The sequence below is a fragment of the Micromonospora cathayae genome (assembly GCF_028993575.1).
Lineage (GTDB): Bacteria > Actinomycetota > Actinomycetes > Mycobacteriales > Micromonosporaceae > Micromonospora > Micromonospora cathayae.
On record NZ_CP118615.1, the window covers coordinates 2327971 to 2443313 of the forward strand.

At 73.5% G+C, this 115343-nt stretch carries 99 protein-coding genes and 1 tRNA gene (2 of these 100 only partly in view); 59 read left to right on the forward strand and 41 right to left on the reverse strand.

Annotated features, from left to right (window positions below; genetic code table 11):
• From PVK37_RS10780 to PVK37_RS10795, 4 genes are all read left to right on the forward strand, one after another.
• Nucleotides 1-1093, forward strand: the 3' portion of a protein-coding gene (locus PVK37_RS10780) for a phosphoenolpyruvate carboxykinase (GTP) (protein ID WP_275033699.1). The gene continues 740 nt to the left of window position 1, outside the view; only the last 1093 of its 1833 coding nucleotides appear in the window; its start codon lies beyond the left edge, outside the window; its stop codon occupies nt 1091-1093.
• 111 nt (nt 1094-1204) lie between these two features.
• The gene (locus PVK37_RS10785; RefSeq protein ID WP_275033700.1) at nt 1205-2107 is read left to right on the forward strand and encodes a hypothetical protein; all 903 of its coding nucleotides are present in this window, start codon (nt 1205-1207) and stop codon (nt 2105-2107) included.
• A 29-nt stretch (nt 2108-2136) separates the two neighbouring features.
• The gene (locus PVK37_RS10790) at nt 2137-3264 is read left to right on the forward strand and encodes a geranylgeranyl reductase family protein (RefSeq protein ID WP_275033701.1); all 1128 of its coding nucleotides are present in this window, start codon (nt 2137-2139) and stop codon (nt 3262-3264) included.
• A 46-nt stretch (nt 3265-3310) separates the two neighbouring features.
• Entirely contained in the window at nt 3311-4081 is a 771-nt protein-coding gene (locus tag PVK37_RS10795; protein ID WP_275033703.1) for an isoprenyl transferase, read from the forward strand.
• Nucleotides 4082-4150: 69 nt separating this feature from the next.
• Here PVK37_RS10795 and otsB read toward each other — a convergent pair whose 3' ends face one another.
• The 3 genes from otsB to PVK37_RS10810 all read right to left on the reverse strand — a co-directional run bounded on the left by otsB (nt 4151) and on the right by PVK37_RS10810 (nt 5976).
• Nucleotides 4151-4975 (reverse strand): trehalose-phosphatase, encoded by an 825-nt coding sequence (otsB, locus tag PVK37_RS10800; RefSeq protein WP_275033705.1) that lies wholly within the window; start codon nt 4973-4975, stop codon nt 4151-4153.
• A gap of 97 nt (nt 4976-5072) precedes the next feature.
• Nucleotides 5073-5426: a hypothetical protein gene (locus PVK37_RS10805; RefSeq protein ID WP_275033706.1), complete on the reverse strand. Its 354-nt coding sequence runs from the start codon at nt 5424-5426 to the stop codon at nt 5073-5075.
• 103 nt (nt 5427-5529) lie between these two features.
• Entirely contained in the window at nt 5530-5976 is a 447-nt protein-coding gene (locus PVK37_RS10810; RefSeq protein WP_275033708.1) for an XRE family transcriptional regulator, read from the reverse strand.
• A 351-nt stretch (nt 5977-6327) separates the two neighbouring features.
• Between PVK37_RS10810 and PVK37_RS10815 the strand changes: the two genes are divergently transcribed.
• The 5 genes from PVK37_RS10815 to PVK37_RS10835 all read left to right on the forward strand — a co-directional run bounded on the left by PVK37_RS10815 (nt 6328) and on the right by PVK37_RS10835 (nt 11385).
• Nucleotides 6328-6798 carry a hypothetical protein gene (locus PVK37_RS10815; RefSeq protein WP_275033709.1) on the forward strand — a complete coding sequence of 157 codons (471 nt, stop codon included), beginning with the start codon at nt 6328-6330 and terminating at the stop codon, nt 6796-6798.
• A gap of 354 nt (nt 6799-7152) precedes the next feature.
• Nucleotides 7153-8559 carry an RNA 5'-3' helicase PhoH2 gene (locus PVK37_RS10820; RefSeq protein ID WP_275033710.1) on the forward strand — a complete coding sequence of 469 codons (1407 nt, stop codon included), beginning with the start codon at nt 7153-7155 and terminating at the stop codon, nt 8557-8559.
• 274 nt (nt 8560-8833) lie between these two features.
• On the forward strand, nt 8834-9538 hold the full coding sequence (locus PVK37_RS10825) for an aggregation-promoting factor C-terminal-like domain-containing protein (RefSeq protein WP_275033711.1): 705 nt from the start codon (nt 8834-8836) through the stop codon (nt 9536-9538).
• A gap of 129 nt (nt 9539-9667) precedes the next feature.
• The gene (locus PVK37_RS10830; protein ID WP_275033712.1) at nt 9668-10315 is read left to right on the forward strand and encodes a rhomboid family intramembrane serine protease; all 648 of its coding nucleotides are present in this window, start codon (nt 9668-9670) and stop codon (nt 10313-10315) included.
• Between the two features lie 101 nt (nt 10316-10416).
• Nucleotides 10417-11385, forward strand: coding sequence for an NAD(P)/FAD-dependent oxidoreductase (locus PVK37_RS10835; protein WP_275033713.1), 969 nt, complete (start codon nt 10417-10419; stop codon nt 11383-11385).
• Between the two features lie 183 nt (nt 11386-11568).
• Here the strand turns inward: PVK37_RS10835 and PVK37_RS10840 are convergent, their stop codons facing one another.
• The gene (locus PVK37_RS10840; protein ID WP_275033714.1) at nt 11569-12255 is read right to left on the reverse strand and encodes a TetR/AcrR family transcriptional regulator; all 687 of its coding nucleotides are present in this window, start codon (nt 12253-12255) and stop codon (nt 11569-11571) included.
• A 140-nt stretch (nt 12256-12395) separates the two neighbouring features.
• Here PVK37_RS10840 and PVK37_RS10845 point away from each other — a divergent pair, with 140 nt between their 5' ends.
• Complete coding sequence (locus PVK37_RS10845) at nt 12396-13325, forward strand: NAD-dependent epimerase/dehydratase family protein (protein ID WP_275033715.1); 930 nt, start codon at nt 12396-12398, stop codon at nt 13323-13325.
• 28 nt (nt 13326-13353) lie between these two features.
• Here PVK37_RS10845 and PVK37_RS10850 read toward each other — a convergent pair whose 3' ends face one another.
• On the reverse strand, nt 13354-14304 hold the full coding sequence (locus PVK37_RS10850) for a DMT family transporter (RefSeq protein WP_275035078.1): 951 nt from the start codon (nt 14302-14304) through the stop codon (nt 13354-13356).
• Between the two features lie 14 nt (nt 14305-14318).
• The gene (gene glpX / locus PVK37_RS10855; RefSeq protein ID WP_275033716.1) at nt 14319-15350 is read right to left on the reverse strand and encodes a class II fructose-bisphosphatase; all 1032 of its coding nucleotides are present in this window, start codon (nt 15348-15350) and stop codon (nt 14319-14321) included.
• Nucleotides 15351-15535: 185 nt separating this feature from the next.
• Between glpX and PVK37_RS10860 the strand changes: the two genes are divergently transcribed.
• Nucleotides 15536-16264 carry a DUF4245 domain-containing protein gene (locus PVK37_RS10860; RefSeq protein ID WP_275033717.1) on the forward strand — a complete coding sequence of 243 codons (729 nt, stop codon included), beginning with the start codon at nt 15536-15538 and terminating at the stop codon, nt 16262-16264.
• A 107-nt stretch (nt 16265-16371) separates the two neighbouring features.
• Complete coding sequence (locus tag PVK37_RS10865) at nt 16372-17196, forward strand: hypothetical protein (protein ID WP_275033718.1); 825 nt, start codon at nt 16372-16374, stop codon at nt 17194-17196.
• 206 nt (nt 17197-17402) lie between these two features.
• Here PVK37_RS10865 and PVK37_RS10870 read toward each other — a convergent pair whose 3' ends face one another.
• Together PVK37_RS10870 and xseA are read right to left on the reverse strand one after the other, a co-directional pair.
• Nucleotides 17403-17615: an exodeoxyribonuclease VII small subunit gene (locus PVK37_RS10870; protein ID WP_275033719.1), complete on the reverse strand. Its 213-nt coding sequence runs from the start codon at nt 17613-17615 to the stop codon at nt 17403-17405.
• Between the two features lie 22 nt (nt 17616-17637).
• Nucleotides 17638-18888 (reverse strand): exodeoxyribonuclease VII large subunit, encoded by a 1251-nt coding sequence (gene xseA, locus PVK37_RS10875; RefSeq protein ID WP_275033720.1) that lies wholly within the window; start codon nt 18886-18888, stop codon nt 17638-17640.
• Nucleotides 18889-18956: 68 nt separating this feature from the next.
• On the opposite strand from xseA, the gene PVK37_RS10880 reads away from it, so the two are divergent.
• Both PVK37_RS10880 and PVK37_RS10885 read left to right on the forward strand, forming a co-directional pair.
• Nucleotides 18957-19946 (forward strand): 4-hydroxy-3-methylbut-2-enyl diphosphate reductase, encoded by a 990-nt coding sequence (locus PVK37_RS10880; protein WP_275033721.1) that lies wholly within the window; start codon nt 18957-18959, stop codon nt 19944-19946.
• Between the two features lie 179 nt (nt 19947-20125).
• Nucleotides 20126-20596 (forward strand): RAD23 family protein, encoded by a 471-nt coding sequence (locus PVK37_RS10885; RefSeq protein ID WP_275033722.1) that lies wholly within the window; start codon nt 20126-20128, stop codon nt 20594-20596.
• A 180-nt stretch (nt 20597-20776) separates the two neighbouring features.
• Here the strand turns inward: PVK37_RS10885 and PVK37_RS10890 are convergent, their stop codons facing one another.
• Both PVK37_RS10890 and rmuC read right to left on the reverse strand, forming a co-directional pair.
• Entirely contained in the window at nt 20777-24037 is a 3261-nt protein-coding gene (locus tag PVK37_RS10890) for a S8 family serine peptidase (protein ID WP_275033724.1), read from the reverse strand.
• Between the two features lie 147 nt (nt 24038-24184).
• Nucleotides 24185-25366, reverse strand: coding sequence for a DNA recombination protein RmuC (gene rmuC / locus PVK37_RS10895; protein WP_275033726.1), 1182 nt, complete (start codon nt 25364-25366; stop codon nt 24185-24187).
• A 53-nt stretch (nt 25367-25419) separates the two neighbouring features.
• Between rmuC and PVK37_RS10900 the strand changes: the two genes are divergently transcribed.
• Entirely contained in the window at nt 25420-26178 is a 759-nt protein-coding gene (locus PVK37_RS10900; RefSeq protein WP_275033728.1) for a hypothetical protein, read from the forward strand.
• 145 nt (nt 26179-26323) lie between these two features.
• On the opposite strand, the gene ppc is transcribed toward PVK37_RS10900, so the two are convergent.
• On the reverse strand, nt 26324-29110 hold the full coding sequence (ppc, locus tag PVK37_RS10905; protein WP_275033729.1) for a phosphoenolpyruvate carboxylase: 2787 nt from the start codon (nt 29108-29110) through the stop codon (nt 26324-26326).
• A gap of 174 nt (nt 29111-29284) precedes the next feature.
• Here ppc and PVK37_RS10910 point away from each other — a divergent pair, with 174 nt between their 5' ends.
• On the forward strand, nt 29285-30325 hold the full coding sequence (locus tag PVK37_RS10910; RefSeq protein WP_275033731.1) for a S66 family peptidase: 1041 nt from the start codon (nt 29285-29287) through the stop codon (nt 30323-30325).
• Between the two features lie 88 nt (nt 30326-30413).
• On the opposite strand, the gene PVK37_RS10915 is transcribed toward PVK37_RS10910, so the two are convergent.
• Nucleotides 30414-30632, reverse strand: coding sequence for a winged helix-turn-helix domain-containing protein (locus PVK37_RS10915; protein ID WP_275033732.1), 219 nt, complete (start codon nt 30630-30632; stop codon nt 30414-30416).
• A 207-nt stretch (nt 30633-30839) separates the two neighbouring features.
• Between PVK37_RS10915 and PVK37_RS10920 the strand changes: the two genes are divergently transcribed.
• Complete coding sequence (locus PVK37_RS10920; protein ID WP_275033733.1) at nt 30840-31154, forward strand: hypothetical protein; 315 nt, start codon at nt 30840-30842, stop codon at nt 31152-31154.
• A gap of 116 nt (nt 31155-31270) precedes the next feature.
• On the opposite strand, the gene PVK37_RS10925 is transcribed toward PVK37_RS10920, so the two are convergent.
• Together PVK37_RS10925 and PVK37_RS10930 are read right to left on the reverse strand one after the other, a co-directional pair.
• Nucleotides 31271-31840, reverse strand: coding sequence for a hypothetical protein (locus PVK37_RS10925; RefSeq protein WP_275033734.1), 570 nt, complete (start codon nt 31838-31840; stop codon nt 31271-31273).
• A gap of 705 nt (nt 31841-32545) precedes the next feature.
• A complete protein-coding gene (locus tag PVK37_RS10930) occupies nt 32546-33436 on the reverse strand; it encodes a helix-turn-helix domain-containing protein (RefSeq protein WP_275033735.1) in 891 nt (296 codons plus the stop codon).
• Between the two features lie 173 nt (nt 33437-33609).
• On the opposite strand from PVK37_RS10930, the gene mfd reads away from it, so the two are divergent.
• From mfd to PVK37_RS10950, 4 genes are all read left to right on the forward strand, one after another.
• On the forward strand, nt 33610-37284 hold the full coding sequence (gene mfd / locus PVK37_RS10935) for a transcription-repair coupling factor (RefSeq protein WP_275033736.1): 3675 nt from the start codon (nt 33610-33612) through the stop codon (nt 37282-37284).
• A 144-nt stretch (nt 37285-37428) separates the two neighbouring features.
• On the forward strand, nt 37429-38172 hold the full coding sequence (locus PVK37_RS10940; RefSeq protein WP_275033737.1) for a hypothetical protein: 744 nt from the start codon (nt 37429-37431) through the stop codon (nt 38170-38172).
• Nucleotides 38173-38195: 23 nt separating this feature from the next.
• Nucleotides 38196-39182: a nucleoside triphosphate pyrophosphohydrolase gene (locus tag PVK37_RS10945; protein WP_275033738.1), complete on the forward strand. Its 987-nt coding sequence runs from the start codon at nt 38196-38198 to the stop codon at nt 39180-39182.
• Nucleotides 39183-39290: 108 nt separating this feature from the next.
• Complete coding sequence (locus PVK37_RS10950; RefSeq protein WP_275033739.1) at nt 39291-40910, forward strand: DUF885 domain-containing protein; 1620 nt, start codon at nt 39291-39293, stop codon at nt 40908-40910.
• 89 nt (nt 40911-40999) lie between these two features.
• Here the strand turns inward: PVK37_RS10950 and PVK37_RS10955 are convergent, their stop codons facing one another.
• Nucleotides 41000-41695 carry a hypothetical protein gene (locus PVK37_RS10955; RefSeq protein ID WP_275033740.1) on the reverse strand — a complete coding sequence of 232 codons (696 nt, stop codon included), beginning with the start codon at nt 41693-41695 and terminating at the stop codon, nt 41000-41002.
• Nucleotides 41696-41916: 221 nt separating this feature from the next.
• Between PVK37_RS10955 and eno the strand changes: the two genes are divergently transcribed.
• The 5 genes from eno to PVK37_RS10980 all read left to right on the forward strand — a co-directional run bounded on the left by eno (nt 41917) and on the right by PVK37_RS10980 (nt 46071).
• Nucleotides 41917-43200 (forward strand): phosphopyruvate hydratase, encoded by a 1284-nt coding sequence (gene eno / locus PVK37_RS10960; protein ID WP_275033741.1) that lies wholly within the window; start codon nt 41917-41919, stop codon nt 43198-43200.
• A 33-nt stretch (nt 43201-43233) separates the two neighbouring features.
• Nucleotides 43234-43875 carry an FtsB family cell division protein gene (locus tag PVK37_RS10965; protein WP_275033742.1) on the forward strand — a complete coding sequence of 214 codons (642 nt, stop codon included), beginning with the start codon at nt 43234-43236 and terminating at the stop codon, nt 43873-43875.
• A 31-nt stretch (nt 43876-43906) separates the two neighbouring features.
• Nucleotides 43907-44464 (forward strand): DUF501 domain-containing protein, encoded by a 558-nt coding sequence (locus tag PVK37_RS10970; RefSeq protein WP_275033743.1) that lies wholly within the window; start codon nt 43907-43909, stop codon nt 44462-44464.
• Nucleotides 44461-44973: an amino-acid N-acetyltransferase gene (locus tag PVK37_RS10975; RefSeq protein ID WP_275033745.1), complete on the forward strand. Its 513-nt coding sequence runs from the start codon at nt 44461-44463 to the stop codon at nt 44971-44973. Before PVK37_RS10970 ends, PVK37_RS10975 begins: the two co-directional genes overlap by 4 nt.
• A gap of 156 nt (nt 44974-45129) precedes the next feature.
• Nucleotides 45130-46071 (forward strand): Ppx/GppA phosphatase family protein, encoded by a 942-nt coding sequence (locus PVK37_RS10980; RefSeq protein ID WP_275035079.1) that lies wholly within the window; start codon nt 45130-45132, stop codon nt 46069-46071.
• A 21-nt stretch (nt 46072-46092) separates the two neighbouring features.
• Here PVK37_RS10980 and PVK37_RS10985 read toward each other — a convergent pair whose 3' ends face one another.
• Entirely contained in the window at nt 46093-46299 is a 207-nt protein-coding gene (locus PVK37_RS10985; protein WP_275033746.1) for a DUF397 domain-containing protein, read from the reverse strand.
• Complete coding sequence (locus PVK37_RS10990) at nt 46290-47075, reverse strand: helix-turn-helix domain-containing protein (protein ID WP_275033747.1); 786 nt, start codon at nt 47073-47075, stop codon at nt 46290-46292. Before PVK37_RS10990 ends, PVK37_RS10985 begins: the two co-directional genes overlap by 10 nt.
• Before the next feature lie 234 nt (nt 47076-47309).
• Here PVK37_RS10990 and PVK37_RS10995 point away from each other — a divergent pair, with 234 nt between their 5' ends.
• From PVK37_RS10995 to PVK37_RS11025, 7 genes are all read left to right on the forward strand, one after another.
• Nucleotides 47310-47642: a PadR family transcriptional regulator gene (locus PVK37_RS10995; RefSeq protein WP_275033748.1), complete on the forward strand. Its 333-nt coding sequence runs from the start codon at nt 47310-47312 to the stop codon at nt 47640-47642.
• Nucleotides 47639-48682 (forward strand): HAAS signaling domain-containing protein, encoded by a 1044-nt coding sequence (locus tag PVK37_RS11000; RefSeq protein WP_275033749.1) that lies wholly within the window; start codon nt 47639-47641, stop codon nt 48680-48682. Before PVK37_RS10995 ends, PVK37_RS11000 begins: the two co-directional genes overlap by 4 nt.
• Before the next feature lie 97 nt (nt 48683-48779).
• Nucleotides 48780-49511 carry an LppU/SCO3897 family protein gene (locus PVK37_RS11005; protein WP_275033751.1) on the forward strand — a complete coding sequence of 244 codons (732 nt, stop codon included), beginning with the start codon at nt 48780-48782 and terminating at the stop codon, nt 49509-49511.
• Nucleotides 49512-49652: 141 nt separating this feature from the next.
• On the forward strand, nt 49653-50339 hold the full coding sequence (locus tag PVK37_RS11010) for a dienelactone hydrolase family protein (RefSeq protein ID WP_275033752.1): 687 nt from the start codon (nt 49653-49655) through the stop codon (nt 50337-50339).
• Between the two features lie 19 nt (nt 50340-50358).
• Nucleotides 50359-51072, forward strand: a complete 714-nt coding sequence (locus PVK37_RS11015) for a uracil-DNA glycosylase (RefSeq protein WP_275035081.1) — start codon at nt 50359-50361, stop codon at nt 51070-51072.
• 20 nt (nt 51073-51092) lie between these two features.
• On the forward strand, nt 51093-51830 hold the full coding sequence (locus tag PVK37_RS11020) for a DUF4129 domain-containing protein (RefSeq protein ID WP_275033754.1): 738 nt from the start codon (nt 51093-51095) through the stop codon (nt 51828-51830).
• A complete protein-coding gene (locus PVK37_RS11025; RefSeq protein WP_275033755.1) occupies nt 51827-52411 on the forward strand; it encodes a hypothetical protein in 585 nt (194 codons plus the stop codon). Before PVK37_RS11020 ends, PVK37_RS11025 begins: the two co-directional genes overlap by 4 nt.
• Before the next feature lie 14 nt (nt 52412-52425).
• Here the strand turns inward: PVK37_RS11025 and PVK37_RS11030 are convergent, their stop codons facing one another.
• Nucleotides 52426-53631, reverse strand: a complete 1206-nt coding sequence (locus tag PVK37_RS11030; RefSeq protein ID WP_275033756.1) for an RNA-guided endonuclease InsQ/TnpB family protein — start codon at nt 53629-53631, stop codon at nt 52426-52428.
• A gap of 155 nt (nt 53632-53786) precedes the next feature.
• On the opposite strand from PVK37_RS11030, the gene PVK37_RS11035 reads away from it, so the two are divergent.
• The 4 genes from PVK37_RS11035 (at nt 53787) to PVK37_RS11050 (ending at nt 58306) form a co-directional block, all read left to right on the forward strand.
• Nucleotides 53787-54794 (forward strand): AAA family ATPase, encoded by a 1008-nt coding sequence (locus tag PVK37_RS11035; RefSeq protein WP_275033758.1) that lies wholly within the window; start codon nt 53787-53789, stop codon nt 54792-54794.
• On the forward strand, nt 54791-56167 hold the full coding sequence (locus tag PVK37_RS11040; protein WP_275033759.1) for a DUF58 domain-containing protein: 1377 nt from the start codon (nt 54791-54793) through the stop codon (nt 56165-56167). Before PVK37_RS11035 ends, PVK37_RS11040 begins: the two co-directional genes overlap by 4 nt.
• A 114-nt stretch (nt 56168-56281) precedes the next feature.
• The gene (locus tag PVK37_RS11045) at nt 56282-56842 is read left to right on the forward strand and encodes a hypothetical protein (RefSeq protein ID WP_275033760.1); all 561 of its coding nucleotides are present in this window, start codon (nt 56282-56284) and stop codon (nt 56840-56842) included.
• A 102-nt stretch (nt 56843-56944) separates the two neighbouring features.
• Nucleotides 56945-58306 carry an NAD(P)/FAD-dependent oxidoreductase gene (locus tag PVK37_RS11050; RefSeq protein ID WP_275033761.1) on the forward strand — a complete coding sequence of 454 codons (1362 nt, stop codon included), beginning with the start codon at nt 56945-56947 and terminating at the stop codon, nt 58304-58306.
• Between the two features lie 106 nt (nt 58307-58412).
• On the opposite strand, the gene PVK37_RS11055 is transcribed toward PVK37_RS11050, so the two are convergent.
• Complete coding sequence (locus PVK37_RS11055; protein WP_275033762.1) at nt 58413-60404, reverse strand: hypothetical protein; 1992 nt, start codon at nt 60402-60404, stop codon at nt 58413-58415.
• Nucleotides 60405-60507: 103 nt separating this feature from the next.
• Between PVK37_RS11055 and PVK37_RS11060 the strand changes: the two genes are divergently transcribed.
• The 3 genes from PVK37_RS11060 to PVK37_RS11070 all read left to right on the forward strand — a co-directional run bounded on the left by PVK37_RS11060 (nt 60508) and on the right by PVK37_RS11070 (nt 61994).
• A tRNA-Leu gene (locus PVK37_RS11060) sits at nt 60508-60588 on the forward strand.
• A 108-nt stretch (nt 60589-60696) separates the two neighbouring features.
• Nucleotides 60697-61527 (forward strand): Bax inhibitor-1/YccA family protein, encoded by an 831-nt coding sequence (locus tag PVK37_RS11065; RefSeq protein ID WP_275033763.1) that lies wholly within the window; start codon nt 60697-60699, stop codon nt 61525-61527.
• Nucleotides 61528-61700: 173 nt separating this feature from the next.
• The gene (locus PVK37_RS11070; RefSeq protein ID WP_275035082.1) at nt 61701-61994 is read left to right on the forward strand and encodes a hypothetical protein; all 294 of its coding nucleotides are present in this window, start codon (nt 61701-61703) and stop codon (nt 61992-61994) included.
• A gap of 54 nt (nt 61995-62048) precedes the next feature.
• Here PVK37_RS11070 and PVK37_RS11075 read toward each other — a convergent pair whose 3' ends face one another.
• From PVK37_RS11075 to PVK37_RS11085, 3 genes are read right to left on the reverse strand one after another with little or no spacing between them, the layout of a single operon-like run.
• A complete protein-coding gene (locus PVK37_RS11075) occupies nt 62049-63311 on the reverse strand; it encodes an acetyl-CoA C-acetyltransferase (RefSeq protein ID WP_275033764.1) in 1263 nt (420 codons plus the stop codon).
• Between the two features lie 56 nt (nt 63312-63367).
• Complete coding sequence (locus PVK37_RS11080) at nt 63368-64165, reverse strand: SGNH/GDSL hydrolase family protein (RefSeq protein WP_275033765.1); 798 nt, start codon at nt 64163-64165, stop codon at nt 63368-63370.
• Nucleotides 64162-65277, reverse strand: coding sequence for an SGNH/GDSL hydrolase family protein (locus PVK37_RS11085; RefSeq protein WP_275033766.1), 1116 nt, complete (start codon nt 65275-65277; stop codon nt 64162-64164). Before PVK37_RS11085 ends, PVK37_RS11080 begins: the two co-directional genes overlap by 4 nt.
• A 244-nt stretch (nt 65278-65521) precedes the next feature.
• Here PVK37_RS11085 and PVK37_RS11090 point away from each other — a divergent pair, with 244 nt between their 5' ends.
• Both PVK37_RS11090 and PVK37_RS11095 read left to right on the forward strand, forming a co-directional pair.
• Nucleotides 65522-65878, forward strand: a complete 357-nt coding sequence (locus PVK37_RS11090; protein WP_275033767.1) for a YkvA family protein — start codon at nt 65522-65524, stop codon at nt 65876-65878.
• Nucleotides 65879-65955: 77 nt separating this feature from the next.
• A complete protein-coding gene (locus PVK37_RS11095; protein WP_275033768.1) occupies nt 65956-67326 on the forward strand; it encodes a cystathionine beta-synthase in 1371 nt (456 codons plus the stop codon).
• 10 nt (nt 67327-67336) lie between these two features.
• Here PVK37_RS11095 and PVK37_RS11100 read toward each other — a convergent pair whose 3' ends face one another.
• From PVK37_RS11100 to msrA, 6 genes are all read right to left on the reverse strand, one after another.
• The gene (locus PVK37_RS11100; protein WP_275033769.1) at nt 67337-67900 is read right to left on the reverse strand and encodes a GNAT family N-acetyltransferase; all 564 of its coding nucleotides are present in this window, start codon (nt 67898-67900) and stop codon (nt 67337-67339) included.
• A complete protein-coding gene (locus PVK37_RS11105) occupies nt 67897-68829 on the reverse strand; it encodes a ribonuclease Z (RefSeq protein ID WP_275033770.1) in 933 nt (310 codons plus the stop codon). The genes PVK37_RS11100 and PVK37_RS11105 overlap by 4 nt, the downstream gene beginning before the upstream one ends.
• A gap of 324 nt (nt 68830-69153) precedes the next feature.
• Entirely contained in the window at nt 69154-70341 is a 1188-nt protein-coding gene (locus PVK37_RS11110) for an osmoprotectant NAGGN system M42 family peptidase (RefSeq protein ID WP_275033771.1), read from the reverse strand.
• A gap of 4 nt (nt 70342-70345) precedes the next feature.
• Entirely contained in the window at nt 70346-72220 is a 1875-nt protein-coding gene (ngg, locus tag PVK37_RS11115) for an N-acetylglutaminylglutamine synthetase (RefSeq protein ID WP_275033772.1), read from the reverse strand.
• 2 nt (nt 72221-72222) lie between these two features.
• Nucleotides 72223-74007, reverse strand: a complete 1785-nt coding sequence (locus tag PVK37_RS11120; RefSeq protein WP_275033773.1) for an N-acetylglutaminylglutamine amidotransferase — start codon at nt 74005-74007, stop codon at nt 72223-72225.
• A 353-nt stretch (nt 74008-74360) separates the two neighbouring features.
• Nucleotides 74361-75023 carry a peptide-methionine (S)-S-oxide reductase MsrA gene (gene msrA / locus PVK37_RS11125; protein ID WP_275033774.1) on the reverse strand — a complete coding sequence of 221 codons (663 nt, stop codon included), beginning with the start codon at nt 75021-75023 and terminating at the stop codon, nt 74361-74363.
• A gap of 145 nt (nt 75024-75168) precedes the next feature.
• Between msrA and PVK37_RS11130 the strand changes: the two genes are divergently transcribed.
• Nucleotides 75169-75654: a GNAT family N-acetyltransferase gene (locus tag PVK37_RS11130; protein ID WP_275033775.1), complete on the forward strand. Its 486-nt coding sequence runs from the start codon at nt 75169-75171 to the stop codon at nt 75652-75654.
• On the opposite strand, the gene PVK37_RS11135 is transcribed toward PVK37_RS11130, so the two are convergent.
• Nucleotides 75609-76034: an HIT family protein gene (locus PVK37_RS11135; RefSeq protein WP_275033776.1), complete on the reverse strand. Its 426-nt coding sequence runs from the start codon at nt 76032-76034 to the stop codon at nt 75609-75611. The two genes, PVK37_RS11130 and PVK37_RS11135, sit on opposite strands and share 46 nt — an antisense overlap.
• Before the next feature lie 69 nt (nt 76035-76103).
• On the opposite strand from PVK37_RS11135, the gene PVK37_RS11140 reads away from it, so the two are divergent.
• From PVK37_RS11140 to ilvA, 4 genes are all read left to right on the forward strand, one after another.
• On the forward strand, nt 76104-77246 hold the full coding sequence (locus PVK37_RS11140; RefSeq protein ID WP_275033777.1) for a cystathionine gamma-synthase: 1143 nt from the start codon (nt 76104-76106) through the stop codon (nt 77244-77246).
• A gap of 16 nt (nt 77247-77262) precedes the next feature.
• Complete coding sequence (locus tag PVK37_RS11145) at nt 77263-78672, forward strand: amidase (protein WP_275033778.1); 1410 nt, start codon at nt 77263-77265, stop codon at nt 78670-78672.
• A gap of 145 nt (nt 78673-78817) precedes the next feature.
• On the forward strand, nt 78818-79528 hold the full coding sequence (locus PVK37_RS11150; RefSeq protein WP_275033779.1) for a DUF4328 domain-containing protein: 711 nt from the start codon (nt 78818-78820) through the stop codon (nt 79526-79528).
• A gap of 29 nt (nt 79529-79557) precedes the next feature.
• Entirely contained in the window at nt 79558-80775 is a 1218-nt protein-coding gene (ilvA, locus tag PVK37_RS11155; RefSeq protein WP_275033780.1) for a threonine ammonia-lyase, read from the forward strand.
• A gap of 44 nt (nt 80776-80819) precedes the next feature.
• On the opposite strand, the gene greA is transcribed toward ilvA, so the two are convergent.
• Together greA and PVK37_RS11165 are read right to left on the reverse strand one after the other, a co-directional pair.
• On the reverse strand, nt 80820-81320 hold the full coding sequence (gene greA / locus PVK37_RS11160; protein ID WP_275033781.1) for a transcription elongation factor GreA: 501 nt from the start codon (nt 81318-81320) through the stop codon (nt 80820-80822).
• Nucleotides 81321-81450: 130 nt separating this feature from the next.
• Nucleotides 81451-81885 carry a DUF4307 domain-containing protein gene (locus PVK37_RS11165; RefSeq protein WP_275033782.1) on the reverse strand — a complete coding sequence of 145 codons (435 nt, stop codon included), beginning with the start codon at nt 81883-81885 and terminating at the stop codon, nt 81451-81453.
• Between the two features lie 206 nt (nt 81886-82091).
• Here PVK37_RS11165 and mca point away from each other — a divergent pair, with 206 nt between their 5' ends.
• The 3 genes from mca to PVK37_RS11180 all read left to right on the forward strand — a co-directional run bounded on the left by mca (nt 82092) and on the right by PVK37_RS11180 (nt 86030).
• Entirely contained in the window at nt 82092-82979 is an 888-nt protein-coding gene (mca, locus tag PVK37_RS11170; RefSeq protein ID WP_275033783.1) for a mycothiol conjugate amidase Mca, read from the forward strand.
• A gap of 51 nt (nt 82980-83030) precedes the next feature.
• A complete protein-coding gene (locus tag PVK37_RS11175; RefSeq protein ID WP_423791069.1) occupies nt 83031-83270 on the forward strand; it encodes a hypothetical protein in 240 nt (79 codons plus the stop codon).
• Nucleotides 83271-83567: 297 nt separating this feature from the next.
• On the forward strand, nt 83568-86030 hold the full coding sequence (locus tag PVK37_RS11180; protein ID WP_423791070.1) for a putative bifunctional diguanylate cyclase/phosphodiesterase: 2463 nt from the start codon (nt 83568-83570) through the stop codon (nt 86028-86030).
• 4 nt (nt 86031-86034) lie between these two features.
• On the opposite strand, the gene PVK37_RS11185 is transcribed toward PVK37_RS11180, so the two are convergent.
• Nucleotides 86035-86913, reverse strand: a complete 879-nt coding sequence (locus PVK37_RS11185) for an alpha/beta fold hydrolase (RefSeq protein WP_275033785.1) — start codon at nt 86911-86913, stop codon at nt 86035-86037.
• A gap of 106 nt (nt 86914-87019) precedes the next feature.
• Here PVK37_RS11185 and PVK37_RS11190 point away from each other — a divergent pair, with 106 nt between their 5' ends.
• The gene (locus PVK37_RS11190) at nt 87020-88975 is read left to right on the forward strand and encodes an AfsR/SARP family transcriptional regulator (protein ID WP_275033786.1); all 1956 of its coding nucleotides are present in this window, start codon (nt 87020-87022) and stop codon (nt 88973-88975) included.
• A 143-nt stretch (nt 88976-89118) separates the two neighbouring features.
• On the opposite strand, the gene PVK37_RS11195 is transcribed toward PVK37_RS11190, so the two are convergent.
• From PVK37_RS11195 to PVK37_RS11215, 5 genes are all read right to left on the reverse strand, one after another.
• Complete coding sequence (locus tag PVK37_RS11195; RefSeq protein ID WP_275033787.1) at nt 89119-90171, reverse strand: phosphatidylinositol-specific phospholipase C domain-containing protein; 1053 nt, start codon at nt 90169-90171, stop codon at nt 89119-89121.
• A 102-nt stretch (nt 90172-90273) separates the two neighbouring features.
• Nucleotides 90274-90978 (reverse strand): NUDIX hydrolase, encoded by a 705-nt coding sequence (locus tag PVK37_RS11200; RefSeq protein ID WP_275033788.1) that lies wholly within the window; start codon nt 90976-90978, stop codon nt 90274-90276.
• Between the two features lie 37 nt (nt 90979-91015).
• Nucleotides 91016-91852: a hypothetical protein gene (locus PVK37_RS11205; RefSeq protein ID WP_275033789.1), complete on the reverse strand. Its 837-nt coding sequence runs from the start codon at nt 91850-91852 to the stop codon at nt 91016-91018.
• Nucleotides 91849-92772, reverse strand: a complete 924-nt coding sequence (locus tag PVK37_RS11210) for a 5'-methylthioadenosine/S-adenosylhomocysteine nucleosidase family protein (protein WP_275033790.1) — start codon at nt 92770-92772, stop codon at nt 91849-91851. Before PVK37_RS11210 ends, PVK37_RS11205 begins: the two co-directional genes overlap by 4 nt.
• Nucleotides 92772-94433, reverse strand: a complete 1662-nt coding sequence (locus tag PVK37_RS11215) for a hypothetical protein (protein WP_275033791.1) — start codon at nt 94431-94433, stop codon at nt 92772-92774. The genes PVK37_RS11210 and PVK37_RS11215 overlap by 1 nt, the downstream gene beginning before the upstream one ends.
• 228 nt (nt 94434-94661) lie before the next feature.
• On the opposite strand from PVK37_RS11215, the gene PVK37_RS11220 reads away from it, so the two are divergent.
• The 3 genes from PVK37_RS11220 (at nt 94662) to purE (ending at nt 98492) form a co-directional block, all read left to right on the forward strand.
• Nucleotides 94662-96704, forward strand: coding sequence for a thioredoxin domain-containing protein (locus PVK37_RS11220; protein WP_275033792.1), 2043 nt, complete (start codon nt 94662-94664; stop codon nt 96702-96704).
• 130 nt (nt 96705-96834) lie between these two features.
• The gene (locus PVK37_RS11225) at nt 96835-98004 is read left to right on the forward strand and encodes a 5-(carboxyamino)imidazole ribonucleotide synthase (RefSeq protein ID WP_275033793.1); all 1170 of its coding nucleotides are present in this window, start codon (nt 96835-96837) and stop codon (nt 98002-98004) included.
• Nucleotides 98001-98492 (forward strand): 5-(carboxyamino)imidazole ribonucleotide mutase, encoded by a 492-nt coding sequence (gene purE / locus PVK37_RS11230; protein ID WP_275033794.1) that lies wholly within the window; start codon nt 98001-98003, stop codon nt 98490-98492. Before PVK37_RS11225 ends, purE begins: the two co-directional genes overlap by 4 nt.
• Nucleotides 98493-98603: 111 nt before the next feature.
• Here purE and PVK37_RS11235 read toward each other — a convergent pair whose 3' ends face one another.
• A complete protein-coding gene (locus PVK37_RS11235; protein WP_275033795.1) occupies nt 98604-103523 on the reverse strand; it encodes a zinc ribbon domain-containing protein in 4920 nt (1639 codons plus the stop codon).
• A 168-nt stretch (nt 103524-103691) separates the two neighbouring features.
• Entirely contained in the window at nt 103692-105119 is a 1428-nt protein-coding gene (locus tag PVK37_RS11240) for a UDP-glucose dehydrogenase family protein (RefSeq protein WP_275033796.1), read from the reverse strand.
• A 244-nt stretch (nt 105120-105363) separates the two neighbouring features.
• Between PVK37_RS11240 and PVK37_RS11245 the strand changes: the two genes are divergently transcribed.
• The gene (locus PVK37_RS11245) at nt 105364-106527 is read left to right on the forward strand and encodes an acyl-CoA dehydrogenase family protein (RefSeq protein WP_275033797.1); all 1164 of its coding nucleotides are present in this window, start codon (nt 105364-105366) and stop codon (nt 106525-106527) included.
• A gap of 85 nt (nt 106528-106612) precedes the next feature.
• On the opposite strand, the gene PVK37_RS11250 is transcribed toward PVK37_RS11245, so the two are convergent.
• Nucleotides 106613-107893, reverse strand: coding sequence for an aKG-HExxH-type peptide beta-hydroxylase (locus tag PVK37_RS11250; RefSeq protein WP_275033798.1), 1281 nt, complete (start codon nt 107891-107893; stop codon nt 106613-106615).
• 136 nt (nt 107894-108029) lie between these two features.
• Between PVK37_RS11250 and PVK37_RS11255 the strand changes: the two genes are divergently transcribed.
• The 4 genes from PVK37_RS11255 to PVK37_RS11270 all read left to right on the forward strand — a co-directional run bounded on the left by PVK37_RS11255 (nt 108030) and on the right by PVK37_RS11270 (nt 114597).
• Nucleotides 108030-108314: a hypothetical protein gene (locus tag PVK37_RS11255; RefSeq protein ID WP_275033799.1), complete on the forward strand. Its 285-nt coding sequence runs from the start codon at nt 108030-108032 to the stop codon at nt 108312-108314.
• Nucleotides 108311-112087, forward strand: a complete 3777-nt coding sequence (fxsT, locus tag PVK37_RS11260) for an FxSxx-COOH system tetratricopeptide repeat protein (RefSeq protein ID WP_275033800.1) — start codon at nt 108311-108313, stop codon at nt 112085-112087. The genes PVK37_RS11255 and fxsT overlap by 4 nt, the downstream gene beginning before the upstream one ends.
• An 86-nt stretch (nt 112088-112173) precedes the next feature.
• Nucleotides 112174-113283: a hypothetical protein gene (locus PVK37_RS11265; protein WP_275033801.1), complete on the forward strand. Its 1110-nt coding sequence runs from the start codon at nt 112174-112176 to the stop codon at nt 113281-113283.
• 126 nt (nt 113284-113409) lie between these two features.
• Nucleotides 113410-114597 carry a cation:proton antiporter gene (locus tag PVK37_RS11270; RefSeq protein WP_275033802.1) on the forward strand — a complete coding sequence of 396 codons (1188 nt, stop codon included), beginning with the start codon at nt 113410-113412 and terminating at the stop codon, nt 114595-114597.
• Here the strand turns inward: PVK37_RS11270 and PVK37_RS11275 are convergent.
• A protein-coding gene (locus PVK37_RS11275; protein ID WP_275033803.1) for a BREX system ATP-binding domain-containing protein crosses the window boundary here: on the reverse strand, nt 114578-115343 show its end. The gene runs 1514 nt beyond the window's last position; 766 of the gene's 2280 nt are visible here — the last part of the coding sequence; the start codon falls outside the window, past its right edge — the gene reads right to left on this strand; its stop codon occupies nt 114578-114580. The genes PVK37_RS11270 and PVK37_RS11275 overlap by 20 nt on opposite strands.

Below are 115343 nucleotides of genomic sequence, written 5' to 3' on the forward strand. Positions count from 1 at the left end.
CGCCGAGCACATGCTGATCCTCAAGATCACTTCTCCGGAGGGGAAGGTCTACCACATCGCCGGGGCCTTCCCGTCCGCGTGCGGCAAGACCAACCTGGCCATGCTGGAGCCGACCATCCCGGGCTGGAAGGTCGAGACCATCGGCGACGACATCGCCTGGATGCGGTTCGGCCCGGACGGCCGACTCTACGCGGTCAACCCCGAGTACGGCCTGTTCGGTGTCGCGCCCGGCACCGACTGGAAGACCAACGCCAACGCGATGCGGACCCTGGACCGGGGCAACTCCATCTTCACCAACGTGGCGCTCACCGACGACGGGGACATCTGGTGGGAGGGGATGGGCGACCCGCCGGCCCACCTCACCGACTGGAAGGGCAACGACTGGACGCCGCAGAGCGAGCAGCTCTCCTCGCACGCGAACAGCCGGTTCTGCACCCCGATCACGCAGTGCCCGATCCTGGCCGAGGACTACTACGACCCGAACGGCGTCCCGATCGACGCGATCCTGTTCGGCGGCCGGCGCAAGGACACCGTCCCGCTGGTGACCGAGGCCCGCGACTGGGTGCACGGCGTCTACCTGGGCGCGACGCTCTCCTCGGAGACCACCGCCGCCGCCTCCGGCGCGGTCGGCGTGGTGCGCCGCGACCCGATGGCCATGCTGCCGTTCATCGGCTACCACGCCGGGGACTACTTCCGGCACTGGATCGAGATGGGCAAGGGCGCCGACGGCGACGCCTCGAAGCTGCCGAAGGTCTACTACGTCAACTGGTTCCGCAAGGACCCGGACGGCAACTTCCTCTGGCCCGGCTTCGGGGAGAACTCCCGGGTCCTCAAGTGGATCGTCGAGCGGATCGAGGGCCGCGCCGACGCGGTCGAGACCCCGATCGGCATGGTCCCCGCCCAGGACGCCCTCGACGTCGACGGCCTCGACATGACCCCGGAGGACGTCCGGATCGCCCTCAAGGTCGACCCGAACGAGTGGCGCGAGGAGCTGCCGCTGATCAACGAGTGGTTCGAGAAGTTCGGCGACAAGCTGCCCGGCGTGCTCTGGGCCGAGCTGGACGCGCTGCGTGCCCGCCTCGACGCGGCATAGCGGAGGCCCCCGTCACCGCCTCGACGCGGCGTGGTGAAACGCCCCGTCACCGCCTGACGTCGCCGGAAGGACAGGTGTGCGGGTGGAACGGTGCGGGCATCATCAGCAGACATGAGGACGGCCGCCGAAACCGGGACCGGTCACCACCACGGTGACCGGTCCACGGACCGGCGGCCGTCCGCCGTCCGGGCGCTGACCACCCTGCTGTACGTGACCGCCGCGGCCACCGTCGCGGTCGACCTGCTGAACTGGTGGTACGCCCCGGAGCAGGGCTTCGGGCTGGCCGTCCGGACCGGCTGGGCGCTGCTGCGCGCGTTCGGCTTCGTGCTGCTGGTGGGGCACGTCCGCAAGGGCCGGACGCTGGCCCGACCGCTCGGGCTGATCCTCGCCGTCACCACCGTCTTCGCGGTGGGTCGACTGGTCGTGCCCCGACAGGGGGTGCCGCCGTGGCCGGGGATCGCCGGTTTCGTCGCGCTCACCGCGCTCTGCCTGGCGGTGCTCTGGCTGCTGTACCGGTCCCCGGCGGTCGCCGGGCACCTGACCCGGCACCGGGGCCGACTGGTCATCGACCGGCAGGGCCTCTCCTGGCGGGAGACCCCGCCACGCCGTCCGGTGGCGACCGGCTGGCTGCTCACCACCCGGGTCGCCGCGTTCACGTACAGCCCGCTGATGCTGGTACCGGCCCTGGTGGCCGGGGGCACCATCGTGGACGGCCGGCTCGCCGCCGTCCCGGCGGTGCTGTTCTGGTTCGGGTTCGCCCTGGCGACCAGCTACGCGGTGCTGTTCTGCACCTTCTTCCTGCTGCGCGGGAAGCGCTGGGCGCGCGGCCTGCTGGTGGCGCTCACCCTCGGGGTGCTCGCCGTCGACCTGCCGCTGTGCTGGTGGCTGCTCGGGGTGGACGGTCTGGTCCGCGACGGCGCGCCGCTGGTGGCCGCCGCCGGGCTGGCCCTCTACGGTCTGTGGCGGGGCGGACACGAACCCGTGCCCACGGACGGCCCCCGCCCAGCGGGGTGAGGACGGCACCGGACCGGAGGTGAGGCGCGGTGACCGGGACGTACGACGTGGCCGTGGTCGGGGCGGGCCCGGCCGGGGCCGCCGCCGCGCTGGCCGCCCGCCGGGCCGGGGCCGGGGTGCTGCTGCTGGACCGGTCCGACTTCCCCCGCGACAAGGCGTGCGGGGACGGCATCGCCGCGCACGCCCTGGACGTACTGGCCGGGCTGGGCGTCACCGACGCGGTCGACGGGTACCCGCCGCTGCCGGCGTTGCGGCTGGTCAGCCCGGGTGGCGAGACGGTGGCCAAGGTGCTGCCCCGACCGGCGTACACGGTGCCCCGGACGGTCTTCGACGCCCGGCTGGTCGCGGCTGCGGTGGCGGCCGGCGCGGAGCTGCGCCGGCACACCGTCCGCCGGGTCGTCGAGCGGGACGACCGGGTGCTGCTCGACGACGCGTACGCCGCGCGGGCGGTGGTCGGCGCGGACGGGGCCGGGTCGGTGGTCCGGCGGGTCCTCGGCCACCCGATCAACCCGGAGCGGCACCTGGCGCTCGCCATCCGGGGGTACGCGCCGGCCCGACCGGGCCCACCGGAGCAGCTCATCGTCACCTCCGCGCCGCGCTGGCCGGCGTACGCCTGGTCGTTCCCGATCGGTGACGGCCGGGCCAACGTCGGGTACGGGGAGGTGCTGCGGGGTGAGCCGCTGAGCCGGGCGCACCTGCTGGACCGGCTGGCCGGGCTGCTGCCGGAGGCCGGGCCGGGCGCGGTGACCGACCTGCGCGCCCACCACCTGCCGTTGTCCACGTACCGGCCGGCACCGGGACGGGGGCGGATCACCCTGGCCGGGGATGCGCTGTCGCTGATCAACCCGTTCACCGGGGAGGGCATCTTCTACGCGCTGCTCTCCGGTGCGCTGGCCGGCGCGGCGGCGGCCGGTTCGCCGCAGCGGGCCGCCGACCGGTACGCCGACACCCTGCGCCGCCGTCTCGGTACCCACCTGCGGCACAGTTCGGCGGCGGCCTGGCTGGCCCGGCGGCGTCGGGTGGTGGACGCGGCGGTGCGCGCGGCCCGCCGGGACGACCGGGTCTACCACCGCGTCGTCGAGCTGGGGCTGGGGGACGGCCGGCTGGACGCGCGCACCCTCGCGATGATCGGCTGGGGGTTGTCCGGCCGGGTTTGAGGTGGGAAGTGCCTCTTTTCGGCGCGGGTCGCTACGCTGCTTGGTGATGACACTGCGGAACCTGGTCTATTCGGTGTACGAGCGTCGACTGACGGCGAGCCTCGCGGGCAAGCCGGTGCCCCGGCACGTCGGCGTGATGTGTGACGGCAACCGCAGGTGGGCCAGGGAGATGGGGTACGTCGATCCCAACGACGGCCACCGGGTCGGCGCCGCCAAGATCAAGGACGTGTTGGGCTGGTGCGACCAGGCCGGTATCGGGCACGTCACCCTCTACCTGCTCGCCACCGACAACCTGCGCCGTCCGGCCCGGGAACTCGACCCGCTGTTGAAGATCATCGAGGACCTGGTGACCGAGCTGGCCGAGGCGGGCAACCCGTGGCGGCTGCGCATGGTCGGCGCGCTCGACCTGCTGCCCGCGCAGACCGCCACCGCGCTGAAGGCCGCCGAGGAACGCACCCGGGACCGCACCGGCGGGGCCCAGGTCAACATCGCGGTCGGGTACGGCGGCCGGCGCGAGATCACCGACGCGGTCCGCTCGCTGCTGCTGGAGCACGCGGCGACCGGCGGCACCCTGGAGGAGCTGGCCGAGGTGCTGGACGTCGAGCACATCGCCGAGCACCTCTACACCCGGGGCCAGCCCGACCCGGACCTGGTCATCCGGACCAGCGGGGAGCAGCGGCTGTCCGGGTTCATGCTGTGGCAGTCGGCGCACTCGGAGTTCTACTTCTGCGAGCTGAACTGGCCCGAGTTCCGCCGGGTCGACTTCCTGCGCGCCCTGCGCTCGTACGCCAACCGGCAGCGCCGGTACGGCGTCTGACCGAGCCCGCCACCGGCCGGTCCGCCGGCCCGGCGGGCCGGTTCAGCGCGGGTGGCCGGCGGGCCGGGATCAGCGCAGTCGGGCGGCGGCGTCGGTGAGGAAGTCGCCGAGGGCGGCCGGGGAGTCGATGGTCAGGTCGGCGGCCGAGGCGACCTCCTGGCCGGTCTCCGGGTTCGCGACCGCCACGCAGACGCCCACGAAGCCGGGGTCGGTGGCGGCGCGGGCACGCAGGGCCGCGAACGCCTTGATGTCGGAGACGTCGTCGCCGAAGTACCACGCGCCGCCGGCCGAGCGGATCGCCTCGTCGATCACCATGCCCTTGTCCCGGTCGACCGGGGGCTTGAGTTCGAGCACCATCCGGCCGGCCTGCACCCGCAGCCCGAGCCGGTCGGCCTGGGCCCGGCCCCAGCTCTCCACCGCCTCACCCAGGTGCGGGGCGGTGCGGTAGTGCAGGGCGACGGAGAGCCGCTTGTACTCCACCAGGGTCCCCGGTGGGAGTTCGGCGCGGGCCAGCTCGGCCAGCTCGGCCATGGTGGGCACCCAGGGCAGGGCGGCCGGCTCGGTGACGGTGTCGCCACCGGAGTGGCTGTGCTCCAGCCCGTAGAGGCCGTACAGGTCGATACCGACCAGACCGCCCAGATGGTCGCGGAGGAACTCGACCGGCCGGGCGGAGACGATCGCCACCCGTTGCACGACCGGGGCGAGCGCCTCGAGCGCGGCGAGGACCTTCGGGGCGGGCTGGACCGCCGTCGGGTCGTCGTCGACGGGTGCGAGGGTGCCGTCGAAGTCGAAGAAGAGGACGTACTCGTCCGCCCGTTCGGCGGTGGTCGCCCAGGCTTCGGCGGCGTCGAGCGGGGTCTTCGGAGGCTGGTTGCCCAGATTCAGCGGCGGCACGCGCGTCAGCGTACCCCTAGGAGGGCCGCTCATTCGTGGCCGCGAAATGCTCTCTTGAGCGGTCGCCAGGGGCAGAAAGTCTGCGCGCGGGTTGACGTCAGCGTTCGGCGGCTCCCCGTCCGCGCCGGCGCAACGGCAGCACGGCGGCCTCCCGGTCGTGGCTGAGCAGGTAACCCTCCACGAACCCGGCGTTGTGGTCACCGGCGTGCGCCTCGATGTCGTTCAGCCGGGCCACCAGGAACTCGGTGAGCGCGGTGAGCCGGTCGTTGAGCCGGTCGTACAGGTGGGCGAGGACGGCGAGGACGACCGCCGTGCCGGCCGCGGTCAGCGCGAAGAGGTTGACGACCAGGGGAAGCTGCCCGCCCTCGACCACACCGACCACCACGTTGCCGGTCACCGAGAGTGTCACGGACACCGTCGCGACCAGGACTGCCGACCACTTCAGGGCCATGGACAGACCCCTCCTTCTGTCACAGGAGGACGCTAGCGTGCGGGTTCCGTGTCCGGTGCGGAACGCTCGGTACCTGATCGGCGTTCTTTCGCCATCTGAGGAACTAGCTGGCCCGTTTATCCGTATTTCGGGCATCGACCGGCAGCGGTGGCCGATAGGCGAGATATCTGACGGTTTCCCGGATGTGGAACTTCTCCGCGTCGGAGACGGTCGGGTCGACCAGTCGGCGGAGCAGCGCCTCGACGTCCGGGTCCATCGGCGGGGCGTCCGGCCGGGGCCGGGCGGTGGTGGTCCGGTCCCAGCCCAGCGCGGCGAACGCGGTCGCCGGGTCGAGGCCGAGGCCCTGGCAGAAGGCGACCACCCGTTCGGCCTCCGGGTCGCTGGCCCAGTCGCCGCGCACCCAGCGGTTGATGGTCTGGCGGGAGACGCCGGTGCGGCGGGAGACCTCGGTACCACTCCAGGCCCGGGTCGCCCGCGCGTCGTCGAGCGCCCGGCGCACGAAGGCCGCGAAGGCGATCTTGCGCGCGGGGGCGTGGGCGTGGTCGGTCACCTGAAGACGGTACGACCAGCCGATCCGGCCAACGTTGTGAGGCGCGCTCTTGTCACGCGCAAGTGACAACTTCTTCGCGTTGCCCTTGCCTGTCAACTGCCGCTCTACCTGTGTAAATGGCAGAAAAGCTGGGGCTGGGTGTGGCGGCAAACACATAGGAAGCTGTTATTGTCACGCCCATGGGACAACTTTCGGTGTGTCGTGGGTGGGAGCCGGCCGCTTCCCGCCCGGGCCGCGCGCCCGGTACGAGGGAGGTGTGGTGACCGAACTCGCAACCCGTGCCGGGGCCGCCGGCCTGATCGCGGACGGGATGGCCGCGGGTCCGCGCCCGCACCGGACCGGAGCCGTCGGATGAGCCCCTTCTTCGCGGTGTTCCTGGTCCTGCTGCTCGGCTCGACCAGCTATGCGGCCGGCCGGCTGCACGGGCAGCTCAGCTACCGGATCGGATACCGGTTCGGCTACCGGCAGGGCTACTTCGACGGCGACCGGGGGGCCTGGAACCGGCGACGCCGGGGAGCGCAGGCGGCCCTGGCGTCGGCGCTCGCGGTGCCACCCGGACGCGGGTGGCCGGAGTCGAGACCCGCCCCGCCGGCCACGTACCACGGTGCCCCGGCCAACCGGACGGGCACCACCTACACCGGCTCGGCGTTCGCGCCGGCCGGGGCCACCGGTACCCGTCCGGCCGGCCTGACCACCGCAGGACGCCAGCCGATGGCGGCCCTCGGAGGCGGCCAGCCCGTCGTGGCCGTCGGCGTGAGCCAGTCGACCGTGACCGTCGGCGGACGGTACCCGACCGGGACACTGGCCGGCCGGCGCGGCTGAGCCGACCGGAGGCCGCTCGGCGGCCCCGGTGCGTCCCGGCGGGACGCACCGTGGGCCCGCGTCGCACCAGCCGACGCGGGCGTACCGGCCGGGGTGCGCGCAGGGGGCATGCATCCCGGCCGGTATCCGCCCCGAACAGTGTGTTCATCCCCCACTCGATTGAGATCCATCGTCAGCTCTAGCCGGAAGCGGCGGGGCGGCGCTAGCGTCTAGTCATGGTCCGGGGTTCTCCCGGGCCAGCCGGCCAGCCCGGATCTGCGACCTCGCGCACGGGGCCCGCATCCGACCCCGTGTCCCCGGGCACCGGAGGAGGCGGAACGCGGGTGGCGGGTGCCCATCCGTCGGAGCAGGCCTGTGACGACTCGTCGTACCCCCGCCGGTGGCGATCAGACCCCGGCCGCGACCAGCACCACCCGCCGGACGACCCGGAGCCGCCGTACGGCCACGGGCACCGCCGAGCCCGGGGAGCCCCGACCAGAGGTCTTCGTCCTGGACACCTCGGTCCTGCTGTCCGACCCGGCGGCGTTCCACCGGTTCGCCGAACACGAGGTGGTCCTCCCGCTCGTGGTGATCTCCGAACTCGAGGGCAAGCGACACCATCCGGAGCTGGGCTGGTTCGCCCGGCAGTCGCTGCGCATGCTCGACGAGCTGCGGATCGTCCACGGCCGGCTGGACCTCCCGGTGCCCGCCAACGAGCAGGGCGGCTCGTTGCGGATCGAGTTGAACCACACCGACGACCGGGTGCTCCCGCCCGGGTTCCGTACCGAATCCAACGACGCCCGGATCCTGTCCGTGGCGCTCAACCTGGCCGCCGAGGGACGGCAGGTCATCCTGGTCAGCAAGGACATGCCGTTGCGGGTCAAGGCCGCCTCGGTCGGGCTGCGCGCCGACGAGTACCGGCACGGCCAGGCCAGCGACCCCACCTGGACCGGGATGGCCGAGCTGGAGGTGGCCGAGGAGCAGATCGGTCAGCTCTACGCCGGTGAGGCGCTCGACCTGGACGCCGCCGCCGGGCTGCCCTGCCACACCGGCCTGGTGCTGCACTCCGGCAACGGGTCGGCGCTGGGGCGGGTACTGCCGGACAAGACCGTCCGGCTGGTCCGGGGCGACCGGGACGCGTTCGGGCTGCGCGGTCGCTCGGCCGAGCAGCGGATCGCGCTGGACCTGCTGCTGGACGAGTCGGTCGGCATCGTCTCGCTGGGCGGCCGGGCCGGCACCGGCAAGTCGGCGCTGGCGCTCTGCGCGGGCCTGGAGGCGGTGATGGAGCGCCGCCGGCACAAGAAGGTGGTGGTCTTCCGGCCGCTGTACGCGGTGGGTGGTCAGGAACTCGGCTACCTGCCCGGCTCGGAGTCGGAGAAGATGTCGCCCTGGGCGCAGGCGGTCTTCGACACCCTCGGCGCGGTGGTGCACGAGAACGTGATGGAGGAGGTCACCTCCCGGGGCATGTTGGAGGTGCTGCCGCTGACCCACATCCGGGGGCGCAGCCTGCACGACGCGTTCGTCATCGTGGACGAGGCGCAGTCGCTGGAGCGCGGGGTCCTGCTCACCGTCCTGTCCCGGATCGGGCAGGGCTCCCGGGTGGTGCTCACCCACGACGTCGCCCAGCGGGACAACCTGCGGGTGGGGCGGCACGACGGGGTGACCGCCGTGATCGAGACGCTGAAGGGTCATCCGCTGTTCGCGCACGTCACCCTCACCCGCTCGGAGCGGTCGCCGATCGCCGCGATGGTCACCGATCTCCTGGAGGACATCCCGCACTGATAGTCGCTTTTGTGGGCCTGCGTCGCTATCTTTATAGTGGCGCAGGTCACATTTGAGTCGTGTGGTTTCCCAACCGACCCACAGTGCGCGATGGTGTCCCACGAGCGCCCGCGCACCAGGAGCACCGTTGGTGAGCACTGGTCACCCGGGTCGGGCTCGCCGGCCGGGTGCCGGCGACCGCCGGTGCGGGTCGGGGCGCTCACGGCGCGGACCCGTCCGGTGCTGACCGGGGTCGGTCGCGCCGTGTCCTTGACCCCGACGAAGGGACCACTTCGTGAGTCGGCTGTGGAGCCGGTTGGGTGCCCGTACCGCCGCCGTAGCGTTGCTCTCCGTGGGCGTCGCCGGCGGCTTCTATCTGGGCGAAGACCGGGAGACCCGGCGATCGGACGCGACCGCGCCGGTCGGCCAGGTCGTCGTCGAGCAGTCGCGGTACGTGCAGACCGACCAGGTCGTCGAGTCCGCCCGCTACCAGACCGAACTGCGTGCCATCCAGCGCGCCGAGGCCGCCGAGCTGGCCGCCCGCAAGGCCGCCGCCGAGCGGGCCGCCCGCAAGAAGCGCGAGGCCGAGGCCAAGGCCAAGGCGGAAGCCGAAGCCAAGGCGAAGGCCGAGGCGGAGGCCAAGAAGGCCGCGAACAGCAAGCCGTACGACGGGCCGATCCCCGCCTCCTGCAACGAGTACAGCGGCAACCGCGAGATCGGCTGCGCGCTGCTGCTCGACAGCGGGTTCGGCATCGACCAGATGCCCTGCCTGGACAAGCTGTGGACCAAGGAGAGCGGCTGGAACCACAAGGCCCGCAACTCCTCCTCCGGGGCGTACGGGATCCCGCAGTCGCTGCCGGGCAGCAAGATGGGCTCGGCCGGCGACGACTGGGAAACCAACCCGGCCACCCAGATCGAGTGGGGCCTCGGCTACATCAAGGGCCGGTACGGCACGCCGTGCAAGGCCTGGGGGCACTCCCAGGACGTCGGCTGGTACTGACCGACCGGGCTGTTCGACGGGGGTGTGCGGTGATCCGCACACCCCCGTCGCCGTCGGTGGGGCCGCCGGACCGGGTCGGCGCGCCGGTCGGGTTGGCGGTCGGCCTGCTGAGCTGATAGCTACTTGTGGGTGACTTACGACGGTGGCCCGTCGGGCAACGACCCGAACCGGTTCGGCACCGAGGCCTTCTACGCCTCGCTGGGGCGGGCCTTCGTCGCCATGTGCGCGGTGGTGCCCGTGCTCTTCCTGATCGAGGCGCTCGACGTCTGGCTGGACGCCGGCTTCGACCCGGCCGCCGGGATCATCCCCAAGCGCATCGACGGGCTGGACGGGGTCTTCTTCTCACCCTTCCTGCACCACGGCTTCGACCACCTCTACAGCAACAGCATCCCGTTGATCCTGCTCGGCACCTTCGTGCTCGCCGCCGGGGTCCGCCGGTTCCTGTGGTCGACGCTGGTGATCATCCTGGTCAGCGGGCTCGGCGTGTGGTTCACCGGATCGTCCAACTCGGTGGTGGTCGGGGCCAGCGGCGTGATCTTCGGGTACCTCGGCCTGCTGCTCACCCGGGGCATCGTCGAGCGCACCTGGTGGAACTTCGCGGTGGTGCTCCTGGTCGGTCTGCTCTACGGCTGGCAACTGGTCGGCATCCTCCCCACCGACGAGCGCATCTCCTGGCAGGGGCACCTGTTCGGGCTGGTCGGGGGCGTTCTCGCCGCGGTGCTGTTCCGTCGGCGGCGGGCCGAGGTGGATCCGGCGTCCCCGCTGCCCCTGTCCTGATCACGCCACGTGGGACATGCTTGCCCCACCCCGGCTCCGACCCCTACCGTCATCAGAAATCAGCGTGTGCTGATCCCTGAGCGGAAAGTGACGGTGCGTGGATGCGAGAGATCGACGTCGCTATCATCGGAGCCGGCCCGACCGGTCTCTACGCCGCGTACTACGCCGGCTTCCGGGGGCTCTCGGTCGCGGTGATCGACGCCCTGCCCGAGCCGGGTGGGCAGGTCACCGCGATGTACCCGGAAAAGATGATCTACGACATCGCCGGGTTTCCCGAGATCAAGGGACGGGACCTGGTGGCCAACCTGGTCGCCCAGTCCGCCACCGCCAACCCCGAGTACCTGCTCGGCGTCCGCGCGGAAGGGCTCGAACACGTCGACGGGCAGCCGGTGCTCACCCTCGCCGACGGCGAGCGGCTGCGCTGCGGCGCCATCCTCATCACCGGCGGGCTGGGCAGCTTCACCCCCCGTCCGCTGCCCGCCGCCGCCAGCTTCGACGGTGCCGGCCTGATGTACTTCGTCCCGCAACCGGCCGAGCTGATCGGCCGGGACGTGCTGATCGTCGGCGGCGGCGACTCCGCCTTCGACTGGGCGGCGGCCCTGGCCCCGCTGGCCCGCTCGGTGACCCTGGTGCACCGCCGGGAACGGTTCCGGGCGCACGCCGCCACCGTGGCCCGGGTCCGCGAACTGCCGGTGCGGATCGTGGTCAACGCCGAGGTCACCAAGCTGCACGGGGACACCGCGGTGACCGGTGCCGACATCGCCGTACGCGGCGGCGCGGCGGAGACCGTGCCGGTGGACGCGGTGGTCGCGGCGCTGGGCTTCACCGCCGACCTGGGGCCGCTGGCCGAGTGGGGTCTGCACCTGGACAAGCGGCACATCACGGTCGACAGCGCGATGGCCACCAACCTGCCCCGGGTCTTCGCCGCCGGGGACATCACCGAGTACCCGGGCAAGGTCCGGCTGATCGCCACCGGATTCGGTGAGGCGGCCACCGCGGTGAACAACGCCGCCGTGGTGATCGACCCCGCGGCGCACCTCTTCCCCGGCCACTCCTCCGACGGCACCTGACCGCCGGCCGGCACCGCGCGGCCAGCCCGACGGGCCCGCCTGCGGGCCCGCGGTTCCGTCTGCGCTTCCTGCGGCCCGGCGGGCTCGCCTGCGGCTCCTGCGGCCCGGCGGGCTCGCCTGCGGTGCCCTTCCGGGCCGGCGGGTCCGCCTGCCGTGGCCGGGGCGCGGTCGGGCCCCGGGTGGTCAGGGGAGGCCGACGACGTCTGCCATCAGGTCGATCTGGTGGTCGAAGTAGAGGTCCCGGTGGGGCAGGGCGTTGTTGATCCGGCCGAAGAGTTCGAAGCTGATCAGCCCGAACAGGTGCGTCCAGCCGGCCATCGTCCGGGCGATCAGCGCCGCCGGCAGGTCCACCGCCAGGGCGTCGGCGATCACCGCCAGGTCGCCCCGGAGGGGCTCCGGCACGTCGTCCGGTGGGACGGCGACCCGACCGGCGGCCACCCCGTCGTTGACGATGCCGATCAGCGTGACCGGGGGGCGTTGGGCCGGTTCGATGGTGTCCGTCGGCGCGGCGTAGCCGGGCACCGGGCTGCCGTACAGCAGCGCGTACTCGGCGGGGTGGGCCAGCGCCCAGCGGCGGGCCGCCCGGCAGCAGGCTGACCAGCGCGCACGCAGGTCGGCCCGGTCCGGCCCGGCCCCGGCTGTCTCGACCGCGGTGCCGAGGGCGTCGTACGCCTCGATGATCAGCGCGGTGAGCAGCTCGTCCCGGCTGGGAAAGTACCGGTAGACGGCCGACGAGGCCATGCCCATCTCGCGGGCGACCGCCCGGAGCGAGAGGTTGGCGCCGTCCGTGGCGAGGTGGCGGCGGGCGACCGTCTTGATCTCGTCGATCATCTCGGCGCGGACCCGGGCGCGGATCGATGGTGCGGACACGCCGTCCACTCTGCCACGAAGAGAGCGTCCGTCAAAAGAGAGAGCACTGCTCTTGACGAAGTGCGGTGGCCGCGGGCATGCTGGGATGGTCCAGAGAGCAGTGCTCTCTATCTGCATCACTGCTTCGAGAGGTGGCCCTGATGGCTACTCACGTGATCGTCGGCGCGGGGCCGGTCGGCACCGCCACCGCCCGACTGCTGGCCGACCGGGGCGACCGGGTGCTGCTGGTCAGCCGCCGGGGGCGCGGCCCCGCCCACCCGGCCATCGAGCGGATCGCCGCCGACGCCACCGACGCCGACCGGTTGACCGCACTCACCGGCTCGGCCACCGCCCTCTACAACTGCGCCAACCCGGCGTACCACCGCTGGCCCACCGACTGGCCGCCGATCGCGTCCGCGCTGACGACCGCCGCCGCCCGCACCGGCGCGGTGCTGGTCACCGCCGGCAACCTCTACGGGTACGGTCCGGTCGACGGCCCGATGACCGAACGCACCCCGGAGCGACCGAACAGCACCAAGGGCGCGGTACGGGTACGGATGTGGGCGGAGGCGTCCGCCGCGCACCGGGCCGGTCGGCTGCGCGCCACCGAGGTGCGCGCCTCGGACTTCCTCGGGGCCGGCGCACACTCCGTCGCCAACAACCTCGTGCTGCCCCGGGCGGCGACCGGCCGGCCCGTCGTCGTACCGGCCGACCCGGACGCCCCGCACAGCTGGACGTACGTCGGTGACCTGGCCCGCACCCTGGTCGCCGTCGCCGACGACGAACGGGCCTGGGGGCGGATCTGGCACGCGCCGTCCCCGCCGCCGGTCTCCGTACGCCGGCTCGCCGAGATCACGGCGTCCCGGGCCGGAGCGCGGCCACCCCGGATCATCCGGCTGCCCCGGGCGGCGCTCACGCTCGGTGGCCTGGTCAACCGGGAGGTACGGGAGCTCCGCGAGATCGCCTACCAGTTCTACCGGCCGTTCGTGCTCGACTCGACCGAGACCACCGCGGCCCTCGGCGTCACCTGCACCCCGCTCGACGAGGCGATCGACGCCACCCTGGACCTGCTGCCCGCCCGGGCCGGATGAGCGGGAACGGCTGCGCCGCCGGCGCGCCCTAGCGGCGCACCGGCGGGCCGATCGCGGCGACCAGCACGGCGACGAGGGTCAACGCCGCCCCGAGCAGGGTGGCCGGGCCGGGATGCGAAGCCGCGGTGGGCAGCAGCACGTCCAGCAGCACCGCGCCCACGATCTGCCCGGCGATGGTGGCCAGGCCGAGCAGCAGCACCCCGGTGAACCGGACGATCGCCGCCGCCAACGCGATGAACAGGATGCCCAGCGGACCACCCAGGTAGAGCCACGGCTCGGCCGGCAGACCACCACCCGGCAGGCCGCGTACCAGCAGGTCCACGGCGAACACCACGAGCAGCGCCAGCGTACCGACGGTGAAGTTGACCAGGGTGGCGGTGAGTGCGTTCCCGGCGGCTGCACGTACCCGGCCGTTCACCGCCTGCTGCCAGGCGATCCCGATCCCGGCGAGCAGCGGCAGCAGGGCCAGCACCAGCGCGCCCGGATCGCCCAGCCGGTCACCGACGGCGATCAGCACGGCCAGTACGGTCAGCACCGCCCCGGCCAGCCGGCTCGGCGTCACCGGCTGCCGGCCGGCCGGGCCGAAACCGGCCCGGTCCACCGCCAGGCTGCTGCCGGTCTGACCGGCCACCACCGCCACCGTGAACACCGCCACCCCGAGCGTGCCGATGGTGAGCCCCTGGGTGGCCACCAGGAACGCGCCGCACACCCCACCGAGGCACTGCCACGGTCGTAGCGCACCCTCGCGCAGCGCGGCCCGGAGCCGGCGCAGCCCCCGCCGCCCGGCCGGGGCGGCGGGGACCAGTACCAGCAGGATCAGCAGCCCCAGCCCGAACGAGACCACCGCGGCGGCGATCCCGTCGCCGAGGCGTACCCCCAGCTCGCCGTTGATCCGCGACTGGAGTGCCACCGCGACGCCGGAGAGCACCGCGAGCGCGACGCCGGCGACCCGCAGCGTCGCCGACGGGAGGGCGTCCACGTCCCGGGTCGCGGTCACTCCTGCTCGGCCAGGGGGCGGCCGTCGAAGTCGACGGCCGAGTAGAGCGCCAGCTTCTCCAACCGGTGGTAGGAGTCGATCACGCGGATGGTGCCGCTCTTGGAGCGCATGACGATCGACTGGGTGTACGCCCCACCGGCCCGGTAGCTGACCCCACGCAGCAGGTCACCGGAGGTGACGCCGGTCGCCACGAAGAAGCAGTTGTCCCCGGTGACCAGATCGTCGGTGGTCAGCACCCGGTCCAGGTCGTGGCCGGCGTCGAGGGCCTTGGTCCGTTCGGCGTCGTCCCGGGGCCAGAGCTTGGCCTGCATCACCCCGCCCATGCACTTGAGCGCGCAGGCGGCGGTGATCCCCTCCGGGGTGCCACCGATGCCCATCAGCACGTCGACGTCGCTCTCGCCCCGGGCGGCGGCGATCGCCCCGGCGATGTCGCCGTCGGAGATGAACCGGATGCCGGCCCCGGTCCGCCGGATCTGGTTGACCAGGTCGTCGTGGCGGGGGCGGTCCAGCACACAGACCGTCACCTCGGAGACGTCGCCGCCCTTGACCTTGGCGATCCGGCGCAGGTTCTCGGCCACCCCGGCGTTGATGTCGACCACGTCGGCGTAGACCGGCCCGACGGCGAGTTTCTCCATGTAGAAGACCGCGCTGGGGTCGAACATCGCGCCCCGCTCGGCCACCGCCAGCACGGCCAGCGCGTTCGGCATGCCCTTGCTCATCAGGGTGGTGCCGTCGATCGGGTCGACCGCCACGTCCACCTCGGGACCGCTGCCGTCACCGACCTCCTCGCCGTTGAAGAGCATCGGGGCGTTGTCCTTCTCGCCCTCACCGATCACCACGACGCCCCGCATCGGGATCGAGTTGATCAGCTTGCGCATGGCGTCGACGGCCGCGCCGTCGCCACCCTCCTTGTCGCCCCGGCCGACCCACCGGCCGGCGGCCATCGCCGCCGCCTCGGTGACCCGGACCAGGTCGAGGGCGAGGTTGCGGTCCAGATCCTGGGGGATCCGCGTTCTGGTGTTCGTCATGGCGGCTTTCCTCCTCGCGACGGTGCGGGGTGGACCGGCGGGATGCGGCCGTCGCCGCCGCCGGCTTTGTCGCTGATCCTCACACGTGGGCGGATGAATCGCCCTCACACGGTGGTCAACGTAACGCCGGTACGGGTCCCCGGTGGCCCGGATCGGGTCAACCGGGGAACTGCGAAGATAGGGGGGTGGAGCCCACCGACCGCGCACCCGCCGACTCGACCCCGCCCGACGGCCAACTGCCGTTGACCCCGGCGGACGGCCAACCGGCGCTGACCCCGCCGGACGGCCAACCGGCGCTGACCCCGGCGGACCCGGCCGGGCGGCCCGCGACGGTCGAGCCCGGCCCCGGCCGCGCCGCCGGGCCCGCTTCCGTCCCGGGTGGGGAGGCGTCCGGCACCGGAAAGGCCCGGTCCGAGCGTTCGCCGAAGGACATGGCGATCTCGCTGCTGGTGCTGCTGGTCCCCATCGCCCTGCTGCTCGCCTTCTACCGGGGTTTCCTCGGCGGCGACGAGCCGGCCGTGATCGATCCGGTGCCCGCCGTCGAGCAGGCCCGGGCCGCCAACGCCTTCCCGGTCGCCGAACCGTCCGGTCTCGGCGACGGCTGGCGTCCGATCCGGGCCCGGTTCCAGCAGTCCGACGAGGGGTCCACCCTGCGGTTGGGTTACCTCACCCCGGAGGGTCGGGGCGTCCAGCTCGTCCAGAGCAACGTGCCACCGGAGCGGCTGCTGCCCACCGAACTCACCGACGACAACCAGCCGCAGGGCGCGCTCGACCTGGACGGACGGAGCTGGCAGCGGTACACCGCCCGGGGTGACGAGCGGGCCCTGGTGCTGCTCGAACCGGACCGTACGGTGATCGTGGTCGGCGAGGCGGCCGAGAAGGAACTCCGCGAACTGGCCGACTCGGTCCGGTAGGGTGCACGCCGGACTGGGTACATACCGCCCAGACGGGCGTTCCCGTCCCCGGTACCCCTCAGTTTCCGGTGCCCGTGTCGCGCCGGACGACGTCTGGAGACAGCCACGTGAAGATTCGACGGTGGAGTGTCGGCGTGCTGGCCGCCTCGCTGCTCGTACCCGGTCTCACCGCCTGCAAGTCGGACACCGCGACCGAGGAGCCGACGGCGGCCGGTTCCTCCTCCTCGGCCCCGGCCGGCGGCATCCCCAGCGACGCCAAGGAGGCGCTGCTCGCCTCGACCAAGGAACTCAGCAAGGGTGACTTCAGCTTCACCATGGCCGGTGGCGAGCTCAACGGGGCCGGCAAGGTGCACATGCCGACCAAGAGCGCCGAGATGACCATGACCGGTGGCGACGCCTCGGACGACCTGGCCATGGAGATGCACCTGGTCTTCATCGACACCGACACCTGGGTGAAGATCCAGTTCAGTGGCGCGATGGCGACCGCCGCGCCCGGCAACCTGAACTCCGGCAAGTACCAGCACCTCGACCGGAGCCGGATCAAGGGCGTCAAGGACCTCGAGTTCGACTTCGCCGACGTCGACCCGGCCGGCAGCGAGGCGCTGACCAAGGCGATCACCGAGGTCCGCAAGACCGGTGAGGGCATGTACGCCGGCACCCTCGACGCCACCAAGGCGACCGGCTCCGACGTGCTCGACGCCGAAACGGTCAAGGCCCTGGCCGGCCAGGCCAGCGCGGTGCCGTTCACCGCCAAGCTCGACGCGCAGGGCCGGCTGACCGAGTTCGGCATCGAGGTGCCGGCGGCCGGGACCGCCAAGGCCCAGAACCTGCTGATCACGTACAGCGACTACGGTGCGACCACGCCGGTGCAGCAGCCCCCGGCGGACCAGGTCGTCGAGGCCTCCGACGACGTCTACAAGATGTTCGGCTGAGCGACGGAACACCGGACGGGGCGGCCACCGGTCGCCCCGTCCGTGCGTACCGGCGCTGGCGGCTACGGCGTGCGTACCCGGGCTGCGGTTACGGCCCGGCGTGCCGGGGTGGCGGTCGCGGGCGGCCGGCGGAGAGCGGGTCTCAGGAGCCGGCGGACGGAGGCGGAGCGGGTCTCAGGAGCCGGCGGACGGGGGCGGAGCGGGTCTCAGGAGTCGGCGGCCGGGCGGGCGGCGTCGATGCGGGCCCGCGCCCCGTCCAGCCAGCGCTGGCAGACCTCGGCCAGCCGCTCGCCGCGTTCCCACAGCGCCAGCGACTCCTCCAGCGAGGTCCCGCCGGTCTCCAGCCGCTCCACCACCGACGCCAGTTCGGCGCGGGCCTGCTCGTAGCTGAGCCGCTCGTCGTTCTTCTCGTCAGTCATCGCCCGCTATCCCACCACACGCTCACCCGGCCGCCCCGGTGGCGTCGACGGTGGCGGCGAGTTCGCCCTCGGCGAGGCGTACCCGCAGCGGGTCACCCGGCCCCACCTCGGAGCCGGCGCGGACCACGTGCCCGTCGGCGCGCTGCACGATCGCGTAGCCGCGCTCCAGGGTGGCGGCCGGGGACAGCGCCCGCAGCCGGGCCAGGGTGTGCCGCAGGTCGCTCTCGGCGGTGCCGAGCCGGTGGTCCAGGCAGCGGCCGGTGCGGGCGCGCAGCGCCGCCAGGTCGGCGGCCCGCTGCTCCACCATCACCTGCGGGCGGGCCAGCACCGGACGGGAGCGCAGCAGGTCGAGCCGGTGCGCCTCCCGGTCCACCAGGTTGCGTACCGACCGTTCCAGCCGGTGCCGGGCCTGCCGGATGAGGCGTACCTCCTCGGTGAGGTCCGGGACGATCCGCTTGGCCGCGTCGGTGGGGGTGGAGGCCCGGACGTCGGCGACGTAGTCGAGCAGCGGGGTGTCGGTCTCGTGGCCGATCGCGCTGACCACCGGCGTACGGCAGCCGAACACCGCCCGGCAGAGCGCCTCGTCGGAGAAGGACAGCAGGTCCTCGATGCTGCCGCCGCCCCGGGCGATGACGATCACGTCGACGGCCGGGTCGGCGTCGAGCACCTTCAGCGCGTCGATGATCTGCTGGGCCGCGCCCGCCCCCTGCACGGCGACGTTCACCGTCCGGAACTCCACCGCCGGCCAGCGTCGCCGGGCGTTGGTCAGCACGTCCCGTTCGGCCGCCGAGGCGCGCCCGGTGATCAGGCCGATCCGGCCGGGCAGGAACGGCGGCCGGCGCTTGCGGGCCCGGTCGAACAGCCCCTCGGCGGCGAGCAGCTTCTTGAGCTTCTCCAGCCGGGCCAGCAGCTCACCGAGACCGACCTGGCGGATCTCGTCGGCGCGCAGGCTGAGCGTGCCCCGGGCGGCGTAGAACTCCGGTTTGGCGTGCAGCACCACCCGGGCACCCTCGCGCAGCTCCGGCGCGCCGGAGTCGAGCACGTCCCGGTTGGTGGTGACGGTCAGGCTGAGGTCGGCCGACGGGTCACGCAGGGTCAGGAACACGGTGGAGGCACCCGGTCGGCGGCTGATCTGCGCCACCTGCCCGTCGACCCAGACCCAGCCGAGCCGGGCGATCCAGGCCCCGACCTTCTGGCTGACCACCCGTACCGGCCACGGCTCCTCGGCCGTGCTCCGGGCCGTACCGTCGGCGCCCGCACCCGTACCGTTCACCCGCCCACCCTACGGCTCCCCGTCAAGATCGACATGGCTGGTGACGGGTCGACACGTACGATGGGCGGGTGAACGAGGATCAGGCGACCACCCCCCAGACCGGCAAGCGCGTGCTCCTGGCCCGGCCCCGTGGCTACTGCGCCGGCGTCGACCGCGCGGTGCAGACGGTGGAGGAGGCGCTCAAGCTCTACGGCGCTCCGATCTACGTCCGCAAGCAGATCGTGCACAACAAGCACGTGGTACGGACGCTGGAGGCCCAGGGCGCGATCTTCGTGGAGGAGAACGAGGAGGTCCCCGAGGGGGCGACCGTGATCTTCTCCGCGCACGGGGTCGCACCCGAGGTGTACGAGCAGGCGAAGGCCCGCTCGCTGAAGGCCATCGACGCGACCTGCCCGCTGGTGACCAAGGTGCACCACGAGGCGAAGCGGTTCGCCGCCGAGGACTACGACATCCTGCTGATCGGTCACGAGGGGCACGAGGAGGTCATCGGCACCGCCGGTGAGGCACCCGCGCACATCCAGCTCGTCGACGGTCCCGAGGACGCCGACAAGGTCACCGTCCGGGACCCGGAGAAGGTCGTCTGGCTCTCTCAGACCACCCTGTCGGTGGACGAGACGATGGAGACGGTGGCCCGGCTGAAGAAGCGGCTGCCGATGCTCCAGTCCCCGCCGAGCGACGACATCTGCTACGCCACCTCCAACCGGCAGCACGTGGTGAAGGAGATCGCCCCGCAGTGCGACGTGGTGATCGTCGTCGGGTCGCGGAACTCCTCCAACTCGGTCCGGCTGGTCGAGGTGGCGGTGGACGCGGGGGCCCGCGCCGGGCACCTGGTCGACTTCGCCTCGGAGATCGACGACGCCTGGCTGGCCGGGGCCGGCACGGTCGGCCTCACCTCGGGCGCGAGCGTCCCGGAGGAACTGGTCCAGGAGGTGCTGGCCCACCTGGCGGCCCGCGGGTTCACCGACGTGGAGGAGATCGTCACCGCCAACGAGCGGTTGACCTTCTCGCTGCCCCAGGAACTCAAGCGGGACATGAAGGCCGCCGCCGCCCGCGGCTGAGCATCACCGCCGCCGGGCACGACTGAGCCGAACCCCGCCGCCTGCGGCTGAGCATCACCGCCGCCGGGCACGACTGAACCTGACCGCCGCGCCCGGCCCGGCCCGGCCGGGCGCGGCGGGACCGGGTCCGGCGGCCGACGGTACGGAACGGATCTGTCGGCTGATACGTCTGACCGGGTATGAAGACGTATCGGATCGCGCTGCCGGTCCTGGTCGCCTGCCTGGCGTTGAGTGCCTGCGCCGGTTCCGACGGCGGCGACAGCCCGGCCGGCACCACCACCAGCCCCGGTCAGACAGGAGCCCCGGTGAACCCCAGCAGCGGACCCACCGACCCGGCCGACCCGACCGCGCCCGGCAGTGCGATGCCGCCGGCAGCGACGCCCAGCGGGAGCCAGCCGACCGAGTGGCCGCCGGGCGGTCCCGGTGGTAAGGCGTCCCCCGCGCCGGGTGGCGCGGTGATCACCGGCACGGTCACCTCCGGCGTGGAGCCGGGCTGCCTGCTGCTCGGGGAGTACCTCCTGGTCGGCGGTCCCCGCGACGTGATCAAGGCGGGTGCCAAGCTGACCGTCAGCGGCAAGGTGCAGCCGGACCTGATGACCACCTGCCAGCAGGGCACGCCGTTCCTGGTGGACAGCGCCAAGCCCGCCTGAGCGCCGCGACGGGTCAGGGCCCTGAGCACCGCCTCGGGGTCAGAGCCCTGAGCACCGCCTCGGGTCAGGCTCTGAGCGCGGACCCGGTCGGCCCCCAGATACGGCACCCGGTCCCGGAACAGGACGGAGCCCGTCCCCGCTGGCTGCGGGGACGGGCTCCGGTGGTGTTTCAGGGGTGGGTCAGTTGACCGCGCCGATCGAGACAGCGCCCCGACCGACCACGGCACCCTCGCTGGTCACCACGGCGAGTTCGCCGTAGAGGGCCCGGCCGGCGGCCGGCGCGGACTGGGCGGTCACCGTGCCGGACAGCGAGCCGGTGGCGCCGTTGGCCAGGGTGAGCGGGCTGGCCGACGCGGCCAGGGTGCCCAGGGCCGGCGAGGAGAACGAGTCCCGGTAGTCGTAGGCGGTGCTACCACCGGCACCGTCCACGGCGTAACCCTCGACGACCACCCGGTAGGTGCCGGCGACCGGGTTGGCCAGGGTCACCGCCTCCTCCGAGTCACCGTCGGCCTGCTGCCCGACCAGGGTGGTCCCCCGGAAGACGAACAGGTCCAGGTCGGCGCTGGCGTTGGCCGGGTTGCCGATCCGGGCGGTGAAGGACGAGGTACCGGCCGGCACCTCGACGGTGAACTCCTGCTGCGCGCCCTCGGCGATGGTCGGCCGCTCGGTGTGCACGCTGGACAGCGGGCCACCCTGACCGGAGACCGTGACCGGGCCGAAGGTGTTGGTCAGCGACCAGGTCACCGGGGTGGCCTCACCGGCGTCGACCGACGGCAGTTCGAGCACGGCCGGCTCCACCGTGACGCCCTGGATCCGCGCGGTGAGCTGGAACGGGTTGTTCAGCGCCGGGGAGGTACGCCGCGACTCGACCTCGATCTCCCAGACACCCGGGATCGGGTTCTGGTAGTCCCGCTCGAAGGCGGAGCAGGCCGAGGGGAAGTTGGTGTAGCAGTTCAGGCTGGAGGTGCTGTCCACCGGGACGCCGTACGGGTTGAAGGCGACGAACCGGGTCTGCGAACCGGTGGCGATGCCGCCGAGGTTCACCTGGAGCGCCCCGGCGCCCGCCGGCACGGTGACGAAGTACGACGTGAAGCTGTTCCGGTCGACCGAGCCCTCGGCGGAGAACCGGTAGTCCGGCTGCCTGGTGTCGACGCCGGCGACCACGACGGTGGAGACCTCGAAGTCGACCACCGAGGTGGCCGGGTCGTCGATGGTCATCAGCGCGCCGTGCGCCCCGGCGGTGGCCGGCTTGGCGGTGACGTTGACGGTGACGGTCTTGTTCAGCGGCAGCACCACGCTGGCCGGAGCCTTGAAGGTGCCGTCGTTGCCCCGCAGCGTGACCTCGTGCCGGATGTTGCCGGCCGGGCCGCTGGTCCGGGTGATCTTGACCGGGTACGTCTTGGTCTGGTTGACCTTGTGTCCGCCGTCGGCGGAGGCGCACCGGTTGTAGACGCCGGTGCCCCGGTTCGGGGTGACGAGCTGGCCGGAGAGCACGGTGCAGACCGGCGCGTCCGAGGCGTACGAGCGGGTCTCCACGCCCTTGCGCAGCAGCTTCCAGGCACCCGGCACGTTGAACATGCCGTAGCCCTGGCCGTACGTCGGGACGTCCGCGATCGGCTTGGCCGACGAGTAGATCGCCCGGCGCAGCGCGGCCGGGGTCACGCCCTTGTCGCTGGCCTTGGCGGCGGACAGCAGCAGCGCGGCGGCGCCGGCGGCCTGCGGGGAGGCCATCGAGGTGCCGTTGAACATGCCGTAGCCGGGGGCCAGCGGGTAGCCGGCCTCGGCGACCGGGCCACCCGGCTGCCAGGTGGGGATGGTGGAGATGGCCGAGCCGGGGGCGGCGATGTTCGGCTTCGCGCCACCGTCCTCACGCGGGCCACGGGACGAGAAGTTGAACAGCGCGTTCTTCTTCTTGACCACCGAGCCGTAGTTGGCCAGCCAGGTGTCCTTGCTGATGCTGGCGGCCACGCTGACCACGTTCGCCGAGGCGGACGGGTCACCGATGGTGTTCAGGCCCGGCCCGGAGTTGCCGGCCGAGATGAACATCTGCACGCCGTACGTGGTGATCAGGTTGTTGTACAGCTCGGCGCGGGCGTTGTTGCCGTCGTTCAGCGCCGGGAGACCACCGATCGACATGTTGATCACGTCGACCTTGCGGTTGATCACCAGGTCGGCCATGCCGGTGGTGAGCGCGGCGTAGGTGCAGCCGCCACCCCAGGAGCAGGCGCGGGCGGAGACCAGCTTGGCGCCGGGGGCGGCACCGTCGAACGCCGAGTTGCCGAGCATGTCGTTGGCGGCGGTGATGCCGGCGACGTGGGTGCCGTGGGCGCTCTCCACGATGCCGATGCTGACGTAGTCGACCAGGCCGGGACCGCCGGCCGGGGTGGTGTCGACGTCCTCGCGGTACTCGACGACGAACGGCATCCGCTCGCTGATCGCGGTGGCCGGGTTGTCGACGCCGAAGTGCCCGACGTCGAACTTCTCCTTGTACGGCCGCATCACGGCCTCGTCGGTGAAGTCGAGGTCCTGGTCGGTGTCGACCCAGATGTTGTGCGTCACCGGGTCGTAGAGGATGCCCCAGGCGTCGGTGGTGTCGCCGTCGCGGTTGACGTCACCGGCCGGCTCGCTGGTCCGGGTGATCGACTCGCTGAACCGGTTGAACCGGTAGGTGCCGGCCGGCGCCTTCCAGGTGGCCCCGGCGGCGGTGAACGACGGCCCGGTCACCTCAGTGATCATGGCCCGCCAGCTCGCGTCCTCCAGCGGGTCGGTGGCGGTCACCCAGTCGACGATCTTGCGCTCACCGGTGGTGGTGGTCTGGAGCGCCGGGTGGTCCAGGTCGACGCCGGAGTCCATGATGCCGATGGTGACGCCGCGCCCGTCCCAGGTCGGGTTGTCCTCGACGAACTTCACCGCGCCGGTCTCGTTGGTCGGCATGAACGGGTTCGCCGCCGGGGTGTCCGCGCCCGGCGCGGTGACGGCCGCGGCCTGGGCGGCGGCCTTCTGGCCGCCCGGGGCGGCCTCCGGCTTCGGGTTCGGGAGCTGGATCTTCTCGTCCAGGTCCACCGCCGACACGCCGGGCAGGGTGGCGGCCTTCAGCGCCTTGTCGGTGGGGACCTTCGCCAGCACGTAGCCGATGGTGTCGTAGCGCTCGCTGACCGAGCCACCGAGCTTCTCGACACCGTCGGCGACGGCCTTGGCCTCGCCCTTCTCGGTGGCGACGATCATGGTCACGGTCGGGGCCTTCTTGGCCTCGGCCTCGGCGAGCAGCTTGGCGTCGTGCGCGCCCAGCGCCTCGGCGGCGGTCGCCGGAGCGGCGTCGGGCGCGGCAGGGGCGGCGCTCGCGGTGGCAGCGCCGCCGGCTCCGGCCATGGTGCCGGCCACCATGACGGACGCGAAGAGGCCGGCGGAGGTACGCCGACCCAGATTGCGGGGTTTACTCACGTTCTCTTCCTCCAGAGAAGAGGCTCTGAGACAACAGAGCAGTCGTGAGCGTGATCTTTCGTGGTGTTGGTAGTCGATGTCACTACTGCCAGGTAGGTTGTGACCACCTCGTGACGTGAAAAGGTCCACCCTGTCACGAGGAAAGTGCTAGTCGTCGATGCGAACTGGCCGAACGGACGAAGTGGACCGGTCGGGCTCCACCAGTTCCGGGGCCTGTGGCTGCCGGGGGGCCACCTCCACCTGCGACGGTGTGCCCAGCTCCTGGTCCGAGACGCCCAACTCGGCGAGCTTACGGGCACTGACCAGCACCCGCGCCTCCAACGAGCCGACCGCCCGGTTGTACGCGGTCACGGCCGCCCCCAACGAGCCCCCCAGCTTCCCCACGTGCTCACCCAGCGTGGACAACCGCCCGTACAGCTCCCGGGCCAGCGCGTGCACGGCCACCGCGTTACGGGCCAGCGCCTCCTGCCGCCACGAGTACGCCACCGTACGCAGCAACGCCACCAACGTCGCCGGGGTCGCCAACACCACGTTGCGGCGGAACGCGTGCTCCAGCAGCAGCGGATCCTGCTGCAACGCCACGTCCAGGAACGGGTCCGCCGGCACGAACAGCACCACGAACTCCGGGCTCAGGTCGAACGCCGCCCAGTACGACTTGGCCGCCAGGGCGTCCACGTGCGCCCGCAGGTGCTTGGCGTGCGCCCGCAGGTGCGCGTCCCGCGCCTTGTCGTCGCGCGCCTCCATCGCGGTCAGGTACGCGTCGAACGGGGCCTTCGCGTCCACCACCACCGACCGGCCCCCGTACAGCCGGACCACCAGGTCGGGCCGGACCGTCTGGTCGTCCACGGCGGCGGTGACCTGCTCGGCGAAGTCGCAGTGCTCCAGCAGCCCGGCGGCCTCGACGATCCGGCGGAGCTGATGCTCACCCCAGCGCCCGCGCACCTGCGGGGCACGCAGCGCCGCCACCAGCTGCTTCGTCTCGGTCCGCAGCTCACCCGAGACCGCACCCATCGACCGGACCTGTTCCCGCAGCTCCGCGTAGGCGTCCACGCGGTCCCGCTCCAACTCGGTCACCCGCTGCTCGTAGCGGCGCAACGTCTCGTGCAGCGGCGCGACCGCGCGCGCCACCGCCTCCTGCGACTGCGCCGTCGCCTCGTAGCTCAACGCCCGCATCGACTGCTCCAGCCGACCCTCGCCCTCCCGGGCGGCGGCGAGCGTGGCCTCCAACCGGGCGACCTGGGCCGCCGACCGGGCCCGCGCCGCCAGCCAGCCGACCGCGCCACCGGCCCCGAGGCACACCACCACCACGGCCAGCGTCGAGAAGTCCATCACCAGAGCTTGCCAAACGGGTACGCGGTGCGCCCCCTGGGTACCGTCGGGTCATGGAGATCGTGCTGGTCGTGGTACTGGTGGCCCTGCTCGCCGCCGCGGTGGCCTGGTGGCGTACGGACAGCGCGCGCCGACGGAACACCGAGCTGGCCGACGCCCGGGCCGACGCGCAACGCTGGTACGAACGCCTCGGCGGGCAGGTGATGAACCTGCACGGCGACGCCCCGGCGGTCCGGCAGGCGCTGGTCGACGCCGGTGAGCGGTACAACGCGGCGGGCAGCCAGTTGGAGCAGGCCCGGACGGTCCGGCAGTACCAGTTGGCCCGGGAGACGGCGCTGGAGGGGCTCGCCTACGTCCGGGCGGCGCGCCTGGCCCTCGGCCTCGACCCCGGGCCGGACGTCCCGGCACCGGCCAGCGCCCACGGCGTCGGGCAGCTCACCCGGGAACGCGCGGTCGACGTGCAGGGGCAGGTCTTCAGGGCCGGCCCGCAGCCCGGCCGGGACACCCCGTACTACTACCCCGGCGGTCGGTACGGTGGCCGTCCGGTGCCGGCCGGCTGGTACTCGACGCCGTGGTGGAAGACGGCGCTCGGCGCGGGGGCCGGGGTGCTCGGCGGCATGCTGATCGCCAACGCCCTCTTCTCCCCGGAGTTCGGCGACCCCGGCTACCAGGAGGGCTTCTCCGACATCGGGGGCGGCGACTTCGGCGGCGGTGACGTCACCGGCGGCGACTTCGGCGGTGGCGGCGACTTCGGTGGCGGTGATTTCGGCGGCGGTGGCGACTTCGGTGGCTTCGGCGGTGGCGACTGGTGAGGCCCCGACCCCGGTGAGCAGGCCCCGACCCCGCTCCGGACGGATTCCCCACCCTGACCAGGACGGATTCCCGCGCCCTGACCAGGACGGACCCCCTGTGCCACGCCCACCGGGCGGGCACAGGGGGTCCCTTTCGTACCCGTCGTCAGCCGGTGTTGCGCATCCCGGCGGCGATGCCGTTGACCGTGGTCAGCAGAGCCCGCTCCAGCGCCGTACCGTCGTTCGGGGCCCGCCGCCCACCCGGCGCGGTGGCGACCGCCCGACCGGCCGCCCCCGAGTCGCGGTACTGCCGCAGCAGCGCCACCTGGAGGTGGTGCAGCGGTTCGAGGTAGGTGTCCCGCACCGCCAGGGTGCGCTGGAGCACCGGCGAGGTGTCCAGCAGGTCGGGGGAGCCGGTCACCGCCAGCACCTCCCGCCGGGTCAGCTCGTACTCCTCCTCGATCTTGCCGAAGATCGGTTGCAGCGGCTCCGGGACCAGGGTCTCGACGTACCGGCGGGCGATGGTCAGGTCGGTCTTGGTCAGCATCATCTCCACGTTCGACAGGAACGTCCGGAAGAAGTGCCAGTTGCGGTGCATCTCGGCCAGCACGTCCGACAGCCCCGCCTCGCGGGCGGCGGCCAAGCCGGTGCCCACCCCGAACCAACCGGGCACGATCTGCCGGGTCTGCGTCCAGCCGAACACCCACGGGATCGCCCGCAGCCCGGACAGCCCCGCCCCGGTGTTCGGGCGCTTCGCCGGCCGGGAGCCGATGTTCAGCGCGCCGAGCAGCTCGGTCGGGGTGGACGCCCAGAAGTACGCCGGCAGGTCCGGGTCCTCCACCAGCGACCGGTACCGCCGGAACGCCGCCTCGGAGACCTGGTCCATCGTCGCGTCCCAGCGTTCCAGCATCTCGGCCGGCTGCCGGGGCGCGGTGTGCAGCAGCGTCGCCTGGAGCACCGCGGCCAGCGTCAGCTCCAGGTTCTCCCGGGCCAGCGACGGCAGGGTGTACTTGTCGGAGATGACCTCACCCTGCTCGGTGACCTTGATCGCGCCGTCCAGGGTGCCGTACGGCTGGGCCAGGATCGCCTCGTGGGTGGGGCCGCCACCCCGGCCGACCGTACCGCCCCGACCGTGGAACAACCGCAGGTGCACGCCGTGCCGGGCGGCCACGTCCCGCAGCGCCCGCTGCGCCCGGTGGATCGACCACTGGCTGGTGGTGATGCCGGCCTCCTTGTTCGAGTCGGAGTAGCCCAGCATCACCTCCTGCACGTCGTCCCGGGCCGCCACCAGCTTCCGGTACGCCGGCAGCGACAGCAGCTCGTCGAGCAGCTCACCCCCGGCGTTCAGCTCGGCCGGGGTCTCCAGCAGCGGCACGAACCCGATCCGGGCCCGCCCGCTGTGCACGTCGACCAGACCCGCCTCGCGGGCCAGCACCACCGCCGCCAGCACGTCGTCCACGCCGAGGGTCATCGAGATGATGTACGACTCGATGACCTCGCCGCCGAACCGGTCCTGCGCCTCCCGGACCGCGCCGAAGACGTCGAAGGTCTTGCGGGCCGGCTCGGTCAGCGGGGTGTCCATCGTGGAGAGCGGACGCCGGCCGGTCAGCTCGTCGGCGAGCAGCTTGGTCCGCTCCAGCCGGCTCAGCGACGGGTAGTCGTCCACCTCGCCGACGGCCTTGTAGAGCTGCGCGAGCACCGCGTGGTGCGCCTCGGCGTGCTCGCGGATGTCCATGGTCGCCAGGTGCAGGCCGAACGCCGACACGGTCCGGATCGCCGAGGCGAGCCGGCCCACGGCGGTGAGCTGCCCGGAGTTGCGGGCCAGTGAGGCGCGCAGCAGCTCCAGGTCGGCGACCAGCTCGGCGGAGCCCCGGTAGTCCCGCCCCGGCACGTGCGGGGTGCCCTGCCGCAGCCGTTGCCGGGTGTTCGCCAGCTTCGCCTTCACGCAGCGCGCCTTGAGCCGGTACGGCTCCTCGGCGTTGACCCGCCGGAACCGGGGGGCCACCTCGGGCAGCGCGTCCAGGTCGCTGGCCAGGCTGGCGGACAGGTCCAGCGACACCCCGCGCAGCCGGCGGGACACGGACACCTCGTTGATCAGGTGGTCCATCGCCTTCTCGGTGGCGGCGATACCGTGCTCGTGCTGGATGGTCAGCACCTCGCGGGTCACCGCCGGGGTGACGAACGGGTTGCCGTCCCGGTCACCGCCGATCCAGGTGCCGAAGGTCAGTGGCCGGGCCGTCGGCGAGGTCTCCACACCGAGGGTACGCAGCGTGTCGGCCAGGTCGTCGAGGACCTGCGGGGCCGCCTCGGCGTACAGGTCCCGCAGGTAGTAGATGGCGTTGCGCGCCTCGTCGGTCGGGTCCGGCCGGTCCAGCCGCAGCTCGTCGGTCTGCCACATCAGGTCGAGCAGCTCGGCCAGGCGGCGGTTCGCCGGCCCCTCGTCGCTCGCGCCGTACAGGATCGCGTTGGCGGTCTCGGTGTCCAGCTCGTCGGCGATGGCCCGCAGCTTGGACAGGATCGACCGGCGGGCCGCCTCGGTCGGGTGCGCGGTGAACACCGGCCGGACGGCGAGCCGGCGGGCCGCCGCGGCGATCTCCTCGGCCGGCACCCCCCGCTCCGAGATCATCGTGGCCGCCTGGTCCAGCCAACCGCCCTGCACCGCCCGACGTCGCCGCAGGTCACGGGCCCGGTGCACCTGCTCGGTGATGTTGGCCAGGTGGAAGTAGGTAGAGAAGGCCCGAGCCAGCTTGGTGCCGGTGGTCACGTCCAGGCCGGTGAGGCGACCCGCCGCCGCCGGGGCGTCGGTCCGGACCAGCGCCCGGATCTCCTCGACCAGGTCGAGCAGCGGGCGGCCCTCCTGCCGGGCCAGGGTCTGCCCGAGCAGGGTGCCCAACCGGCGGATGTCGGCCCGCAGCGCGGCGTCCGGGCCGTCGTGGTCGTGCTGGTCGGTCACGAGATGCGCTCCTTACGTGAGGACGAAGGACAGCGCTGTCCGACTCCCCTGGATCGTATCCGCGCCGACCCCGGAAGTGCGGATCGCCCCTGAGATGTCGCTCATTGCGTGGGACGTCCGCGATGTGGTTACCGGCGGCGGAAAACCGGTTGGGTCGGCCGATAGCGTCGAACCGTGGAGCAGCTCAGGTACCCGCCCAAGCCGAAACCCGGGGACCGGGTCGCGGTGGTCTCGCCGTCCGCCGGGCTGCCGGCGATCTTCCCGCACGTGTACGAGCTGGGCCTGCGCCGGCTCCGCGAGGAGCTCGGCCTGGAACCGGTCGAGTACCCGACCACCCGGGCGGTGCACGCCGACCCCCGGGACCGGGCCCGCGACGTCACCGCCGCCTTCGCCGACCCGACCGTCACGGCGGTGCTCGCCACCGTCGGCGGGGACGACCAGCTCACCGTCACCCCGCACCTCGACGACGCGGTGCTGCGGGCCAACCCGAAGCCGTTCTTCGGCTACTCCGACAACACCAACCTCCTCAACCACCTGCACAAACTGGGCATCGTCGGCTACCACGGCGGTTCGGTGCTGGTGCACCTCGGCCGCCCCGGCGCACTGCACCCGCTGAGTACGGAATCGCTGCGCGCCGCGCTGTTCACCACCGACTGGTACGAGCTGCGTCCCGCCGACGAATGGGGCGACCAGCCGCACGACTGGAACGACCCGGCCACGCTGGCGACCGAGCCGCCGATGGTCCCCGGCACCGGCTGGACCTGGCTGGGGAACCGCCGGGTGGTGACCGGCCGGACCTGGGGCGGCAACCTGGAGATCCTGCACTGGCTGGCCGCCGCCGACCGGATCGCCCCGGCCGCCGAACTGGCCGGCTCGGTACTGGTGATCGAGACGTCCGAGGAACTGCCGCCGGCCGTCGAGGTGTACCGGATGCTGCGCAACCTGGGGGAGCGCGGCCTGCTCGCCGGTTTCCCGGCCGTGCTGGTCGGCCGGGCCAAGGCCTGGGACTTCGCCCGCCCGCACACCGTCGCCGAACGCCGGGCGTACGCCGAGGCGCAGCGCGACGCGATCATGCGGGCGCTGGCCGCGTACGCCCCGGAGGCGGTGGTGGTCTTCGACCTCGACCTCGGCCACACCGACCCGCAACTGATCATCCCGTACGGCGGCGAGATCCGCGTCGACGCCCTGACCGGCCGCATCACCGTCCGCTACTGACCGCCGCTCCCGTCCCCTCCCGCCGCCCGCCCTGCCACGTTCGATCGTGGTGGCAAACGGTCCTCCAGGGGGCCTAAAGCCACCACGATCAATTGTGCTTCCGGACGTAGACGCCCTCGCCTTGGCGGCCCTCGAGCAGACCTTCCGCCTTGAGGATGAGCAGCGCGGTGCGGACCGATCCGTAGGACACGCCGTACGTCTCGATCAGCCCCTGCGTGGTGGGGATCTGATCTCCTGGCTTGAGTCTGCCGTCCCGGATCTGGTCCCGGATGGCTGACGCCACCCGCTCGTACTTGGGTGTGTTCACGGTCTCTCCCTGGCTCGCGAAGCCAAGTAGAGCATCAGGAAACGACAGCGTCTATTACGTCGACAGTATCGACAATGTCGACTGATGGTTTATAGGCTGAGTCTGCTCACCCCTGGCTCGCAACCGGGTGGGCGTCATGATCAAGGGCGGCCCGGGGTGGAGGTGGCACTCCGCTCCCCGGGCCTTGACCGGGAAGGAGCCCGGCCCGTGAACAACCTACCCAACCCTCTTCATCCATCGTGGTGCCTACGCGGCCCGAACTGCGCCGGAGCCGGTGACCTGCACCAGTCCCGACTCATCCCGGCCGCTGCTCGGGGCGACGAACTGTTCCAGGTACGGGTCGGTCTCTGGCGGATGGACGTCGGCCCGACCCCGCCGTCCGGTCTGCTGCTCGAACTCTCCGCCGGTGCGGAGTCCGACTGCTGGCCGATCGACCTGGCCCAGTCCCGGGCGTTGGTCCACCTCTCCGGGCGGCTGGTCCGCCGACTCGCTCCCACCCCGGCCCGGCACGTCGCCGCCTGACCGGCCCGCCCCGGCTTGATCCACTCCGTTTCGGCGATGTCGGCCTGTCGCGGCCGGGCGCGATACCCCGATATCGCCGAAACGGCGTCAGCGGGCCGACTAGGCCAGCCTCTCGGTCAGGCGAGTGGGCAGCGGCCGGCGCTGTAGTGGGCGACCGCGGCCAGGATCTCCGCCTCCGACCTGTCGGCGAAGTTCAGCGTCGCCACCAGCCCCGAACCGTAGAAGGCGCTGAGCAGGCCGCTGTCCAGCGCCGTGTACGCCCCGAGGTTGCTCACCGTACGCGGGTCACGGGGCTGCACGACCAGCATCTTCTCCAGGCTCCACCGGCGACGGCGGATCTGCGCGACCCCCTCCCAGGGCAGCCAGACCGCCTGACCCCGGGTGGGCCGGGTACGGATCCACAGTCCGGCCGGGCTGAGCGCCAGCACCGGCCCACCGGAGGCGATCAGCCACAGTTGCAGCCCCAACGGCAGCCCGGTCGCCAGCAGCAGACACCCCGCCAGGCCGAGAAGGAACGGACCGGACCCGGAGGACGGGCCGGGTTCCGTGGAGGACGCCATGCCCAGGCCGGCCAGACAGAGGACCGGGACCAGCAGCACCAGCACCACCGCGCCGAACACCAGTGCGCGCTTGCCGACGCTGGGGCGTACCACGAAGGGCTGGTCGTCCGGGATGCGCTTGGTCACCGGGGCTGCCGGCGGTGGCGGGTAGCCGGCCGGTGGGTACCCCGACGGGCCCGCCGGGTGGCCGGCCGGTGGGTATCCCGCTTGACCCGTCGGGTGGCCGGCCGCCGGATACCCCGAGGGGCCCGCCGGATAGCCGGCCGGTGGGTATCCCGGCGGCGGGTAACCGGGCTGCCCCGCCGGATAACCGGCCGGAGCCTGCCCCGGCGGCGGCCCTCCGTGCGGGGGCGGTGTCGGGTGTCCGGCCGGAGGCTGGCCCGGCGGCGGCCCCCCGCCGTACGGGGACGGTGTCGGGTGTCCCGGTGGTGTCGGGTGTCCGGGCGGTGGTGGGGTGGTCACCGAGCACTCCAGGCGTCGAGCCGGTCAGGGGACCTCAGCGTACGGCGGGTCGGCCGACCGTGGGCCGCCCGGCAGAGTGGCCGGGGCTGCGGGCCTCCCCGAACAGGTCCGCGCACCCCGGTCGACCGTTCCCCGCCGGGGCGGCCCGGAACCGGACTACCCCACCATCCTCCGCCACCCGTGATCACGAGTCTTGAACATCGTTGCTCGCTTCCCCACTCCCTCCCCACCCCGGCCTCTCCCCGACCCCCTCTGCCCCGTTGATCATGAAGTTGTTGTCCCGACACGCCGGTACGAAAGGCAACAACTTCATGGTCAACTCGGCGAGGGGGGTCAACTCGGCGGAAGGTGGGGGCGGGAGGGTGGGGGTTAGGGGGAGAGGAGGTGGCGGAGGCGGGTGGGGGGTGCGCCGGTGTGTTCGCGTACGGTCCGGGTCAGGTGGGCCTGGTCGGCGAAGCCGTACTCGGCGGCCATCGCCCGCAGCGACGGTGAGTCGCCGGTACCCAGGTCGTGCAGCACGGCGCGGACCCGCAGGTCGTTGCGGTAGCTGGTGAGGCTGCGGCCGGTGACCCGCTGGAACACCCGGCTCAGGTGGTGCGGGGAGCAGCCGACCCGGCGGGCGACGTCGGTCAGTCCGAGGGTGAAGTTGCCGCTGGCGAGCACCTGGCGGGCCTGGTCGGCCAGCCGGCGGTGGGCGGCCAGGGTGGCCGGCCGGCGACCGATCGCCCGGTCCAGGTCCTCGTCCGGGCCGCCGGTGCTCAGCGGACCGGCCCCGAGCAGCACACCGAGCAGGTGGTGCACCCGCTCGGTCAGTTCGAACCGGTCCATGCCGCGACGGGCGTGCGCCACCAGCAGCCGGTGTTGCAGGTCGGTGCGGTGGTCGAGCTGCCCGTCCCAGCCCCGTCGGGCGAACCAGTTCCGGGCGTCCGGGCGTTCCTCGACCACCTCGGTGGGGATCTCCAGGCAGGTGTAGACGTCCCCGCAGCCGAGCGGGTGCGCCACGAGCATCTGGTCGTCGGGCCGGGTGAGCAGCACCGACGTGGCGTCCGCCCAGGCCACCTCGCCGTTGATGTTGCGCAGGAACCCGCCGGAGCGCCCCAGGTAGACCCGGTACCCGATGTCCGGCACCGGCCCCACCCAGCCCGGCAGGTCCATCAGGCACTCGACCTCGTACATGGTCATCCCGTCCGGCAGCCCCAGGCCGCGCCACCGGCCCTGGCTGGTGTGCTGACGTGGATCGTCGTTGAACTGCTGCGGCATCGATCCTCCCCGTGCTCCACACCGCTGGCACCGCTCGAATTGTCCCCCGGGCGCGATAGGCTGGCAGCCGAGCACCCCCGTCCGGCCGGACGCGGGGCCTGCCTGCGTGTGCCCGGTCGTCCCACCGGGGGAACCACCGCGCGCCGACCGGCGACCCTCCTGGAAGTGATCACATGCTCACCGGAATCTTCTCCGCCGCCCTGGCCGACCCCGGGCTGACCCGGGCCCGTGACCTGGCGCGCTCCGGTGCCGCACAGGTCGACGGGCTCGACCTGACCGCCCCGGCGGCACTGCGTCCGTTCGCGGTCGCCGCCGTCGCCGCCGACACCACGGCCGGCGGTGCGGGCCGCCCGGTGCTCGCCGTCACCGCCACCACCCGCGAGGCCGACGACCTGGCCGCCGCGCTGGGCAGCCTGCTCCCGCCCGGGCAGGTGGCGGTCTTCCCGTCCTGGGAGACGCTGCCGCACGAGCGGCTCTCGCCCCGCTCCGACACCGTGGGCCGGCGGCTGGCCGTGCTGCGTCGGCTGGCCCACCCGGACGCGGTGGACACCCACGGCCGCAGCGGGCCGCTGCGGGTGGTGGTCGCGCCGGTACGGTCGCTGCTGCAACCGCAGCTCAAGGGGCTCGGCGACCTGGAGCCGGTGCAGCTCGCCCCCGGCGGCGAGGCGGACCTGGAGGGCGTCGCCCGCCGGCTGACCGACCTGGCGTACGCGCGGGTCGACCTGGTCACCAAGCGGGGCGAGTTCGCGGTACGCGGCGGCATCCTCGACGTGTTCCCGCCGACCGACGAGCACCCGTCCCGGGTCGAGTTCTGGGGCGACGAGGTGGAGGAGATCCGTACCTTCGCCGTCGCCGACCAGCGCACCATCGAGGCGGCCCCCCGGCTGTGGGCGCCGCCGTGCCGGGAACTGCTGCTCACCCCGGGGGTACGTCGGCGGGCCGCCGCGCTGGCCGCCGAGCACCCGGAGCTGGCCGAGATCCTCGACAAACTGGCCGAGGGCATCCCGGTAGAGGGGATGGAGTCGCTCGCCCCGGTGCTGGTCGGCCCGGAGTCGATGGAGCTGCTGCTGCACACCATGCCGGCCGGCACCCACGTGCTGCTGTGCGACCCGGAGCGGATCCGCACCCGGGCGCACGACCTGGTCCGTACCTCGGACGAGTTCCTCCAGGCGAGCTGGGCGGCGGCGGCCGTGGGCGGCCGGGCCCCGGTCGACGTCGGGGCCGCCGCCTTCAGGACGCTGGCCGAGGTACGCGCCGCCGCCGGCACGCTGCGCCAGCCGTGGTGGACGCTGTCGCCGTTCGGCCTGGTCGAGGCCGAGAGGGGCGTACCGCAGCGGCAGCCCTGGGAGGACGAGCCGACCAGGGCCGACGTCACCCCGGACGACGCGATCGCGGTGACCCTGACCGCCCAGCCGGCCCCGCTGTACCACGGCGAGACCCCGCGGCTGGTGGACGACCTGAAGCGCTGGGCCGGTGACGGCTGGGCGGTGGCGCTGGTCTTCGAGGGGCACGGTCCCGCCCAGCGGGCCGTCGAGGTGCTCCGCGACGCCGGCCTGGGCGCCCGGCTGGTGGACGAGGTCCCGGCCGCCCCGACGCCGGGCGAGTTGCTGGTGAGCTGCGGCGCGCTGACCCAGGGGTTCGTCGACGAGGCGTCCCGGTTCGTGCTGCTCACCGGCAACGACGTCACCGGCGGTCGGGGCACCTCCACCCGGGACATGCGCAAGCTGCCCAGCCGGCGGCGCAACACCATCGACCCGCTGGAGCTGAAGGCCGGCGACCACGTCGTGCACGAGCAGCACGGCATCGGCCGGTACGTGGAGCTGGTGCAGCGCACCGTCAACGGCGCGTCCCGGGAGTACCTGGTCATCGAGTACGCCCCCAGCAAGCGCGGCCAGCCCGGTGACCGGCTGTTCGTCCCCACCGACCAGCTCGACCAGCTCTCCCGGTACGTGGGCGGGGAGCAGCCGGCGCTGCACAAGATGGGCGGCGCGGACTGGCAGAAGTCCAAGGCACGGGCCCGCAAGGCGGTCAAGGAGATCGCCGCCCAGCTCATCCAGCTCTACGCCGCCCGGAAGGCGTCGAAGGGGCACGCGTTCGCCCCGGACACCCCCTGGCAGCGGGAGCTGGAGGACGCCTTCCCCTGGCAGGAGACCCCCGATCAGCTCGCCGCGATCGAGGAGGTCAAGCGGGACATGGAGCAGACCGTCCCGATGGACCGGCTGATCTGCGGTGACGTCGGGTACGGCAAGACCGAGATCGCGGTCCGGGCGGCGTTCAAGGCGGTGCAGGACGGCAAGCAGGTGGCCGTGCTGGTGCCGACGACGCTGCTGGCCCAGCAGCACTACAACACGTTCGCCGAGCGGATGAGCCAGTTCCCGATCGAGATCCGGCAGCTGTCCCGGTTCCAGACGGCGAAGGAGGCCGAGCGGACCCTGGAGATGGTCGCCGAGGGCACCGTCGACATCGTCATCGGCACCCACCGGCTGCTGGCGGCGTCGACCCGGTTCAAGTCGCTCGGCATGGTGATCGTGGACGAGGAGCAGCGGTTCGGCGTCGAACACAAGGAGCACCTGAAGAGCCTGCGCGCCTCGGTGGACGTGCTGAGCATGTCGGCCACCCCGATCCCGCGCACCCTGGAGATGGCGATCACCGGTATCCGGGAGATGTCCACCATCGCCACCCCGCCGGAGGAGCGGCACCCGGTGCTGACCTTCGTCGGGGCGTACGACGAGCGGCAGGTGGCCGCGTCGATCCACCGTGAGCTGCTCCGCGACGGTCAGGTCTTCTACCTGCACAACCGGGTCGAGTCGATCGACAGGACGGCGCGGAAGATCCGGGAGATGGTGCCGGAGGCGCGGGTCGCCGTGGCGCACGGGCAGATGGGCGAGGACGCCCTGGAGAAGGTCATGGTCGGCTTCTGGGAGAAGGAGTTCGACGTCCTGGTCTGCACCACGATCGTGGAGTCGGGCATCGACATCCCGAACGCGAACACGCTGATCGTGGAGCGGGCCGACCTGCTCGGGCTGGCCCAGCTGCACCAGATCCGGGGCCGGGTCGGCCGGGGCCGGGAGCGGGCGTACGCGTACTTCCTCTACCCGCCGGAGAAGCCGCTCACCGAGCACGCGCACGAGCGGCTGGCCACCATCGCCCAGCACACCGAGCTGGGCGCGGGCATGTACGTGGCGATGAAGGACCTGGAGATCCGGGGGGCCGGCAACCTGCTCGGCGGTGAGCAGTCCGGGCACATCGAAGGCGTCGGTTTCGACCTTTACGTCCGGATGGTCGGTGAGGCGGTGCAGCAGTTCAAGGGCGAGCGCCCCGAGGAGGAGACCGACGTCAAGATCGACCTCCCGGTGGACGCGCACCTGCCGCACGACTACGTCGGCGTGGAGCGGCTGCGCCTGGAGATGTACCGCAAGCTCGCCGAGGCCCGCGACGAGCAGCGGCTGCGCGAGGTGGTCGCCGAGATGACCGACCGGTACGGCGAACCCCCCGCCCCGGTGCAGAACCTGGTCGCGGTGGCCCGGTTCCGCCTGCTGGCCCGCCGCTACGGCCTGACCGACGTGTCGATGCAGGGCAAGCACCTGCGGTTCAGCCCACTGCCGCTGCCCGACTCCAAGCAGTTGCGGCTCAAGCGCTACCACCCCGACTCGGTCTACAAGCAGGCCCTGGACCAGGTCAGCGTCCCCCGGCCGAGCACCCGCCGGATCGGCGGCGAGCCGCTGCGCGACCAGGCCCTGCTGGACTGGTGCGCCCAACTCCTGTCCGACGTCCTCGGCCCCCCCACCCCACCCCCCGCCACCGGCCCGGCCCCCTCTGCCGCCGGCTCCGCCGGCCCGGCGCGTTGATCATGAAGTTGGTTGCGGCGACACGCGGGCGGGGTGGCAACAACTTCATGATCAACGGTGGTGGCGGAGGAGGATCGCGGGGGCGGGGGAGCACAGCGGGGGCTGGGGAGCAGGCAGCGTGCGGGGCGTGAGAGAGTGACCGTCATGCGTGCTCGCCGTCTTGTCGCCGTCGCCAGCGTGGCGGTCGGCCTCGTCGCCCTCTCCGGTTGCCGTTCCGAGCCCGGCGTCGCCGCCTACGTCGGCGACCAGCGGATCACCGAGGACGCGGTCACCCGCATCCTGGACGAGCTGCGGGACGACGCCACCAGCGCCCCGGCCGAGGCCCAGCCCGGCCAGCCGGATCAGCCTGGTCAGCCCGGTCAGCCGAGCGGCGCGCCCGCCGAGCGTCCGCTGCCCGCCCGCAGCCAGGTGGTCAGCACCCTGGTCCTCGGCGAGGTGTGCCAGCGGCTCTCCGCCGAGAAGGGCTACCGCCCGCAGAACCAGGTGCCGGTCGAGCAGGTCAGCCAGCAGCTCGGCTACCCGACCGACGCGGTGTACCCGCAGCGCGTCGCGGAGCTGTACACCTGCCTGTCCGGCGTGCCGGCCGGCGAGCCGGTGGCACCGACCGAGCAGGAGATGACCGACCTGGTCGAAGCCGGCAAGAAGGCCGGGGCGATCCCGGCCGAGGTGACCGTCGAGCAGGCGGCGACCCAGCTCGACGGGCAGCAGCTCCGCAGCGCCCTGGCCACCCGCAACGCGCTCGCCGAGGCGGTCAAGGGGTACGACGTCACGGTCAACCCGCGCTACCGTCCGCTGGCCTTCCCGGTGCTCAGCTTCACCGGCGACGTGGCGGCGGTGAGCGTCCCACTGGGCGAGGCCGGGTCCGACGCGGTGACCGACGCCGCCTGACCGGGTCCGCCAGGGTTCACCGGATGAGCGCGCGGATCGTACTGCTGGTCACCTCGCCCCGGCTGCCGGCCGGGTTGCTGACGGCTGCGGCCTGGGACGTGGTCCGCGCGCATCCGGTGCTGGCCGGCGCGGAGAGCGCGCTCAGCGCGGCGGTCCGGTCGGCGGGCGGCCGGGTCACCCTGGTCGACGGGCCGGCGACGCAGCCGCTGCTGGACGCGGTGGCCGCTGCCGGCACGGTGGTCTGGCTGGCCGCGCCGGCCGGTGACCAGGCGCTCGCCCGGGAGCTGGGGCTGCGGCTGGCCCGCGAGCCGGGCCTGGCCGAGCTGGAGCTGATGTACGGCTCGTGGGATCCGCCCGGGGCCCGGCTGCTGGACGCGGTCGAGGTGATGGACCGGCTCGCCTCGCCGGGCGGTGACCCGTGGAAGCGCGCGCAGACCCACCGCAGCCTCTCCGGGTTCCTGCTGGAGGAGTGCTACGAGGCGTACGACGCGATCGTCGCGGGGGACACCGACGCGCTCCGTGAGGAACTGGGCGACGTGCTGCTCCAGGTGGTGCTGCACGCCCGGCTCGCCGAGGAACTGCCCGACGGCGAGCGGTGGAGCATCGACGACGTGGCCGGTGGTCTGGTCGACAAGATGGTCCGGCGCAACCCGCACGTCTTCGCCGGGGCCGAGGCGGGCACCCTGGAGGAGATCACCGCCAACTGGGAGCGGATCAAGCGGGCCGAGAAGGCCCGGGACTCGGTGCTGGACGGCATCGCGTTCAGCCAGCCCGCGCTGGCCCTGGCCGCCAAGATCCTGGAACGTGCCGGCCGGGTCGGGCTGGCGGTGCCGCCGCCGGTGCCCGGGGACGACGCCGACCCGGAGTCCCGCCTCGGCGCGGAGCTGCTGCGTACCGTCGCCGAGGCCCGCGCCGCCGGCCTCGACCCGGAGGCGGCCCTGCGCCGCGCCACCCTGGCCCACGCCGACACCATCCGCGCCGCCGAGGGCCCAGCCGCTCCGGCGCGCTGACCGGGGACGCGCCGGTCGGAACCCGCTGACCGGGGATGCGGCTCCGGTCCGTCCGGTTGCTGGCGATCGGGCGAACCGGGGTGGTGGTGGGGCGGCTAGGGTCGGGGGATGTCGAGCTTCATCGAGCGGGCTGAGCGGATCGTCGAGGCGTTACTGGAGAGCCGGCCGGGGCTGGCGTCGTCGGCGGGGGACCACCGGTACGACGACCGGCTGCCCGACTGGTCCACCGACGCGGTGGCCGCCGACCGGGCGATGCTGCGGGAGGCCGCGCACGCGCTCGCCGAGGTCGACGCGGACTCCCTCCCGGTCGACGAGTCGGTGGACCACGCCCTGCTCAGCACCCTGGTCGACCGGGAGCTGTTCGAGTCGACCGAGATCCGCGCGTACGAGTGGGACCCGCTGCGCCACAACCCGGGCATGCTGCTGCACGCGCTGCTGTCCCGCCCGTACGCCCCGGCCGAGATGCGGCTGGAGGCGCTGGCCGGTCGGCTGTCCGTCGTACCGGACGCGCTGGCGACCGCGCGGGCGACGCTGCGGGACGTGCCGCGGATCCACGCCGAGACGGCGGTCGGGCAGTTCCTCGGCACGGCGGCGCTGGTCCGGAACCAGGTGCCGGCCCTGCTGGCGCAGGCCCCGGCGCTGCGGGGCCGGGTCGAGCCGGCAGCCGACGCGGCGGCCGCCGCGCTGACCGGGTTCGCCGACTGGCTGCGGGCCGGGTTGGCGGCCGACGCCGGCCCGGGGCGGGACCCCCGGCTCGGGCGGCGCCGCTGGGAGGCGCGGCTGTGGTACACCCTGGACACCGAGCTGCCCGCCGCCGAGGTGCTGCGGCGGGCCTGGGCCAACCTGGAGCGGGTCACCGAGGAGATCCGCGCGGCGGCCGTCGAGCTGGTCGGTGGCCCGGCCGACGACGAGACGGTACGCCGGGCACTGGACCTGCTCGCCGCCGAGCACCCGGACGACCACACCATCGTCGACCTGGCCTCGGTCACCCTGGACGAGGCGACCGACTTCGTCCGGGTGCACGACCTGGTCTCGCTGGTCGACGATCCGCTGGTGATCCAGGAGATGCCCGAGTTCGCCCGGGGCGTGGCGGTGGCGTACTGCGATTCGCCCGGCGCGCTGGAGACGGCGGACGTGCCGACCTTCTACTGCATCGCGCCGACCCCGGCGGACTGGCCGGCGCACCGGAGGGAGTCCTTCTACCGCGAGTACAACGACCACATGATCCGGAACCTGACCGTGCACGAGGCGATGCCGGGGCACTTCCTCCAGCTCGCCCACGCCCGGCGGTACGTCGGCGGCACCCGGGTCCGGGCGATCGCCCGATCCGGTCCGTTCGTGGAGGGCTGGGCGGTCCACGCGGAGGAGGTCATGGTCCGGGCCGGCTTCGGTGGCCTGCCGGTGCGGTTGCAGCAGCTCAAGATGCAGCTCCGGATGACCATCAACGCGCTGCTGGACCAGTTGACCCACTGCGAGGACCTGCCCGAGGCCGAGGCGATGGCGCTGATGACCGGCCGGGGCTTCCAGGAGGAGGGCGAGGCGGCCGGCAAGTGGCGGCGGGCGCTGCTCACCTCGACCCAGCTCTCCACGTACTTCGTCGGTTACGCCGAGATCGCCGAGATCGCGGCGGCCCGTCCGGCCGGGGTGTCGGCGCGGCAGTGGCACGACGCGATGCTCGCCCACGACTGCCCGCCGCCGCGCCACCTGCGCACCCTGCTGGGGGTGTGAGCGGGCCGGGCCGCCGGGGGTGAGGGCGAGGGCCGACCCGCCGGAGGCGGGCGGGGCGGCCCGTCGGGGTGTGCGGGGCGGGCCGGGGTTCAGCCCTTCGCCGAGGGGCGGCGGTCGACGATGCCGGCACCGGCCGGCAGCTCGAAGTCGCCCCCGTCGACGGACTGCCGGATGCTGCTCAGGGCCAGCTCGGTCGGCTTGCCGTCGAGCTGACCGGTGAAGCTGCCGAGCACACCTTCGACGGTCACGCAGGCGGTGAACGGGGACACCTCGGCCGAGCTGACCGCCACGCAGCTGGCGGGGCGACCGGCCAGGCTGGTGTCGCTCTGCTCGATCACCGCGTCCGGGTCGAGGGCGGCGGAGGTCAGCAGGCTCATCACCACCGGCGGGGTGACCATGCCCTGCTTCCCGGCCTCCGTGAAGACGGCCACCGACGGCCGGTTGGAGGGCACGGGCGGCAGGTCGACGGTGCACACCGGCTTACCGGTGGTCCGGCAGGTGGCGATGGACTCGGTGCTGACGCTGATCTTGCCGCCGGGGTACGTGTAGGCGGTGCGGACCGGGTCGCGGGACTGGGCGATCGACACCGACTGGCCGTCGGGGAGTTGGTACTCGGCGGAGTAGGTCAACTCGTGTGCGCTGTCCAGTCGGGCGGCGAGGTCGTTGACCAGATCGCCCCGTCCGATCACCCGGCCGGTGTCCTCCACGGCCTGACATCCGGTTACGGTGAGCGACGCGACGACCGCGGCGGCGAACACGCGAATAACAGTCGAGACGGCGGGCATGATGCTCAGCCTTGCCGATCGGGTCCACCCATCGCAAACCGGTTGCCGGTTGAGGGGCGAGAATCCGGGAATGTCCGTCCGGACCGCCCCCCGGGGCGGCTACCGGGTGACGCCGTGCGCTCGACCGTGGCCGGATACGCTGCGTTCGCATGATCTGCTCAGCCGCACGGTCGCGGCCCGGTCGGACCGGACACTGATACACGAACACGAGGAGCGACTCAGTGGCAACCATCGAGGTAATCGTCGCCCGGGAGATTCTCGACTCGCGGGGCAACCCGACGGTCGAGGTCGAGGTCGGGCTGGACGACGGCACGGTGGGCCGCGCCGCGGTGCCCTCCGGCGCCTCCACCGGTGCCTTCGAGGCGATCGAGCTGCGCGACGGTGACGCCGACCGCTACCTGGGCAAGGGCGTCGAGAAGGCGGTCGCCAACATCGAGGACCGGATCGTCGACCAGCTCGTCGGGTACGAGGCCAGCGAGCAGCGGCTGATCGACCAGAAGATGCTCGACATCGACGGCACCGACAGCCGGTCCGAGCTGGGTGCCAACGCCATCCTCGGGGTCTCGCTGGCGGTGGCGAAGGCGGCGGCCAACAGCGTCGGGCTGAGCCTGTTCCGGTACCTGGGCGGCCCGAACGCGCACCTGCTGCCGGTGCCGATGATGAACATCCTCAACGGTGGGGCGCACGCCGACTCCAACGTCGACATCCAGGAGTTCATGATCGCCCCGATCGGCGCGCCGAGCTACCGGGAGGCGCTCCGCTCGGGCGCGGAGGTCTACCAGGCGCTCAAGTCGGTGCTGCGGAAGCAGGGCCTGGCCACCGGTCTCGGTGACGAGGGCGGCTTCGCGCCGGACCTGCCGACCAACGCCGCCGCGCTGGACCTGATCGCCGAGGCGGTCGGCAAGGCCGGGTACCGGCTGGGCACGGACATCGTCTTCGCCCTCGACGTGGCCGCCACCGAGTTCTTCGACAACGGCACCTACACCTTCGAGGGCAGCACGAAGAGCCCCGAGGAGATGAGCGAGTACTACACCAAGCTCGCCGACGACTACCCGATCGTGTCGTTCGAGGACCCGCTGGCCGAGGACGACTGGAGCGGCTGGAGCACGCTGACCGCCTCGATCGGCGACCGGGTCCAGATCGTCGGCGACGACCTGTTCGTCACCAACCCGCAGCGCATCGCCCGGGGCATCGCCGAGCGGTCCGCGAACGCGGTGCTGGTCAAGGTCAACCAGATCGGTTCGCTCACCGAGACCCTGGACGCGGTGGACCTGGCCCACCGGGCCGGCTTCCGCTGCATGATGAGCCACCGCTCCGGCGAGACCGAGGACACCACCATCGCCGACCTGGCGGTCGCCACCGGCTGTGGTCAGCTCAAGGCCGGTGCGCCGGCCCGGTCCGACCGGGTCGCCAAGTACAACCAGCTGCTGCGGATCGAGGAGGAGCTGGCGGACGCGGCGCGGTACGCCGGGGCGGGTGCCTTCCCGCGCTACCGTTCCGCCTGACGGGCGCGTGAGCGCCGGGGGAGGGGTGTGACGATGCCGCAGCCGCGCCGCACACCGAGCGGGCAGCGTCCCGCCCGCCGACCGGGGGTGCCCGGCCGGCCGGGCGGGTCCCGGGCCCGCGGCACCGGCCGGGACGGTGGCGTCCGGGCCGAGTCACGCAGCGCCGGTCGCGCGGCCGGCGTCGGTCGGGCCGGTGACGGGGTACGTTCCGCGAGCCGGCCGGCCGCGGCCCGACGTACCGCCGCCGGTGGCACGGTCAAACGGCTCTCCGCGCCCCATCCGCGGCGGTTCACCGGGCGGGCCACCGTGCTGTTCGCGGTGCTCATCGCGCTCGCCCTCGGCTACACGTACCCGGTCCGGGTCTACCTCGACCAGCAGGCCGACATCGAGCGGATGGAGGCCGCCCAGGCGGCCCAGCGGGAGTTCATCGAGGAACTGTCGGTCGAGGCGGCCAAGTGGCAGGACCCGGCGTACATCGAGACCCAGGCCCGCGAGCGGTTCTTCATGGGACGCCCCGGCGAGACGCTGGTGGTGGTGCTGAAGCCGCAGGGCACGGAGACCGGGGGTGGCACCCCGGGTCCGGCCGGCGCCCAGCGACCACGTACCGACGACCCGTGGTACGACACCCTCTGGTCGAGCATCGAGGCGGCCAACGGCGAGCGCCCCGACAAGTGAGCAATCCCCCGGACGAAAGCTGAGCAGCACTGTGACTGTCGTACCCCCGCCGGACCCGGCGGCGGATTCCGTACCCCCGCCGAAGCGTGAGCCGGCCACCGGGGCCGACCTGGCGGCGGTGGCCGCCCAGCTCGGCCGGACGCCCCGGGGCACCCGGGCGGTGGCCCACCGCTGCCCGTGCGGCCTGCCCGACGTGGTGGAGACCACGCCCCGGCTGGCCGACGGCACCCCGTTCCCGACGCTGTTCTACCTGACCTGCCCGCGGGCCACGGCGGCGTGCAGCCGGCTGGAGTCGGCCGGGCTGATGCGGGAGATGGCCGACCGGCTGGCCGCCGACCCGGAGCTGGCCGCCCGTTACCGGGCCGCGCACGAGGACTACCTGGCCCGGCGGGACGCGATCGGCGAGGTGCCGGAGATCGCGGGCATCTCCGCCGGTGGGATGCCGGGCCGGGTGAAGTGCCTGCACGTGCACCTGGGGCACGCGTTGGGCGCGGGGCCGGGGGTCAACCCGTTCGGCGACGAGACCCTGGCCCTGGTGGAGCGGTGGTGGGCCGCCGGGCCCTGCGTGGACGTGCCGGCGGACGAGTGAGCGGCGACGGGTTCGTCGTCCGGCGGGCGCGCACCTCGGACGTCCGGGGGATCCGCCGGCTGGTCGACACGTACACCGACGACCGGCGGCTGCTCAGCAAGGCCACCGTCACCCTGTACGAGGACGTGCAGGAGTTCCGGGTCGCCGAGCGGGTGGCCGACGGCGCGGTGGTCGGCTGCGGGGCGCTGCACGTGATGTGGGAGGACCTGGCCGAGATCCGTACGGTGGCCGTCGACCCGGCGTGCCGGGGCCGGCGGCTGGGCCACCGGATCGTCGCCGAGCTGATCGAGGGCGCACGGGAGCTGGGGCTGGCCCGGATCTTCGTGTTGACCTTCGAGACCCGCTTCTTCGGCTCGTTCGGCTTCGAGGCGATCGACGGCGCGCCGGTGCCGCAGCCGGTGTACGAGCAGCTCCTGCGCTCGTACGACGAGGGGGTCGCGGAGTTCCTCGACCTGGAGCGGGTCAAGCCGAACACCCTCGGCAACACCCGGATGCTGCTGCGCCTGTGACCCGCCGGGCCCACTGGCCGCCGGCAGCCCGGTGGGGCGGCGGGCCGGCAGCGCCGGTGGGGCGGCGGGTACGCGGGTTGCCGGCGGTCCGGGCTGGCGGGACGCCGGGCCGGCGGGGACGCCGGCTGCCGTAGGGTGGCTGCCGTGACGACGCGCGTGGCCGCCATCGACTGCGGCACCAACTCCATCCGGCTGCTGGTCGCCGATCTGCCGGACCGGTCCGCCGGTCCGGCCGCACCGCTGACCGACCTGGCCCGGCGGATGGAGATCGTCCGGCTCGGGCAGGGCGTGGACCGGACCGGTCGGCTCGCGCCGGAGGCGATCGAGCGGACCCGGGTGGCGCTGGCCGACTACGCCGCCGAGGTCACCCGGCTGGGCGCGACCCGGGTGCGGATGTGCGCCACCTCGGCCTCCCGGGACGCCTCGAACGCGGGGGAGTTCCGGGCCATGGTGGAGCGCACCCTCGGGGTCGGGCCGGAGGTGCTCACCGGTGACGAGGAGGCCCGGCTGTCGTTCACCGGCGCGGTCCGTGGCCTGCCGGCCGACGCCGAGCCGCCGTACCTGGTCGTCGACATCGGTGGCGGGTCCACCGAGTTCGTCGTCGGCACCCGGGACGGTGGGGTCGAGGCGGCGATCTCGGTGGACATCGGCTGCGTCCGGATGACCGAGCGGCACCTGCGCGGTGAGCCGCCCACGGCGGAGCAGGTCGCCGCTGCCGAGGCGGACATCGCCGCCGCGGTGGACCGGGCGTTGACCGTGGTGCCGGGCCGCAAGGCCGCCACCCTGGTCGGGCTCGCCGGTTCGGTCACCACCGTGGTCGCCATCGCCGAGGGCCTGACCGGGTACGACCCGGAGCGCATCCACCACGCCCGGGTGTCGTACGAGCGGGTTGCCGAGGTCACCGCCGATCTGCTGGCGAAGACCCCGGCCCAGCGGCTGGAGCACCCGGCGATGCACCCGGGCCGGGCCGACGTGATCGGGGCCGGCGCGCTGGTGCTCCGCGTGATCATGGAACGTGCCGGGATGTCCTCGTTCGTCGCCAGCGAGCACGACATCCTCGACGGCATCGCCTGGGGCCTCCAGCCGTCCGGAACCTGACCGGTCGGCCCGGTCGGTGGCTCAGGTCTGGTGGAAGATCCCGGTCCGGGTACCGGTGACGAAATCGGCCCAGACGGACGGGTCGAAGCTGAGCACCGGTCCGGTGCGGTCCTTGCTGTCGCGGACCAGTATCACGCCCGGCAGGTTGTCGGCCACCTCCACGCAGGAGGCCCCGCCGTTGTCGCTCCGGCTCGACTTGCGCCAGCGAGCGGCCACGGTCAGCTCCATGACTTGCATACCTCCTCGATGAGCGCGAGTGACTGCCGACGGGAGAGGGCCTCGGCCCGTACGCTCTCCCACCGGCGGTGCAGGGCGGCGATCTCCTCGGAACTGTCCAGCACCTGAGGCCGGACCGGGTTGTCCAGGTACGCCACCCAGCCCCCGTCCGGGTAACCGGCGAGAATGAAGGGCCCCGCCATGCCCGGGTACACGCCGACCTCGGTCGGCACCACGTGCAGGTGCACGTTCGGCCGGGCGGCCATCGCCATCAGATGGTCGAGTTGTTCCCGCATCACGTCGTACTGGTCGAGGACCGGCCGGCGCAGCACGCCCTCGTCGACGACCGCGACCAGCTGTGGGGGTTGGGGCCGGTCGAGCACCTGTTGGCGCTGCATCCGGGCGGCCACCCGGCGGTCGACCTCGTCCCGGGTGGCCAGGCCACCGCTGCCGAGCACCGCCCGCGCGTACCCCTCGGTCTGGAGCAGGCCGGGGAGGACGGACATCTCGAACCACCAGAGGCTGCTGGCCTCTTCCTCGACCTCCAGCCACGGCCGGAACCAGGCCGGCGCGGTCTCCAGGCTGACCAGGGGCAGGATCCGGCCGAGCAGGCCGCCGGTCTCCAGTACCTCGTCGACCCGCCGGACGAAGTCCAGGGAGGGTGTTCGTCGGCCGATCTCCACCATGCCCACCAGGGAACTGGAGTAGTTGATCCGTTTCGCCAGCTCCTCCTGACTCAGGCCCCGATCCGCCCTGACCCGGCGGAGTTCACCTGCGAGGAGGTCCATTGCTGACAGTCGGCTTTTCGCCATCGCGTCTCCTCACTGCACGCCACGCCCGCACCGCGTGACCGCCGTCGTGAACTTTCCGCCGATGACTTCCGAGAGTAGTCATCCGATAGGCGGAGAGTAAAGATTGAAGATCCTCACACCGTCCTCACAATGGCATGAATCGACCTTTCGCCCGAACTTCCGCCGTGCGGCGTTTGACGGTAGTCCGCATAGCGCAGTAGTGTGCGGCGCGTGGACACCACCCAGCTCCTGAAAGGCGTACTGGATCTCGCGGTCCTCGCCGTGCTCCGCGAGGAGGACGGCTACGGCTACGACATCCTGCGCCGGCTCCGCGCGGCCGGGTTGGAGGAGGTCGGGGACGCCTCCGTCTACGGCACGCTGCGCCGGCTCTTCGCCGCCGGCCTGCTGACCGCGTACGTCGTGCCCAGCGAGTCCGGCCCGCACCGGAAGTACTACTCGCTCAACGCGGCCGGCCGGGACCAGCTGGCCCGCTCCGGCAAGACCTGGCGCTCGTTCGCCACCACCATGGACGCACTGCTCGACGATCGGGGGACGGCGGCATGACCGTCATGGAGCAGGAGATCACCTGGTACGTCGAGCGGGTCCGGGCGGCCCTGGCCGACCTGCCCCCGGCGCAGCGGGACGAACTGACCGAGGACCTGCCGGAACACCTGGCCGAGGTGGCCGCCGAAGCCGGCGGGACCCTGGTCGACCGGCTCGGCGAGCCCGAGGCGTACGCGGCGGAGCTGCGCGCCGCCGCCGGTGCCCCGGTCACCGCCGGTCCCAACCTCGACCAGCGGGTCGCCGGCCTGGTGCTCGGCCTGCGCACCCGGCTGCGGTCGCTCGACGACCGGCTCGGCCCGCCACTCGGGTACGCCCGCGCGTCGGAGTACCTGCGGCTGCTCCGCCCGGCCTGGTGGCTGCTCCGGGCCTACCTGGCCGCCATGCTGGTGACCGTGCTCACCGGCAACGTCTTCGGGGTGCTGCCCAGCGTCGGGTCCAGCCGGATGGCCGGGCTGGTGCTGCTGGCCGGTTGCGTGGTCGCCTCGCTCTGGCTCGGCCGCAACGCCGGCCGGTTCGGCAAGTGGCCCCGGCGGGCGGTGCTCGCCGGCTCGCTGGGCCTGGTGCTGTTCGGGCTGATCGGGTTCGGCACCATCGAGGACCGGATGCGCTGGGGCGACTACGGCTACGACACCGTCTCGGTGAACGACCAGTACGCCAACATCCAGGACGTCTACGTCTACGACAGCGAGGGGCGGCTGCTGGAGAACGTCCGACTCTTCGACCAGAACGGCACCCCGATCCGGCTCGGCTGGCCGAACTGCCCCGAGTTCGACGACACGAAGGTCGACGACCCGCTGCGGCGCACGTACCCGTACTGCCCGTCCGGAGCGCCCTTCCACTTCGACCCGCCGGCCGCGACGGCGACCCTCGCCCCGCCCCCGCCCCCGGCCACCGCCGCCCCGGCCCCGTCCTCTGCCGCCCCCGCTCCGTCCTCTGCCGCTCCGGCTCCGGATCCGACCGTGACGTCCGCCCCGTCCTCTGCCGCCCCGGCCGCGCCGGTGCCGACGCCGAATCCGGTGGATCCCGTTCCGACCGATTGATCCGTCCACAAGGGACGGGCGTCACGTCCGGGGGGACAGCGGGAACGGTGGCCCGGGGCTACCGTTCTCGCTGTTGGACACCCCGGAAGGAAAACCCGTGAAAGACCAGGCCACGCCCCTCGGGTCGAGCGATACCCCAGCCACCATCGGGCGACCGGCCGACACCGGCACCGAGGCCGACCCGGAACGACCGGCCGACACCGCCGCCCCACGGACCACCGCCGACCCGGCGGACGACGCCCCGCCGGCCACCCCGGACCGGACGAACGCACCCGACCCGGCGGCCGCCACCCCGAAACCCGCCACCGACCCGGAGGCACCCGCCACCGACCCGGACGACGCCACCCCGGGAGCCGTCGCCAGCCCGGCGGACGCCGACCCGAAGGAACCCGTCACCGATCCGGCGACGGCCGACGAGCAGCCGGACGGGCGCGGCGGCTGGCACCCGCTGCTCCGGGTGCTGGTCACGCTCGGTGTGGTGGCCGTGCTGGTCGGGGCGCTGGTGGTGGTCGGGCTGCGGTACGACGTGGCGGGTCGGCTGCTGAACCCGGACCGGGCCGCCGGGGCGCGGATCGGCGACTGCCTGGCCGCCCTGCCCGACGTCGCCGACGGCGGCGAGCGGCGGTCCGCCGAGGCGCGTACCGTCTCCTGCTCCTCGTCCGAGGCGGCGTACGACGTGGTCGGGCGGGTGGACGGGCAGACCGAGGCGCAGGTACGCGAGGGCCGGCAGTGCGAGCCGTTCGTCGTCGCCGGTGGCACCTACTACACGTACAGCAGCATTCCGGACGGCGGGACCGGCTACCTGCTCTGCCTGGTGCCCCGGAGTTGACGCCAACCCGGCGAACCGGTTTGAACGGGAGGTGAACACCACTCTCCTCGCATCTTCCCCGGGCCGCGTGGCCCGTGGCACGCTACCGGCACGTAACAGCGCGACCAGCCAACGATGACTGACCGCTAGGAGGACGGGCCGATGGGCGAGATGGTGAGCTACCGGCGTGACGGTGCTTCGAGCAAGGGCTACCTCGCGATACCCTCCGACGGTGCGAGCGGTCCGGCGGTCATCGTCATCCAGGAACGCTGGGGCCTCGTCCCGCACATCACCGCCGTCGCCGACCGGTTCGCCGAGGCCGGTTTCGTCGCACTCGCCCCGGATCTGTACCACGGCGCGGCGACCGAGGACGCCGACGAGGCGAAGCGGCTGATGCTGGCGCTCCGGATGGACGAGGCGGCGGCCGAGATCGCCGCCGCCGCCGACTACCTCGCCGACCGTCCCGAGGTCGCCGGCAAGGTCGGCTGCGTCGGCTTCTGCGCCGGGGGCAGCCTGGCGCTGTGGTCGGCCACCATCTCCGACCGGATCGTCGCCACCGCCGGCTTCTACCCGATGCTGCCCTGGGAGAAGATGCGTCCCGAGTGGAGCGACTACGCCGGCAAGGCCGCCGTCATCCACTGCGCCGAGGCGGACGGCACCTCCGCCGCCGAGGGGGTGCAGACCGCCCGGCAGGCCATCGAGGCGGCCGGCGGCAGTTGCGTCCTGCACGACTACCCGGGCACCGCGCACTCGTTCTTCAACGACGACCGGCCGGAGTCGTTCGACCAGCGGGCCGCCGCCAGCGCCTGGGCCCGCACCCTCGAACTGTTCCGGGCGCGGCTTGGCTGAGTCCCGTACCCCCGACGAGGTGGTCGCCCGCGCCGCGCGGGCGACCGACCTGGCCGACCTCGACGGCGCGGTCGCCGACTGCTTCGCCTGCCCGCGCCTGGTCACCTGGCGCGAGGAGGTCGCCCGGACGAAGCGGGCGGCCTTCCGGGACCAGGAGTACTGGGGCCGACCGGTGCCCGGCTTCGGGGCCGCCGACGCGCGGATCGGCATCCTCGGGCTGGCCCCCGCCGCGCACGGCGGCAACCGCACCGGGCGGATCTTCACCGGGGACCGTTCCGGTGACGTGCTCTTCGCCGCGCTGCACCGGGCCGGCCTGGCGAACCAGCCGACCAGTGTCGCCGCCGACGACGGGCTGGCGCTGCGGGAGACCCGGATCTTCGCCGCCGTCCGGTGCGCGCCACCGGACAACAAACCCACCCCCGCCGAGCGGGACACCTGCGCGCCGTGGTTGCGCCGTGAACTAGAGTTGATCAAGCCGACCGTGCGGGTCGTGGTCGCGTTGGGGGCGTTCGCCTGGGCCGCCTGGTGGCCGACCATGCGGTCCGCGTACGGGGTCCGTCCGCCCAGCCCGCGACCGACGTTCGGCCATGGGGCACACTGGTCCGGCACGGGCGTACCGGTGCTGCTGGGCTGTTACCACGTCAGCCAGCAGAACACCTTCACCGGGCGGCTCACGCCGGGAATGCTGGACGAGGTGTTCGCCCGGGCGAAACAGGTGGCCGGGGTGGACTGACACACGCGCGGGGCGGTGGGATGGATTTCGGCGTGCTGCGCAGGTGGTGGCCGGTGCTGGCGGTGGTCGCACTGCTCGCCGGTGCCGCGTTCGCCGCCGCGCACTCCGCGCTCGGCGCGACCCGGATCCCGCCGGCCGCCGAGAGCGTCCCGTTCATCCCCGAGTACCCGTCCGCGCAGCCCTCCCCGTCGTACCCGGTGGAACCCCGGGACGCCGCCCGGGAGACCGAGGCCCGCATCCCCGGCTGGGTGTCCACCGCCGCCGCAGTCCTGCTGGGCGTGATCGCGCTGCTCGCCCTCGGGTACGCGCTCTGGACGGTGTTCCGGGGCGTGCTGCGCCGGACCAGCCGGCGTGCCCTGCCGGCCCGTCGGCCCCGGCCGTCCGCCGAGGGGACCGCCCGGGACGTGGTCGCCGCGCTCGACGCCGGTCTGATCGAGCTGGACGACCAGGCGTTGGACCCCCGTACCGTGGTGATCGCCTGCTGGGTCCGGCTGGAGCAGGCCGCCGCGACCGCCGGGGTGTCCCGCCGGGCCGGTGACACCCCCACCGACCTGGTCACCCGGCTGCTGCGCGGCGACGCCGACAGCGGCGTACCGGCGATCGTCAGCGCCGACGTGCTGGCCGAGTTCGCCCACGTCTACCGGGAGGCCCGGTACGCCACCCGCACCGTCGACGAGCGGATGCGCGACCAGGCCCGCGCGGCGCTGCGCCGGCTCCGCGCGGAGCTGACCGTCTTCGCCGACGAGGTGCCGGCGTGACCGAGCCCGCCGGAATCGACGACCTGCTCCGCTTCGCCGAAGAGGAGGACGCCCCGGGCCGTCCGGAGTCCCGCCGGGGCGGCTGGCTGCGCTGGCTGCTGCGCACCGTGCTGGTCACCGGCGCGGTCACCGCCGTGCTGGTGGCGGTGCTGCGCGCGGTCGGGTTCACCGTCTCGCTGCCGGTGCTGGTGGCCGGGGTGCTCGCCCTGCTCGGCGTCCGTACGGTAACCGGCCGGCTCGCCCCGCCGCCGCCGTCGCGCCGGCACACCCGGGTCTCCCGGGAGACCGGGCCACCGCCCACCCGGGACGCGCTGCGCACCGCCGTGAACGGTTGGGAACTCCCGCTGGGTTGGGCCACCAGCGACCCGGAGCGGTTCACCCGGGTCGTCCTGCCCCGGATCGCCGAACTGGCCGACGAGCGGCTGCGCCAGCGGCACGGCGTGACCCGTGAGGCCGACCCGGCCCGCGCCCGCACCCTGCTGGGTGACCGGCTCTGGGCGTTCCTCGCCGCCCCCGGCCGTCGCCCCCCGTCGCCGCGCGACCTCGCGGCGATCGTCGCCGAACTGGAGAAGATCTGTTGACTTCCTCCCCACGCCTAAAGGCGGGGGATTCCAGCGGTCACCCGCTGGGTTTCCTGCTTCACCGACGACCGCCCCGTCCGGGCATCCACCCGTTGGGGTCTTACACCGCCTCCACAGGCAATCACGGAGAGCCCCTCCGCGAGAATGTTGCGGGCCGCGTTGACGTCCCGGTCGTGGCTCATGCCGCACGGGCACGTCCACGACCGGACATTCAGCGGCATCCGCTGCGCGAGCGCGCCACAGGCCGAGCACACCTTGGACGACGGGAACCAGCGGTCCACGACCACCACGTCGCGGCCATGCCAGTCGGCCTTGTACTCCAGCAGGGTGCGGAACTGTCGCCACGCGGCGTCGCTGATAGCGCGGGCCAGAGAGTGATTCTTGACCATGTTGCGCACGGTCAGGTCCTCGATCACGATCGTTTGGTTCTCACGAACGAGTCGAGTGGTCAGTTTGTGCAGGTGGTCCCGCCTACGGTCGGTGATCCGGGCGTGGACGCGGGCGACCTTGAGCCGGGCCTTGGCGCGGTTCGCGGATCCCGTCTCCTTCTTCGCCAGGTTCCGTTGCGCTTTGGCGAGGGCGGCCCGGTCCCGCCGCTCATGCCTCGGGTTGGTGATCTTCTCGCCGGTGGAAAGGGTGAGCAGACTGTCGAGGCCGGCGTCGACCCCGACCTGCCCGGTGGCCGGGGTCTGCTCGATCACGTCGTCGCAGAGCAGGGACACGAACCAGCGTCCCGCACTGTCCTGGGAAACGGTCACCGTGGACGGTGTCGCACCCCGCGGCAGCGGACGCGACCACACGATGTCCAACGGCGCGGTCATCTTCGCCAGGGTCAGCCGGCCGTCGCGGTACCGGAACCCGCTGGTGGTGTACTCCGCCGACCGGCGGGACTTCTTCTTGCTCTTGAACGTCGGGTATCGGGCGCGTTTGGCAAAGAAGTTCGTGAACGCGACTTGCAGGTGCCGCAACGTCTGTTGGAGCGGGACCGACGACACGTCGTTGAGGAACGCCAGCTCGTCGGTCTTCTTCCACCCGGTCAGCATCGTACTGGTGGCGTTGTAGTTGACCCGTTCCTGGCGCAGCGTCCACGCCTCGGTCCGGGCCGCCAGGGCCATGTTGTAGACCAGACGGACACACCCGAACGTCCGGGCAAGCTCGGCAGCCTGTTCCGCGGTCGGGTAGAAGCGGTACTTGAACGCCCGCTTCACCGCCCTGGACATGGCTCACAGTTTATCAGGCCAGTTAGTAAGACCTGCGGGGGTGTGCGGGTAGACGTCTATCCGCCTTGGCGGCGGATCGACTTTCCTTCTCCTGCGCCCCAGGGGTTCCGTTTCCTCCCCACGGCTAAAGCCGGGGGTTTCCACGGAGGTTTTCGATGAAGGACGTGGACCGGACCGTCAAGCCCGCCGAGGTCGGTCACCTGGCCCGGACGGTGCTGGAGGCGGTCGGCTCGGTCGTGGTCGGCAAACGCGACGCGCTGGAGCTGGTCCTCGCCGGCATCCTGGCCGGCGGGCACGTCCTGCTGGAGGACCTGCCCGGCCTGGGCAAGACCCTCACCGCCCGGTCCTTCGCGCAGGCCCTCGGGCTGGACTTCCGCCGGTTGCAGTTCACCCCGGACCTGCTCCCCGCCGACGTCACCGGCTCGTTCCTGTACGACCAGCGCGGCGGCGACTTCAGCTTCCGGGCCGGCCCGGTCTTCACCAACCTGCTGCTCGCCGACGAGATCAACCGGACCCCGCCGAAGACCCAGTCCGCGCTGCTGGAGGCGATGCAGGAGAAGCAGGTCTCCGTCGAGGGCGTCACCTACCGGCTGGACGAGCCGTTCCACGTGCTCGCCACCGCCAACCCGATCGAGTACGAGGGCACGTACCCGCTGCCCGAGGCGCAACTCGACCGCTTCCTGCTCCGGGTCTCGTTCGGCTACCCGGAACGCGAGGAGGAGTGGGAGGTGCTGCGGCGACGGATGTCCCGCCGCCGGGAGGAGGCCGAACTCAAGCCGGTCGTGGACGCGGCCACCCTGCGCGGGATGCAGGCCGCGCTGGAGGACGTGGTGGTCGAGGATTCCGTCGGCCGGTACATCGTCGAGCTGGCCGCGGCCACCCGGGAACACCCGTCGGTGCTGGTCGGGGCCTCGCCGCGCGGGTCGCTGGCGCTGCTGCTGCTGGCCCGCGCCCGGGCCGTCCTCGCCGGCCGGGACTACGTGGTGCCGGAGGACGTCAAGCACGTCGCGGTGCCCGCCCTGGCGCACCGGATCACGCTCCGGCCGGAGATGTGGCTGCGCCGGGTCGACCCGTCCTTCGTGGTCGGTGAGGTCCTCGACGCCACGCCCGCCCCGGCCAGCGGCGCGCTGCCCAGCTACGCCGGCGGTCAGGCGGGGCGGTGACCGGTACGTCTGCCGTGTCGTCGCCGGAACCGGACGCCCCGTCGGGCTGGGTGCCCACCTGGGCGCTCGGCCGGGCGGTGCTGCTCACCGGGCTGCTCCTGGTGGCCGGGGTGGTGCTCGGCCGGGTCGACCTGGTGGTGCTGGCCGCCCCGTTCGCGCTCGGTACCGCGTACGCCCTGCGCCGCCGGCCAGCCGGCACGCCGGAGCTGTGGACGGGCGCGGCCGAGGGGCACCTGGTCGAGGGCGGCGAGCTGGCCGGGTCGGTGACCGTCGGCAACCCGGACCGGATCGGCTACGACCTGGTGGTGGTCCGGACCCGGGTGTCGCCGTGGCTGCGGGTCGAGCGGTCCGGTCTCGCCGGCCAGGAGCTGCGCGAGGGCCCGCTCGACCGGCCGTTCGCGACCGCCGTCCCGGCCGGCTCCGCGGTGGACCTGACCCTGGCCGGCACCGCGCTGCGCTGGGGGCGGCACGGGATCGGCCCGGCCGGCGCGCGGGCCGCCGCCGCCGACGGCCTGCTGGTCTCCCGCGCGGTGATCACCGAACCGACCCGGGTCACCGTGTACCCAAAGACCGAGCCGTTCGAGGCGGTGGAGGCGATGCCCCGGGCCGCCGGCCTGGTCGGCGCGCACCATTCGCGCCGGCCGGGGGAGGGCGGCGAACTGGCCGGGGTGCGGGTCTTCATGCCCGGTGACCGGCTGCGCCGGATCGACTGGCGGGTCTCGTTGCGGGCGAAGCAACTGCACGTCGCCGCCACGCTCTCCGACCGGGACGCCGAGGTGGTGCTGCTGCTCGACGTACTGGCCGAGGCGGGCCGCTCCGGCGGGATCGAGGGCACCGCGTCGGTGCTGGACACCACGGTCCGGGCCGCCGCCGCGATCGGCGAGCACTACCTGCACCGGGGCGACCGGGTGTCGATGCTGGAGTTCGGGCCGACCGCCCGCCGGCTGCGTCCGGCCACCGGCCGCCGGCAGTACCTGACGGTGCTGGAGTGGCTGCTCGACGTCCGGGCCGAGTCCTGGCCGGACGAGGACGACGACCAGGTCTTCGGGCCGCAACTGCTCTCCTCGGACGCGCTGGTGGTGGTGCTGACCCCGCTGCTGGAGGAACGGTCCGCGCAGATGCTCGCCCAGCTCGCCCGGTCCGGCCGGTTCGTGGTGGCGGTGGACACCCTTCCCGCCGATCTGCCGCCGCCGACCGGGCGCGGCTGGGCCGAGGTGGCGTTCCGGCTCTGGCGACTGGACCGGGACGTGATGATCGAGCAGTTGCGCGAGCACGGCGTACCGGTGGTGCAGTGGGCCGGCGCCGGCAGCCTGGACCAGGTGCTCCGGGACGTGGCCCGGCTCGCCACGGCCCCTAGGGCGGGTGCCCGGTGAGCGCGAGGAACGCAGCGCAGCGGAGTCCCGCAGTCGCGAACGGAAGGCGGCTCCGGTGAGCGCGAGGAACGTGGCGCAGCGGAGTCCCGCAGTCGCGAACGGAAGGCTGGCCCGATGAAGGTGGTCGTGCGGCGGGTGGAGGCGGCCCGGTACGCGGTGCGTCGGGTGACCCTGTTGCCGCTGCTGGTCCGGGTCGGCGTGTTCCTGACCGTGCTGACCGGTTTCGCGGTGGCCTACCCGATGGCCGTCTGGACCGGCCAGGCGCTGCTGGCGCTGCTGGTCACCGCGCTGCTCCCGGCGCTGGGGCCCCGCCGGTACTGGCCCACGTTCGCCGCCCTGGTCACGGTCGGCGGCTGGCTGTACGCCACCTTCGGTCAGGGCCAGTCGATCGCGCTGTGGCGGCTGCTGCTGCTGACCGCGCTGCTCTACCTCGGGCACACCCTGTGCGCGCTGGCCGCGCTGTTGCCGTACGACGCGGTGGTCGACCCGGACCTGGTGCTGCGCTGGCTGGCCCGGGCAGCGGGGGTGTTGCTGGTCACGTGGGTGCTGGGCGTGCTGCTGCTCACGGTCGGCGGGGTCGGCGGCGACCGGGGCATGCTGGCGGTGACCATCGGCGGCCTGGCGGTGGCGGTGCTGGTGAGCGCGTTGCTGGGGTGGCTGCTGCGGCGTCGGTGAAACCTGGCGGTAACCAAGGTCGTGCAGGTCACAGGGGGTGCTCCGTCACAGAGAAGGGCTGCGCGGGGGATTAGGCGGAGCCGCCGGGGAAAGATAGAAGACGTGAATCCGAAGCGGATCCTTGTGGTAGGTGCCGGGCATGTCGGGCTTTACGCCGCCCTGCGCCTGTCGAAGAAGCTGAGCTCCCGTGAGGCTGAGGTCGTCGTCGTCGACCCGCAGCCGCACATGACTTACCAGCCCTTCCTCCCGGAAGCGGCGGCCGGCAACATCTCTCCCCGGCACAGTGTGGTGCCGCTGCGGCGGGAGTTGCGTAAGTGCACCATCGTCGCGGGTGCGGTGACGCGGATCGACCACTCCCGCAAGACCGCGACGGTCCAGCCGATCACCGGCCCGGTGCGCGAGATCCGGTACGACCACGTGGTGGTCGCCCCCGGTTCGGTGTCCCGGACCCTGCCGATCCCCGGCCTGCACGAGCACGGCATCGGGTTCAAGACCATCGGCGAGGCCATCTACCTGCGTAACCACGTTCTCGACCGGCTCGACGTGGCGGCGGCGACCACCGATCCGGCGGTTCGTCGTTCCGCGCTGACCTTCGTCTTCGTCGGCGGCGGGTACGCCGGCATCGAGGCGCTGGCCGAGATGGAGGACATGGCCCGGGACGCGCTCAAGTACTACCCGGAGCTGAGCCCGGACGACATGCGCTGGGTGCTGGTCGAGGCGACCCAGCGGGTGCTGCCCGAGGTGGACCGGGACATGGGCGCGTACACGGTGCAGCAGCTCCTCAAGCGGAACATGGACATCCGGCTGGACACCCGCCTGGAGTCCTGCGTCGACGGGGTGGTGAAGCTCTCCGACGGTGACAGCTTCCGCTCCGACACCATCGTCTGGACCGCCGGCGTGAAGCCGTCGCCGCTGCTGGACGCCACCGACTTCCCCCGCGACGAGCGGCGTCGGGTCACCTGCCTGCCCACCCTCCAGGTGGTCGACGGGGACCGGGTGGTCGACGGCGCGTGGAGCGCCGGTGACTGCGCCGCCGTGCCGGACCTGACCGGCCCGCCCGGGACGTACTGCTCGCCGAGTGCCCAGCACGCCGTGCGGCAGGCCGCCCGGATGGCCGACAACATCAGGGCCGTGATCCGGGGGCAGGAGCCGGTCAACTACCGGCACAAGCACGCCGGCAGCGTGGCCAGCCTCGGCCTGCACAAGGGCGTCGCCCAGGTGTACGGGATCAAGATGACCGGTTGGCCGGCGTGGTTCATGCACCGGACGTACCACATGAGCCGGATCCCGTCGCTCAACCGCAAGGTGCGGGTGGTGGTCGACTGGACGCTGGCCTTCTTCCTCCGCCGTGAGGTGGTCGCGCTCGGGCAGCTCCACGACCCGCGCGAGGAGTTCGCCGAGGCGTCCCAACCGCCGCAGCCGCCGCAGCAGCAGCCGGTGGGCGCGGGCAGCCGCGCCGCCTGAGTACTCCACGCGGTCACCACCGCGCTCAGCACCACGCGGTGGTGACCGCACGGCACCACCTTGTTGCCGCCGGGCCCGGCAGCTGCCGACGAGCCGCCGGGCCGGGTCAGACCCGCCAGATCCAGGCGTCGGCGACCCGGGTGGCCGGTCCGAAGAGCTGCTCCAGGGTGCTCCGTAGTGCCGTCGCGTGCCGCTCGTCCTCGGCCAGCACCACGCAGGACGCCCGCCAGAACGCGACGTCCCGGGCGGCCTGCTGCCGTTGGCCGTCGGTGACGTTCGCCGGTACGCCGCCGCGGGCCACCTCGGCCAGCAGCGCCGAGGTGGGCTGCTTGTAGGTGCCCATCGCCGCCGTCCCGTTCCGCCCGTACGAGCCGATGAAGAAGCCCTCGGGCAGCGCGAATCCGGCGTCGGCGGCCACCGCCCAGCGCATCGGCCAGGGTTCCTTCGGGGTGGGCGCGGGCACCGGCACCAGCGTCCCGCCGGGGCGTACGCAGTCCCGCCAGTGGCCGGCGGTGATGAACTCCGGCACCGGCGCCCGGCCCTCGGTGGGCAGCGGGGTCGGCAGCGTCGGCAGCAGTGCCAGCCCGACGGCGGCCGGGACGACCAGCCGCAGTCGGCCGCCGCCCCGCCAGGCCCGGTCCACCGCCAGCACCAGCACCGTGGCGAGCAGCGGGAGTACCGCCAGCGCGAACCGCATCGGCAGCGCGCCGTCCACCACCGGCACCCCGAGCAGCAGCCGGAACGGGCCGGGGACGGCGGTGCGTTCGCCGTCGACCACCACGTCCGGCCCGAGCGACAGCGCGCCCATCACCAGCGCGCCGGCCACGCAGGCGATCACCAGGGGGCGGTGCCCCCACGTCCCGCCCGCCGGTCGGCTGCCCCGGTCCCCGCCGCCCGGCCGGACGGCCGTCGGGTCGGCGGCGCTCAACCAGACCGCGCAGGCCGCGCCGACCAGCAGGAGCGGCCAGCCCAGGAAGGCGTTGTACTCGGCCGGGCCGGTGGTGAGCCGGGCCGCCGCGTCGTCGCCGGCCACCGACAGCGGGGAGAACGTCCACCAGCTCGTCAGATCGGCCGAGAAGTAGTACGGACTGAACATGCCGTCGGCGACGCCCTGCGGCCCGGCGAACTGGAACCACAGCGGGTAGGCGAGCGCGACCAGGGCGAGCCCGGTGGCGAGCAGCATCCCGGCGGCGAATCCGGGGAACGCCCGGCGGGCCAGCGCCCGGTCGGCGGCGGCGTACGCGACGGTCATCACCGCCAGCGTCAGCGCGGCCAGGAACAGGGTCTCCTCGCCCACGAACACCTGCGCGGCCACCACCACGGCCAACCCGACGGCCGCGGTGACCAACCGTCGGTCCGGGCCGGTGCCAGCCCCGGCCCGCCCCCGGTCCCGGCCGGTGGCCGCGTCGGCCCGGTCCCGGCCGGCGGGCTGGCCCCTGGTCGGTTGCTGCCGGCGGCCCGGGTAGGCCGGGTCGGCGGCCCGCAGCAGCCGTACCACCAACCAGACGATCACCGGGACCAGCCACTGCGCGGTCATGTGCAGGTGCGCGTTGGTCTGCGAGACGATGCCCGGCCCGAAGCCGCACAACCCGGCCCCGAGTCCGGCGGCGAGCCGGCCCGCGCCGAGCAGCCGGACGTAGAGCAGGTACCAGGCGATCGCCGTGCCGGCCAGGTTGAGCGCGGCGAGCAGGGCGAAGGTGGTCGGCGCACCGGCCAGCAGGGTGACCGGGGCGAGGAGCACACCGAGCAAGATGACCGTGGTGTTGGCCATCAGGTTGACCCCGTCGGGGGCGTTGAGCCGGTCGCTGAGCAGGCTGAAGTCACCGAGCAGGGCCCGTGAGTCGACGGCCAGGAACCACTCGTACAGCGTCTGGTCCTGTGGGTTGAGGGCCAGCACCCGACCGGCCGGGTCCGGCCAGAGCCCGTGCGTGAGCACCCCGGCGAAGGCCAGGAAACCCAGCCCGACCAGCAGGTCCGCCCGGTGCCGGCGGGCGGCGGCGACGAGCCGGGTCCGCCGGTCGCCGGCCCCCGTCGGGACCGCCGGGGTGGCGTCCCGGTCGAGGTCGGGCTCCTGACCAGTACGGGCTGCGCTGCTCACGGCCTCGACCCTAGTGCCGCAGGGGTGACGGGGTACGCCGGGTTCGGCGAGACCGGTTACGGTGACACTGCACCGCGCGTGTCGACGCGCCGGTGCGTCACCCGCCCGGGTGGTGGAACGGCAGACACGGCCGCCTTAAAAGCGGCTGCCGCAAGGCGTGCGGGTTCGACCCCCGCCCCGGGCACGAGACTCTCAGCTTCCCTTCAGCCTGGTGATCACCACGTCCCGGGCCATGAGGTTTACCCTGGAAGGGCACGTTCACCGTGCATCGACCCCCTGAGGGAGGCTGAAAGTGAAGACCTCGAACCCGGTGCTCGCCCGGCTCGGCCAGGCGGCCGAGCGGGAGCGGGCGGCCGGGTACGCCCCGACCGGGCCGTACGGACAGCCCGGATACCCGCAGCAGTACCCGGGTGCGGGCTACCCGGCGGCTCCCGGCTACCCGGCCGCGCCGCCCACCGTTACCCCGATGTCGCTGGACGACGTCGTGGTCAAGACCGTCATGCTGCTCGCCATCACCGGAGCCTCGGCCGCGGCGGCGTGGGTGCTGGTGCCCGACGCCCTGGTCGGTGTCGCCTGGATCGGCGCCGCCATCGTCGGCCTGGCGCTCGGCCTGATCATCTCGTTCTCCCGGATGGCGAACCCGGCGCTCGTCGTCACGTACGCCGTCGTCGAGGGCGTCTTCGTCGGCATGGTCAGCAAGGCCTTCGAGTCGCTGTACCAAGGCATCGTGCTCCAGGCGGTGACCGCCACCTTCGGGGTGTTCTTCCTGATGGCGGTCCTCTACAAGGCCAAGGTCATCCGGGCCACCCCGAAGTTCGTCCGCGGCATGATCGCGGTGATGGTCGGCCTCTTCGCGGTGATGCTGATCAACCTGGTGCTGGCGCTGTTCGGCATCAACACCGGGCTCCGGGACGGCAGCCCGCTGGCCATCGGGTTCAGCCTGGTCTGCATCGTGGTCGCCGCGCTCAGCTTCATCCTGAGCTTCCACGAGGTCGAGGAGGGCGTCCGGATGGGGCTGCCCCAGCGGTACTCGTGGACGGCGGCGTTCGGCATCCTGGTCAGCCTGATCTGGCTCTACATCGAGATCCTGCGCCTGCTGAGCTACTTCCAGGGCGACGACTGACCCGTCGCCTGACCGGTACGCCCGTCCCCGCCGTCGCGGGGGCGGGCGCCCGTCTTTCCGGGCCCGTTCCGGGTTTCACCGGGGACGTCGACGCGCGGCGGCGGTTCCGTAGACTCACGCCGGTGAGCGCAACCGTGGCCGACAGATCCCCTGCCGACGAGCTGGCGCGGGCGGTGGAGCTGCTGGTCAACCAGGTCGGGCACTGGCAGGCGGCCCGCTGGGCGGCGCCGGCCGCCGGTAGCGACGTCCCCCGGGCCGCCCTGGTGCACCGGCTGGTGCAGGAGGTCGCCGACCTGGCCGCCGGGGCCGAGGGGCAGCCCCGCCGGGAGGTACCCCGGCTCGACAACGACCTGGCCCTGCCCGACCAGCTACGGGTGGTCGCCGCCGATCTGGCCGCTGCCCGGCCGGCGTCGGCGGCCGTGGTCCGGGCCGCCGCCGAGGTGACGGCGACCCGGCAGGCACTCTGACCCCCGCGCCGCCTCCTGAGCCGGTACGCGCCGGCTCAGGAGAGGAACCGGCGCTCAGGAGAGGCGTTCGAGGACCATCGCCATGCCCTGACCGCCGCCGACACACATGGTCTCCAGGCCGATGCTCTTGTCGTGCCACTCCAGGGCGTTGAGCAGGGTGCCGGTGATCCGGGCCCCGGTCATGCCGAACGGGTGGCCGACGGCGATCGCCCCGCCCATCACGTTCAGCTTCTCCAGCGGGATGTCGAGCTGCCGGTAGGAGGGGATCACCTGGGCGGCGAACGCCTCGTTGATCTCCACCAGGTCGACGTCGTCGATGGTCATGCCGGCCCGCTTCAGCGCCTGCCGGGACGCCTCGACCGGACCGAGCCCCATGATCTCCGGGGAGAGGGCGGTGACCCCGGTGGAGACGATCCGGGCCAGCGGCGTGATGCCCAGCTCGCGGGCCCGCTGGGCGCTCATGATCACCACGGCGGCGGCCCCGTCGTTCAGCGGGCAGCAGTTGCCGGCGGTGATCCGGCCGTCCGGGCGGAACACCGGCTTGAGCCCGGCCACCCCCTCCAGGGTCACCCCGGCACGCGGACCGTCGTCGGTGCTGACCACGGTGCCGTCCGGGGTGGTGACCGGGGTGATCTCGCGGGCCCAGAAGCCGTCCGTGATCGCCTTCTCGGCGAGGTTCTGGCTGCGTACCCCGAACTCGTCCATGTCGGCGCGGGTCACGTCGTACGCCTGGGCCAGGTTCTCCGCGGTCTGCCCCATGGCCAGGTAGATGTCGGGCAGCTCGCCGGCCGCGCGCGGGTCGGTCCACACCGCCGCGCCGCCCTCGGCGCGCCGGGCCGACCGGGCCCGCGCCTCGGCGAACCGCGGATTCTCCCAGCCGCCGCCGACCAGTTCCTGCGCCTCCGGCGGCAGGGCGTCGGAGTTGCCCCGCGCGTACCGGGACACGCACTCCACCCCGGCGGAGACGAACACGTCCCCCTCGCCGGCCCGGATCGCGTGCATCGCCATCCGGGTGGTCTGCAACGACGAGGCACAGTACCGGGTCAGCGTCGCGCCGGGCACGGTGTCCAACCCGAGCAGGGTGGTGACCACCCGGGCCATGTTGAAGCCCTGCTCGCCGCCGGGCAGCCCACAGCCCAGGTACAGGTCGTCGATCTCGGTCGGGTCGAGCTGCGGGACCTTGTCCAGCGCGGCCCGGACGATGGTCGCGGCGAGATCGTCCGGGCGGACGTCACGCAGCGAACCCTTGTGTGCCCGGCCGATGGGGGAGCGGGCGGTGGCGACGATGACGGCGTCGCGGGACGACTCAGACGACATGAACCAACGTTAACCCCCGGCTGACCTGCCCCGGAAGCCGGGCGGACCGGGTGTGATCAGCGCGAGGAGGCGACCGACGCGGCGGCGGCGACCGCCGGGAGCAGGGCGTGCGCCCAGACCCGGTACCCGTCGGCGGAGGGGTGGAACCCGTCGTGGCAGAGCGTGCCCGCGTCGGCCCGGAAGACCGGGCCGGTCTCGGCGGCGAGATCCACCACCGTGCCGCCGGCCTCCAGCACCGCCACGGTCTGCGCCCGGGCCGTCCGCCGGCCGACCCAACCGACCACCTGCCGCAGCGGCGGGGCGATCGCCCGGACCGCGCCCAGGTCGGGGCAGGTGCCGACGACGACCTCCACGTCGGCGTCGCGGAGCCGGCGGACCGCGCCGCCCAGGTACGCGCCGGTGTCAGCCGGCCGGCGCATGCTGGTCGCGTCGTTGGCCCCGATCAGGATCACCGCCACGTCCGGACGGTCCCCGAGCAGGGCGCGGGCCACCTGGGTGGCCAGGTCGGTGGAGCGGGACCCGGAGACCCCGACGCTGGACAGGTGCACCCGGCGACCGGTGGGGCCCTCGGCGAGCAGGTTGGCGAGCTGGCCGCCCACCGTGTCACCGAAGTGCGCCACCCCGACGCCGAGGGCGGCGGCGTCACCGAGCAGCACCAGCCGCAGCGGGGCGGCACCGACCCGGCCGACGGTCGCGCGCAGCGCCAGGCCGAGTTCGGGTTGCGCGTACCGGCGGTTACGGGCGACGAAGGCCTCTCCGGCGAGGACGGCGGCCCCGCCGACCGTGCCGGCCAGCAGGGAGAGGGCCGCGGCCCGACCCAGGCGGGCCGCCAGCTCGGTGTTCCGCTCGCTCATGTTCGTCCTTCCACTGGAGTCCCGGTGCCGGTGGGTGAACCGGTCGCGCCGCCCTGGGCCGGTGTCGTCGGGGTGACGGGGGCGGACGGCGTGGCGGCGGCGTGCGGTGGCAGCGCGCCGACCGCGACGAAGGCCCGCCGGCGCAACTGCGCCCAGCGGCCCTGTGGGCCACGGTCCCGCCCGCTGACCTGGGTGCCGCTGACTTCGGTACCCGGGTTCCGGGCCGCCTCCTGCGCGGCCTGCGGCAGGGAACGGACGCCCTCGCCCCGGGTCAGCGTGCGGCGCTCCTGGCCGGTGCCGAGCGCCGACAGGACCGTCGGCAGCAGCGCGGACGCGGCCATCGCGTACCCCTCGGCGGAGGGGTGGAACCGGTCCCAGGCGAACATCCGGCCCGGCTCGGCCGCGAACCGGGGGCCGAGCAGGTCGCCGAGGGAGACCGTCCAGCCGCCGGCCTCGACCACCGCGACCGTCTGGGCGGCGGCGAGCTGCCGGCCCCAGCGTCGGGCCAGCCAGCGCAGCGGCGGCTGGATCGGTTGGATGGTGCCCAGGTCCGGGCAGGTGCCGACGACCACCTCGCAGCCGGCCGCCCGCAGCGCCCGGACCGCGTCGACCAGGTAGCGGACCGCGACGGCCTGCGGGGTGCGGTTGGTGACGTCGTTGCCGCCGATCAGGATGACCGCGACGTCGGGCTGCTGCTCCAGAGCCGCTTCGACCTGCGGTTTCAAGCCGGCCGACAGGCTGCCGACCACGGCGAACCGGCGCAGCCGCACCGGCCGGTGCAGGCGGCGGGACAGGCCGGTGGCGAGCAGCGCGCCGGGTGTCTCCCGGCGTCGGTGCACCCCGTACCCGGCGGCGGAGGAGTCACCGAGAACGACCATCGTGAGCGGTGCGCCGGGCAGCTTCGCGCCGTAGACACCGTCGCAGCGGGGCGGCGGGGCCTCGGCCATCGGGATCGTCCGGCGGGCCTGCTTGGCCTGGCCGAGCAGGACGCCGGTGGTGGTGGCGAAGGCAGCCGCGGTGGCCCCCGCGCCGATCGCCGCGAAGCGGGCGACCTGCCGGGCACGCCGCCGGGGCGTACCGGTCGGTACGACGGAGCCAGCCACCACCTCCATACAGCCGACAGTACCGCGCGGGGACGACACGTCGCTGTCCTCGTTCCGGGCGGTCGGTGCCTGATCGACGACCGTTCTGGGTACGTCCGGGGTGGATCCCGCCGGGTCCGCCGGCGTCGATCCACCGTCGCGGCACCACCGGCCCGGGCGGCGGCAGCGGCAGGTGGCCCGCGCCGGGCCGCCGGGGCCGGTGGCGGTGGTTGCGTCGACCCGGCACGCTTGTCGCGGAGAGAGGGGCACTGACATGGCGAGGACGTTGAAGCGGACGGCGGCGTTCACCGCGCTGGCCAGGGCGATGATGGCCGGCGCGCGGGGCGGTCCGTCCCTGGGCGCCCGGCTGGCGGCCCTGCCCCGGATGGTCCGGGCCACCGCGCGCGGCGAGTACGACGGCGGGCTCCGGCTGGCCATGATGACCGCGGCCACCGCGTACGTGGTCTCCCCGGTCGACTTCGTGCCGGAACTCTTCCTGGCCCTCTTCGGGCTGGTCGACGACGCCGTGATGATCACCTGGCTCGCCGGCAGCGTGCTGGCCGAGACGGAGCGCTTCCTGGAGTGGGAGGCGGGTCGCGCGTCCGTGGTCCCCGGGCATGTGATGCCCTGAGGGCACGTACCCTGAGCGCGTCGACCAACCGTCTGCCCGGCGCCGCTGCCGGCACCGGAGGAGAAGGGCACACCCAGGTGCAGTACTACGACAACGTCGTCGAGCTGATCGGCAACACCCCGCTGGTCAAGCTGCGCAACGTGACCGCCGGCATCCAGGCCACCGTGCTGGCGAAGGTGGAGTACCTCAACCCCGGCGGCTCGGTGAAGGACCGGATCGCCCTACGGATGGTGGAGGACGCCGAGAAGGCCGGCATCCTGAAGCCGGGCGGCACCATCGTCGAGCCGACCAGCGGCAACACCGGGGTCGGGCTGGCCCTGGTGGCCCAGCTCAAGGGCTACCGGTGCGTGTTCGTCTGCCCGGACAAGGTCAGCCAGGACAAGCAGGACGTGCTGCGGGCGTACGGGGCCGAGGTGGTGGTCTGCCCGACGGCGGTCGCCCCGGAGGACCCCCGCTCCTACTACAACGTCTCCGACCGGCTGGCCCGGGAGATCCCCGGCGCGTGGAAGCCCGACCAGTACAGCAACCCGGCCAACCCGCGTTCGCACTACGAGCAGACCGGCCCGGAGCTGTGGAAGCAGACCGGTGGCGGGCTGACCCACTTCGTGGCCGGGGTGGGCACCGGCGGCACCATCTCCGGCATCGGGCGGTACCTCAAGGAGGCGTCCGACGGCCGGGTGAAGGTGGTCGGCGCGGACCCGGAGGGCTCGGTCTACTCCGGCGGCACCGGTCGGCCGTACCTGGTCGAGGGGGTCGGCGAGGACTTCTGGCCCGAGACGTACGACCGGTCGATCGCCGACCAGATCGTCGAGGTGTCCGACAAGGCGTCGTTCGAGATGACCCGGCGGCTGGCCCGCGAGGAGGGGCTGCTGGTCGGCGGCTCCTGCGGGATGGCCGTGGTCGCCGCCCTCGAGGTGGCCCGCGCCGCCGGCCCGGACGACGTGGTCGTGGTGCTGCTGCCGGACAGCGGCAAGGGTTACCTGTCGAAGATCTTCAACGACTCCTGGATGGCCCGGTACGGCTTCCTGGACAACTCCGGCGCGGAGCCGACGGTGGCCGACGCCCTCGCCGGCAAGCCGGGCGGCCTGCCCGAGCTGGTGCACGTCCACCCGACCGAGACGGTCCGGGACGCCATCGACTACATGCGCGAGTACGGCGTCTCGCAGCTTCCGGTGCTCAAGGCCGAGCCGCCGGTGGTGACCGGTGAGGTGGCCGGCTCGATCGCCGAGAAGGACCTGCTGGACGCGCTCTTCACCGGGCAGGCCCACCTGCACGACACCATCGAGCGGCACATGGCCGAGCCGCTGCCGATGGTGGGCGGTGGGCAGCCGGTCAGCGAGGCGGTCGCCCTGCTGGAGAAGTCCGACGCCGCTCTGGTGCTGGTCGACGGCAAGCCCAAGGGTGTGCTCACCCGGCAGGACCTGCTCGCCCACCTCGGCGCCCGCTGACCGGGGCCGCTCAGCCCTCCGGTGACGGGTCGACGCGATCCGTCACCGGGGGTACGCCCAGCTCGCGGGCGTAGCGCAGCTGCGGGACGAGGACCGGGCCGATCTGGTCGTCGCGTACGTCGCCGGTGGCCGTCCAGCCGCCGCGCTCGTAGAAGCGGCGGGCGTGGACGTTGTCGCGGAGCACCCAGAGGGTGGCCCGGGTACGCCCCCAGGAGCGCATGGTGTCCAGCGCGTCGACCATCAGCACCCGGCCGGTGCCCCGGCCCTGCTCGGCGGGGTCGAGGTGGATGGCGCGCAGCATCGCCGCCGTCGGGTCGACCACGCCGTCCAGTTCGTCCGGGCCGAGGTAGGTGAAGCCGACCAGCCGGCCGTCCCGTTCGGCGACGGTCATCAGGTGGTCGTCACGCTCGTACGTCCAGCGTTGCGTCCAGTATTCGCCCATCATCTCCGGGGTGGGCTGGGCCAGCGCCTCCGGCGGCAGGAACGAGGCGTACGCGGCCACCCGGGAGCGCTGGTGCAGCGCACCGACCGCCCGCAGGTCGTCGGCGACGGCGTGGCGGAGGGTGAGCGTCATCCGGCCGAGGGTACCCGCCGGGGCGGCACCGCGACGGTGCCCAGGTCCTCGGCGACCACCAGCTCACCGGTGAAGTGCTCACGGGCCTCGGCGGCGAACCGGGTGGTGTCGGCGTACCGCTGGGAGAAGTGGGTGAGCACCAGCCGGCGTACCCCGGACTCGGCCGCGACCCGGGCGGCCTGGGCGGCGGTGAGGTGCCCGACGTCGGCGGCGAGCGCGGCCTCCGACGACAGGAAGGTCGACTCGATAACCAGCAGGTCGGCGTGCTCGGCGAGCGCGTACACGGCGTCGCAGAGGCCGGTGTCCATCACGAAGGCGAACCGCTGGCCCGGTCGCGGCTCGCTGACCTCGTCGACGTGCACCCGACGCCCGTCGAGGTCCAGGTGGCCGGCCCGGCGCAGCTCGCCGACGGCCGGGCCGGCGATGCCGTACCCGGCCAGCCGCTCGGGGAGCATCCGGCAGCCGTCCGGCTCGACCACCTGGTAGCCGTACGTCTCGATGGGGTGCCGGAGCCGGCGGGCGGTGAGGGTGTGGCCGCCGCGCAGCGTGATCCGCTGGCCGTCGGCGGCGACCGGTTCGGGACGCAGCTCGGCGGTCTCGTGGAAGCTGGTGGCGTACCGGAGCCGGGCGAAGTACTCGGCGCCGGAGGCCGGGAAGTGCACCGCCACCGGGTGCGGCACCCGGTCCAGCGAGAGCCGCTGGACGATGCCGGGCAGGCCGAGGCTGTGGTCGCCGTGGAAGTGGGTGACGCAGATCCGGGTGAGGTCGGTGGCGGTGACCGTGGTGTGCAGCAGCTGCCGTTGGCTGCCCTCGCCCGGGTCGAAGAGGATCACCTCGTCGTCCCAGCGCAGCACGTACCCGTTGTGGTTGCGTCGCCGGGTCGGGGTCTGGCTGGCGGTGCCCAGCACCGTCAGCTCGCGCGTCGACACGGCGTACCCCCTCCGGACATGGGTCGACCCCCGGGGCTTCCGCGCTGACGCGCGGACCGGCTGGACTGGGCCGGCACCCCGGGGGTCGGGTGGCTGTTCTGGATTCGCCGCACCGCTGCCACACGGTCTCGACGATCTTTCTGGTGTCCGCCCTGGTGGACGGACGGTCGACTGTCAAGGACAGCGGCTAGCGGACAGCCACCTCACGAGTCCGATAACTACACAAAGCTTCGGATCACCTCCCTTCCCGTGTACCGCCACGCTATCTACTACCCGACAGCGTCGGCAACGGTTTTTGACCACATCGTGGCGGCCGGACCGGGCTCAGTCGGCGATGCCGATCGGGCCCTCGCGCGGCCCCTCCGGGGAGGCCGGCTGCACCGACAGCGACGGGAAATCGGCCAGGGTGCCCTCGGGTTCGGCGTCCCACTCCGGGAAGACCAGGTCGCTCTGGAGGTACAGGCAGAGCAACTGGGTCAGGTGCCGCAGCCCGTCCAGGTGGGTGCGCTCGTGGCCGTGGGTGGCGTCCACCCCGAAACCGAGCAGCGCCACCCGGGCGTGCGCGCCCGCCTCGACCGCCGCCGCCACGTCCGAGCGGTAGTAGTCGAAGACGTCCCGGACCAGGTCGACGCCGTGCTCGACGGCGATCGAGGCCAGGTTGCGGGTCAGGTGGTAGTCGAACGGGCCGACCCCGTCACCCATCGCCAGGGTGGCCGCGTTCTCCCGGGACTGCTGGCCCGGGGCGACCACCGCCGCGTCCACCGAGACGATCTCCGCGACGTCCGGGTCGAGGCCGTGGCTGGCCCCGTGCCCGATCTCCTCGGTGACGGTGACCAGCAGGTGCGCGCTGACCCGGGGCTTGATCCCGGCGTCGACCATCGCCTTCAGCGCGGTCAGCACCGCCGCCACGCCGGCCTTGTCGTCCAGGTGGCGGGACTTGACGTACCCGCTGGGGGTGATCGTCGGGTTGGGCAGGAACGCCACGAAGTCGCCCGCGTCGATGCCGAGCGCGCGCAGCCCGGCGATGTCCTCGACCGGTTCGTCGACGCGTACCTCGACCTGCTCCCAGCCGACGCCCTGGAGGTCGACGTCGTCGTTGTAGCGGTGCCCGCTGGCCTTGAGCGGCAGCACCTGGCCGGTGACCACCCGGTCCAGGTCGTCGGTGAAGATCCGGACGTGCGCCCCCTCGGCGAACCGGGCGCTGTGCGTACCGATCGACTTCAGCTCCAGCCGGCCGTTCTCCTTCAGCCGCTTCACCATCCCGCCGATGGTGTCGGTGTGCACCACGATGGCCCGGTCCGCCCCGGTCTCCCGGGGCCCTGTCAGGCAGGCGCTGAGCGCCCCCCGCCGGGTCAGCGTGGAGGTGATGCCGAGGGCGGAGAGCCGCTCGCCGACGTACTGCTGCACGTGGTCGGTACGCCCGGACGGGCTGGGGATCTCCAACAGCTCCAGCAGCACCTGCCGGAGGTAGTCCAGGTCGAGCGGGAGTGGAACGGGACGGGCTTCGGTCATGTGGTCAGGATGCCGCACCCGCCGGGGACCAGAGACGTTGCGGTGCCCGGGTGCCGGGGAAGAGCAGGTCGACGAAGCGTTCCGCGGTCGGCTGCGGCTCGTGGTTGGCCAGCCCCGGCCGCTCGTTCGCCTCGATGAACACGTGCTCCGGCTGGTCCGGCGCGACGACCAGCAGGTCCAGCCCGGTGACCGGGATGTCCAGCGCCCGGCTGGCCGTCACGCACGCCTCGGCGATCTCCGGGTGCAGCTCCCCGGTCACGTCGTGGATGGTGCCGCCGGTGTGCAGGTTGGCGGTCCGCCGGACGGCCAGCACCGTCCCCTCCGGGAGTACGTCGTGCAGCTCGTAGCCGGCCTCGGCGACCACCTCGCGGGTCATGTCGTCCACCGGGATGCGGGACTCGCCCCCGGTGGCGGCGGCCCGGCGGCGGCTCTGCCGCTCGATCAGCTCGGCGATGTCGTGCACCCCGTCGCCGACGATCGAGGCCGGCCGACGCACCGCCGCCGCCACCACCTCGTGGTCGATCACGACCACCCGCAGGTCCTCGCCGGCACGCAACTCCTCGATCAGCACGTCCGGGCAGTACCGGCGGGCCAGCTCGACGGCGGTCCGCAGCGCCTCCGGGGTGCGTACCCCGACGGTGATCCCGTTGCCCTGCTCGCCCCGGGCCGGCTTCACCACCACGGCGCCCAGTTCGGCGAGGAACGCCTCGTCCGCGTCGTCACCGGTGGCGGCGCGGCCCCGGGGCACGCTCAGCCCGGCCTCGGTGAGGATCCGCCGGGTGACCCGCTTGTCGTCGCAGCGGCTCATCGCCACCGCCGAGGTCAGCTCGGACAACGACTCGCGGGTCAGGATGGTCCGCCCGCCGCTGGTCAACCGCAGCTCACCCCAGGCCGGGTCGGTGATCTCCACCCGGATGCCCCGGCGCATCGCCTCGTCGGCCACGATCCGGGCGTACGGGTTGAGCTGGTCGTACCCGGCGGGCAGCGAGGGCAGGAACAGCCGCTCGTTGATCGGGTTCTTCCGCTTCACGCAGAGCGTGGCGGTCCGGTAGAAGCCCAGCCGCTCGTAGAGCCGGATCGCGCCGACGTTCTCGGCCAGCACGGACAGGTCCACGAAAGCCCGGCCCCGGTCGGTGAGCCGGGCCGCCAGCTCGGTCAGCAGGGCCTGCCCGGTGCCGGGTGGCGCGGTGTTGAAGTCCACGGTCAGGCACCACAGGCTCGCGCCGTTCTCCGGGTCGGCGAAGACCTCGACGTGGTCCACGCCGGTGATCGTGCCGACGATCTCCCCGGTGCTCGACTCGGCCACCAGGTGCAGGAAACGCGGGGTGGCGGCGTTGGCGACCAGCACGTCCACCGGCGCGGTGACCATGCCGTTGGCGGCGTAGATCCGGTTCACCGCGTCCGCGTCTGCGGCGTCGCGGAGCTGACGGATCCGCAGGCCGGGCAGGTCACCGCCGGTGTCGCCGGCCGCCTCGCCGCCGATCGGGCCCCGCCCACCGGCCACGTCCGGGCTCAGCGGCAGCCGGTAGGTCAGCGACGGGTCGATGAACAGTTCGTCGTGCAGCCGGGACACCAGCACGTGCGGGTCGCGCAGGTAGATGCAGATGTCCCGGGAGCCGGCCGCCTCGGACCGCAGCACGTCGGCGACGGCTGCCGGGTCCCGGAACGTCTGGCCGAAGACCAGCCGCCCCCACCCGCAGTCGAGCACCACGTCGGTGCCGCCGGCCGGTCGGGTCTCCGCGTCCGGGTCGGTCGAGGTGCCGCCGGGCTCGCCGGGGGCGACCGGGTCGCCGCCCGGCCCCACCCGCTCCCGTCGCCGGGCGATCCGGGCCCGCTGACCGTCGGTCAGGGCCGTGCCGGTGGCCAGGGTCTCGGTCACGGTCAGTCGATTCCGTGGCTCTGGAGCCACATTTCCAGGAGTCCCAGTTGCCACAGCTTGTTTCCGTTCAGCGGGGTGAGTTCGGCGTTCGGATCGGTGAGCAGGGCGTCCACGTACCCGGTACGGAACAGGCCCCGGCGGCGGGCCGCCGGTGCGTGCAGCGCGTCGCGGACCCGGTCGAGGACCTTGCCCTCGAGGTGGGTGAGGCCCGGTACCGGGAAGTAACCCTTGGGGCGGTCGATGACGTCCCAGGGCAGCACCCGGCGGCCGATCTCCTTGAGCACGCCCTTGCCGCCCTGGGCGAGCTTCAGCTCGGGCGGGCAGGTGGCGGCGAGTTCCACGAACTCGTGGTCGAGGAACGGAACCCGGGCCTCCAGACCGTGCGCCATGGTCATGTTGTCGACCCGCTTCACCGGGTCGTCGGTCAACATGATCTGGGTGTCGATCCGCAGTCCGGCGTCGACCGCGGTGTCCGCGCCGGGCCGGGCCAGGTGCGCGGCCACGAACTCCCGCGCCGGGTCGCCGTCGGCCAGCCACGCCGGGTCGAGGACGCGGGCCAGCCCGGCCGCGTCCCGGTCGAAGAACGCCTTCGCGTACGAGTCCAGGGCCCGGTCGCGGTCGACGCCCACCAGCGGCGGGTACCAGTGGTAGCCGCCGAGGATCTCGTCCGCGCCCTGGCCGGACTGCACCACCTTGACGTGCCGGGCGACCGTCTCGCTGAGCAGGTAGAACGCCACGCAGTCGTGGCTGACCATGGGCTCGCTCATCGCCGCGACCGCCGACTCCAGCGGCGGGACGAGGTCGTCGGCGGCGATCCGGATCTGGTGGTGGTCGGTGTCGAAGGTCTTCGCCACCAGGTCGGAGTAGCGGAACTCGTCGCCCTCCCGGCCACCGACGGACTCGAAGCCGATGGAGAAGGTGGCCAGGCCGCGCTGTCCCTGCTCGGCGAGGAGCGCCACCACCAGGCTGGAGTCGAGCCCACCGGAGAGCAGCACGCCGACCGGCACGTCGGCGACCATCCGGCGGCGTACCGCCGTGGTCAGCGACTCGTGCAGGGCGTCCTGCCAGTCCCGCTCGGACCAGTCGGCCCGGTCGGCGTGCCGGGTGAACGACGGGTCCCAGTAGACCCGCTCGGTGACCCGGCCGTCCGGTTCGTAGGCCCGGACGGTGGCCGGGGGCAGCTTGGCGACGCCGCGCAGGATGGTCCGGGGCGGCGGGACGATGCTGTGGAAGCTCAGGTAGTGCGCGAGGGCGACCGGATCGATGCCGGTGTCCACCCCGCCGCCGGCCAGTAGCGCCGGCAGGGTGCTGGCGAACCGGACCCGGTCCGGCGACTCGGCCAGGTAGAGCGGCTTGATGCCGAGCCGGTCCCGGGCCAGCACCAGCCGGCCGGTGTCCCGCTCGGTGATCGCCACGGCGAACATGCCGATCAGGTGGTCGACGAAGTCGTCGCCCCACTCGGCGTACGCCTTGAGCACCACCTCGGTGTCACCGGAGGAGAAGAACCGGTGCCCCCGGGCCTGCAACTCCTCGCGCAGTTCGCGGTAGTTGTAGATGCAGCCGTTGAAGACGCCGGCCAGCCCGGCGGGCGAGTCGACCAGCGGTTGCCCGCTCGCGGCCGACAGGTCGATGATCTTCAGCCGGCGGTGCCCGAGGGCGACCCGCCCCTGTGACCAGACCCCGCTGTCGTCGGGGCCCCGGTCGTGCATGGTCGCCGCCATCCGTTCCACGGCCGACACGTCGGCGCGTGCGCCGTCCCGTCGCAACTCCCCAGCCAGTCCGCACATGACACAAGATGCTGCCAGAGGTTCGGATACTTCGCCTGTTGAGAGGATGGTCCGATCGGCGGGTGGTTGCTATAGTGCGCAGCTTCGCCCGAGCCGGCGGCGACCCGTAGGGGATCGGTGCCCTTCCGGGACGGATGCCCTATTTGCGGCGGCGCTGCGTTGTGACGAACTTCGCAGCAGCGCTCCCACCGTGGTCCCACGATCCGGCAACATCGCTGACCAGCATCGAGGGTAGTCGCGGCCGGGACGCCGAAACCCCCACGAAGCAGAGTCTTCGCAGGACTGTCATGTACCGGCACCGATCCCGGCCGGTCGGGAACGGGATCGGTGCCGGACCTCGCCCGGGGCGACCCTCAGCCGGCGGTACGGGCCACGCCGACCGGGCAGCTCAGCCCGTTCGGCCCGTGGTTGCAGTACCCGTTCGGGTTCTTCGTCGGGGCCAGGTACTGCTGGTGGTAGTCCTCGGCGAAGTAGTAGTCGCCGAGCCGGGTGATCTCGGTGGTGATCTCGCCCTTGCCGGCCCGGGCCACGATCGGCGCGAACGCGTCCCGGGACGCCTGCGCGGTGGCGAGCTGCTCGTCGGTGCTGGCGTAGATCGTCGACCGGTACTGGGTGCCCACGTCGTTGCCCTGCCGCATGCCCTGCGTCGGGTCGTGGTTCTCCCAGAAGACCTTGAGCAGGTCCGGGTAGCTGATGGTCGCCGGGTCGTAGACCACCTGGACCACCTCGGCGTGCCCGGTACGCCCCGAGCAGACCTCCTCGTACGTCGGGTTCTCGGTGTAGCCGCCCGCGTAGCCGACCGAGGTGGTGATCACCCCGGGCAACCCCCAGAACAGCCGCTCCGCACCCCAGAAACAGCCCATGCCGAAGACGGCCACCTCCGCGCCGGGCGGGAACGGGCCCTTCAGCGGGGTACCGAGCACCTCGTGCCGGTCGCTGACCGGCATGGCGAGCGGCCGGCCGGGCAGGGCCTGGTCGGGGGTGACAAGTTCGGCCTTCATCCGCCGCAGGAACACGATGCGACTCCTCTCGTAGCTTTCCCACCCTGCAACACCCACCGACCCGACTTCCTTACCCGCCCCAGCGTCGGTCAGGCGTACCGGCAGCCGGCACCGGCAAACCGGTGTCCCCGGGCCCCGTCGGGTGTCAGGATGCACGACGATGAACGACCCCACCACGATCCAACCGGCAGCCGACGAGGTGCTCGCGCGGCGTCTGCTGGCCGTCCAGCACGCCGCGTACGCGATCGAGGCGGCGCTGATCGGTGACGACCGCATCCCACCGCTGCGCGAGACGGTCGCCGAGCTGCGCGCCGCGCCGCTGCGCTGGCTCGGCACGTACCACGGCGACCTGCTGGTCGGGGCGGTCGCCTGGACCGAGGACGCCGCAACGGTCGACATCGACCGGCTCGTGGTCGACCCGGTCGCCCACCGGCGCGGAACCGGTCGGGCGTTGGTCCGGGCGGTGCTGACCCGGGCCGGTGACCGGCGGGTGCTGGTCGCCACCGGCCGGGCCAACCACCCCGCCCGGAGCCTGTACGAATCCCTCGGCTTCCGGCCCGTCGCCGACGCCGAACCCGCGCCCGGCCTCTGGATCACCCGCTACGAACGCCCGGAGGCGAGCGCGGCGGAGACCCGGTCGGCGTAGGAGCGGGCCTCGGCGTCGTCGGTGTACCGGGTCCGCGGCCAGAAGAAGCCGCGCAGCCCGTCACCCTTCGTCCGGGGTACCACGTGGGTGTGCAGGTGCGGCACCGACTGGGAGACCTTGTTGTTCATCGCCACGAACGTGCCGCCCGCGTCCAGCCCGGCCTCGACCGCCACGGCCAGCCGCCGGACCAGCCCGAAGTAGCCGGCCAGGGCCTCCGTCGGCAGGTCGGCCAGGGTCACCAGATGGGTACGCGGCACCACCAGCACGTGCCCCTTGAACACCGGACGGGTGTCCAGGAACGCCACCCCGTCCGGCTCGTCGACCACCCGGACCGCCGGCAGCTCACCCGCCACGATCCCGCAGAACACGCACCCGGCCATCGGCCCAGGCTAGTGGGCGCACCGCCGGGTTCCGTCCGGCGGCTACCCCGGGGGGACTAGCGTCAGGGCATGAACCACGGCTTCGAGACGCTCGCGATCCACGCCGGCCAGGACCCGGAGGCCCGCACCGGCGCGGTGATCCCACCGATATACCAGACCAGCACCTACGCCCAGGACGCCGTCGGCGCGCCCCGGCTGGGTTACGAGTACAGCCGTTCCGGCAACCCGACCCGCGACGCCCTCCAGGAGTGCCTCGCCGCGCTGGAGGGCGGGTCGGTCGGCCTGGCCTTCGCCAGCGGCCTGGCCGCCGAGGACGCCGTGCTGCGTACCGTCTGCCGGCCCGGCGACCACGTGATCATCCCGGACGACGCGTACGGCGGCACGTACCGGCTCTTCGCCCGGGTGAACGAGCGCTGGGGGCTGGACTACACCCCGGCGAAGGTGTCCGACCCGGCCGCGGTCCGGGCCGCGATCCGCCCCGGCAGCACGAAGATCGTCTGGGTGGAGACGCCCACCAACCCGCTGCTGGGCATCGCCGACATCGCCGCCCTGGCCGCCGTCGCGCACGACGCCGGGGCGCTGCTGGTGGTCGACAACACTTTCGCCTCGCCGTACCTCCAGCAGCCGATCGCCTTCGGCGCGGACGTGGTGGTGCACTCCACCACCAAGTACGTCGGCGGGCACTCGGACGTGGTCGGCGGCGCGCTGGTCACCGCGGACCGGGAACTGGGCGAGCGCCTGCGGTACCACCAGAACGCGATGGGCGCGGTCAACGGCCCGTTCGACGCCTGGCTCACCCTGCGCGGCATCAAGACCCTGGGCGTACGGATGGACCGGCACTGCGACAACGCCGAGCGGATCGCCGCCTACCTGGACGGGCACGCCAAGGTGGCCCAGGTGATCTACCCCGGCCTGCCGTCGCACCCCGGACATGAGACGGCCGCCAAGCAGATGCGCCGGTTCGGCGGCATGATCTCCTTCCGGGCCACCGGCGGTGAGGAGCACGCGGTCGAGATCTGCAACCGGGCCAAGCTGTTCGTGCTCGCCGAGTCCCTCGGCGGGGTGGAGTCCCTGATCGAGCACCCGGGCCGGATGACACACGCAAGTGCCGCCGGCTCGCCGCTTGAAGTTCCCGGCGATCTCGTGCGACTGTCTGTCGGCATCGAGACGGTCGACGACCTGCTCGCCGATCTGGAGCAGGCGCTGGGCTGACCGCTGGCTGGGGAGGGTGGCCGTGCAGGACATCATGCCGACCTGGGTCGGGGCGACCGCGAAGCAGATCGCCCGGGGAGTACGCCGGGGCGACGTCTCCGCGACCCAGGTGGTGGCCGACCACCTCGACCACATCGCCCGGGCCGACGCCGAACTCGCCGCGTTCCGTACGGTGCGCGGCGGGGAGGCGATCACCGAGGCGGAGAAGGTCGACGAGCAGGAGGACCTGGCGAACCTGCCGTTGGCCGGGGTGCCGGTCGCGGTCAAGGAGAACACCCCGGTCGCCGGCCTGCCCACCTGGCACGGCTCGGCCGCCGCGCGTACCCCGGTCGCCGAGCGCGACCACGAGGTGGTCCGCCGGCTGCGCGGCGCGGGCGCGGTGATCCTCGGCGTCACCCGGATGCCGGAGCTGGGCCTGTGGGCGGTGACCGACGACCCGACCGCGGTCACCCGCAACCCGTGGGACCCGCGCCGCACCCCGGGCGGTTCGTCCGGTGGGGCCGCCGCGGCGGTCGCCGCCGGCCTGGTGCCGATCGCGCACGGCAACGACGGCCTCGGTTCGATCCGCATCCCGGCGGCCTGCTGCGGCCTGGTCGGGCTCAAACCCGGCCGGGGCGTGGTGCCCTGCCAGCTCGGCGCGGAGGACTGGTTCGGCCTGACCGAGCACGGCATGCTGACCACCACCGTCGCCGACGCGGCGGTGGGCTTCCAGGTGATCGCCGGGCGTCCGCAGGAGAAACTGGTGCCGCCGCAGCGGCTACGGGTCGGGGTTTCGCTCCGCTCCCCGGTGCGCGGGGTCAACCCGGACGCGCCCAACCGGGACGCGGTCGCCGCCGCCGGCCGGCTGCTCGCCGCCGCCGGGCACGACACCGTACCGGCCGAGCCGGTGTACTCGACCTCGCTCGGGTTACGCGGCCTCGCCACCTGGTTCGCCGCCGCGGCCGCCGACGTCCGGGCCGCCGGCCTGGACCGGCGGCACCTGCAGCCGCGCAGCCGGTGGCACACCGCGCTCGGCGACTGGGCCCAGCGACGCGGCTACGTCCGGGAGGCCGACCGGGCCGACTGGCGGAACCGGTCCGTCGGCTTCTTCGCCGACCACTCGGTCGACCTGCTGCTCACCCCGGCGCTGGCCAGCGCGCCGCCGTCGGCGGAAAGCTGGTCGGGCCGCTCCTGGCGGGCGAACATGACCGCCAGCATCCGGTACGCCCCGTACGCCGCGCCGTGGAACATCGCCGGCCTGCCCGCGCTGGTGGTACCGGTCGGTCGACGCCCGGACGGGCTGCCGGTGGCGGTGCAGCTGGTCGGGCCGCCCGGGTCGGAGCTGCTGCTGCTCGGGGTGGCCGGCCAGTTCGAGATGCAGGCCCCCTGGGTGCGGCACGCCCCCGGCTACCCGCGTGTCGGAACGGGATCGCCCGCCACCGCATGATCGTCTACTGTGTGCCGACCTCGTCACCGAACACCCGAGAAGGCCGGCCATGCGCTGCACCACCTGCGCGGGGGAGACCTCGCCCCGCCTGACCGAATGCCCGACCTGTCGGACGCCGATCGGAGCGCCCGCCCTCGTGCCCGGCGTGCCGGTCCGTCCGGTGCGCGGGGTGGGACTGGCCGCCTCGATCGCGGTCGGCGCCGTCGCGGTCTGCTCGCTGCTCAGCCTGGCCTCGACCCTGGTCGGCCGGTCCCTCGCCGAACGCGCGGCGGGCACCGGGGACCAGGACAACCTGCTGGTCGCCGCCCTGGTCGAGGTGGCGACGGCCGTGCCGTTCGTCGTCGCCTACCTGGCCGCCATCGGCCTGGTCATCGTGTGGACCTACCGGGCCCGGCGGAACCTGGACGCGTTCCCCGGTGTGCTGCCCGGATACTCGGCTGGCTGGGCGATCGCCGGTTGGCTGGTGCCGTTCGTCAACTTCGTGATCCCGGCCCAGGTGATGCGGGACATCGCGCAGTCCAGTCTGCGGCGTGGCGGGTCCGGTCGGCTGGTGGCCCTCTGGTGGGGCTCCTGGCTGGTCTTCCTGGTCGGTGGACGGTGGGCCGACCGGGTCAGCTCCCGCGAGTTCGACCGGCTGCCGGAGTCCCCGACCCTTCGGTCCGAGTTCTACGACTACGCCGACCACTACACGGCGTCCTTCAACCGGAACCTTCTTCCGACGCTGGCAGGTCTGGTCGCCGGGGCGACCCTGATCGTGCTGATCCGCCGGATCTCGGCGGCGCAACACGCACGGATGCGGTCGGGTGAGCCGTACGGGCCGGTGGTTCCCGGCATGACCGTGCCGTCGCCCGAGTAACCTCGAGCGGCAGGTGGCACGATCAGGCCATGACTGAGCTGGTCGAACTCGCCGACGTACAGGCAGCGCGGGAGCTGCTCGCCGGAGTCACCCGGGCCACCCCGTTGGAGCCGTCCCGCCCGCTCAGCGCCGCGCTCGGCGGGACCACCCTGCTCAAGTGCGAGCACCTGCAACGCGCCGGGTCGTACAAGGTGCGTGGCGCGTACGTGCGGATCGCCCGGCTCGACCCGGCGGAACGGGACCGGGGCGTCGTCGCGGCCAGCGCCGGCAACCACGCGCAGGGCGTGGCGTTGGCCGCCGGCCTGCTCGGCACCACCGCCACGGTCTTCATGCCGGTGAACGCGCCGCTGCCGAAGGTCGCCGCCACCAAGGGGTACGGCGCGCAGGTGCAGCTGGTCGGGGCGACCGTGGACGAGTCCCTGGTGGCGGCGCAGACCTTCGCCGAGCGGACCGGGGCGGTCTTCATCCATCCGTTCGACCATCCGGACGTGATCGCCGGCCAGGGCACCGTGGCGCTGGAGATCCTGGAGCAGTGCCCGGAGGTGCGGACCATCGTCACCGGGGTCGGTGGGGGTGGTCTGGTCTCCGGCATCGCCGTGGTGGCCCGCGCGCTGCGCCCGGACGTACGGGTGATCGGGGTGCAGGCGGCCGGGGCGGCGGCGTACCCGCCCTCGCTGGCGGCCGGCGAGCCGGTCCGGCTGCCCGCGTTCGCCACCATCGCCGACGGCATCGCGGTCGGCCGTCCCGGCGAGTTGACCTTCACCCACGTCCGCAAGCTCGTCGACCAGGTGGTGACGGTGACCGAGGAGGACATCTCCCGGGCCCTGCTGATGCTGCTGGAACGGAACAAGCAGGTCGTCGAGCCGGCCGGCGCGGTGGGGGTGGCCGCCCTGCTGGCCGGGGTGGTCGAGGTCGACTCACCGACCGTGGCGGTGGTCTCCGGTGGCAACATCGACCCGCTGCTGATGCTGCGGGTGATCGAGCACGGGCTGGCCGCGGCCGGACGCTACCTGCGGGTCACCGTCCGCTGCGTGGACCGGCCGGGGCAGCTCGCCTCGCTGCTGTCCGAGATCGCCGAGCACCGGGCGAACGTGGTCGACGTGGTGCACCAGCGGGCCCACCCGCACCTGCGGCTGGGCGAGGTGGAGGTGGAGCTGTCGGTGGAGACCCGGGGTGCCGAGCACTCGGACACGCTGATCAGCGCGCTCCGGGCGAGCGGCTACCAGGTGTTCGCGTCCGAGGTGTGAGAGGTTCCACACCCCGGACGCGTCGTGCCGGTGTCGGGTGGGGATCAGCCGGAGAACGGCTCGAACGAGACCACGTTCACCTTGATGTCCGCGCCGCTGGGGGCGGTGTAGGTGACGGTCTGGCCGGCCCGGGTGCCCAGGATGGCCTGCCCGAGGGCGGACTCGGGGCTGTACACGGTCAGCTCGGTGGTCGACGCGATCTCCCGCGAGCCGAGCAGGAAGGTCTCGGTGTCGTCGGGGTCGTCGTCGAAGTAGATCGTCACGACCATGCCGGGCAGCACCGAATCGGCGCTGGGCGCCTCGCCGACGTGGGCGGTGCGCAGGAACTCCTGGAGGTAACGGATCCGTCCCTCCGCCTTGCCCTGCTCCTCGCGGGCGGCGTGGTAGCCACCGTTCTCCCGCAGGTCGCCCTCCTCGCGCCGGGCGTTGATCTCGGCAGCCATCGCCGGGCGGTTGGCGATCAGCTCGTCGAGTTCGGCCTTCAGGCGGTCGTACGCGTCCTGGGACAGCCAGGTGGCGGACGCCTCGTTGTCAGTGGTGGACACAGGCGGTCTCCTTGGTTGTGCGGGCTGGCCGACAGGTGAACCACCAAGTTACCAGTGCCACCCGACAAGAAGTGGTGACGAATACCGCCGGTGACCGGCCGACAACCGCCCTCTGAAGGGTTTCCGCAGCTCAGGACGGTGGGCGGCAGCGGACAACCTCGCCGATGAACGGACGCGCGGAGGTCGTCAGCCGGTGCTGGACGCGGACCGCCCGCTCGTCGGGGCGGGCGCTCACCGGCACCTCCTCGCGGGCCACCTCGGCCCCGTCCGCCGACCGGGCCCGCACGACGCACACCGCCGACCCGCCGGGCGGCACGGTCACCTGGAAGTCCACCAGGATCCCGGTGTCCGTGACGTCGGTGTAGGTGATCACCTGGGCGTCGTAGGTCGGATCGCCGTAGCGCTGGTAGAGGCGGTACGCGGCGACGGTGAGCACCGCGAGCACCACCGCGAGCAGCAGCGCGGTCAGCCAGGGGCGCCGCCGGCCCGGTTCCCGCCGCCGACCGTACCGGCCGGGTGGGAATAGTGGTGCACCCGGTGTAGTTGTGGCGTGCGTCTCGGTCACCGGTGGGTATCTCCTGGCGTTCTCGTCAGTGGCATCGGGAAGAATGGGCCTGGTCCATCTTCCCAGCCCGTCCCCGCTGCGATGTCGGCAGGTCAGCGCCCATGTCGACACCGTCCCGGCCGGTGTGCCGAGGCTGAGGAGGATTTTGGCAGCTCAGTCGTCGGTCCGGACCGGTCCGGCGGCGGGCCCAGACGAGGAGTGCGGCTTTGGCAGAGCAACTGCGTCTCATGGCCGTCCACGCCCATCCCGACGACGAGTCGAGCAAGGGCGCCGCGACCACGGCGAAGTACGTCGCCGAGGGGGTGGACGTGCTGATCGTGACATGCACCGGGGGGGAACGCGGCAGCGTGCTGAATCCCAAGCTGGACCGGCCGGACGTGTGGGCCAACATCGGCGACATCCGGCGGGCCGAGATGGACGCCGCCCGGGCCATCCTCGGGGTCGAGCAGGCCTGGCTCGGCTTCGTGGACTCGGGGCTGCCCGAGGGCGACCCGCTGCCGCCGCTGCCGGAGGGCTGTTTCGGCCTCCAGGACGTCGAGGTGGCCGCCGGCCCGCTGGTGAAGCTGATGCGTCAGTTCCGCCCGCACGTGGTCACCACGTACGACGAGGAGGGCGGCTACCCGCACCCGGACCACATCATGTGCCACAAGGTCAGCGTGGCCGCGTTCGACGCCGCCGGCGACCCGGAGCGCTACCCGGAGCTGGGCGAGCCGTGGCAGCCGCTGAAGCTCTACTACGACGTGGGCTTCTCCCGGGCCAAGATCGTCGCGCTGCACGAGGCCACCGTCGAGGCCGGGCTGAACTCGCCGTACGGGGAGTGGCTGGAGCGCTGGGAGGAGGGCGGCCGGCCGGACAAGGGCCCCCGGATCACCACCCGGGTGGAGTGCGCGGAGTACTTCCCGGTCCGCGACGACGCGCTGCGCGCCCACGCCACCCAGGTCGACCCGGACGGCTTCTGGTTCCACGTGCCGATGGAGCTCCAGCAGCGGGCCTGGCCGACCGAGGACTTCCAACTGGCCCGGTCGCTGGTCGACAGCCCGCTGCCCGAGTCCGACCTGTTCGCCGGCGTCCGCGAGCGGGTCCATGCCGGCTGATCCCGCCCGGGGCTACCCTGGTGGTAGTTCGCACATCGGAGGAAACCCATGCTGACCGCTGCCGCCCAGGTGCTCGCGGAGAACAACTTCGGGGACACCCGTACGGGTGGCCTGGCCGGCCCGATGGGTCTGTTCCTCATCGTGCTGCTCGGCACGGCCACCGTCCTGCTGATCCGCAACATGAACTCCCGGCTGCGCCGCCTGCCGGACCGGTTTCCCGACCAGCGGACGGACACCGGCGGGGCCGAGCGGGCAGTCGTTGATCCGACAGACCGGCCCTCGGCCCCGTAGAAAGCCGAACCACGCACAGGCGGTGCCAGCAGCACCGGAACGGACGTTCGGGGCATGATCCGGGTCGAACCGGGGCGTCACCCCCTGTTGCGGTCTGCCGGTTTGGCTTAGCCTTCCGCCGGGGGACCACGCACCCCCGGGCCGTGCGCGGGAGGGGGCGACAGTGACCGCTACGACACCGGCGGCTGCCCGCTGTCCGGCCGCGCCAGCGCCGGACGGAGGGCCGCGGTGATCTCCGATCCGGGCCGCCGTCCAGCCGACCGGCTCGGACTCCGCGGCACCCCGGTCCCGGCACGGCTGCTCACCGGGGTGCTGCTGGCGGTCGCGCTGGCCGCGGCCGTGGTCGGCCTCGTCGTGCCGGCCCGGCTGCCCGGGGCGGACCTGCTCCACCCGCTGGCCCGGTTCGGCATCGCCGCCGCGGTGTTCGGTACCGCCCAGCTCGCCCGGCTGCGGTTCCGTACCGCCGCCGGCACGGTGAGCATCACCTGGGGCGAAGCCGCGCTGCTCGTGTCGCTGTACCTGGCCCCGGCGGGCTGGCTGCCGGCCGCCGCGCTGCTCGGTACCGGCCTCACCTGGGGGCTCATGTCGCTCCTCGGTGACCGGCGGTCGGTGTTCGAGCTGGTCCGGATCGTGGCCTCGGTCACCGTGGCCACCGCGTTGGCCGTCGCGGTCACCACCGCCCTCGGGCAGCCCTTCCTGGCCCCGCCCACCCCGATGCTCGCCCTCGCCCTGCTGGCCGGCGCGTTGACGTACCTGCTCGCCAGCGCCTGGCTGGGCGGGCTCAGTGTGGCCCTGCGGCACGGGGGCGCGGTGACCCCACCGCTGCTCGCCGCGCTCCGCGGCAAGCTGCTGATGTTCGTCGGCAACGTCGCGGTGGGGCTGCTGGCGATCGCCCTGGTCCGGATCGACCCGCGCTGGCTGCTGCTCCTGCCGCCGCCGTGCTGGCTGCTCCAGCAGACCTACCGGCACCGGCTGCGCGCCGAGGGGGAACGCCGTACCTGGCGGGCCTTCGCCGAGGCCACCGGCACCCTCAACCAGCTCGACGAGCGGAGCGTCGCCACCGCCGCGGTGACCGGTGCGCTCACCCTCTTCCAGGCCGACCTGGTCGACGTGCACGTGGTCCGGGCCGACGGCCGGTGGTGGCGGTACCGGGGTGACGTCGGCGGCCAGGTGGTCGCCCGGGAGGGGCCGGAACCGGAGCGGGAACCGGGAACCGGGCACGAACTGGTCCGTACGCTGACCGTCGGCGCGACCCGGGTCGGTGAACTGCGGATCCGGTTCGCCGGCTCGGTCGGGCCGAACGACTCCGAACGGGACGCCTTCGCCGCCTTCGGGGACGCCCTGGCCGCCGCGCTGCACGACGCGGCCACCCACCGCGAGTTGCGTCTGGTCACCGCGCGATCGTCGTACGACGCGGTGCACGATCCGCTCACCGGCCTGGTCAACCGGGGCGCGCTGCTGTCCCGGGGGGACGAGGCGCTGCGCCGGCTCGCGCACGGCCGCCCGGTGGCCCTGCTGCTGCTGGACGTCAACCACTTCAAAGAGGTCAACGACACGCTCGGCCACACCGCCGGCGACCACCTGCTGCAACTGACCGCGAACCGGCTCGGCGTCCTGATCCGCCCCGGTGACCTGCTCGGCCGGCTCGGCGGCGACGAGTTCGCGGTACTCATGACGGCCCTGCCGGTGGTCGACAACGGCGGTGCCCCGCTGACGTACGCGCTGCGCCGGGCCCGGGACATCGTGGAGCGGCTCGCCGCGCCGACCGAGGTGGCCGGGGTGCGGATGTCCACCGAGGTGTCGGTCGGGGTGGTGGTGGCCGGGGCGGGCACCGCCGACCTGACCGAGCTGCTGCGGCGGGCCGACATCGCGATGTACGAGGCGAAGAAGGGCGGCGGCAGCGTCGCGGCGTACGACAGCGCCCGGGACGACGCCAGCACCGACCAGCTGACCCTGCTGGCCGAGCTGCGGGAGGCCCTCGCCGTCGACGACCAGTTGGTGCTGGCCCTGCAACCGGCGGTCGACCTGGCCACCGGCGCGCCGACCGGGGTGGAGGCGCTGGTCCGCTGGGCGCACCCGCGCCGGGGGTTGCTCACCCCGGCCGAGTTCATCCGGCCGGTGGAGCACAGTGAACAGTTGGGCGCGTTCACCCGGTACATCCTGGACAAGGCGCTGGCGGTGGCGGCCGGCTGGGCGCGGGACGGCCTGGACGTGCCGATCTCGGTGAACGTCTCGGCGCGGAGCCTGCTCGACCCCCGGCTGCCGGCGGAGATCGGCGAGGCGTTGCGCCGGCACCAGGTTCCGCCCCGGCGGCTGGTGCTGGAGATCACCGAGACCGTGGTGATGAGCGAACTCGAGGTGATCGACGAGGTGCTCGGCGCGCTCCGCGCGATGGGTGTGCAGATCGCGGTGGACGACTTCGGCACCGGGTTCTCGTCGTTGACCTTCCTGACCCGGGTGCCGGTGGACGAGCTGAAGGTGGACCGGTCGTTCGTGATCCGGATGGCCGACTCGCCGGAGGCGGCGGCGATCGTCCGGACCACCGTCGGGCTCGCCCACGAGCTGGGGTTGCGGGTGGTCGCCGAGGGCGTGGAGACCGCCGAGCAGCGGCTGGCCCTGGCCGAGCTGGGCTGCACCGCCGCCCAGGGCTACCACTTCTTCAAGCCGATGCCGGCCGACAAGATCTCCACGGTGCTCGGCTCGCTGCTCGACTCGGCCACCGCGAACGTCTTCCCGCTGCGCGCCGACGGCGCGTCCTGACGGGCTACCGCGCCGCCAGGGCACGCAGGACCGAGATGATCTCGTCAGGCGCCTCCTCGGCCATGAAGTGCCCGGCCGAGGTGGTGCGGTGGTCCAGATCGGCGGCCCACGGGTGCCACAACGCGGCGGCGTCGTACCCGAGGGCGGCTCCCCAGTCCTGCTGGACGACGGTGACCGGCATCGACAGCCGGTGCCCGGCGGCGCGGTCCGCCCGGTCGTGTTCGATGTCGATGCCGGCTGACGCCCGGTAGTCGGCGACGATGGAGGGGACCGCCTCGCGGGAGGCTTTCAGGTACTCCGTCCGCAGCTCGGCGGGAATGGCCCGGGGGTCCTGGGCCCACACGTCGAGGAAGTAGCCGAAGAAGGCGTCCGCGCTGGCGCTGATCATCTGCTCGGGCAGGCCGGGCGGCTGGGCCATCAGGTACAGGTGGAAGGCCACCGCGGCGGAGGATCCGTGCAGGATGTCCCACATGTCCAGGGTTGGCAGGACGTCGAGGACGGCGAGCCGGGTGACCGTGGCGGGATGGTCGAGGCCGGCCCGGATGGCGACGAGGGCACCACGGTCGTGTCCGGCCAGGGCGAAGCTTTCGTGACCGAGTCTGCCGGCGAGGGTGACCAGGTCGGCGGCCATGGTCCGTTTCGAGTACGTGTCGGCGTTACGTGCGTCGGGCTTGTCGCTGGCGCCGTAGCCGCGCAGGTCGGGGCAGATCACCGTGTGGTCGGTGGCCAGGTCGACGGCGACGTGCCGCCACATGAGGTGGGTCTGCGGGAAACCGTGCAACAGCATGATCGGGCTGCCCGTACCCCCGACCGCCACGTTCAGGGTCACGTCCCCGTCGACCGGGACGCGCTGGTAGTCGAAACCGGGAATGGTGATGGTCATGGTCGTCCTTCTTGTCGTCGGCTGGACGGTCCCAGCCTGCCGGCCGCGGATGAGCAGCCGATGAGCGCGATACGTTGAGCGGAGGCACGGAAGGGCGGTTCGATCAGTGCAGGTCACGTTCGGTGTGCTCGGGCCGGTCGTCGCCTGGGACGGTGCCGGCGCGCCGATCGACCTGAGGGGGCCGAAGCACCGCGCGGTGCTGGCGCGACTCCTGGTCGGGCGCGGTCGGGTCGTGCCGGTCGACCGGCTCGTCGCCGACCTGTGGCCGGAGCCCGCGCCCGGCGCGGTGGGCAGCGTCCGCACGTTCGTGGCGGCGTTGCGGCGCGCGCTGGAGCCGCAGCGTCCACCCCGCGAGCCACCCCGGTTGCTGGTCACCGAAGGGCCGGGCTACGCGCTCAGGGTGGCGCCGGACGCGGTGGACGCCTGGCGGTTCGAGGACGAGGTCGCCGCCGCGTCCACCGCGCCGCCACCGGAGGCGGCCGAGCGGCTCGGGCGTGCCCTGGGCTGGTGGCGGGGGCCCGCGTTCGCGGGCTTCGACGAGGAGCCGTGGGCGCGCGTCGCGCGGTCCCGCCTCGAACAGCTCCGACTGAACGCGGTCGAGCAGTGGGCCGAGGCGCGACTGACAGCCGGACGGGCCCCGGACGTGGTACCCGATCTCGACGCCCACGTGGCCGAGCATCCGTGGCGCGAGGAGGCGTGGCGGCTGCTGGCGCTCGCCCTGTACCGCGCGGGACGCCAGGGCGACGCGCTGGCGGTGCTGCGCCGGGCCCGCAGCATGTTGCTGGAGCAGCTCGGTGTCGATCCGAGCCCGCGACTGCGTCGGCTGGAGACCGACCTCCTCCGGCAGACCGACCCGTCCGCCGCACCGGGGCCGGAACGGGTCTGGGCGGAGACCGCGGCGGCGTACGACCGCACCGTGGCGGCCGGCTCGGGGGCCCGACTGGAGTCGACGGTCGGCCTGCTGCGGAGTCTCGCCGTGACGGGGGCGAGCGGCCTCGAGGCGGCCCGGGAGCAGCGGATCGCGGCCATCGCCGCCGCCGAACAGGTGGGTGATCCTGATCTCACCGCCCGGGTGGTCGGCGGTTACGACGTACCGGCGATCTGGACCCGCCCGGACGATCCGGCGCAGGCGGCCCGGATCGTGACGGCGGCCGAGCGGGCCCTGGCCGCCCTGCGTCCGGGCTCGTCCGAGGCCACCCGGGCCCGACTGCTGGCGACGATCGCAGTGGAGTCACGCGGTACCCGTGCACGGCGCGGCCCCGAGGCGGCCCGGGAGGCGGAGCGGATCGCCCGGCGGCTGGGCGACCCGGCCCTGCTGGCCTTCGCGCTGAACGGCGTGTTCCTGCAGACCTTCCACCGTGCGGGCCTGGCCCCCGAGCGGGACCGGATCGGCGCCGAACTGGTCGCGCTCTCCGTCCGGCACGGCCTGGGGACGTTCGAGATCCTCGGTCATCTCGTCCGCCTGCAGGCTTGCGGCGCGCTCGCGGACTTCGCCGCCGGCGACCGGCACGCCGCCGCGGCGGACCGGCTCGCCGAACGGCACGACCGCCCGCTGGTCGGCGTGTTCACCCGGTGGTACCGCGCGCTGCGACTGGCCGCGACGGAGCCCTCGGCACCGGCCGCGGAGGCGGCCTACCGTGACGCGGCGGCGCAGCTCGCCCACGCCGGCATGCCCGGCGTCGAACGGGGCCTGCTGCCACTGGCCCTGCTGTGCCTGCGGGTGGCCCACGGCGCGCCGGTCCACGTCGCCGACGACACCGACTGGGGCCCGTACACGCCCTGGGCGCGCCCCCTCGTCCTGCTGGGACGGGACCGGCCGGCCGAGGCCACCACGGCGCTGCGCCGGGCCCCGGATCCACCGCGCGACCTGCTGTTCGAGGCACTGTGGTGTCTCACCGCCCAGGCCGCGATCGCCCTGGACGACCGGACGGCGATGGGACGCGCCCGGACCGCACTCACGCCGGCCGTCGGCGAGTTGGCCGGTGCCGGCAGCGGCATGCTCACCGTCGGTCCCGTCGCCCGCCATCTCGACCAGCTCGACGCGGCCCTCGCCCGCAGTTGACGGCCCGCCGCGCGGCGGTGCCCCGGGTGGCGGGCGACGGGCCCCGGGCGGCGGTGAGGCGGCTGGCGGGCCACCGGGCGGTGGTGAGGCGGGCCCCGGGCGGCGGGCCGCCCGGGGCGTACGCGGCGGGGACGGCGCTCGGGTCAGCCCCGGTCGTGCACGTCGTCGACCACGTCGGGCAGGGCGGCCCAGTCGGCGGAGGCCACGCTGGCGTGTTTCGCGGCCAGCTCGGCGACCCGGGCGCGGGCGGCGGCCGGGTCGGTGTTCCCCACCGCCGGCGGGACGTGCTGCGCGTCGGTCATCACCAGCAGGTAGTGGTTGGTGTGGTACCAGGCGGTGTCGATGCCGCCGGTGACGTACGCGGTGGCGTCCCCGTCGAAGATCACGAACCAGGGTCGGAGGGCGGTCTCGGCGTACCGGGTGCGCGGGTCGCCGGCCTGGGCGCGGTGCACCGCCGGGAACGCCTGGGCGCTGCCGAGGGTGCCGGCGGCGGCGAGGGCGGCGAGGTGCCGGGCGTACTCCACGTCGGTCCACAGGGTGTCGGTGGGGTTGCCCTCCTCGACGGTGCCGGGGATCAGGTGGACGATCACCTTGCCGGCGAGCTGGGCCCGGGTGGGCCAGGCGTCGGCGCGGGCGGCGGCGTCCAGCGAGGCGTGTCCGCCGCGCAGGTCGGCCGGACGGAACACCCGGTTGCCGAGTCGGGCGGCCAGCACCGCGTCGAGCTGCGTCGGCCCCTGCCCGGTACGGGCGCTGAACCCGGTCTTCAGCTCCAGTTTGAGGTGCAGCGGGCCGGCGTCGGGGTGGGCGGTCAGCCAGAGCCGGATGTTGTCCAGGCAGTGTTCGAGGTTCCGGTTGCGGGTTCCGGTGTAGAGCTGGTCGGCGCTGGTGGCGGCCACGCAGTTGTTGTTGTTCCCGAGCGGGTTCGAGTGGCTGACCCGCCACTGGTTGGTGATGATGTCCGGCCAGACGTCCAGCTCGATCATGCCGGGCCGGGCGTCGAGCGCCCGCGCCAGGTAGGGGTACGTCTCCTTCTCGTACGCGTTGTGGGTGCCGACGGTGGTGGTGGCCGAGACCCGGCTGTCCGGGCCGGCGGCGGCCCGGGGCGGTCCGGCGGCGGCCTGGCTCGCTCCGGCGGTGAGCAGGGCCGCCGCGACCGTGAGCGAGGCGAGCACCGACAGGGGACGGGAGGGGCGCATGCGTGCCTCCTGGGGGAAGGAAGGCCGGCGACGACCGCCGGGCATGCACTGATGAAAGTCGATGAATCTGAACGGCGGAAGACCCGCCGGGGAATCCCTTCCCTACGGACGACCGGTGCCCGGCCGCAGCATCGCCGGATACAGCATGCTCGCGTCGCCCCGGCGGTAGAGCGCGGCGGGCCGGCCGGTCGGCGGGCTGCGACGCTCACCGGTCGGCACCACGAAACCGTCCACCCCGGTGACCTTGCGGTGGAAGTTGCGGGGGTCGAGGCGTACCTGCCAGACGGCCTCGTAGACGGCGCGCAGCTCACCGATGGTGAAGGTCTCGCCGCAGAAGGCGGTCGCCAGCGGCGAGTACTCCAGCTTGGCCCGCGCCCGTTCGAGCGCGTCGGCCAGGATGGTGTCATGGTCGAAGGCGAGCCACGGCCGGCCCAGCCGATCGTCGTCGACCGGTTCCCACCGGGCCCGCGCCGCGTCCGTGCCGGCCACCGGCACCGGCAGGTCCGGAGCGATGGCCAGGTACGCGACCGAGGCGACCGCGCCACGCGGGTCGCGCCCCGGCGCGGCGTACGTGCGGACCTGTTCCAGGTGGAGGGTGCGACCGTCCAGCCCGGTCTCCTCGGACAGCTCCCGGACCGCCGTGTCGTCCAGATCCTCACCCGGGCGGACGAACCCGCCGGGCAGCGCGGGTCGGCCCGCGAACGGCGGCTTACCGCGTTCGATCAGCAGGACCGCCAACCGGTCGTCACGGATGGTGAGGATCGCCAGATCGATGGCGATACTGAAGACGGCCGGCGGGTTGCGCACCAGGGAAGGGTATCGGCCCGCTTCGCGCCCGCCCCCATCAGGTGAGGTGCTCATCACGGACCCGGCCGCTGGCCCAGATGCGATCGAACTCGAGGGCGAAGTGCCGGTACCAGACCGGGTCCCGCTCGGCACGCAACGTGACCGTTGCCTCGCGTCCGTCCGGCCGGTGCGAGTAGATGTCGATCGCGATCCGGCCGCCCGGGTCCTCCGGGTCGACCAGCACCATGCCGAAGGCCGGCACGAAGCGCAGCAGCCGCACCTCCAGCCGGCCGGCGCCGGCGGTCTGGGCGGCCAGGTAGTCCAGCAGGTCGATGGTGGGCTGGATGCGGTGCTCGAAGACCTCGCCCCCGCCCAGGGCGTCCAGTCCGTTGCGGCGGGCCGCCTCCTGCGGAGCCGTACCGGTCGGGTCGATCAGCGCCACCCGTACCGTGGCCCCGGCGGCCAACTGCTGCCGCAGCTCGTCCAGGTGGTTGCGGATCGTCCGGCTCAGCGTCACCCCGACCAGCCGGATGTCCCGCGCCCCGGCCACCCCCACCGCCCCGCCCGGAACGGTGGGGGTGAGCAGCCGGTCCACCGAGTCCGCCCCGTCCCCCCGCAGGTTGCCGGCGAGGGTCCGCAGGGTGGACTCGATGCGCCGCAACCGGCGGCGGCCGGTGAGCAGGTCGAAGGTGATCACGCCGAGCACGGCCAGGGTCGCGGCGGCGACCACCTCCGGACTGGTCACGTTGAACAGACCGAGCGCGCCGACGACCAGCGCCGCCCCGGAGACGAGGTACGCCTCCAGCTCCCGACCGGTCAGCCGGCGCAGCAGCGCGGTCCGACGGGAGCCACCCGGGGCCGTCTGGGCCGGGCGCGGGACGTCGGCGCCGGTCATCGCTCGTCCTCGACCAGTCGCAGGTACGGCAGGAGCCGCTCCATGACCAGCGCGGCGTGCCGGGCGGCCACCTCGTGGTCGCGGTGTCCCTTGTGCCGGTCGGCGTGGTCCGAGACGCCCCGCACGGTCATCCAGCCGCGCAGCGCCCGGTCCTCGTCGATCTCCTCGTAGAACGCCTGGGCGACGCCACCGGCCTCGGTCTCCACCGCGAGGGTCTTCTCGTGCACCTCCCGCAGCCAGGACCGGATGTCCGAGTCGGCGTCGGTCACCACCGCGTTGCCCGAGCCGATCGGACCACGGTGGAGGTGGAACTCCGGCCCGGCCGGGGACCGGACGACGGTGCCGTGCCGGACCAGGAAGTCGCTGACCCGGTACCGCAGCACCGGCGCGGTGGCCTGGGTCCAGCCCCGCCGCTGCGGGCCGTCGGCGGTCTCCCGGCGGCTGTCGTACCAGATCACCTCGTCGGCGAGGACCACGTCCCCGATCCGGACGTCCGCCCGGACCGCGCCGGCGATGCCGACCAGCAGGACCAGCGGCGGGGAGAACCGACGACGCAACTGCTGGTAGGCGACGAGGGCGGAGTGCGTACCCGGTTGCAGGGCCTGGATGGCGACGACCCGCAGCGGGCCGCCCTGGGCCTCGACGGTGGCCAGGTGCACGGTGGAACCCCCGTACAGCTGCTCGGTCCGGTGGTCCGGCACCCGGCTGAGCACCTCGACCACCGCGGACATCTCCTCCCGCAGGACGGTGAGGATGCCGACGTCGGCCCGCCGGCCGGCCCGGCCGCTGGCGGCGGCGGCCCGGGCGATGGGCGTCGGCGTCACGTGGTTGTGCTGCTCGGCCCGGACGTCCCCACCGACCTGGACGGTGCCGCCGGTGACCGTCATGCCGGTGTTGTGCCAGGCTGGTTGCGCGTTCATCAGTCTCCTCCGCCGGACTGGACGGTGTTGTTCTGGGTGCTGGTCAGGTCGCCGTGCACGGTGAGGGAACCTCCGGTGACCACCGCGCCGGCGTTGAGCACGGTCAGGGCCCGCTGCCGGTACTCGGCGGTGTCCACCCCACGGCTGTCGAGGAAGTCGAGGACGGCGGCGAGCAGCCGACGCTCGATGATTCGCTGGTACTTGTCGATTTCCTGGGTCTGTACGTGGTTGCGGGTGTCGGGGGCCATGCCGAGTTCCCGGACGCTGACCTTCGCCCCGTAGTCGTAGCCGGGGCGCACCGGCCGGTCGGCGGTCGTCCAGGTCGAGTTCAGCACGGCGTCCACCCCGGCCCGGAGCAGGTTGAACGGGGCCCGGCCGATGGTCGACGGGGCGTCGAGCAGGCCCCGGACGGCGGCCCGCAGGTACGCCTCCCGGCCGGTTCCGCCGACCTGGTCGACCACCCGGAACCGGTCGTCGCAGGGCGGCAACGCGGTCGACGTGAACTCGACGTACAGGGACTTGCCCTGGACCGCGACGTGGACGTGGACCGTGGTGACCAGTTCGCCGCGCCAGGAGACCACCTGGCAGACCAGGTAGTGCCGGGCCGGTGCGGTGGGGTTGCGGACGATCTCCGCGACCTGGTCCGGCGGGGTGTACGGGATGAGCTGGCTGGTCTCGGTGCCGGCGAGGTAGACCCGGTCGGCGACGGTCAGCCCGGGAATCTGGCGTTCCGCCTCGGGTTCGGTGGTCAGCGCGGTGAGTTCGGCCCGCAGGTGGTCGACCAGTTCGGCGGCGGTGAAGGGGGCGGTGGCGAACTCCCGCTCGCCCTCCGGGACCAGTCCCTTCAGCGGGCTGGCCGCCCGGACCAGCCGCTGGGCGAAGCCCCAGTTCTTCCAGAGGAAGCCGGCGCCGACGAACGGCCGGTAGCCGGAGAAGACCACGGTGTTGCCGTGCTCCTGCCGCCGGATGTCGTCGAACCGGGGCGAGCGTGCCGGCGGGCTGGGCATCCGGCCGGGGGTGAACTCGTCGAGCCGGCTCTGCCGCCACAGGCTCGCCGCCACCGGTGGCGCGAGGACGATCAGCAGGATCGTCAGCAGGGTGGCCGGGTGTAGGCCGAGGCTGGTCAGGCTGGTGGCGGCGCCGAACGACGTGGCGGCGGCGACTGTGGTGGTGAGGATCGCGAGGAACATGAAGAGCACGGTCGCCACGACGAAGCGGAACAGGACGAGCAGGGTCCGGCCGAGGATGAGCCCCGCGCTGGCGGAGCGTCCCCGGCGCAGCTCCCGCATGGTGTCCTGGATCAGCCGTACGGTCGAGGTGACCAGGTAGAGGGTGATCAGCGTGCCGAAGACGAAGACCGCGGCGAGCGGGGAGACACAGGCGGTGAGGACCAGCACCCCGAGGGTGGTGGCGTCGCGGACGACGGCGAGCCGGCGGGCCCGCAGGCAGTGCCCGAGCACGGCGACCAGGTCGAAGCCGTACGACGGGGCGACCAGCCGGCGGTCCTGGTGGTAGACCTGGTTGAGGCTGGCCCGGTGGAACTCGTCGTCCAGGTACGCCCCGGCGCAGAGGTGCCGGGTGGCGCTGGAGGCGGCGGGCGGTGCCGGGGTGGGTGGCGGGGTCGGCGCGGCGGGGAGTGCGCTGCGGGGTGTGTCGGTCATGGTGGTCCCGTCCGTGGCTGGTAGTGGCCGTGGTGGGCCGAGAGGTGATCCGGAGGGGGTGGCCGCTCGCGGCGCTGCCGCCCGCGTGGCCGAGCCAGTTAATGTTTATCTGACGATAACTCGACGGTACGGCTGAGCGTACTTCATGTCAACCAGACGATTAGCCCCCCGGAGGTGACCGTCGGAGGGCCGGATACCGCCGGGACGGCTGCTGGATATGGTCGACCGGTGAACCGACTCGCCAACGCCACCAGCCCGTACCTCCTCCAGCACGCGGACAACCCGGTCGACTGGTGGCCGTGGGGCGACGAGGCGTTCGCCGAGGCGAAACGACGGGACGTGCCGGTGCTGATCTCCGTCGGGTACGCGGCCTGCCACTGGTGCCACGTGATGGCGCACGAGTCCTTCGAGGACGAGAACGTCGGCCGGCTGCTCAACGACAACTTCGTGGCGATCAAGGTGGACCGGGAGGAACGTCCGGACGTCGACGCCGTCTACATGACCGCCACCCAGGCGATGACCGGCCAGGGCGGCTGGCCGATGACCGTCTTCGCCACGCCCGACGGCACCCCGTTCTTCTGCGGCACCTACTTCCCGAAGCCCAACTTCGTCCGGCTGCTGGAATCGGTCGGCACCGCCTGGCGCGAGCAGCGCGACGCCGTCCTGCGGCAGGGGGCCCAGGTGGTCGAGGCGATCGGCGGCGCCCAGGCCGTCGGCGGCCCCACCACCCCGCTCACCGCCGGGCTGCTCGACGCCGCCGCCGACCAGCTCGCCCGGGAGTACGACGCCACCAACGGCGGGTTCGGTGGCGCGCCGAAGTTCCCGCCGCACATGAACCTGCTGTTCCTGCTGCGGTACCACCAGCGCACCGGCTCCGGGCAGGCCCTGGAGATCGTCCGGCACACCGCCGAGGCGATGGCCCGCGGCGGCATCCACGACCAGCTCGCCGGCGGCTTCGCCCGCTACTCCGTCGACGGGCACTGGACCGTGCCGCACTTCGAGAAGATGCTCTACGACAACGCCCTGCTGCTGCGCTGCTACACCCACCTGTGGCGGCTCACCGGCGACCCGCTGGCCGCCCGGGTGGCCCGGGACACCGCCCGTTTCCTCGCCGACGAGCTGCACCGCCCCGGCGAGGGCTTCGCCTCCGCCCTGGACGCCGACACCGAGGGCGTCGAGGGACTCACCTACGCCTGGACCCCCGCCCAGCTCGTCGAGGTGCTCGGCGAGGACGACGGCCGCTGGGCCGCCGACCTGTTCGACGTCACCGCGTCGGGCAGCTTCGAACACGGCACCAGCGTGCTGCGGCTGGCCCGGGACGTCGACGACGCCGACCCCGAGGTACGCGCCCGGTGGCAGGACGTCGTCCGGCGGCTGCTCGCCGCCCGGGACACCCGCCCCCAACCGGCCCGTGACGACAAGGTGGTGGCCGCCTGGAACGGCCTGGCGATCACCGCGCTCGCCGAGTTCGTCCGGCTCGTCGAGTCCGGAGCGGTGACCGTCGCCGACGACGACGCCAACCTGCTCGACGGGGTCACCATCGTCGCCGACGGGGCGCTGCGCCAGGCCGCTGAGCACCTCGCCACCGCGCACCTGGTCGACGGCCGGCTGCGCCGGGTCTCCCGGGACGGCGTGGTCGGCGAGCCGGCCGGCGTCCTGGAGGACTACGGCTGCGTGGCCGAGGCGTTCTGCGCCATGCACCAGCTCACCGGCTCCGGACCCTGGCTGGAACTGGCCGGCGGGCTGCTGGACACCGCGCTGGCCCGGTTCGCCGCCCCCGGTGGTGGCTTCTACGACACCGCCGACGACGCCGAGCAGCTCGTCACCCGCCCGGCCGACCCGACCGACAACGCCACCCCGTCCGGCCGGTCGGCGCTGGTCGCGGCACTGGTCAGCTACGCGGCGCTGACCGGGGAGAGCCGCTACCGGGAGGCCGCCGAGGCCGCCCTGGCGACCGTCGCGCCGATCGTCGCCCGGCACGCCCGGTTCACCGGGTACGCGGCCACCGTCGGGGAGGCGCTGCTCTCCGGCCCGTACGAGATCGCCGTGGTGACCGACGACCCGACCGGCGACCCGCTGGTCGCGGCGGCCCTGCGACACGCCCCGCCCGGCGCGGTGGTGGTCGCCGGCCGCCCGGACCAGCCCGGTGTGCCGCTGCTGGCGGACCGTCCGCTGGTCGACGGGCGGCCCACCGCGTACGTCTGCCGGGGGTTCGTCTGCCAGCGCCCGGTCACCACCGTCGACGACCTGGTCGCCCAGCTCGCCGGGTGACCCCGGCCCGGCCGGCGACCCGCCCCGGCCCGGCCGACGACCCGCCCCGGCCCGGTCGGCGGCCGCCCAGGCGTGACGTGGGCCCGCTGGTTACCGACGGCCGGGACCGCCCGGATAGGCTGGCGCCGCTATGGAACCCCGTACCGGTCTTCCCGTGGTCGGCATGGTGGGCGGCGGCCAGTTGGCCCGGATGACCCACCAGGCCGCCATCGCCCTCGGCCAGTCCCTGCGTGTGCTCGCCCTCTCGCCGGACGACGGCGCGGCCCTGGTCGCCGCCGACGTGCAGTACGGCGACCACACCGACCTGGCGGCGCTGCGCACCTTCGCCAAGAACTGCGACGTGGTCACCTTCGACCACGAGCACGTGCCGACCGAGCACGTCCGCACCCTCGCCGCCGAGGGGGTGAAGCTGTACCCGCCGGCCGACGCGCTGCTGCACGCCCAGGACAAGCAGGTCATGCGGGAGAAACTGGCCGGGCTGGGCGCCCCGGTGCCGGCCTGGCAGCCGGTCACCAGCCCCGCCGACCTGGTCGACTTCGGTACCCGTACCGGCTGGCCGGTGATCCTCAAGGCGGCCCGGGGCGGGTACGACGGGCGGGGCGTCTGGGTGGTCGACGACGCCGACCACGCCGCCGACCTGGCCGGCACCCTGCTGGCCGGGGGCACGAAGCTGATCGCCGAGGAACGGGTACGGCTGCGCCGGGAACTGGCCGTACAGGTGGCCCGCTCGCCGTTCGGGCAGGTCGCGGCGTACCCGGTGGTGGAGACGGTGCAGCGCGACGGCATCTGCGTGGAGGTGCTGGCCCCGGCCCCCGACCTGCCGGAGGAGCGCGCGGTCGCCGCCCAGCAGCTCGCCATCGACCTGGCGACCGCGCTCGGCGTGGTCGGCCTGCTGGCGGTGGAGCTGTTCGAGACCGACGACGGCATCGTGGTCAACGAGTTGGCGATGCGACCGCACAACTCCGGGCACTGGACCATCGAGGGGGCCCGGACCTCGCAGTTCGAGCAGCACCTGCGGGCGGTCCTGGACTACCCGATGGGGGACACCGCGCTGACCGCTCCGGTGGTGGTGATGGCGAACGTGCTGGGCGGCGAGCCCGGCGGCATGTCCATCGACGAGCGGCTGCACCACCTGTTCGCCGCCGAGCCCGGGGCCAAGGTGCACCTCTACGGCAAGCAGGTCCGGCCGGGCCGCAAGATCGGGCACGTGACGGTGCTCGGCACCGACCTGGACGAGGTACGGGCGCGCGCCGCGCGGGCCGCCCACTGGCTGCGCGAAGGGCAGGAACCTCCGGCATGAGCACCGTCGGGTTGATCATGGGTAGCGACTCGGACTGGCCGACCATGCGGGCCGCCGCCGGGGCGCTCGACGAGTTCGACGTGGCGTACGAGGTCGGCGTCGTCTCGGCGCACCGCACCCCGGACAAGATGATCGGGTACGCCCGCTCGGCCGCCGACCGGGGCCTGAAGGTGATCATCGCCGGTGCCGGTGGGGCCGCCCACCTGCCCGGCATGGTCGCCTCGGCCACGCCGCTGCCGGTGATCGGGGTGCCGGTGCCGTTGAAGCACCTGGACGGGATGGACTCCCTGCTCTCCATCGTGCAGATGCCGGCGGGCGTGCCGGTGGCGACGGTATCGATCGGCGGGGCGCGTAACGCCGGCCTGCTGGCCGTACGGATCCTCGCCGCCGCCGACCCGGCCCTGCTGGCCCGGATGGTCGCCTTCCAGGCGGAGCTGGAGAAGCTGGTCGCCGACAAGGAAGCCGCCCTCCGCGCCTCCCTGGCCTGACCGCCGCCCGGAGGACGCGGCCCTCGCCCGGCGGTCCGACTCTCGCCCGACGGCCCGGCTTGGCGGCCCGGCCGGACCGGTGCCGACCCGGCCGCCGCGCGGGCGGCCGGGTCAGCGCATGCCGCGCAGGGCGGTCTGGAGGCGGTCCTGGGCCCGGCGGCGGCGCTCATTGTTCGCCCCCAGCGCCAGCAGCACCACACCCACCAGCAGCAGCACCAGCCACGGCCCCAGGCTGAACAGCGCGTGCAGCGCGGCGATCCCGGTGACCACCGCCCCGACGATCACCGGCGCCTGCTGCTGGGTCATCGAACCCCAGACCAGCACGGCCACCGCGCCGAGCAGCAGCAGCACCTGCCGGATCATGCTGGAGTCGGTGGCCAGCACGATCGCCAGGGTCGGCACGAACGCGGTCACCAGCGCCGGGCCGTACGCCACCCAACTGCTCAGGTCCGGCCGCTCCCGCAGCTCCAGCACCCCGACCAGCAGGGCGAGCGCCGCGAAGGGCAGCGTGTACGCCTCGGGCAGCGCCACGTCGGCGACCCGCATCAGGATCCACCAGGCGACGATCTCGCAGGCCACCACGGACCAGAACAGGATGCGCCGTTCGGTCGGCCGGCGGCCCGGCCGGGTGGCCGCCACGCCGAGCACCGCACCCCAGCCGGCCAGCAGCGCGGCCACGTGCCGGGGCGAGTCGAACGCCAGGGCCAGCGCGATGAGCGCGGCAGCGTACCCGCTCCACTCCACGGTGGCCGCCTCGCGGTGCGCCTCGGGGCGACGCAGCCGGGGTAGCCGGGCCGCGAAGACCTGGAGCGCCGCGCCGACCGCCAGTACCCCGAACGCCGACCAGACCGGGGCGAGGCCGGCGACCAGCCCGATGGTGAGCACCAGGAGCTGGGCCGTCAGCGAGGCGAAGAGCCAGCCCAGGATGCGGGCCCGTTCGGTGCTGCCGAACAGCGCCGCCACCACCCCCACCGCGACCGCGCCGGCCAGGGTGAGGACGGTCAGGTCCCGGGTGGCGAGGGCCCCGGCCAGGCCGGCGCTCCCGGCGGCAAGCCCGATGCCGAAGGCCAGCACCCGGGTCCAGCGCAGCGACCGGGCCCGTTCGGTCTCCGGCGGTGGCGGGGTCAGCGCCAGCCCCAGCATGGCCAGGGTGAACACGGCCAGCGCGGCCAGGGTGCTGTGCGGCCAGCCGTACCCGAGGGCGGTCGGCGCGATGAGCACGGTGACCGCCAGACCGGGCAGGACCACCGGCACGGCCCGGAAGTACACCCCGTCGCTGAACGCGACGGCGGCCAGCGCCGCGGTGACGGTGAGCAGGACGGCGGTCAGCACGTGGACCGGGTCGACGGCACCGGCCGGCGGGGTGAACAGCTCCGGCGGCGGACCGCCCCAGACCCGCGACAGCGTCGCGTACGGCTCGACCAGCGCGACCACCAGGGCCGGCGCGAGCGACGCCACCGCCAGCACGGTGGGCAGGGCGGCGGCGGCCAGCGCGCCGGCGGCCGGGCTGACCCGCCAGCGCCGGTCGGTGAACCGGTCCGGCATCCGGCGCAGCGCGCCGTCGAGCAGCATCGTCCACCGGCCGACCGGCGCGGCGTCGGCCATCGGCGGCACGGTGGCCCCCCGGACCAGTTCGGCCAGTACGCCGAGCAGGGCGGCCGCCGCCGCGAACACCCCGACGGTCAGGTGGGTGGGGATCGAGGCCAGCGCGCTGACCGAGGCACCGGCGGCGATGCCCAGGCTCGCGTACGGCAGGTACTGCGGGACCCGGCGGCGGAGCGCGGCGACCGCCGCCAGACCGAGGCTGGACGCGGCGAGCGCGGCGGTGATCAGCACCTGGGCCGGGTGACCGGCCCCGGCGGCCAGGGCGGCCAGCGCGCCGGGCAGGGCGAGCAGGGCGGCCCCGGTGGCGATACCGCCGATGGTGACCAGGTGCGGTGGCATCCCCTCGGTCTCGACCTGCTCGCTGTCGGTTCCGGCGAACGTCCGGGCCAGCACGGCGACCACCACCCCGAGCAGCACCACGATGCCCAGCGCCAGGGCGGTGGTCCAGGGCCGGACCAGCCCGGCCCCGACGCCGTGCAGCGCGACCAGCCCGGCGACGGTGATCCGGGAGAGCCCGGCCCGGGGGTCGGTGGCGGCCACCGCGGCCATCCCGAACACCGTGGCGACCGTCGCGCCGACCAGTACCGGCGACCACCACGGCAGGTCGAACGCGGCCGGCGCGCCGATGGTGGCGAGCACCACCGCCGCACCGGAGACGTCGTGCTTCCAGGGGTCGGGGAGCAGGATCGCGGCGGCGACGCCGAGCAGCACCAGCGCGACCGGGGCCTGGGCGGTGCTGCCCCCGACGGGCGCAGCCGGCCAGCCGGTCAGGTCGCCCGCCCAGATCGGCCCGGGTACGGCGATCACCCCGAACCCGCCGCGCAGCGCCATCCAGCCGGCCAACGTGCCGATGACGATCCCGGCGAGCGCCATGCCGAGGACCGGGCCGCGTCGCCACTCGTCCGGCATGGCCCGCGCGAAGACCGCGACCACCAGCACCAGCGCCGCCGCGACCAGCAGTTGCGCCCCGGGCACCAGCACCGCGGCGATCCGCAGCAGGGTGGCGACCAGCGCGACGGTCGCCGCGGCGGCGGCGAAGTCGGACCCGTCCAGGGCCAGGTCGGTCCGGTTCCGGGCGTCGATCGACGGCGCGGCGAACAGCAGCAGCGCGGTCACCAGCAGCAGCGCGGCCACCCAGGCGTCGGCGGAGGTGGCACCGGGCGCGGCGAACGTGGCGGCGGCGACCACCAGCGCGCCCAGCCCGGCGCCCACCGCCAGCGGCATGCTGATCTCCCGCCGGGACACCTGGACGATCGCCGCGTAGCCGACGGTGACGCAGACGGCCAGGAAGCTGGCCGCGAGGACGGGGACGGTGATCTCCCGCTGGGCGGCCGGGGTGAGCACCGGCCCGGCCGGGACGAGCGCGGCGACGAAGGCGGCCACCGCGCCCGGCAGGGCGAACGCCGCACCACCGGCGGCCCAGGCGGTGAGGGTGTCCGCCGCTGCCGCCGAGCCGACCCGGACCTTGGGGGCCAGCACCACCAGGACACCGCCGACGAAGAGCGCGAGCAGCACCGCGGCGGTCGACGCCGGCCGGGCCAGGGCCGCGCCGGCCCCGACCAGACCCACCACGGCGGCGGCGAGGGCGTGCGCCAGGGCGGCCCGACCGGTCCGGGCGGAGAGCCCGACCAGGCCGATGCCGATCGCGGTGAGCACCATCGGCCAGGGCGCGCCGGCCCAGCCGAGCCCGAACGAGGCCGGTACCGCCAGCGCGGTCACCGCCGCCCCGGCCACCGCGAACTCGCGCCGGATCTCCGCCGGCAGGGCCAGCACGGCCGCGACGGTCAGCAGCAACGCGCTCAGCGCGAGCTGCCAGCCGGCCGGTCCGGCGGCCTCGGCGAGCACGGCAGGGTACGCGTCGAGGTCGGCGGCCCAGGCGGGCAGGGCGGCCCGGACCGCGGCGACGCCGGCCCGCAGCGCGCCGAAGGCGACGAGCAGCCCGGTGACGGTCAGCGCCACCGCCGAGGCGAGCTGCGGACCCCGCCGGGCCCGTTCCGGTACGGCCCGGACGGCCACACTGGTCAGGGCGATGACGACGGAGACCACCAGCAGCGCCCGGCCGGGCAGGGCCACGGCGGCGACCCGCCCGAACGCGCCGATCACCGCGAGGGTGGCGATGCCGGCACCCAGGTCGGGCAGGGGCGGCCGGCGCATCGCCACCGTGCCGACCAGGGTCACCGCGGCGGCCAGCAGCAGCACGGCGGCGGACCCGAGCGCGGCCGGCACGGTCGCGGCGCGCAGCAGGGCGGTGGTCGCGTACGCGAGGGCGAGCGCCACCGCCGCCCCGTACAGCACCAGGAGCAGCTCGGTCAGCCAGGGCACCGGCCGGGCCGGTGCCACCGGTACGGCGGCCGGGCGGTCCGGGCGGCCGGTGTCCGACGTCGTCGCCGGTTCGGTGAGTACCTCGCCGGTCTCCTCCGGCGCGCCCTCCGGCCGTCCGGTGGCGGCGCGGTCCCGCTCCGGAGCGGTCGGGCCGGCAGGGCGTTCGGTGGTCAGCGGGGACCGGACCAGCCACAGGTCGAGCGCGGCCACCCCGGTGCCCACCAGCGCCCAGCCGGCGGCCCCACCGACCAGGTCGTACGCCAGCAGCGGCAGCACCGGCTGCACCGCCAGGACGGCGGCGAACCGGGGCACCCGCAGCCCCGTCCACCGGGCGTAGCCGTAGGCCACCCCGGCGGTGACCGCGAAGACCAGGCCGGCGAAGACCGTCCCGGAGACCGCTCCCGAGCCGGGCAGGCCGACGGCGTGCAGGGCGTACCCGTCCAGGGGCACCAGGATCAGCCCGACGGCCGCGATCGTCTCGGCGGTCGACAGCAGCCCTCGGCGGGCCACCACCGGCGGGGTGAGCAGCGCAAGCGCGGTCGCGGCGAGCAGGATCAGCAGCCGGGCCAGCGCGTCCATCGAACTGGTCGCCACCGCCGCGAAGACCACCGCGGCGACGCCGATGAGCAGCGCGCCCAGGCCGAGCGGGATGTTCTGCACCTCCCGCGAGGACGCCTCCGGCGGGTGCTCCGGATTGTCGACGTCGAGCCAGGTGGCGGTGGTGGTGGGCGGTGCCGGCGGCCCGTCCGGCGGCGGGTTGCCCTGGCGGGGCACCCGGGGCGGCGCGCCGGATGCGGGGGCGGTGGTGGCGGTGGCGGTGGCGGCGCGTCTGCCGGGCCGGCGGAGCCGGATCTTGCGGGCCCGGGTGGCCTGTTTCAGGCGTTCGTGCGCGAAGATGTCCCGCTGGAACAGCGCCGCCTGCATCTTCTGGGCGAGCTGCCGCTGCTCGCGGCTGATCTCGGCTTCCCGCGCCTTCATCTCGGCGATCGAGCGTTCCACCTTGGCCGCGTGGGCCGCCCACTGTGGCTGCTCGGCGCCGCAGTGGGGGCAGCGGCGGGCCGGCTTGATCTGGTGACCGCAGTTGACGCACTGGAAGCCACTCACTGCAAACCCTCCGCCCGTCGGCCCGCACTGTGGAATCCCACTACGGCAGCATGCCCAAACCCGGCACGGATTTCGATAGTTGCCGCCGCGTCGCGGGCAAGAAAAACGGGTCGCGGACGGAAAGGACCGGTCGTGGGCGTACCCACGGCCGGTCCCCGGGGCGTCGGATCAGGGGCGGCCCATGCCCCGGTACTCCCAGCCGGCCTGCACCCAGAGCGCGGAGTCGAGGCAGTTGCGTCCGTCGACCACCCGCCGGCCGGCGACCAGTTCGCCGAGGGCGACCGGGTCGGCGTTGCGGAAGTCGGCCCATTCGGTGAGGACGCAGAGCAGGTCGGCCCCGGTGGCGGCGTCGGTGATGCTCGCCTCGTAACCCAGCTCGGGCATGGCGCGGCGGGCGTTCTCCATGCCCTGCGGGTCGTACACCCGCACGTCCGCGCCGGCCTTGTGCAGCAGTGCGGCGACGGCGAGCGCCGGGGCGTCCCGTACGTCGTCGGTGTTGGGTTTGAAGGTCGCGCCGAGCACGGCGATCCGGGTGCCGGTGAGGTCGGGGCCGGCCGGGCCGTAGCGGCGGCCGAGCAGGTCGGCGGCGAGCTGGAGGACCCGGCTGCGGCGGCGCAGGTTGATCAGGTCCACCTCGTGCAGGAAGCGCAGCGCCTCCCCGGCGCCGAGTTCCTGGGCGCGGGCCTGGAAGGCGCGGATGTCCTTGGGCAGACAGGCCCCGCCGAAGCCGAGTCCGGCCTGGAGGAACCGGTTGCCGATCCGGGGGTCGTAGCCGATGGCGCGGGCCAGCTGGGTGACGTCGCCGCCGGCGACCTCGCAGACCTCGGCCATCGCGTTGATGAAGGAGATCTTGGTGGCGAGGAAGGCGTTGGCGGCGACCTTGACCAGCTCGGCGGTGGCGAAGTCGGTGACCACCAGGGGAACCTCGCGGTCCTCGGTGGCGGCCAGGTCGAAGACACCCTTGTGGGCGGCGTACAGCATGCCGTTGGCCCAGTCGCTCTTGACGCCGACCACGATCCGGTTGGGGCGCAGCACGTCGTCGACGGCGAAGCCCTCCTGGAGGAACTCGGGGCTCCAGGCCACCTCGGCGTCCAGGTCGGGGGCGCTGTGCTTGCCGACGAGCTGCTCGACCCACTCGGCGGTGCCGACCGGCACCGTGGACTTGCCGACGATCAGCGCCTTGCGGGTCAGGTGCTGGGCCAGGCTGGTTACCGACGCCTCGACGAAGGAGAGGTCCGCGCCGAGGCCGTCGGCGCGCTGCGGGGTGCCGACGCAGATGAAGTGCACGTCGCCGAAGTCGGCGGTCTCGGCGATGTCGGTGCTGAACCGCAGCCGGCCGGCGGCCAGGTTGCGCTTGAGCAGCTCGTCCAGGCCCGGCTCGTGGATCGGCACCTCGCCGGCGTTCAGCTTGGCGATCTTGTCGGCGTCGACGTCGTAGCCGAGCACCTCGTACCCGAGTTCGGCGTAGCAGATGGCGTACGTCGCGCCGAGGTAACCGGTGCCGAGGAAGGTGACCCGGGGCCGGGGCGCACCCGAGGGCGGGCTCACCGGTGGGATGACCGGCATCGGCTGGGTGTTCGGGTACGGGATCGTCACGCCTGTCTTCTCCGCTCGCACTGGCGGCGCTTCGTTGCGTCGCAATCGGCTGCGGCGCCTGGCCGGGCACCGGAGGACAATTTTGTCGTCTTTATGGTCCGCTGGCTCTCGAGGTGCCGTTGAGGCAGAAGCCTACGCGGCGGTAAGGATCACCTGAACTCTGGTCGCTATCCTTCAGTCTGCGCGGTCCGGGGCCGTCAGGAGCCACAGTCTGGGCATGATAGCGGTGAAGGGGAGGGGCCAGATGGCCGCAGAGCAGTCGTTCGACGTGTACCGGTTGCCCGAGGAGCACGAGGCGGTCCGGGAGGCGGTCCGGGAGGTCTGTGAGGCGAAGGTCGCCCCGCACGCCGCGGAGGCCGACGAGACCGGCGAGTTCCCGAAGGCGGCGTACGACGCCCTACGGGCCGCCGACTTCCACGCCCCGCACATCCCGGTCGAGTACGGCGGTGCCGGGGCGGACGCCCTGGCCACCGCGATCGTGATCGAGGAGGTGGCGCGGGCCTGTGCGGCGTCCTCGCTGATCCCGGCGGTCAACAAGCTGGGCACGATGCCGCTGCTGCTGGCCGGCTCGGACGAGCTGAAGCGGCGGTACCTGACCCCGGTGGCGGCCGGCGAGGCGATGTTCTCGTACTGCCTCTCCGAGCCGGAGGCGGGCAGTGACGCCGCCTCGATGACCACCCGCGCGGTCCGGGACGGTGACCACTGGGTGCTCAACGGCGTGAAGCGGTGGATCACCAATGCGGGCGTTTCGGAGTTCTACACGGTATTTGCCGTGACCGATCCCACAGCGCGGTCCCGGGGCATCTCCGCCTTCGTGGTCGAGAAGTCCGACCCGGGGGTCAGCTTCGGCGCGCCGGAGAAGAAGCTCGGCATCAAGGGCTCGCCCACCCGCGAGGTCTACTTCGACGACGTCCGGATTCCGGCCGACCGGATCATCGGCACCGAGGGCACCGGCTTCGCCACCGCGATGAAGACCCTGGACCACACCCGGGTCACCATCGCCGCCCAGGCGGTCGGCATCGCCCAGGGCGCGCTCGACTACGCCAGGGGGTACGTCAAGGAGCGCAAGCAGTTCGGCAAGCCGGTCGCGGAGTTCCAGGGCATCCAGTTCATGGTCGCCGACATGGGGATGAAGCTGGAGGCGGCCCGGCAGTTGACGTACACCGCCGCCGGGAAGTCCGAGCGGGGCGACGCCGACCTGACCTACTTCGGCGCGGCGGCGAAGTGCTTCGCCTCGGACGCCGCCATGGAGATCACCACCGACGCGGTGCAGCTGCTCGGCGGTTACGGCTACACCCGGGACTACCCGGTCGAGCGGATGATGCGGGACGCCAAGATCACCCAGATCTACGAGGGCACCAACCAGGTGCAGCGCATCGTCATGGCCCGGCAGCTCCTGCGCGACTGAGCCTGCGCGGCGCGCCGACGGCGGGCCGTCGTACCACCGGGTGACCTCGGTCCCCGGCGGCGCGGCGGCCCGTCGCCCTGTCCGCCTACCAGGCGGTCAGCGTGGCGTGCAGGTGCCGGACCAGCAGCCGGCCGGGCGGGGTGAGCCGGTCACCGGTCAGCAGCAGCTCGACCACGTCCCGGCAGGCCGTCCGGAGCCGACCGAACTCGGCGCGGGCCCGGCGTACCCCGGTCGGCCGGGTCTCCAGGTGGGCCTGCCGACGCCAGAACCCGGCCACGCAGACGTGCGCGTAGAGCCCCTGCAACAGCGCCGGCACCGGGCGTGGCCCGACCCGCCAGGGCGCGGGGAACCGGACGTCGGCACCCGGCCGGACCAGCGGGAACAGGTCGTCCAGGGCGGCCAGCTTGTTGTGCGCCAACTCGTGCACCAGGGTCGCCGCGGTGGTCGCGGCGTCACCGGCGCCGGAGAGCGCGACACAGCCCACCCCGGTCGGGAACGTCCCACTGATCAGTGCCGCCCGCTGTTCCGCCGCCGTCCCGCCGCCGGTCAGCGCGGTCGGTTCGGGCGGCAACGGCATCACCATGGAGATCGCGGCGGCCAGTTCGGCGGCGTACTCCCGGTGGTGGGTGGCGAGCAGCCGCCAGGCCGGGGCCAGCGCGACGCGCCAGCGGGCCGCCTCGTCGGGGCGTACCGGCGGGGTGGCCCCCGGCCGGGCCAGCGACCAGAGGTCGTCCAGCCGTACCTCCAGCCGGCGTCCGGCGCGCAGTCGCGGCACCGGCCACCAGGTCGACCCGGTGCCTTCCCCGTCGGCGGCGGCGGAGACCCGCCGGGGCGGCCGGCCGTCGACGGTCAGGCCGTGCCCCGTGACAGCCAGCTCCACCATGGACGGTGGGTCCGGATCGAGCCGGAGGTGACCGATCATGGGTAACGGGAACGCCCCGCCGGGCGGTGTCGGAAAGTCGACGGTCAGTGGTGTTCCGGCGTACCGGGCCGCCGCCGCGACGATCACGGAGAGCATGGCCGGCCACGGTGGCCCGTCGGCCGGTTCCGGGGCGCCGGTGTGCCCGGGGCGGTCCAGCCGGGTGATGGTCTCCGCCGCCCAGGCGCTCACGCTGGGGTACGTGAGGATCCGGCGGACGGCCGCCGGTTCGACCCGTCGCAGTCCACTCAGGAGCCGCCAGGCTCGGCCTACGGAGTCGGCGTGCGGATGGCCGAGGTCGGCGCAGCGGTCGACCAGTTCACGCAGGGTCAGCAGGTTCCGGCTGTGCTGGCCGGCCGTCAGCGTCCGGACGGCCGAGGGGCCGCCCTTCCCCCGGGCCAGCGCGATGAACGTTTCGGTGGGCATGGTGTGCCGGTCGGCCCCCATCGGCACCCTCCGTGGGTTACGTACCGTCCCCGGAAACGACTGCTGAATATCGATGAACGCTACGATATGTTACTGGCGGAGCGCTGGCTGTGCTGATGACGGTGCGGCTCTCGATACCTCGAAGGTGGGGCAAAACATGTCGGAAAGGATGAGCAGCCGTGACCGCCCCCTGATATCTGATCTTCTCAACGCTGAGGAGCTGGACCCGTCGGATCTCGACGCGCTGCCCCGGGAACTGTTGCGGCGGTCACTACGGCGGCTCATCGACGAGACCGGCGAGTCCCGTGGGCAGTTCCTGTGGTTCCCGAACAGCGACCCGGGGGGCGTGCCCGCCATCGCGCGGCGGCAGGTGGACACCGACCGAAGGGGAGGGATGGACATGACGGACGACCGTCGTCCGGACGGGCCGGGACGCCGGTGACCGGGCCGGCGTCGTACCGGTCGGAGGTCGATCCGACCGGGACCAGGGTGGTCGCCTTCCTGGCACCCACCAGCCGGACGGGACGGACCAACCTGGTCAGCAACCTGGCCTGGATCCTGGCCCGCGCCGGCCGCCGGGTGCTCGTCGTCGACGCCGGCCGGGGCACCGTACGGGTACACGAACACCTGCGGATGTTCCACACCGACGAGTGGCCGGTCGCCGAGCAGCTCCCCACCGGGCTGGCCCGGCTGCTCTTCCCGGGCACCGTCGGGCGCGGCCGGGCGTACGCCGAGCAGCCGAAGCTGCGCCGCTACGCGGCCCCGCCCGGCCGGCTGGACGTGGTGTGGCTGCCCGAGTCGTCGCTGTGGCCGCCCCTGGACGAGCTGGGCGACGCCCCCCGCACCGAGCTGCGCCGGCAACTGCGCTTCACCGAGTACGACTTCGTCCTGCTCGACGCGGTCGACTCCGAGCCGATGGTGGCCCGCTGGGCGGCGGTGCTCTGCGAGGTCGTGGCGGTGTGCTTCCCGTACCGCTACCCCCGGCTGCCCGAGGTGGCGGCCCTGGCGCGGCAGGTGCACCGGGCCGCCCCGGCCGGCGTCCGGCTGGTCGGCGTGGCGACCGCCATGGACGAGTACGACCCGACCCGCGCCGAGCAGCGGCGGGACGCCATCCGGCGCGGCCTGCTCGGCGCGCTCGACGACCCCACCGGCCCGGTCGACCTCACCCTGGTGGAGGTGCCGGGGGCCGCCACCGAACAGACCCTGGCCCCGCTGATGGAGGAGTCCCCGCACCGGAACCGGCTGTTCACCGCGTACGGCGAGCTGCTGCGGCTGGTCACCGACGGCGTGCTCGGCACCCCCCGTCCCGAACCGGAGACGGCCCGCAACCGCTACCGGTACGGGCTCGGCCGGCAGGCCGCCGAGGACCAGAGCGAGCTGTGCCTGGCCTTCCCGGGCCGGCAGCGGCCCTGGGCGGACTGGATCCGGGCCGAGCTGACCGCGGTCGGCGTGCTCACCCGGCCCGGCCAGCCCGGTGACGAGGGCGGCCGCCCCGCCGGCCCGGCCACCGTGCTGGCGGTCGCGGCGGCCGACGGCTCCGACGACCAGTGGCTCTCCGCGGTGGTCGGCGCGGCCGGCAACGCCGAGCTGCTGGTGGCCCGGACCGGCCCGGCGGACGTGGACCAGCCGCCGGACGACGCCGGCCGGATCGTCGTCGACCTGACCGGCTGCACCGAGGAGCAGGCCCGCGAGCGGGTACGCGGCACCCTCGGGCTGGCCGGCATCCGGCCGCTCACCGTCGAGCGGGCCTGGCGACCGGGTTTCCCCGGTGGCCGGGACAAGGCCCCCGACGTGTACGACCTGCCGTCCCGTCCCCGGCTCTTCGTCGGCCGCGACCGGGAGCTGGGCGAACTGCGTGACCTGCTGCTGACCGGTACCCCGGGGCAGCCGGTCGTGGTCGAGGGCCCGGCCGCCGTCGGCAAGACCAGCATCGCCGTCGAGTACGCGCACCGGTTCTACTGGGACTACCGGCTGATCGTCTGGATCGCCGCCGGGGGCCGGCACGACGTCCGGGCCGCCCTGGCCGGGCTGGCCAAGCGGCTCGGCGTCGAACCCCGGGGCAACCCGGTCCAGGAGGCCCTGCGCGAGCTGGGCCGACGCGGCGACCAGTGGCTGGTCGTCTACGACGGGGTGGGCGACGAGGACCTGGAGCACCTGCTCCCGACCGGCTCCGGGCACGTCGTGGTGACCCGGCGGACCGGCGCGGAACCACCCCCGGGCACCACCGCCACGGTGACCGTCGGTCAGCTGGTCGAGGCGGACGCGGTACGACTGCTCACCGAGCGGGTCCGCGGCCTGTCCGCCACCCCGGCCGCGGCGGTGGTGGCGGCGGTCGGCGCGTCCCCGCTGGACCTGCGGCTCGCCTCGGGCCTGCTCGGCCAGGCGGGCATCCTGCTCAACGCCGAACACGCGGTCGCCGACTCCCGGGCCGCCGACACCGCGGTCCCCGCCTTCTGCGCGGCGGTCGCCGAACCGGCCGACGCCCCCGCGGCCCAACGCATCCTGCGGGTGGCGCTGGCGCTCATGCAGGAGGAGTTCAGCGGCCGGGTCGCCGCCGTGGTGGCCCAGATGTGCGCCTTCGCCTCCCCGCTCGGGCTGTCCCAGACGATCCTCAACTCCCGGGCGATGCGGGGCCAGATCGCCCGGGGACTCTCCGACACCGACGGGGCGATGCTGCGCGCCGACGGCTGGGAACTGGACCGGGCCCTCGCCACGGCGGTCCGGTTCCGGCTGGTCGAGGTGACCTGGGGTCGGCAGGGCACGGTACGGATGCATCCTGCCGTGCAGGCCGTCCTGCTGGCCGACCTGTCCGACCAGGAGCGGGCGGACCGGCGGTCGCAGTTCCTCAGCGGCCTGGCCGAGGTCGCCCCCCGCAGCACCGCCGCCGACGATCCGGTACGCGACGAGATGCACCGCCACCTGATCAGTTCCGGCGGGCTCGACGCGGACGGCCCCGACGAGGTCCGCCGCTGGCTGGTCGAGCAGCTCGAGTTCCTGATCCACCGGGGTGGGCACGAGGCCCCGGACGCGCTGCGCCGGTGGCGTCCGGTGCTGGACCGCTGGCTGGCCCGGTACGGCTGGAACGACCGGTTCACGCTGCGGCTGGCGACCCGGCTGGCCGACGTCACCCGGATGCTCGGCCACGGCACCGAGGCGTTGGAGCTGAGCCGGACCGCCCTGCGGGAGGGGGCGACGCTGCTCGGCGCCGACCACCCGTGGGTGCTGGTGACCCGCCGGGGGCTGGCCGGTGACCTGCGCGGGCTGGGCAAGTTCCGGGCCGCCCTGGTGGAGGACCAGGCCACCTGGCGTGGCTTCAGGGACCAGTTCGGCAACTCCCATCCGGAGACCCTGGTCGCCGCGCACAACCTGGCGTCGTCGTTCCACCTGGCCGGCCGCTCCGACGAGGCGCTGCGGGTGGCGCAGCGGACCCGGGCCCGCCGGCTGCGCCTGTTCGACGAGGCGAACTACAACACCCTCTGGCTGACCAGTGACATCGGCGGTTTCCTGCGCGAGCTGGGTGAGCTGGAGGAGGCCCGGTGGCTGCTGGACGAGGCCCGCCGGCGGCGCAGCGGGGCGAGCAGCGACGAGGACGTGCTGCTGCTGCGGATCATCCGTAACCTCGCGGTCACCGAGCGGCGGCGCGGCCAGCTCAACAAGGCCAAGGAACTCAACGGCCGGGCCTATCTGGCGCTGCGCCGGCAGCTCGGCGAGGACAATCCGATGACCCGCTCCGGGCGGCTCAGCCTCGCCGTCGACTACCACCTGGCCCGGGAGAGCGATCATGCCGCCCGGCTGGTCGAGGAGAGCCTCGCCGGGTACGAGACCGACCTCGGCCCCGGGCACCCGTTCACCCACGTCTGCCGCAGCCTGCGGGCGGTCGTGCTGCGGGCCCGCGGCCGGGTCGAGGAGGCGGTCGTGGACGGCGAGAAGGCCGCCGCCGGGCTGGTCGGAATGCTGGGCGAACCGCATCCGTGGGCGCTCGGTGGGCTGGTCAACCAGGCCGGCAACCTGGCCGTGGCGGGTCGCCCGGAGGTGGCCGAGCAGCTGCTGCGCACCGTCGTCGAGCAGGGCCGCGACTTCCTCGGGCCGGACCATCCGTGCCTGCGTACCGCCCGGCGGGTCTTCGCGGCGGTGGTCAGCGACGGCGAGGTGACCGGCAGCAACCCGGGCGCTGTGCCCTTCGACTTCGTCGACATGGAGGTGCCGGAGACGTGACCGGACACAACGGAGGCACCAAAGACGTGACCGGACGGCACGGGGACGCCGGAGACGTGACCGGACAGCACGGGGGTGCCGGAGACGTGACCGGACAGTCTCCGCCGGACAGCGCGGGCACCGCCACGGCGGCGGCCGGACCGCCGGACCGGCGGATCACGGTGACGGTGGGCAGCCACCTCGGCGACCGGCGGCCGGCCGCGTTGCGCCTGTGCCGGGAGCTGATGGAGGAGGTGGGCAGCGTCGCGCACCTGGCCCGCTACCACACCGGCAGCTGCGACTTCGCCCTCGACGCGGCACAGCCGCACGGCCCCGCCGGGCCGCTCGCCGTCACCGCCGACGAGCGGCAGCTCATCGGCCGGGACGTGGTGCACGTGATGGCGGACCTGGACGAGCAGCTCCGCCCGCCGCGCACCGGCGACCTGGTCCGGCTGCTGCTGCACACCGACCGGGGCGCGCTGTTCTGCCTCTCCGTGCTGCGGGAACAGTTCCTGGTGGCGCTGGCCTGGTCGAGCGGTGCCGTCGATCCGCTGCCGACCCGGGACCCGGCGGTCCGGGCCGCCGACATGGAACTCTCCGCGCTGGCCAACCGGCTGCGCGAGTCGGTCAGCCAGCAACCCGTCAACTACGGCGGCTGGCTGGGCCCGAGCGGAACGACCCTCACCTCCGGGGTGCGGGAGCTCCGCCCGCGCTCCGGCCCGCCGGCCACCCCGGAGGATCCGGTCACCGCCGGCGTCGACCCGCCACCCCGGCCCCGGGCGGCGGACGGCCGTCCGTACCGGCCGGGTGCCGGCGACCCGCCCGGCACGCTCACCGCGACCTGCCGCCGGTACCTCGACGTCGGCGACCTGCACTACGCCGCCGTCTGCCGGGCCGGCCAGATCGAGGCGACTGCCGACGTGCTGGACGATCCCCGACTGGACCGCTTCTTCGACGACACCACCCCCGAGCGGCGACGCGCCTTCTACCACCTGCTCGGGCAGCGGATCGACGTGCACCTGCGCACCCTGGTCCGGGCCGTGCACCTGGCCCTCGGCTCACGGGTACGCCGGCTGGTGCTCGACGTCGAACAGGGCGCGCTGTACTGCTACCCGGTCGGCCTGGACCGCTACCTGCTCGGCGTCACCCTCGACCAGCACCTGGTGTGGGCGGCCGACGAGAAGGCGGCCCGACTCGCCCGTCGGCTGGGCGGGTAACCCCCGGTGCCCGGTCCGTGGCGCGGCTGGCCGTCCGTCCGGCCCGCCACCCGCCGCCGGACGCCCGTACCGGCGGAAGGCGGGCCGGCAGCACCGCTGGAAGGCGGGCCGGCAGCGCCCGTACCGGTGGCCGGCGGGTCCACCCCGGCCGGCGGGCGGCGGGCCGGGGTGGCCGAGGCGATGCTGCCGTCGCTGCGGCGGACCGCCTGGTTCGTGCTGGTCGCCGGGGCCGGCTGCCTGCTCGCCAACAGCCGGGGCTGGGACGACACCTACCGCTCGGACACCTACCTGACGCTGGCCGGCACGCTGCTCGCCGTCGGCCTGTACGCCAGCACGTACGGCATCGACCTGCGGGCGGCCCGGCGCAACGCCCGCCTGGTGGTGCTGGCGATCACCCTGGGCGTCGTGGTCAAGGCCGCATTGATCTCGGCGGTGCTGTACCTCGCCTTCCAGCAGCCGGCCTACCTGGTGCTGGGTGTCGCGGTGGCCCAGATCGACCCGGTCTCCTTCGCCGCCGCCCGGTTGCAGTCCCGGATGTCCGCGCAGGCCAAGACGATCCTGTCCGCGTGGGCGTCGTTCGACGACCCGGTCACCGTGCTGTTGACCGTGTACGCCGCCGCGCTGGTCTGGCCGCTGGTCCCCGCCGACCCCTCGGCCGCCGCCGCGCCCCCGCACACCGGGCTGGACTCGTTCGGGCTCTCCCTGGCCCAGAACCTGGCGCTGGCGGCGGTGGCCGCGCTGGTCTGGTGGGGCACCGAGCGGCTGCGCCGGTGGCTGCGGCCGGGCTGGCTGGTCACCGCCGTGCAGTTCGCGGCGCTGGCCGGGATCGCCGCCTACGCCGTCTGGCAGTTCCTGATGCTGGCGCTGGCGATCGCCGGGCTGTTCTACCGGCCGTCGTTCGGGGCCGTCCTGGACCGGCTCACCCAGGTGGCGTTCCTGGCCGCCTCGTTCCTGCTCGGGCTGGTCCTGGTCGACGGGGTACGCCTGCCCGCCGGGGTGCTGCTGGGCGTCGCGGCAGTGGCCGCGCACGCGCTGGTCGCGTCGCTGGTCGGCTGGCGGCTGCCCCGCTCGGACCGGCTGGACGTGGTGCTCGGCCAACAGAACGGGATCACCGCGGTGATCCTCGCGCTCGTCCTGGAACGGCAGTTCGTCGGCACCGTGGCGGTCGTCGCTCCGGCGATCGTCACCATCAACGTGCTGCACGCGCTGACCAACGGGGCCCGGGAGGCGTACCGGCCACCGGACCCGGGGCCGGAAGCCGACCCGCCCGTGTCGTCGACGGTGTCGTCTCCGCTCAGCCCTCGACCGGGGTGAGCGCGGTCAGCAGCTCCTGTCGTACCCGGGAACTGAAGTCGCCGAGGATGTCCTCCGCCTCGCGTTGCTGCCGGCCGGGGCCGGCGTAACCGACCAGTTCCCGGAGGCTGCGCAGCTGGTAGAGCGGCAGATACTCGTAGACCACGTCGAAGATCTGACAGATGGTGTCGAGCCGTTCCCGGGTCCGGGTGGTCAGCCCGGTGCCCGGCGGGTGCCCGAGTGACCGGTACCAGTCCACCATGGCATGCCCGAACGCCTCGATCAGCGAGGTCAGCAGGGCGGCGACCCCGGTGGCGGCGTGGATCTCCGAGGTCCGCATCCGGGCGCGTACCGCCTGCCGGGCCCCCCGCCCGCCCTCGTCCTCCTCGAACGACCGGCGGAGCAGCTCGCGCGCCGGGGTGATCAGGTCGACGGAGGTGTAGGCGGCGTCGAAGAGCGCCACCACCGGCGGCGGCAGGGTGGCGACCACCCCGAGGTGCCCACGTCGCTCGTCGCCGGTGGGGGAGAGGCCACGTTGGATCTCGTGCAGCTCCCGGTAGATGGCGGCGAGCTGCTGGTCGTTGCGGCCGCGCAGCTCCTCCAGCGAGCCGGTCAACACGGTCAGCAGGTCCTGGGTGGCCGACTGCCGCCGGTTGAGGCGGGTCAGGTGCGGTGCCACCGAGGCCAGCGGCCCGTCCGGCGGGTACCGCTCCTCCAACCGGGTCGCCAGGGTCTTGAACTCCACGGCGAACTGGTCGGTGAAGGAC

Bases quoted from the DNA above. Each gene is read 5' to 3' on its own strand.
- PVK37_RS10785 (WP_275033700.1), top strand. From the start codon at position 1,205: ATGAGGACGGCCGCCGAAACCGGGACCGGTCACCACCACGGTGACCGG.
- PVK37_RS10795 (WP_275033703.1), top strand. From the start codon at position 3,311: ATGACACTGCGGAACCTGGTCTATTCGGTGTACGAGCGTCGACTGACG.
- PVK37_RS10805 (WP_275033706.1), bottom strand. From the start codon at position 5,426: ATGGCCCTGAAGTGGTCGGCAGTCCTGGTCGCGACGGTGTCCGTGACA.
- PVK37_RS10815 (WP_275033709.1), top strand. From the start codon at position 6,328: ATGAGCCCCTTCTTCGCGGTGTTCCTGGTCCTGCTGCTCGGCTCGACC.
- PVK37_RS10835 (WP_275033713.1), top strand. From the start codon at position 10,417: ATGCGAGAGATCGACGTCGCTATCATCGGAGCCGGCCCGACCGGTCTC.
- PVK37_RS10845 (WP_275033715.1), top strand. From the start codon at position 12,396: ATGGCTACTCACGTGATCGTCGGCGCGGGGCCGGTCGGCACCGCCACC.
- glpX (WP_275033716.1), bottom strand. From the start codon at position 15,350: ATGACGAACACCAGAACGCGGATCCCCCAGGATCTGGACCGCAACCTC.
- PVK37_RS10870 (WP_275033719.1), bottom strand. From the start codon at position 17,615: ATGACTGACGAGAAGAACGACGAGCGGCTCAGCTACGAGCAGGCCCGC.
- PVK37_RS10885 (WP_275033722.1), top strand. From the start codon at position 20,126: ATGAAGACGTATCGGATCGCGCTGCCGGTCCTGGTCGCCTGCCTGGCG.
- rmuC (WP_275033726.1), bottom strand. From the start codon at position 25,366: ATGGACTTCTCGACGCTGGCCGTGGTGGTGGTGTGCCTCGGGGCCGGT.
- PVK37_RS10900 (WP_275033728.1), top strand. From the start codon at position 25,420: ATGGAGATCGTGCTGGTCGTGGTACTGGTGGCCCTGCTCGCCGCCGCG.
- PVK37_RS10930 (WP_275033735.1), bottom strand. From the start codon at position 33,436: ATGCCGCAGCAGTTCAACGACGATCCACGTCAGCACACCAGCCAGGGC.
- mfd (WP_275033736.1), top strand. From the start codon at position 33,610: ATGCTCACCGGAATCTTCTCCGCCGCCCTGGCCGACCCCGGGCTGACC.
- PVK37_RS10940 (WP_275033737.1), top strand. From the start codon at position 37,429: ATGCGTGCTCGCCGTCTTGTCGCCGTCGCCAGCGTGGCGGTCGGCCTC.
- PVK37_RS10945 (WP_275033738.1), top strand. From the start codon at position 38,196: ATGAGCGCGCGGATCGTACTGCTGGTCACCTCGCCCCGGCTGCCGGCC.
- PVK37_RS10950 (WP_275033739.1), top strand. From the start codon at position 39,291: ATGTCGAGCTTCATCGAGCGGGCTGAGCGGATCGTCGAGGCGTTACTG.
- PVK37_RS10955 (WP_275033740.1), bottom strand. From the start codon at position 41,695: ATGCCCGCCGTCTCGACTGTTATTCGCGTGTTCGCCGCCGCGGTCGTC.
- PVK37_RS10965 (WP_275033742.1), top strand. From the start codon at position 43,234: ATGCCGCAGCCGCGCCGCACACCGAGCGGGCAGCGTCCCGCCCGCCGA.
- PVK37_RS10985 (WP_275033746.1), bottom strand. From the start codon at position 46,299: ATGGAGCTGACCGTGGCCGCTCGCTGGCGCAAGTCGAGCCGGAGCGAC.
- PVK37_RS10990 (WP_275033747.1), bottom strand. From the start codon at position 47,075: ATGGACCTCCTCGCAGGTGAACTCCGCCGGGTCAGGGCGGATCGGGGC.
- PVK37_RS11000 (WP_275033749.1), top strand. From the start codon at position 47,639: ATGACCGTCATGGAGCAGGAGATCACCTGGTACGTCGAGCGGGTCCGG.
- PVK37_RS11010 (WP_275033752.1), top strand. From the start codon at position 49,653: ATGGGCGAGATGGTGAGCTACCGGCGTGACGGTGCTTCGAGCAAGGGC.
- PVK37_RS11020 (WP_275033754.1), top strand. From the start codon at position 51,093: ATGGATTTCGGCGTGCTGCGCAGGTGGTGGCCGGTGCTGGCGGTGGTC.
- PVK37_RS11030 (WP_275033756.1), bottom strand. From the start codon at position 53,631: ATGTCCAGGGCGGTGAAGCGGGCGTTCAAGTACCGCTTCTACCCGACC.
- PVK37_RS11035 (WP_275033758.1), top strand. From the start codon at position 53,787: ATGAAGGACGTGGACCGGACCGTCAAGCCCGCCGAGGTCGGTCACCTG.
- PVK37_RS11045 (WP_275033760.1), top strand. From the start codon at position 56,282: ATGAAGGTGGTCGTGCGGCGGGTGGAGGCGGCCCGGTACGCGGTGCGT.
- PVK37_RS11075 (WP_275033764.1), bottom strand. From the start codon at position 63,311: ATGTCGTCTGAGTCGTCCCGCGACGCCGTCATCGTCGCCACCGCCCGC.
- PVK37_RS11080 (WP_275033765.1), bottom strand. From the start codon at position 64,165: ATGAGCGAGCGGAACACCGAGCTGGCGGCCCGCCTGGGTCGGGCCGCG.
- PVK37_RS11085 (WP_275033766.1), bottom strand. From the start codon at position 65,277: ATGGAGGTGGTGGCTGGCTCCGTCGTACCGACCGGTACGCCCCGGCGG.
- PVK37_RS11090 (WP_275033767.1), top strand. From the start codon at position 65,522: ATGGCGAGGACGTTGAAGCGGACGGCGGCGTTCACCGCGCTGGCCAGG.
- PVK37_RS11100 (WP_275033769.1), bottom strand. From the start codon at position 67,900: ATGACGCTCACCCTCCGCCACGCCGTCGCCGACGACCTGCGGGCGGTC.
- PVK37_RS11110 (WP_275033771.1), bottom strand. From the start codon at position 70,341: ATGACCGAAGCCCGTCCCGTTCCACTCCCGCTCGACCTGGACTACCTC.
- PVK37_RS11120 (WP_275033773.1), bottom strand. From the start codon at position 74,007: ATGTGCGGACTGGCTGGGGAGTTGCGACGGGACGGCGCACGCGCCGAC.
- PVK37_RS11130 (WP_275033775.1), top strand. From the start codon at position 75,169: ATGAACGACCCCACCACGATCCAACCGGCAGCCGACGAGGTGCTCGCG.
- PVK37_RS11135 (WP_275033776.1), bottom strand. From the start codon at position 76,034: ATGGCCGGGTGCGTGTTCTGCGGGATCGTGGCGGGTGAGCTGCCGGCG.
- PVK37_RS11140 (WP_275033777.1), top strand. From the start codon at position 76,104: ATGAACCACGGCTTCGAGACGCTCGCGATCCACGCCGGCCAGGACCCG.
- ilvA (WP_275033780.1), top strand. From the start codon at position 79,558: ATGACTGAGCTGGTCGAACTCGCCGACGTACAGGCAGCGCGGGAGCTG.
- PVK37_RS11185 (WP_275033785.1), bottom strand. From the start codon at position 86,913: ATGACCATCACCATTCCCGGTTTCGACTACCAGCGCGTCCCGGTCGAC.
- PVK37_RS11195 (WP_275033787.1), bottom strand. From the start codon at position 90,171: ATGCGCCCCTCCCGTCCCCTGTCGGTGCTCGCCTCGCTCACGGTCGCG.
- PVK37_RS11205 (WP_275033789.1), bottom strand. From the start codon at position 91,852: ATGACCGGCGCCGACGTCCCGCGCCCGGCCCAGACGGCCCCGGGTGGC.
- PVK37_RS11210 (WP_275033790.1), bottom strand. From the start codon at position 92,772: ATGAACGCGCAACCAGCCTGGCACAACACCGGCATGACGGTCACCGGC.
- PVK37_RS11215 (WP_275033791.1), bottom strand. From the start codon at position 94,433: ATGACCGACACACCCCGCAGCGCACTCCCCGCCGCGCCGACCCCGCCA.
- PVK37_RS11225 (WP_275033793.1), top strand. From the start codon at position 96,835: ATGGAACCCCGTACCGGTCTTCCCGTGGTCGGCATGGTGGGCGGCGGC.
- purE (WP_275033794.1), top strand. From the start codon at position 98,001: ATGAGCACCGTCGGGTTGATCATGGGTAGCGACTCGGACTGGCCGACC.
- PVK37_RS11245 (WP_275033797.1), top strand. From the start codon at position 105,364: ATGGCCGCAGAGCAGTCGTTCGACGTGTACCGGTTGCCCGAGGAGCAC.
- PVK37_RS11250 (WP_275033798.1), bottom strand. From the start codon at position 107,893: ATGGGGGCCGACCGGCACACCATGCCCACCGAAACGTTCATCGCGCTG.
- PVK37_RS11255 (WP_275033799.1), top strand. From the start codon at position 108,030: ATGTCGGAAAGGATGAGCAGCCGTGACCGCCCCCTGATATCTGATCTT.